105 protein-coding genes, 3 tRNA genes and 2 pseudogenes (2 of these 110 running past the window's edge) are annotated in these 115,343 nt (G+C 50.3%); 56 read left to right on the top strand and 54 right to left on the bottom strand.

The window, feature by feature from the left end; genetic code table 11:
- From KD147_RS08775 to KD147_RS08740, 9 genes and pseudogenes are all read left to right on the top strand, one after another.
- Position 1, top strand: partial view of an HPP family protein gene (locus tag KD147_RS08775; RefSeq protein ID WP_105189149.1) — a 1-nt sliver only. The gene continues 458 nt to the left of window position 1, outside the view; only 1 of the gene's 459 nt is visible here; the start codon falls outside the window, past its left edge; the stop codon is cut by the window's left edge — 1 of its three bases falls inside, at position 1.
- Positions 2 to 177: 176 nt separating this feature from the next.
- Positions 178 to 687: a GNAT family N-acetyltransferase gene (locus KD147_RS08770; protein WP_212547550.1), complete on the top strand. Its 510-nt coding sequence runs from the start codon at positions 178 to 180 to the stop codon at positions 685 to 687.
- 94 nt (positions 688 to 781) lie between these two features.
- Positions 782 to 1,386, top strand: a pseudogene (locus KD147_RS16940) (Vat family streptogramin A O-acetyltransferase).
- 21 nt (positions 1,387 to 1,407) lie between these two features.
- Positions 1,408 to 1,725, top strand: a complete 318-nt coding sequence (locus KD147_RS08760) for a hypothetical protein (protein ID WP_212547549.1) — start codon at positions 1,408 to 1,410, stop codon at positions 1,723 to 1,725.
- A 149-nt stretch (positions 1,726 to 1,874) separates the two neighbouring features.
- Positions 1,875 to 2,363 (top strand): 2-thiouracil desulfurase family protein, encoded by a 489-nt coding sequence (locus KD147_RS08755; protein WP_212547548.1) that lies wholly within the window; start codon positions 1,875 to 1,877, stop codon positions 2,361 to 2,363.
- A 15-nt stretch (positions 2,364 to 2,378) separates the two neighbouring features.
- Entirely contained in the window at positions 2,379 to 2,669 is a 291-nt protein-coding gene (locus tag KD147_RS08750; RefSeq protein ID WP_105189144.1) for a DUF6966 domain-containing protein, read from the top strand.
- Between the two features lie 111 nt (positions 2,670 to 2,780).
- On the top strand, positions 2,781 to 3,026 hold the full coding sequence (locus KD147_RS17015) for a DUF6868 family protein (RefSeq protein ID WP_349304682.1): 246 nt from the start codon (positions 2,781 to 2,783) through the stop codon (positions 3,024 to 3,026).
- 67 nt (positions 3,027 to 3,093) lie between these two features.
- Positions 3,094 to 3,549: a macro domain-containing protein gene (locus KD147_RS08745; protein WP_212547547.1), complete on the top strand. Its 456-nt coding sequence runs from the start codon at positions 3,094 to 3,096 to the stop codon at positions 3,547 to 3,549.
- A gap of 144 nt (positions 3,550 to 3,693) precedes the next feature.
- Positions 3,694 to 4,056, top strand: a complete 363-nt coding sequence (locus tag KD147_RS08740; RefSeq protein WP_105254508.1) for a hypothetical protein — start codon at positions 3,694 to 3,696, stop codon at positions 4,054 to 4,056.
- A gap of 247 nt (positions 4,057 to 4,303) precedes the next feature.
- Here the strand turns inward: KD147_RS08740 and KD147_RS08735 are convergent, their stop codons facing one another.
- Positions 4,304 to 5,323 carry a PliI family lysozyme inhibitor of I-type lysozyme gene (locus tag KD147_RS08735; protein ID WP_212547546.1) on the bottom strand — a complete coding sequence of 340 codons (1,020 nt, stop codon included), beginning with the start codon at positions 5,321 to 5,323 and terminating at the stop codon, positions 4,304 to 4,306.
- Positions 5,324 to 5,639: 316 nt separating this feature from the next.
- Between KD147_RS08735 and ahpC the strand changes: the two genes are divergently transcribed.
- From ahpC to KD147_RS08715, 4 genes are all read left to right on the top strand, one after another.
- Positions 5,640 to 6,209, top strand: a complete 570-nt coding sequence (gene ahpC / locus KD147_RS08730) for an alkyl hydroperoxide reductase subunit C (RefSeq protein WP_212547545.1) — start codon at positions 5,640 to 5,642, stop codon at positions 6,207 to 6,209.
- Between the two features lie 74 nt (positions 6,210 to 6,283).
- Entirely contained in the window at positions 6,284 to 7,837 is a 1,554-nt protein-coding gene (gene ahpF / locus KD147_RS08725; RefSeq protein ID WP_212547544.1) for an alkyl hydroperoxide reductase subunit F, read from the top strand.
- A gap of 218 nt (positions 7,838 to 8,055) precedes the next feature.
- Positions 8,056 to 8,415, top strand: a complete 360-nt coding sequence (locus tag KD147_RS08720) for a hypothetical protein (protein WP_212547543.1) — start codon at positions 8,056 to 8,058, stop codon at positions 8,413 to 8,415.
- 9 nt (positions 8,416 to 8,424) lie between these two features.
- Positions 8,425 to 8,949, top strand: coding sequence for an SEL1-like repeat protein (locus KD147_RS08715; protein WP_212547542.1), 525 nt, complete (start codon positions 8,425 to 8,427; stop codon positions 8,947 to 8,949).
- A 71-nt stretch (positions 8,950 to 9,020) separates the two neighbouring features.
- Here KD147_RS08715 and KD147_RS08710 read toward each other — a convergent pair whose 3' ends face one another.
- The gene (locus tag KD147_RS08710) at positions 9,021 to 10,316 is read right to left on the bottom strand and encodes a hypothetical protein (RefSeq protein ID WP_212547541.1); all 1,296 of its coding nucleotides are present in this window, start codon (positions 10,314 to 10,316) and stop codon (positions 9,021 to 9,023) included.
- Positions 10,317 to 10,373: 57 nt separating this feature from the next.
- On the bottom strand, positions 10,374 to 11,216 hold the full coding sequence (locus KD147_RS08705; RefSeq protein WP_105189335.1) for a patatin-like phospholipase family protein: 843 nt from the start codon (positions 11,214 to 11,216) through the stop codon (positions 10,374 to 10,376).
- A 259-nt stretch (positions 11,217 to 11,475) separates the two neighbouring features.
- Here KD147_RS08705 and KD147_RS08700 point away from each other — a divergent pair, with 259 nt between their 5' ends.
- On the top strand, positions 11,476 to 12,399 hold the full coding sequence (locus tag KD147_RS08700) for a cation diffusion facilitator family transporter (protein ID WP_212547540.1): 924 nt from the start codon (positions 11,476 to 11,478) through the stop codon (positions 12,397 to 12,399).
- A 113-nt stretch (positions 12,400 to 12,512) separates the two neighbouring features.
- Here the strand turns inward: KD147_RS08700 and KD147_RS08695 are convergent, their stop codons facing one another.
- Positions 12,513 to 17,066, bottom strand: a complete 4,554-nt coding sequence (locus tag KD147_RS08695) for an EAL domain-containing protein (RefSeq protein ID WP_212547539.1) — start codon at positions 17,064 to 17,066, stop codon at positions 12,513 to 12,515.
- A gap of 203 nt (positions 17,067 to 17,269) precedes the next feature.
- Between KD147_RS08695 and KD147_RS08690 the strand changes: the two genes are divergently transcribed.
- From KD147_RS08690 to KD147_RS08680, 3 genes are all read left to right on the top strand, one after another.
- Positions 17,270 to 17,830, top strand: coding sequence for an isochorismatase family protein (locus KD147_RS08690; RefSeq protein WP_212547538.1), 561 nt, complete (start codon positions 17,270 to 17,272; stop codon positions 17,828 to 17,830).
- Between the two features lie 160 nt (positions 17,831 to 17,990).
- A complete protein-coding gene (locus KD147_RS08685; protein ID WP_105189134.1) occupies positions 17,991 to 18,185 on the top strand; it encodes a (2Fe-2S)-binding protein in 195 nt (64 codons plus the stop codon).
- A 223-nt stretch (positions 18,186 to 18,408) separates the two neighbouring features.
- Entirely contained in the window at positions 18,409 to 19,827 is a 1,419-nt protein-coding gene (locus KD147_RS08680; protein WP_158684665.1) for a phospholipase D family protein, read from the top strand.
- A gap of 55 nt (positions 19,828 to 19,882) precedes the next feature.
- Here the strand turns inward: KD147_RS08680 and bfr (KD147_RS08675) are convergent, their stop codons facing one another.
- The 7 genes from bfr (KD147_RS08675) to KD147_RS08645 form a co-directional block, all read right to left on the bottom strand.
- The gene (bfr, locus tag KD147_RS08675) at positions 19,883 to 20,347 is read right to left on the bottom strand and encodes a bacterioferritin (RefSeq protein WP_105189132.1); all 465 of its coding nucleotides are present in this window, start codon (positions 20,345 to 20,347) and stop codon (positions 19,883 to 19,885) included.
- Positions 20,347 to 20,832, bottom strand: coding sequence for a bacterioferritin (gene bfr / locus KD147_RS08670; RefSeq protein WP_105189131.1), 486 nt, complete (start codon positions 20,830 to 20,832; stop codon positions 20,347 to 20,349). The genes bfr (KD147_RS08675) and bfr (KD147_RS08670) overlap by 1 nt, the downstream gene beginning before the upstream one ends.
- 217 nt (positions 20,833 to 21,049) lie before the next feature.
- Positions 21,050 to 23,170: a TonB-dependent receptor gene (locus KD147_RS08665; protein WP_502710224.1), complete on the bottom strand. Its 2,121-nt coding sequence runs from the start codon at positions 23,168 to 23,170 to the stop codon at positions 21,050 to 21,052.
- 274 nt (positions 23,171 to 23,444) lie between these two features.
- Positions 23,445 to 25,394 (bottom strand): EAL domain-containing protein, encoded by a 1,950-nt coding sequence (locus KD147_RS08660; protein ID WP_349304681.1) that lies wholly within the window; start codon positions 25,392 to 25,394, stop codon positions 23,445 to 23,447.
- Positions 25,395 to 25,775: 381 nt separating this feature from the next.
- A tRNA-Asn gene (locus tag KD147_RS08655) sits at positions 25,776 to 25,852 on the bottom strand.
- 19 nt (positions 25,853 to 25,871) lie between these two features.
- Positions 25,872 to 25,948 (bottom strand) — tRNA-Asn (locus tag KD147_RS08650).
- 22 nt (positions 25,949 to 25,970) lie between these two features.
- A tRNA-Asn gene (locus tag KD147_RS08645) sits at positions 25,971 to 26,047 on the bottom strand.
- Between the two features lie 719 nt (positions 26,048 to 26,766).
- Here KD147_RS08645 and KD147_RS08640 point away from each other — a divergent pair.
- Positions 26,767 to 28,110, top strand: a complete 1,344-nt coding sequence (locus KD147_RS08640; protein ID WP_105189129.1) for an MATE family efflux transporter — start codon at positions 26,767 to 26,769, stop codon at positions 28,108 to 28,110.
- A 15-nt stretch (positions 28,111 to 28,125) separates the two neighbouring features.
- Positions 28,126 to 30,141: an excinuclease ABC subunit UvrB gene (uvrB, locus tag KD147_RS08635; RefSeq protein WP_212547536.1), complete on the top strand. Its 2,016-nt coding sequence runs from the start codon at positions 28,126 to 28,128 to the stop codon at positions 30,139 to 30,141.
- 27 nt (positions 30,142 to 30,168) lie between these two features.
- Here uvrB and KD147_RS08630 read toward each other — a convergent pair whose 3' ends face one another.
- The 3 genes from KD147_RS08630 to queC all read right to left on the bottom strand — a co-directional run bounded on the left by KD147_RS08630 (position 30,169) and on the right by queC (position 32,541).
- Positions 30,169 to 31,512: a diguanylate cyclase gene (locus tag KD147_RS08630; protein ID WP_105189127.1), complete on the bottom strand. Its 1,344-nt coding sequence runs from the start codon at positions 31,510 to 31,512 to the stop codon at positions 30,169 to 30,171.
- Positions 31,513 to 31,538: 26 nt separating this feature from the next.
- Positions 31,539 to 31,778 carry a hypothetical protein gene (locus tag KD147_RS08625; protein ID WP_105189126.1) on the bottom strand — a complete coding sequence of 80 codons (240 nt, stop codon included), beginning with the start codon at positions 31,776 to 31,778 and terminating at the stop codon, positions 31,539 to 31,541.
- Between the two features lie 103 nt (positions 31,779 to 31,881).
- Positions 31,882 to 32,541, bottom strand: coding sequence for a 7-cyano-7-deazaguanine synthase QueC (gene queC, locus KD147_RS08620; RefSeq protein WP_105189125.1), 660 nt, complete (start codon positions 32,539 to 32,541; stop codon positions 31,882 to 31,884).
- Positions 32,542 to 32,694: 153 nt separating this feature from the next.
- On the opposite strand from queC, the gene queE reads away from it, so the two are divergent.
- Entirely contained in the window at positions 32,695 to 33,360 is a 666-nt protein-coding gene (gene queE, locus KD147_RS08615) for a 7-carboxy-7-deazaguanine synthase QueE (RefSeq protein ID WP_212547535.1), read from the top strand.
- 67 nt (positions 33,361 to 33,427) lie between these two features.
- On the opposite strand, the gene bcp is transcribed toward queE, so the two are convergent.
- Positions 33,428 to 33,901: a thioredoxin-dependent thiol peroxidase gene (bcp, locus tag KD147_RS08610; protein ID WP_105189123.1), complete on the bottom strand. Its 474-nt coding sequence runs from the start codon at positions 33,899 to 33,901 to the stop codon at positions 33,428 to 33,430.
- Between the two features lie 12 nt (positions 33,902 to 33,913).
- A complete protein-coding gene (locus KD147_RS08605) occupies positions 33,914 to 34,447 on the bottom strand; it encodes a glycine cleavage system transcriptional repressor (protein WP_212547534.1) in 534 nt (177 codons plus the stop codon).
- A gap of 339 nt (positions 34,448 to 34,786) precedes the next feature.
- Here KD147_RS08605 and bamC point away from each other — a divergent pair, with 339 nt between their 5' ends.
- Both bamC and KD147_RS08595 read left to right on the top strand, forming a co-directional pair.
- Positions 34,787 to 35,839, top strand: a complete 1,053-nt coding sequence (bamC, locus tag KD147_RS08600; RefSeq protein ID WP_105189121.1) for an NlpB/DapX family lipoprotein — start codon at positions 34,787 to 34,789, stop codon at positions 35,837 to 35,839.
- Between the two features lie 110 nt (positions 35,840 to 35,949).
- Positions 35,950 to 37,314, top strand: coding sequence for a YjiH family protein (locus tag KD147_RS08595; protein ID WP_105189120.1), 1,365 nt, complete (start codon positions 35,950 to 35,952; stop codon positions 37,312 to 37,314).
- Between the two features lie 51 nt (positions 37,315 to 37,365).
- Here the strand turns inward: KD147_RS08595 and KD147_RS08590 are convergent, their stop codons facing one another.
- A complete protein-coding gene (locus tag KD147_RS08590) occupies positions 37,366 to 37,557 on the bottom strand; it encodes a DUF2897 family protein (protein ID WP_105189119.1) in 192 nt (63 codons plus the stop codon).
- A 105-nt stretch (positions 37,558 to 37,662) separates the two neighbouring features.
- On the opposite strand from KD147_RS08590, the gene KD147_RS08585 reads away from it, so the two are divergent.
- Positions 37,663 to 39,000 carry an ankyrin repeat domain-containing protein gene (locus tag KD147_RS08585; RefSeq protein WP_105189118.1) on the top strand — a complete coding sequence of 446 codons (1,338 nt, stop codon included), beginning with the start codon at positions 37,663 to 37,665 and terminating at the stop codon, positions 38,998 to 39,000.
- A 285-nt stretch (positions 39,001 to 39,285) separates the two neighbouring features.
- On the opposite strand, the gene KD147_RS08580 is transcribed toward KD147_RS08585, so the two are convergent.
- The 4 genes from KD147_RS08580 to bepA form a co-directional block, all read right to left on the bottom strand.
- A complete protein-coding gene (locus KD147_RS08580) occupies positions 39,286 to 39,738 on the bottom strand; it encodes a DUF2069 domain-containing protein (protein WP_105189117.1) in 453 nt (150 codons plus the stop codon).
- Positions 39,731 to 40,282 (bottom strand): NAD(P)H:quinone oxidoreductase, encoded by a 552-nt coding sequence (gene wrbA, locus KD147_RS08575; RefSeq protein ID WP_105189116.1) that lies wholly within the window; start codon positions 40,280 to 40,282, stop codon positions 39,731 to 39,733. Before wrbA ends, KD147_RS08580 begins: the two co-directional genes overlap by 8 nt.
- Positions 40,282 to 40,629: an arsenate reductase (glutaredoxin) gene (gene arsC / locus KD147_RS08570; protein WP_105189333.1), complete on the bottom strand. Its 348-nt coding sequence runs from the start codon at positions 40,627 to 40,629 to the stop codon at positions 40,282 to 40,284. The genes wrbA and arsC overlap by 1 nt, the downstream gene beginning before the upstream one ends.
- A gap of 125 nt (positions 40,630 to 40,754) precedes the next feature.
- Complete coding sequence (gene bepA / locus KD147_RS08565; RefSeq protein ID WP_212547533.1) at positions 40,755 to 42,200, bottom strand: beta-barrel assembly-enhancing protease; 1,446 nt, start codon at positions 42,198 to 42,200, stop codon at positions 40,755 to 40,757.
- 406 nt (positions 42,201 to 42,606) lie between these two features.
- Here bepA and KD147_RS08560 point away from each other — a divergent pair, with 406 nt between their 5' ends.
- The 7 genes from KD147_RS08560 to KD147_RS08530 all read left to right on the top strand — a co-directional run bounded on the left by KD147_RS08560 (position 42,607) and on the right by KD147_RS08530 (position 49,602).
- Complete coding sequence (locus tag KD147_RS08560) at positions 42,607 to 42,840, top strand: hypothetical protein (RefSeq protein WP_212547532.1); 234 nt, start codon at positions 42,607 to 42,609, stop codon at positions 42,838 to 42,840.
- Positions 42,833 to 43,918: an AI-2E family transporter gene (locus tag KD147_RS08555; RefSeq protein ID WP_105189113.1), complete on the top strand. Its 1,086-nt coding sequence runs from the start codon at positions 42,833 to 42,835 to the stop codon at positions 43,916 to 43,918. The genes KD147_RS08560 and KD147_RS08555 overlap by 8 nt, the downstream gene beginning before the upstream one ends.
- A 130-nt stretch (positions 43,919 to 44,048) precedes the next feature.
- Positions 44,049 to 46,292: an aminotransferase class V-fold PLP-dependent enzyme gene (locus KD147_RS08550; RefSeq protein ID WP_212547531.1), complete on the top strand. Its 2,244-nt coding sequence runs from the start codon at positions 44,049 to 44,051 to the stop codon at positions 46,290 to 46,292.
- Between the two features lie 31 nt (positions 46,293 to 46,323).
- The gene (locus KD147_RS08545) at positions 46,324 to 46,818 is read left to right on the top strand and encodes a GNAT family N-acetyltransferase (RefSeq protein ID WP_105189112.1); all 495 of its coding nucleotides are present in this window, start codon (positions 46,324 to 46,326) and stop codon (positions 46,816 to 46,818) included.
- Between the two features lie 291 nt (positions 46,819 to 47,109).
- On the top strand, positions 47,110 to 48,459 hold the full coding sequence (locus KD147_RS08540; protein WP_105189111.1) for a DNA-3-methyladenine glycosylase 2 family protein: 1,350 nt from the start codon (positions 47,110 to 47,112) through the stop codon (positions 48,457 to 48,459).
- On the top strand, positions 48,456 to 48,938 hold the full coding sequence (locus tag KD147_RS08535; RefSeq protein WP_105189110.1) for a methylated-DNA--[protein]-cysteine S-methyltransferase: 483 nt from the start codon (positions 48,456 to 48,458) through the stop codon (positions 48,936 to 48,938). The genes KD147_RS08540 and KD147_RS08535 overlap by 4 nt, the downstream gene beginning before the upstream one ends.
- A gap of 76 nt (positions 48,939 to 49,014) precedes the next feature.
- Positions 49,015 to 49,602, top strand: a complete 588-nt coding sequence (locus KD147_RS08530) for a thymidine kinase (RefSeq protein ID WP_105189109.1) — start codon at positions 49,015 to 49,017, stop codon at positions 49,600 to 49,602.
- Positions 49,603 to 49,627: 25 nt separating this feature from the next.
- On the opposite strand, the gene rlmF is transcribed toward KD147_RS08530, so the two are convergent.
- Positions 49,628 to 50,533 (bottom strand): 23S rRNA (adenine(1618)-N(6))-methyltransferase RlmF, encoded by a 906-nt coding sequence (gene rlmF / locus KD147_RS08525; protein WP_105254539.1) that lies wholly within the window; start codon positions 50,531 to 50,533, stop codon positions 49,628 to 49,630.
- Positions 50,534 to 50,800: 267 nt separating this feature from the next.
- Between rlmF and KD147_RS08520 the strand changes: the two genes are divergently transcribed.
- Positions 50,801 to 51,064 carry a hypothetical protein gene (locus tag KD147_RS08520; RefSeq protein ID WP_212547530.1) on the top strand — a complete coding sequence of 88 codons (264 nt, stop codon included), beginning with the start codon at positions 50,801 to 50,803 and terminating at the stop codon, positions 51,062 to 51,064.
- 121 nt (positions 51,065 to 51,185) lie between these two features.
- Here KD147_RS08520 and KD147_RS08515 read toward each other — a convergent pair whose 3' ends face one another.
- Positions 51,186 to 51,581, bottom strand: a complete 396-nt coding sequence (locus KD147_RS08515) for a hypothetical protein (RefSeq protein ID WP_105189104.1) — start codon at positions 51,579 to 51,581, stop codon at positions 51,186 to 51,188.
- A 150-nt stretch (positions 51,582 to 51,731) separates the two neighbouring features.
- Here KD147_RS08515 and KD147_RS08510 point away from each other — a divergent pair, with 150 nt between their 5' ends.
- Positions 51,732 to 52,637, top strand: coding sequence for an alpha/beta fold hydrolase (locus KD147_RS08510; RefSeq protein WP_212547529.1), 906 nt, complete (start codon positions 51,732 to 51,734; stop codon positions 52,635 to 52,637).
- Here KD147_RS08510 and KD147_RS08505 read toward each other — a convergent pair.
- Both KD147_RS08505 and KD147_RS08500 read right to left on the bottom strand, forming a co-directional pair.
- Positions 52,570 to 54,063 (bottom strand): tetratricopeptide repeat-containing sulfotransferase family protein, encoded by a 1,494-nt coding sequence (locus KD147_RS08505; protein ID WP_212547528.1) that lies wholly within the window; start codon positions 54,061 to 54,063, stop codon positions 52,570 to 52,572. The two genes, KD147_RS08510 and KD147_RS08505, sit on opposite strands and share 68 nt — an antisense overlap.
- Positions 54,064 to 54,175: 112 nt before the next feature.
- Complete coding sequence (locus KD147_RS08500; RefSeq protein WP_212547527.1) at positions 54,176 to 56,758, bottom strand: TonB-dependent receptor plug domain-containing protein; 2,583 nt, start codon at positions 56,756 to 56,758, stop codon at positions 54,176 to 54,178.
- A gap of 223 nt (positions 56,759 to 56,981) precedes the next feature.
- Between KD147_RS08500 and KD147_RS08495 the strand changes: the two genes are divergently transcribed.
- On the top strand, positions 56,982 to 57,371 hold the full coding sequence (locus KD147_RS08495; protein WP_212547526.1) for a hypothetical protein: 390 nt from the start codon (positions 56,982 to 56,984) through the stop codon (positions 57,369 to 57,371).
- A 17-nt stretch (positions 57,372 to 57,388) separates the two neighbouring features.
- Here the strand turns inward: KD147_RS08495 and thpR are convergent, their stop codons facing one another.
- Positions 57,389 to 57,922, bottom strand: coding sequence for an RNA 2',3'-cyclic phosphodiesterase (gene thpR / locus KD147_RS08490; protein ID WP_212547525.1), 534 nt, complete (start codon positions 57,920 to 57,922; stop codon positions 57,389 to 57,391).
- Between the two features lie 71 nt (positions 57,923 to 57,993).
- On the opposite strand from thpR, the gene KD147_RS08485 reads away from it, so the two are divergent.
- Positions 57,994 to 59,364: a leucyl aminopeptidase family protein gene (locus KD147_RS08485; RefSeq protein WP_212547524.1), complete on the top strand. Its 1,371-nt coding sequence runs from the start codon at positions 57,994 to 57,996 to the stop codon at positions 59,362 to 59,364.
- A gap of 101 nt (positions 59,365 to 59,465) precedes the next feature.
- Here the strand turns inward: KD147_RS08485 and KD147_RS08480 are convergent, their stop codons facing one another.
- A complete protein-coding gene (locus KD147_RS08480) occupies positions 59,466 to 59,864 on the bottom strand; it encodes a SpoIIAA family protein (protein ID WP_105254547.1) in 399 nt (132 codons plus the stop codon).
- Between the two features lie 133 nt (positions 59,865 to 59,997).
- Entirely contained in the window at positions 59,998 to 61,071 is a 1,074-nt protein-coding gene (locus tag KD147_RS08475) for a ketoacyl-ACP synthase III (RefSeq protein WP_212547721.1), read from the bottom strand.
- Between the two features lie 211 nt (positions 61,072 to 61,282).
- Here KD147_RS08475 and KD147_RS08470 point away from each other — a divergent pair, with 211 nt between their 5' ends.
- The 4 genes and pseudogenes from KD147_RS08470 to KD147_RS08455 all read left to right on the top strand — a co-directional run bounded on the left by KD147_RS08470 (position 61,283) and on the right by KD147_RS08455 (position 64,894).
- A complete protein-coding gene (locus KD147_RS08470; RefSeq protein ID WP_212547523.1) occupies positions 61,283 to 62,602 on the top strand; it encodes a metal-dependent hydrolase family protein in 1,320 nt (439 codons plus the stop codon).
- Positions 62,589 to 62,993, top strand: a complete 405-nt coding sequence (locus KD147_RS08465; protein ID WP_105254550.1) for a nuclear transport factor 2 family protein — start codon at positions 62,589 to 62,591, stop codon at positions 62,991 to 62,993. Before KD147_RS08470 ends, KD147_RS08465 begins: the two co-directional genes overlap by 14 nt.
- A 97-nt stretch (positions 62,994 to 63,090) precedes the next feature.
- On the top strand, positions 63,091 to 64,359 hold the full coding sequence (locus KD147_RS08460) for a sensor histidine kinase (protein WP_212547522.1): 1,269 nt from the start codon (positions 63,091 to 63,093) through the stop codon (positions 64,357 to 64,359).
- A 14-nt stretch (positions 64,360 to 64,373) separates the two neighbouring features.
- Positions 64,374 to 64,894 (top strand): annotated as a pseudogene (locus tag KD147_RS08455) (response regulator transcription factor).
- A gap of 17 nt (positions 64,895 to 64,911) precedes the next feature.
- Here the strand turns inward: KD147_RS08455 and KD147_RS08450 are convergent.
- Positions 64,912 to 66,939: a TonB-dependent receptor domain-containing protein gene (locus KD147_RS08450; protein WP_212547521.1), complete on the bottom strand. Its 2,028-nt coding sequence runs from the start codon at positions 66,937 to 66,939 to the stop codon at positions 64,912 to 64,914.
- A gap of 174 nt (positions 66,940 to 67,113) precedes the next feature.
- Here KD147_RS08450 and KD147_RS08445 point away from each other — a divergent pair, with 174 nt between their 5' ends.
- The 4 genes from KD147_RS08445 (at position 67,114) to KD147_RS08430 (ending at position 69,713) form a co-directional block, all read left to right on the top strand.
- A complete protein-coding gene (locus KD147_RS08445; protein WP_212547520.1) occupies positions 67,114 to 67,518 on the top strand; it encodes a DUF1761 domain-containing protein in 405 nt (134 codons plus the stop codon).
- A 420-nt stretch (positions 67,519 to 67,938) separates the two neighbouring features.
- Entirely contained in the window at positions 67,939 to 68,991 is a 1,053-nt protein-coding gene (locus KD147_RS08440; RefSeq protein ID WP_212547519.1) for a DUF2804 domain-containing protein, read from the top strand.
- A gap of 108 nt (positions 68,992 to 69,099) precedes the next feature.
- Positions 69,100 to 69,351: a hypothetical protein gene (locus tag KD147_RS08435; protein ID WP_105254552.1), complete on the top strand. Its 252-nt coding sequence runs from the start codon at positions 69,100 to 69,102 to the stop codon at positions 69,349 to 69,351.
- Positions 69,352 to 69,443: 92 nt separating this feature from the next.
- On the top strand, positions 69,444 to 69,713 hold the full coding sequence (locus KD147_RS08430) for a CBU_0592 family membrane protein (RefSeq protein ID WP_212547518.1): 270 nt from the start codon (positions 69,444 to 69,446) through the stop codon (positions 69,711 to 69,713).
- Positions 69,714 to 69,813: 100 nt separating this feature from the next.
- Here KD147_RS08430 and KD147_RS08425 read toward each other — a convergent pair whose 3' ends face one another.
- The 3 genes from KD147_RS08425 to KD147_RS08415 all read right to left on the bottom strand — a co-directional run bounded on the left by KD147_RS08425 (position 69,814) and on the right by KD147_RS08415 (position 72,285).
- Positions 69,814 to 70,434 (bottom strand): hypothetical protein, encoded by a 621-nt coding sequence (locus KD147_RS08425; RefSeq protein WP_158678897.1) that lies wholly within the window; start codon positions 70,432 to 70,434, stop codon positions 69,814 to 69,816.
- A 172-nt stretch (positions 70,435 to 70,606) separates the two neighbouring features.
- Positions 70,607 to 71,329, bottom strand: coding sequence for a PP2C family protein-serine/threonine phosphatase (locus tag KD147_RS08420; RefSeq protein WP_212547517.1), 723 nt, complete (start codon positions 71,327 to 71,329; stop codon positions 70,607 to 70,609).
- A gap of 230 nt (positions 71,330 to 71,559) precedes the next feature.
- On the bottom strand, positions 71,560 to 72,285 hold the full coding sequence (locus KD147_RS08415) for a tetratricopeptide repeat protein (RefSeq protein ID WP_212547516.1): 726 nt from the start codon (positions 72,283 to 72,285) through the stop codon (positions 71,560 to 71,562).
- A gap of 226 nt (positions 72,286 to 72,511) precedes the next feature.
- Between KD147_RS08415 and ppc the strand changes: the two genes are divergently transcribed.
- Together ppc and cdd are read left to right on the top strand one after the other, a co-directional pair.
- A complete protein-coding gene (gene ppc / locus KD147_RS08410) occupies positions 72,512 to 75,136 on the top strand; it encodes a phosphoenolpyruvate carboxylase (protein ID WP_212547515.1) in 2,625 nt (874 codons plus the stop codon).
- Positions 75,137 to 75,228: 92 nt separating this feature from the next.
- Positions 75,229 to 76,104, top strand: a complete 876-nt coding sequence (gene cdd, locus KD147_RS08405) for a cytidine deaminase (protein ID WP_212547514.1) — start codon at positions 75,229 to 75,231, stop codon at positions 76,102 to 76,104.
- On the opposite strand, the gene udp is transcribed toward cdd, so the two are convergent.
- Positions 76,065 to 76,823 (bottom strand): uridine phosphorylase, encoded by a 759-nt coding sequence (gene udp / locus KD147_RS08400; RefSeq protein ID WP_212547513.1) that lies wholly within the window; start codon positions 76,821 to 76,823, stop codon positions 76,065 to 76,067. The genes cdd and udp overlap by 40 nt on opposite strands.
- Positions 76,824 to 76,987: 164 nt before the next feature.
- Here udp and KD147_RS08395 point away from each other — a divergent pair, with 164 nt between their 5' ends.
- From KD147_RS08395 to KD147_RS08380, 4 genes are all read left to right on the top strand, one after another.
- Complete coding sequence (locus KD147_RS08395; protein WP_105254559.1) at positions 76,988 to 77,767, top strand: DUF2189 domain-containing protein; 780 nt, start codon at positions 76,988 to 76,990, stop codon at positions 77,765 to 77,767.
- Between the two features lie 280 nt (positions 77,768 to 78,047).
- The gene (locus KD147_RS08390; protein WP_212547512.1) at positions 78,048 to 79,157 is read left to right on the top strand and encodes an arginase family protein; all 1,110 of its coding nucleotides are present in this window, start codon (positions 78,048 to 78,050) and stop codon (positions 79,155 to 79,157) included.
- A gap of 119 nt (positions 79,158 to 79,276) precedes the next feature.
- Positions 79,277 to 80,938, top strand: coding sequence for a type 1 glutamine amidotransferase family protein (locus KD147_RS08385; protein ID WP_212547511.1), 1,662 nt, complete (start codon positions 79,277 to 79,279; stop codon positions 80,936 to 80,938).
- Between the two features lie 144 nt (positions 80,939 to 81,082).
- A complete protein-coding gene (locus tag KD147_RS08380) occupies positions 81,083 to 82,705 on the top strand; it encodes a diacylglycerol kinase family protein (protein ID WP_212547510.1) in 1,623 nt (540 codons plus the stop codon).
- Positions 82,706 to 82,741: 36 nt separating this feature from the next.
- Here KD147_RS08380 and KD147_RS16935 read toward each other — a convergent pair whose 3' ends face one another.
- Genes KD147_RS16935 through hmgA form a run of 3 tightly spaced genes read right to left on the bottom strand, consistent with a single transcriptional unit; the run spans position 82,742 to position 85,037 of the window.
- Complete coding sequence (locus KD147_RS16935) at positions 82,742 to 83,080, bottom strand: DUF1496 domain-containing protein (RefSeq protein WP_212547509.1); 339 nt, start codon at positions 83,078 to 83,080, stop codon at positions 82,742 to 82,744.
- Between the two features lie 29 nt (positions 83,081 to 83,109).
- Positions 83,110 to 83,736, bottom strand: a complete 627-nt coding sequence (gene maiA, locus KD147_RS08370; protein ID WP_212547508.1) for a maleylacetoacetate isomerase — start codon at positions 83,734 to 83,736, stop codon at positions 83,110 to 83,112.
- Positions 83,736 to 85,037, bottom strand: coding sequence for a homogentisate 1,2-dioxygenase (gene hmgA, locus KD147_RS08365; protein WP_212547507.1), 1,302 nt, complete (start codon positions 85,035 to 85,037; stop codon positions 83,736 to 83,738). Before hmgA ends, maiA begins: the two co-directional genes overlap by 1 nt.
- Positions 85,038 to 85,151: 114 nt before the next feature.
- On the opposite strand from hmgA, the gene KD147_RS08360 reads away from it, so the two are divergent.
- Entirely contained in the window at positions 85,152 to 85,598 is a 447-nt protein-coding gene (locus KD147_RS08360) for a MarR family winged helix-turn-helix transcriptional regulator (RefSeq protein ID WP_212547506.1), read from the top strand.
- A gap of 52 nt (positions 85,599 to 85,650) precedes the next feature.
- Here KD147_RS08360 and KD147_RS08355 read toward each other — a convergent pair whose 3' ends face one another.
- Positions 85,651 to 88,767, bottom strand: a complete 3,117-nt coding sequence (locus KD147_RS08355; RefSeq protein WP_212547505.1) for a TonB-dependent receptor — start codon at positions 88,765 to 88,767, stop codon at positions 85,651 to 85,653.
- Between the two features lie 87 nt (positions 88,768 to 88,854).
- Complete coding sequence (locus KD147_RS08350) at positions 88,855 to 89,697, bottom strand: S1/P1 nuclease (protein ID WP_249319086.1); 843 nt, start codon at positions 89,695 to 89,697, stop codon at positions 88,855 to 88,857.
- Between the two features lie 166 nt (positions 89,698 to 89,863).
- On the opposite strand from KD147_RS08350, the gene KD147_RS08345 reads away from it, so the two are divergent.
- Together KD147_RS08345 and KD147_RS08340 are read left to right on the top strand one after the other, a co-directional pair.
- Positions 89,864 to 90,796 (top strand): PhnD/SsuA/transferrin family substrate-binding protein, encoded by a 933-nt coding sequence (locus KD147_RS08345; RefSeq protein WP_249319085.1) that lies wholly within the window; start codon positions 89,864 to 89,866, stop codon positions 90,794 to 90,796.
- The gene (locus KD147_RS08340) at positions 90,793 to 91,782 is read left to right on the top strand and encodes a hypothetical protein (RefSeq protein WP_212547504.1); all 990 of its coding nucleotides are present in this window, start codon (positions 90,793 to 90,795) and stop codon (positions 91,780 to 91,782) included. The genes KD147_RS08345 and KD147_RS08340 overlap by 4 nt, the downstream gene beginning before the upstream one ends.
- Here the strand turns inward: KD147_RS08340 and ushA are convergent.
- Both ushA and KD147_RS08330 read right to left on the bottom strand, forming a co-directional pair.
- A complete protein-coding gene (ushA, locus tag KD147_RS08335; RefSeq protein ID WP_212547503.1) occupies positions 91,769 to 93,388 on the bottom strand; it encodes a bifunctional UDP-sugar hydrolase/5'-nucleotidase UshA in 1,620 nt (539 codons plus the stop codon). The genes KD147_RS08340 and ushA overlap by 14 nt on opposite strands.
- Before the next feature lie 131 nt (positions 93,389 to 93,519).
- Positions 93,520 to 93,705, bottom strand: coding sequence for a hypothetical protein (locus KD147_RS08330; protein ID WP_212547502.1), 186 nt, complete (start codon positions 93,703 to 93,705; stop codon positions 93,520 to 93,522).
- Between the two features lie 236 nt (positions 93,706 to 93,941).
- On the opposite strand from KD147_RS08330, the gene KD147_RS08325 reads away from it, so the two are divergent.
- The gene (locus KD147_RS08325) at positions 93,942 to 94,697 is read left to right on the top strand and encodes a peptidylprolyl isomerase (protein ID WP_212547501.1); all 756 of its coding nucleotides are present in this window, start codon (positions 93,942 to 93,944) and stop codon (positions 94,695 to 94,697) included.
- Between the two features lie 6 nt (positions 94,698 to 94,703).
- Here the strand turns inward: KD147_RS08325 and KD147_RS08320 are convergent, their stop codons facing one another.
- Positions 94,704 to 95,117, bottom strand: a complete 414-nt coding sequence (locus KD147_RS08320; protein ID WP_212547500.1) for an MAPEG family protein — start codon at positions 95,115 to 95,117, stop codon at positions 94,704 to 94,706.
- Between the two features lie 186 nt (positions 95,118 to 95,303).
- Between KD147_RS08320 and KD147_RS08315 the strand changes: the two genes are divergently transcribed.
- Positions 95,304 to 98,180, top strand: a complete 2,877-nt coding sequence (locus KD147_RS08315) for an insulinase family protein (RefSeq protein WP_212547499.1) — start codon at positions 95,304 to 95,306, stop codon at positions 98,178 to 98,180.
- Positions 98,181 to 98,290: 110 nt separating this feature from the next.
- Here KD147_RS08315 and KD147_RS08310 read toward each other — a convergent pair whose 3' ends face one another.
- The 4 genes from KD147_RS08310 to KD147_RS08295 form a co-directional block, all read right to left on the bottom strand.
- Positions 98,291 to 98,926, bottom strand: a complete 636-nt coding sequence (locus KD147_RS08310; RefSeq protein ID WP_212547498.1) for a PqiC family protein — start codon at positions 98,924 to 98,926, stop codon at positions 98,291 to 98,293.
- Positions 98,926 to 100,584 carry an intermembrane transport protein PqiB gene (pqiB, locus tag KD147_RS08305; RefSeq protein WP_212547497.1) on the bottom strand — a complete coding sequence of 553 codons (1,659 nt, stop codon included), beginning with the start codon at positions 100,582 to 100,584 and terminating at the stop codon, positions 98,926 to 98,928. Before pqiB ends, KD147_RS08310 begins: the two co-directional genes overlap by 1 nt.
- The gene (locus KD147_RS08300; protein ID WP_212547496.1) at positions 100,577 to 101,803 is read right to left on the bottom strand and encodes a paraquat-inducible protein A; all 1,227 of its coding nucleotides are present in this window, start codon (positions 101,801 to 101,803) and stop codon (positions 100,577 to 100,579) included. The genes pqiB and KD147_RS08300 overlap by 8 nt, the downstream gene beginning before the upstream one ends.
- A 240-nt stretch (positions 101,804 to 102,043) precedes the next feature.
- A complete protein-coding gene (locus KD147_RS08295) occupies positions 102,044 to 102,835 on the bottom strand; it encodes an acyl-CoA thioesterase (protein ID WP_212547495.1) in 792 nt (263 codons plus the stop codon).
- Between the two features lie 185 nt (positions 102,836 to 103,020).
- Between KD147_RS08295 and dnaK the strand changes: the two genes are divergently transcribed.
- Positions 103,021 to 104,937 (top strand): molecular chaperone DnaK, encoded by a 1,917-nt coding sequence (dnaK, locus tag KD147_RS08290; RefSeq protein ID WP_105189067.1) that lies wholly within the window; start codon positions 103,021 to 103,023, stop codon positions 104,935 to 104,937.
- Positions 104,938 to 105,021: 84 nt separating this feature from the next.
- Complete coding sequence (gene dnaJ / locus KD147_RS08285) at positions 105,022 to 106,152, top strand: molecular chaperone DnaJ (RefSeq protein WP_105254580.1); 1,131 nt, start codon at positions 105,022 to 105,024, stop codon at positions 106,150 to 106,152.
- 220 nt (positions 106,153 to 106,372) lie between these two features.
- Here the strand turns inward: dnaJ and KD147_RS08280 are convergent, their stop codons facing one another.
- The 3 genes from KD147_RS08280 to KD147_RS08270 form a co-directional block, all read right to left on the bottom strand.
- The gene (locus KD147_RS08280) at positions 106,373 to 106,597 is read right to left on the bottom strand and encodes a hypothetical protein (RefSeq protein WP_158678900.1); all 225 of its coding nucleotides are present in this window, start codon (positions 106,595 to 106,597) and stop codon (positions 106,373 to 106,375) included.
- Positions 106,598 to 106,761: 164 nt separating this feature from the next.
- Positions 106,762 to 107,049: a hypothetical protein gene (locus KD147_RS08275; RefSeq protein WP_212547494.1), complete on the bottom strand. Its 288-nt coding sequence runs from the start codon at positions 107,047 to 107,049 to the stop codon at positions 106,762 to 106,764.
- Between the two features lie 236 nt (positions 107,050 to 107,285).
- Positions 107,286 to 107,702 carry a hypothetical protein gene (locus KD147_RS08270; protein ID WP_212547493.1) on the bottom strand — a complete coding sequence of 139 codons (417 nt, stop codon included), beginning with the start codon at positions 107,700 to 107,702 and terminating at the stop codon, positions 107,286 to 107,288.
- Positions 107,703 to 108,152: 450 nt separating this feature from the next.
- On the opposite strand from KD147_RS08270, the gene KD147_RS08265 reads away from it, so the two are divergent.
- Positions 108,153 to 110,519, top strand: a complete 2,367-nt coding sequence (locus KD147_RS08265; RefSeq protein WP_212547492.1) for a tetratricopeptide repeat protein — start codon at positions 108,153 to 108,155, stop codon at positions 110,517 to 110,519.
- 38 nt (positions 110,520 to 110,557) lie between these two features.
- On the opposite strand, the gene KD147_RS08260 is transcribed toward KD147_RS08265, so the two are convergent.
- From KD147_RS08260 to KD147_RS08235, 6 genes are all read right to left on the bottom strand, one after another.
- Positions 110,558 to 110,992: a hypothetical protein gene (locus KD147_RS08260; RefSeq protein WP_212547491.1), complete on the bottom strand. Its 435-nt coding sequence runs from the start codon at positions 110,990 to 110,992 to the stop codon at positions 110,558 to 110,560.
- Positions 110,993 to 111,109: 117 nt separating this feature from the next.
- Complete coding sequence (locus KD147_RS08255; protein ID WP_212547490.1) at positions 111,110 to 111,475, bottom strand: hypothetical protein; 366 nt, start codon at positions 111,473 to 111,475, stop codon at positions 111,110 to 111,112.
- Between the two features lie 13 nt (positions 111,476 to 111,488).
- Entirely contained in the window at positions 111,489 to 112,463 is a 975-nt protein-coding gene (locus KD147_RS08250) for a hypothetical protein (protein WP_212547489.1), read from the bottom strand.
- 195 nt (positions 112,464 to 112,658) lie between these two features.
- The gene (locus KD147_RS08245; protein WP_212547488.1) at positions 112,659 to 113,672 is read right to left on the bottom strand and encodes an ABC transporter ATP-binding protein; all 1,014 of its coding nucleotides are present in this window, start codon (positions 113,670 to 113,672) and stop codon (positions 112,659 to 112,661) included.
- A 13-nt stretch (positions 113,673 to 113,685) separates the two neighbouring features.
- Positions 113,686 to 115,176, bottom strand: a complete 1,491-nt coding sequence (locus KD147_RS08240) for an ABC transporter permease (protein WP_105189058.1) — start codon at positions 115,174 to 115,176, stop codon at positions 113,686 to 113,688.
- Positions 115,176 to 115,343, bottom strand: partial view of an extracellular solute-binding protein gene (locus KD147_RS08235; RefSeq protein ID WP_105254590.1) — the 3' end only. 873 nt of this gene lie beyond the right edge of the window; the window shows 168 of its 1,041 coding nt (coding positions 874-1,041); its start codon lies off the right edge, out of view; the stop codon is at positions 115,176 to 115,178. Before KD147_RS08235 ends, KD147_RS08240 begins: the two co-directional genes overlap by 1 nt.

The following is a 115,343-nucleotide window of genomic DNA, read 5'->3' as shown; positions in this document are numbered from 1 at the left end:
ACAAAGGGGAGCTGAGGCTGGCTGACAACGGCGAGGTTATCAGCCAGTGCTGGCAAAAGGTTAAGCTATTTGTTATCAATGGAGAAATAAACGAGCAGGGAAGCTTTTAAACGCACTCACGTGACACCTTTCCCGCCACTAAGATATTAGCTATTGCCTAATATTCGAGGTAACCCAATGAGGCATGTATGTGAAACCGAGCGCTTGACCATCAGGCAACTTGATTTAAGTGATGCCGAGTTTATTCTGCGCTTACTCAATGAAGAGTCCTTTCTACGTTATATTGGCGATAAGAAGGTTCGTACCCGGGAAGATGCGCTCAATCATCTGACAAATGGCCCCATGGCCAGTTACAAAAACCATGGTTTTGGCCTGAACCTGGTGCAGTTAAAAGGTGAATCAACAGCCATAGGCATGTGCGGGTTATTAAAAAGGGAAGAGTTGGATTACCCGGATTTGGGCTACGCGTTTTTACCCGAATTTTGCGGCAAGGGCTACGCCCGCGAAGCGGCCGAAGCTCTGTTAAAACAAGCGGTGGCTGAGCATAGCTTGCACACTATTTTAGCCGTTACAGCTCCCAATAACCTAAGATCCATGCACTTGTTGGAAAGTATCGGCTTTAATTTAAAAGGGACCCAGGAGCTGTATGGCTTAGAAAATAACCTCTTTGAGTACCGCAGCTTGTAAGCAAGTACCTATAAAATAACGCAAGAATATATCTTAACGTCACAGGCTTCATGGAGGCATTTTGAACGGACCAAGCCCAGAAGATAAAGAGCCCATGAAAGGGTTTCCCCAAGTAGGGTATTTAAAGAACTTTATTACGTCTGAAAATATTATTGTCGGGGACTACACCTATTACGACGACCCCGAAGGGCCAGAGCGGTTCGAAAGCAATGTGCTTTATCATTTCCCGTTTATCGGCGACAAACTCATAATCGGAAAGTTTTGCGCCATAGCCAAGGATGTAAAATTCATTATGAATGGCGCCAATCATAAGGTATCCGGCTTTTCTACTTACCCGTTTCAGATATTTGCTAACGGTTGGGATAAGGTGATGCCCAAGCCGGGCGATCTGCCTTATAAAGGTGATACCGAAGTTGGCAACGATGTCTGGATTGGCTATGACGCCACTCTTATGCCCGGCGTTAAAGTGGGTGATGGCGCAATCATTGCAAGTAAGTCTGTGGTAACGGCCGATGTTCCAGCCTACAGCGTGGTCGGCGGCAACCCAGCCAGGGTCATTAAATACCGCTTCGATGAAGCGTAATCAAAGAGCTTTTAGCAATAGCCTGGTGGGACTGGAGCGCCGAAAAAATTACACAACACTTAGAAGCAGTTGTGGGCTGTGATCTGGCGGCACTGCGCAAAGCAAATAAGCCGTAAAGGGCAGTATTAACCAGCACCATGACCCAGGTTAAAACTCTTACCCTCGCCATCTCTGCCGGCATTGTTGCCCTTGTAGTTGGCGCGATCGCCTTCACCCTTAGTTGGAATCTGTGGGATTACTGGGGCGGCCCCATGCCTGGAATTCAGGTGTTGCTGTTTCCCGGAAATTTGACTCTGATCCATGTGTGGCACCCCTTATTCACAGAAGAAGTGAGTTTTTGGCCTAAGCTCGCGCTTCTTTTTATTGGCCAGTTTGTCGTTGTTACCCTGGTGGCGGCCCTTTTTATCGGCCCGGTTAGAAAGTTTAATTGCCTCTTTGCCCATGCAAACCGCTAGCGCGCGTTTCGTATCAGGGAGATGATAACGTGTTTGCTTGCATTGAAGACTTTGATGGGGGTGTTTTGGTTGGGGCGACAAAGTACCAAAATAATTTATAACAAGGCGATCCGCCGCGTTAGCTATTTTTTAAATTTAAGGAGCTACACTTGGAAAAGGTGTTAGTCAGTGCGTGCTTGCTTGGAAACAAGGTTCGCTACAATGCGAGTTGCTTATCTGTGCCAGAGTCTGATTTAAATTGGCTGCAAACAGGTGTTGAACTTGTAGTTTGTTGTCCCGAAGTTTCGGCAGGTTTACCCATTCCCAGAGCCCCGGCTGAAATAATCGCAGGTCAAGGAGTTGACGTCCTGCAAGGTGCTGCAAGTGTTGTGGGCAATGATGGTGTTGATGTCACTCATCAGTTTATTGTTGGCGCCAAAAATGTGTTGAAGCTATGCCAAGAACAACAAATAAAGTACGCGGTGCTCGCTGAGGGCAGCCCCTCCTGCGGTAGTGCAAAAATCTACGATGGTACATTTAGCGGCACTAAAGTAGATGGTTTGGGAGTAACGGCCGCATTACTAGAACGTGAGGGTATTCGCGTATTCAGTCAATATACCATAGCTAGCCTTAGAGCAGAGCTGGAAAAAGATAGCTAACACGGCGTGATATGTATGGGTGAAAAAACGAATCAATTAATTGAGGTTTTAACCGAGCTTCGACAGTTAACATCAGAAGATGACCAAGAGCATTGGGTTAAATTTTTGCTCCTTGCTGAAACCCGATTAAAAAAGTCTGACTTTTCAGGGATAGAGCATTTGTTGGCTGGCTATGGCGGGCTGGGTTCATTTAATGATGTTTGGATCCAATCAAGCAAAGAAAAAGATGAAAGGTTTTGTTTTTTAAGGTCCAAGGCTTGGGACCTGGCAAATTACATTAAGGAAAATCATGAATTTATCACTTAACAAGGTGCTGAGGTCATGTCGGACTTCGCCCTCAAGGTCGATGCGGTACGCGCTAAAGTGCAGCCCCTTAGCGGCGCGTTAGGGTGAACCCAAACAACGGAGATATAAATTATGCTCGGTGCAAATGAACTTACTGCTTTTTTCGGTTGGTGTACTGTAATAAATCTGGCTTTTTATTTGCTGTCCGCATTTTTTATTTTGGTATTTAAAGATTTCACTATTAATCTTCACAGTAAAATTGCAGGCGTCGCGCCTTCCGAATTACCACGTATATACTTTAATTTCATGGGTAATTATAAACTCGGTATATTGCTTTTAAACCTTACACCCTATATCGCACTCAAGTTAATGGGATAGATAAAGCTCCGCATAACAAGGTGTTAAGGTGGAACTGTGAAAAGGCGTCTGATGCCAGGGAGTCATTGTGAAGACTGTAGAAGGTGATTTAATTAAGCTCGCCCTGGCTGGTGAATTTGATGTCATCATTCATGGGTGCAATTGTTTTTGCACCATGGGGGCAGGTATTGCAAAAGCAATAAAAGCTGAATTTCCTGAAGCATTCAAGGCTGACCTTGATACTGAAAAAGGTTCAAAACAAAAACTGGGTACTTATTCTCAAGCAAATGTAGAAAGAAACGGGAAGGCCATAACTATTATCAATGCTTACACCCAGTTTAATGGGCATGGCCGCGGTGTAAAAGCAGACTACGAAGCAATCCAAAGTGTTTTTTCGCGGCTTAAAAAAGAGTTCAGTGGCTCTCGCTTTGGTTACCCTCTAATTGGCGCTGGGCTGGCGGGCGGTGACTGGAATGTCATTTCGCAAATTATTGAAACCGAGCTAGCCGGTGAAAACCACACCCTGGTGAAATTCGCACCCTAACGAACTTTGAAGTGCAGTTTTTAGCGCGCCACCATGCACCTTACATATAGTCCAGTTAAAGTGAACCGTGTACCGTGGAAGGTATCAAGCTTACAAGGTAAGCTACCTTATAAGGAATTACTAATAACCTATTAGGCATCTGAAATGTTGATTCAAAGAGCTCTATTATTTGTAGTTACAATTGGGATTACATTATCCGCTGGTGTAGCTGGAGTATACGGTGGTGAAGCTGTTGCAGTTAAGTTATTTGGCCCAGAAATATTGGTCGGCCCATACACAGCTTTATCACCAAAGTTGTGGGTTCTAATTTTGTTTTTTGGATTGGGTGCACTTGTATCTGGCTTTGGTGTTATTTCCTTATTGGTTATGCCTCTTATGTTCATGTTCCCTAACCATAGAAAGCCTTTCTCCTGGATGAAAAAGCCTTCAAAGAGGCAAATACTGGTTCTAAAGTGGTACGCTGAAGGGCTTAAAAAGTATACGGATGATTTGGAAAGAAACGCCTAGCAAGGTTGTCAAGTTCTCTCCAGCCCTTCGGGCCTGCGCGTTACAGCCAAGCCGTTGGCTTGTATGCCCTTTCAACGGCGTTTATATCAGTTTTTAGCCATACCCATTCACTAAAAAACGCAGACTATCAGGCTCCTCCCGTTTGAATTTGCGCTGCGAAGCCTTGCTTTGGTCGCTCGTCGCCCAACGCGACAAGATCTATCGGCAAAGGCCTCGCCCACACCCAAAGGCGGTCTTAGTAAAGCCATTACTGAGGTAAATCCAGCTCCACCACCTTATCGATAACAAAGCGACGCATTGCCTCGCCATCGACCAGCTTGTACTGCACCTGACGCATTTTTTTCGTCGGCCCGGCATTGGTGTCGTTTTCGCCATAAACAGGGAAACGCTGCACCAGAGAGGTTTCTACAATGGCGAATTCATCATGGCCCATGTAGCCGGCGCTGATCATAGGCTGCTCGGTCACGGGTTGAAAATAAATCTGGCTCATGGACTTTTTGTTGTTCACCGAATAGCCTATCACCTCACCATAACTGCCACTGCCATCGGATTGGGTAAAGACCAAGAGCTCGGGAGAGCCATCGGAGTTTAAGTCCTCAATCTCGGCGCTCACCACACGGCCATTAATTCTATGGCTGACCGCCTCGTTGCTGATGGATAAGCCAAAAGGCGCTATGGTTAGCCGGTTTTCACCTTCGCCCTTAAAAGACGTGACATTAAAGCCAATACCCTGTAACACCAGGGTTTTATTGAAGATGCTTTGGTCCAGCTGGCTGTTATCCAAAGGCTCACTCAGCTTGCTGTAGCCGCCCTTAATCGAAGCACCGCCGGAGCAGAAGAAATTAAGCATGCCTTCGGCTTCTGGCTGTTCTGTGCTGATTTCAATGCCTTGCTCAGTGAAGTCAAAGAGTATGGCGGTGCCCTGGGTTTCGGCCTTATAGCGGGTGTCGCTTAATCGCTGTGCCGTGCCCGTGTAGGTACAGGTCGGGCGCTTTCTATCGATACGAGAGCGTATTGATACATTGATTTGCTCGGGGCCGCTTTGGCTCACCTGTACCGCCATCCAGTCATAACCTTGGTCGCGTTTTTGATATTCGCCACTGACATAATTACCGGCAGGGTTGAATGCACTTGGCACAGGCTTGGTTTTGGCATTCTCGACCGTGTTTGCTTTGGCAGGCATTTGGGCTGATTTAGTGGCCTTAGGTTCATCCTGACAAGCCGCCACACTCATGGCTAAGGCGAGAATAAGGAGGTTCTTGATCATAAGCGGCATCTTGTTGCTTTGTTTCTAAAGAAGAGACTTTTCAATCTAGCATAGAATAATGGCTTTACCCAGCGAGCTAGCCTGGTTTGTGCTGGCTCATGTCCATGATTTGCCCTGAATTTTGTGGGTGGATAACCCTGAAAAATAAAGGAGCAGAACATTTGCGCCCAAGATCAATCACAAAATACGATTGAAGTAATCTAAACAATCAATTTTATTTATCAACCCCTCATCGTTATCTTAGTAATCAAGCCAGCGGGGCAAGGTACTTCCCGTACTAATTCACTTAAATCATTGAGATAAATGAGAGGATAAAATGAGCAACTCTTTAATCAACACAAAAATCAAACCATTCACAGCCACCGCCTACCACAATGGCGATTTCACCGAGGTGAGTGAGCAGGATCTACTGGGTAAATGGTCAATCGTGTTCTTCTACCCGGCGGACTTCACCTTTGTATGTCCTACTGAGCTGGGCGATTTGGCAGACCACTATGCCAAGCTACAGGAAATGGGCGTAGAGGTGTACTCGGTATCAACCGACACCCACTTCACCCACAAGGCATGGCACGACGCATCAGACACCATTAAGAAAATCCAATTCCCTATGATTGGCGACCCAACAGGTCAAATTACCCGTAATTTCGGGGTAATGATTGAAGAAGAAGGTCTGGCACTGCGCGGTACCTTCGTGATTAACCCTGAGGGTGAAATCAAAGTGATTGAGACGCATGACCTGGGCATTGGCCGCAGCGCGTCAGAGCTACTGCGTAAGGTTCAAGCCGCTCAGTACATCGCCACTCACGATGGTGAAGTATGTCCGGCCTCATGGCAGCCAGGTGAAGAGACGCTTGCGCCTTCACTGGACTTAATCGGCAAAATCTAAGTCGTCCGAGTTACATAAGTCAGACTGTGGCGGTGGAGACACCGCCTTTTTCTTCTAAATTGTTGAGGCAAACCATGTTAGACACTGCAATTAAAAATCAATTATCAAGCCATTTAAGTACGTTGACGGGTGACATAGAACTGGTTCTTGCCCTCGACGACACGAACAAAAGTAACGAATTACAGGCGCTGGCCAATGATCTAGCATCGCTAAGCGAGCGCATTCGCGTCAGTACAAATAACGACGAACAAGCCCGCCGTCCATCGATGACGGTTAAGGGCGAGCAGGGTACGGCCATCGCCTTTGCCGGGGTGCCCATGGGCCATGAGTTTACCTCTTTGGTACTGGCCATACTGCACAGCGGTGGCGTTGCCACCAAGGCCGATGCGGCTCAGGTTGAGCAAATTAAAGCACTGGATAAGGAACTGAATTTTGAGATTTATATCTCCTTAAGCTGTCAGACCTGTCCGGGCGTGGTGCAGGCCCTTAATACCATGGCGGCACTGAACACACGGATCACCACTACCATGGTCGATGGCGCTTTATTCCAGGAGGAAGTGGAGGCCCGCAATATTATGGCGGTGCCCACGGTATACCTAAACGGTGAAGTCTTCAGCCAGGGCGCCATCAGCCTAAACGATATCCTCACCAAGGTGGACGCAGGCGCCAGTGCCCGTCAGGCCGAGCTGTTAAATGAAAAAGCCCCCTACGACGTACTGGTTGTTGGTGGCGGTCCGGCCGGTGCATCCGCGGCCATTTATGCGGCTCGTAAGGGGTTGCGCACCGGCGTGGTGGCGGAGCGCTTTGGCGGCCAGGTTGCCGATACCCTGGCGATTGAGAACTTTATCTCGGTCAAGGCCACCGAAGGCCCTAAGCTGGTGGCCCAGCTTGAGGAGCATGTTAAAGACTATGATGTGGACGTGATTGATAACCAGCGTGCATCGCGACTTTACAGTGACAATGGCAACCACATTGAGCTTGAAAACGGCGCCACCTTAACGGCCAAGGCGGTGATCCTGGCCACCGGTGCCCGTTGGCGTGAAATGAACGTGCCCGGTGAGCGCGAATATCGCGGCCGCGGAGTGGCCTACTGCCCGCACTGTGACGGCCCCTTGTTTAAAGGCAAGCCCGTGGCGGTAATTGGCGGTGGTAACTCGGGTATTGAGGCGGCCATTGATCTGGCCAATATCGTAGAGCAGGTCACTGTACTTGAATTTGCCGATACCCTGCGTGCCGATGAGGTCTTGGTGCGCAAGGCGCAGAGCATGGCCAATATCACCATCATAAAAAGCGCGCAAACCACACAGGTGCTGGGCGATGGCAATAAGGTAACGGCGCTGGCCTATACGGATCGCAACACGGGCGAGCAGCATCAGCTCAGCATTGCCGGGGTATTTGTACAAATCGGTTTGGTGCCTAACACCGAATGGTTGAAAGAAAGCGGCGTGACCTTGTCAAAATTCGGCGAAATCGAAGTGGATAATCGCGGTGCCACCAATGTAGAGGGCGTGTATGCGGCGGGCGATGCCACCAACTCCGCCTTTAAGCAAATTATTATTGCCATGGGCTCAGGCGCCACCGCCAGCCTGGGCGCCTTTGACTACCTGATCCGTCATCACCAGGAGTAAAGCCTAACCAGCTACTGCACTTACACCCTGAAATCTCCAGTGGTGCAGTGTCCTAGCCGCTCAATTGAGCGGCTTTTTTTTGTAGGTGCCTCAGTCAGCTTGGCCTTGATACAAAAATCGACACTTTTTGCTTTGTAGTAGAAGCGAATGAGTTTTATGGTGAACTGTATTTTTCGTCTTTCGCCGTTTATGTTGAAATGAATCTGACTCTAAAAAATATGACAAGCTATCAGATTATTTTCATTTCTTCGGCCTTGATGACTGCCGCCACTACAGCATCTTTACTGCATTCTTATCTATATTTTCTCCAAATCAATTACTTGCAGTTGCTTCTCTGTTTCGTTGGCTTTATCTCAACCTGGCTGTCGCTTATAGAGTCAAACAAAGCAAAGGCTGTGACCTTGCTCTTTTGGCTAGTACAAACCTTATCTTTTGGTGGTGCCACTCAAGAGTATAGCTTTGCACCCTTTCTCGCTTTAAAAGTTACTCTTGGTGTCAATTTGCATAACTACGCGGCCTTCAACTTACTAGCTATTTATTTCACCTTTTATTCCTTTGCCAAAATTGAATCAAAGTAGGAGAGCACGATGTTTAAGGGATTAGTCATTTATATATTTGGAATTGCTTTCGGTGTTTACTGCAGTGCTATCTATTATCAATATGAACTCAGCTCCTTACGTATGCAGAGTGCTCAAGAAGCAAAACAGGACACCGAGATGTTTATGAAGGTGTTCTCGCGGATCCATTTAGGCTATTTAGAAGCGGCACAAGAAGGTGAAAAGGCGCTTTTTCGCAGGGCTTATTATGGCTACCAAGCAATAACTGAAGACTGCTTTAAAGAGAATGCACTTAGATTCAGAAGTCAATTTATTGAATTTCTAGAGCAGGATTGTAAGGAAGGAGTGATAAGTTCCTGCGCCAATCTTGGCTCTTATTACCTTGAACAGCAGCATTATGATAAGGCACTGCCATTGCTTAAGAAAAGTGCCGAAACGGGAAATAAACAAGCCATTGGGGACTTGGTTGATCTTTACTTGAGCAAAGACTGGCAACATGCCAATCCGCAAATAGCGAAACAATGGATACTAAAGCTGTCGGCAAGTGAAAATTAAATGCGTTAGGGTCTAACATTTGCTTTCAGAGCAGTAATTAGTTATTAAAGCTCAATCATCGCACCTGAGCTTTACGTTTGTACCATCACTTCTGTTTCCTCTTGCACATCTAACTCGCCAACATGCCAGTAAAAAGCGCCTATTTCCTGAGTCAGGCGTTTTTTAACCCAGGCCGGATAGGCGGCATCGTCCGTGGGGGTCATCTCAAAGGAGTCTGGACCCATGGCATTAGTTGCGAGCTCTGCAAACGCCTGTGCGTAAGCGCGACTGGCGCCGTCCTTGTCGCGTTTATCCACAAGCGGCAACACCAAGGGCAGGGGGCAATTGATATTCATAAAGGCTTGTAAAACGCCCCATAGTTCGGTGGCGGCGCTGACATTAATGGCGCACCAGGTGCTTAAGGGCACGCGTCGTCTAGGCGTTTTTTGTGGGTAGCGCGGGTAAATTTCCAAGGTGGTGCTTGGCGGCTGGGTTTGATTGCCCGGGCTAAAATTTGCGTAAGCGTTCAGCTCGCTAAAATGGCAGCGCCATTGCAACACCTTATTATGGTAATGCTCGACCATGCCTTTGTTGCGCTGGAACACCAAGTAGGGATAAAAGCGTGTTACCTGCATTTTGGTCTTTTTATAGATAAAGGGCAGGGCGGCGGAGGTTAGAAAAAGCGCGACATAGGCGGGAGTATTGACGGGCTCTGACAACACCTGGATCAGCATAAAAGGCCAGCCTAAAAATATCATCAAAAAGTTCAGGGCATTTAGTCCCCAGAGCAGATTGCCAAGCCAAGATCGTTTCCAACTATAGAAAGTGAGGGAATCGTTACTCCAGTAATACTTATGTTTGGCGATAAAGCCTGCTTTATCCAGCCGTTGTGACGGCTTCATGTCTAGCAAAGATAGGATATGCAGCGGCTGCAAATTGATCAGCGTGCTGTAGTCGAGCCTATGCATATTAACGTGCTCTTCGGGACAGAGTATATCCCTGCCAGCATCCAGGTATTCTTGATACCGCCAACGCAGGTAGAGGTGAGAAAGCAACCAAGGCGCTGCCGCCGCGATTGCAACCGCAAACCAATAACCGGCAAATTGCCAGGCATGGCTATCGGCGATGATGTTTTGCCAAAACAGGCCATGACTAAGAGCCAGGCCAACGCTTACTCCTGTGCCAATGAGCAGTAAGGGGACCGCAAGCAGGGCAAGTATAAAGAACACCTTGTCCAGGGTGCGATAGGCAGAGGAAGGCCGTGGGAAGTCAAATTCGTCGGCCACAGGTTCAGCCAGGCTGAGTGTGTGTTGATCTGGCCCCTGCCAGGGAGACGTCCCTCGAGAATAAGTCGATGCGGTGGCGGGTTTAGTAACTGCGTTATTCATATCTGACATCCTGTCGTATTGGCCATTAAGGCTGAGAAATGGGCGTAGAAGGCACCGTTAGGGTGTACTGATAAACGCCTGTGCGGCGTTGCGGCCCATGGCATAACCGGCATCGAGTTTAGCTAAATCCCGAGTGGTGCGGGAGATGTCAAACTCAGTCGGTGGGGCAATAATATGGATCTCGCAGTCGCTTGGCGGCTGCATAATGAAATCCAGGCTGGCATTATAATCGGCCCAGCGGGTAGCCATGCGTTTTGCCAGTGCCGGCGTATCTCTTAACAGGCGTTGAGTCAGCCAATTAAATTTCGCCGGTTTTTTACGATAGCCCAGGGGCTGAGATAGGATCACGGTGATCTTATTGGCACCCATGGCGTAGGCCTGGCGCACGGGAATGGAGTCGCCTATGCCGCCATCGGTATAGCATTGGCCCAGGTACTCGGGGTAATCCCGGTACGCCAATGGCAAGGCACAGGAGGCCTTTAGCACCTGCTCCAGATTCTCAGCCGTGCCTTGAATGTACTCGGCCTGGGCGTTGTGCACATTGGTGGCTACCACATAAAAAGGGGCACTTTGGCTGGCAAAGGTCGCCAGGTCTAAGCGAATTTCACTGATGGTTTTATGCCACAACCAGTCCAAATCAAACAGGTGGCCACCGCGGACAAAGCGTCCATAGCTGATAAATTCGGGGCGACAGGAATAGTCGGTGATCACCTTGTAGTTACGGCCGTGTTGGGCGCACAAAAAAGCGGCGATGTTGGTGGCACCGGCCGACACGCCAAAGTACATATCAAAGGGTTGGTAATTGGCCGCCAGCCAGGCATCGAGTACGCCGGTGGCAAAGATACCGCGCATTGCGCCGCCTTCTACGACCAGGGCGTGCTTAAGAGAAGAAGTTGCCATGCTAATACCAACACTTTGTTTATTAGGGAGTTTATTTTCAGAACAGCCTACCATCTAACGGTTTTACGAGCCAGAAAATGGGACCAGCGTCGGCGCTATGCTTTGTTCGGGCTTGGGAGCTGTTACGCGCCCCTCATGTCATCATGGCTGATTTTACAGCATTCGCAGCGGCGAAGTGCTGAAAACGGGTGTAATATTGTCGCAAAACAATTACAATTGCTACTATATATCATTTCTCTTCTTTAGTGACCTTGCGCCCATGACCGACATCACCACCCATCAGGCTTCACGTAAACGCTTGCTCATCGCTTTGAGCATCACGTGCAGCTTTATGGTTATTCAGCTGGTGGCGGCGTATTTTGCTAATTCCCTGGCGGTATTTGCCGATGCCGGACACCTGTTTGTGCATAACAGCACCTTGTTTATCGCTATTCTGGCTTCGTCCATCGCCATTCACCTGGCGCGCAACTTTAACGATGGCTTTAACAAGGCGGAGTTGGTTGGGGGCTTGATCAACGGTAGTTTATATCTGGCCATTAGTTTGACCATTCTCACCCTGGGGACGGATCGCTTTGTCGATTTGCAACACGGTCATGAGCGTGGCGATGTGAACCCGCAAATTATGGCGTTGGTGTCCATGCTGGGTTTTGTGTTTCATGGCACTGCCGCCTGGGTGCTTTATAAGGGCCGCAAAGAAAGCATTAATGTGTATGCGGTGTTTTTGCATACCTTTTTCGATTTGCTCTCCACGGTCACCACCTTGGTGGCAAGCGTGATTATTGTGCTGACCGGCTGGCAGCAGGTGGATGTGCTCTTTAGCATGTTGATTGCGGTATTTGTGCTGGTGACCGGCTTGCGCCTGATATTCCAGTGCTTGCAGCGTTTGCGAGCGTCTGCCGAGGCGTTGCCTAAGGCGACCCGGGTAGAGAAGGCCTTAAGCCGACTCGATCATGTCGCCAGTGTCCATAATGTTACCGTGTCCATAGTGGATAATGCTCCCGCGGTCGGTGCGCATATCGTTTTAAAACACCATTGTACCGTGGCCGCCCATGATGCCATCTGCCGCGCCGCGGCGGAGCAGATGTTGGCGAGTAAATTTAATATTCCTCACAGCGTGTTGCAAATTGAGGCCAGTGCCAACGGCGCTCATCATCAGCCTTGTGGTGCCAGCGAGGCAAGCTAAACGGCGCGACTGTGCGAAGATCAATTCCCTTTTACCGCCTTTGGGCCATGCTTCTAACTGGCTCTGCCAGCTTCATTCAAAGCGCTAAAGAGCGTATTTCAAGAGCCTAGTGGCTACAGGCTATTCATCTTTTCCAGGGTTTTTTCCAGGTAATACTTAGCCGCCAGGGTCGCGGCATCGCACGGCTTGGCAAAGAAGAAGCCCTGCAGGTGATGGCAGCCGAGCTTATTTAAGAAGAAGATTTGCTCTCGTGTTTCCACCCCTTCGGCAATACAGTACAGTCCCAGGCTGCTGGCCAGGTTATGTATGGTGCGAATAATGGCCTCGTTGGTGGGGTTGATGCCGATTTGGCGCACAAAGCTTTGGTCTATCTTGATCACATCGATAGGGAACTGATTGAGATAGGTCAGCGACGAGTAGCCGGTGCCAAAGTCATCCAAGAATAGCTTTAAGCCGGCGGCCCGCAATTTATTGAGCTGCGCCGCCGCCTTGGCCTTGTCGTCCAACAGGGTGCTTTCGGTGATCTCCAAGCGCAATTGTGCCGGGCTGACATCATGCATGGCGAGGATGTCTACCAAACGCTCGGTCAGGTTGGACTTAAGAATATGTATGGGCGAGAGGTTCACCGACAAATAGAAGTCATCATAGGTACTAAACCATTGCTTGAGCTCACGCAGGGCGCGATGCAGCGCCTGTTCGGTGATAGCATCGATCAGGCCTATTTCCTCGGCCACCGGAATAAACTCGGCGGGCGATATAAACTGGCCCTCGCTTTGCCAGCGCAGCAGGAGCTCAACGCCGACGATGCGTTTTTGGTGGATATGCACTATGGGCTGATAATGGTTGGTCAGCAACTCGTCGCGATAGGCATCTTGCAGGGCATTTTCCAGCATCAGTTTGTGGGTGATGCGGTTGTTCATCTGCTCGGTGAAGAACTTATAGCCGTTACGTCCGGCGTTTTTAGCGTAGATCATCGCCATATCGGCGTTACGGATCAGGTCTTCGGCATTGTCGGCATCAAAAGGAGACAGGGCAATACCGATACTGACGGAAATATTGATGGTGATGTTGCCGATTTTAATCGGTTTTTCCAAGGTCTTGGCCAGGTGCTCGGAAAGTTCACTGAGTGACTGCGGCGATTGCACCTGCTCAATCAGTAATAAGAATTCATCGCCGCTTTGGCGGGCCAGCAGTGAATTATCATCGAGTTGCTCGCTGATGCGCTCGCAGATACAACACAGCACCTGATCGCCCACCGCATGGCCGAAGGAGTCATTCACCGGCTTAAATTTATCCAGGTCGATAAACAGCAGGGCCAGAAGCGATGAATTTTCTTTGGCGTAGTCGATGGCCTGGGCTATTTTGCCGCGCATCATGGTGCGGTTTGGCAAGCCGGTGAGGGGGTCGTAATTGGCCAGGTAGCGCAGCTCGTCCTCGGCGCGCTTCTGCTCGGTCAGGTCGGTGATCACCACCACATAGTAGCTGATCTCGTCGCTTTGCTCCTGCTTGTCACGACACACCGCGGTTACGCTTATTTGCACCGGATGGCGAATATCATGTTTGGTGCGAATTTGTTCCTCTACTCGCCAGTTATCGCCCGCCGCTAATTTGCCAATCAGCCCCATATAACGCTGGAACTTTTGCTTGCCCAGGGCGCGCACGAAGGGCTGAATACTAAGTCCCTGGCTATTTGGATCGGAAAACGCCCGTAAAAAACTGTCATTGGCGGAAAATGGCTGCAGGTGCTCGTCTAAAATCAATAACCAATCGCTGATCTGGCCTATGGCCTCACCCAGTACCGTGGCCTGTTGGGCCGAGGCTTTGGCGTCGGTGATATTGGTGTAGATCCCGGACACTTCCTTTGGTTGGCCGTTGGCATCGTATTCGGTGATCCGTCCTACTTCGTGATACCAGTGCCAGGTGCCTTGTTTATGGCATAAACGGTAGGTGAAGTCCCAGGTTGCTTGTTCGCCCTGGTTTAAAAAGCGCTTCCAGTTAAGTCGGTAACGGTCGACATCCTGAGGGTGGATTAAATCGACGTACTGCTCGAACGAGCATTGATTTTGAATTTCTCTATAACCCAGCTCTGCCGCCAGGCGGCGCTGCATAAAGCGCCGTTGCTCTACCTGATAGTGCCAGATACCGCTGTTTGAACTTTGCAGTGCCAGGTCGGTTTGTTGTTGCGAGGCCAGCAACTTGCCGTGGGCGCTATGCAAGCGTCTTTGTTGGCGTCTTAGCCACAGCATCCAGGTGCCCAGGAGCAGGGCACTGATGACTATATAGAGGGTAATGGCTACGGGTGAGCGCCAGGGCGCATACGCCACTTCAATGCCCAGATGCAAGGTACGGGACCACTTGCCCGACACCGGGTCGAAGGCGCTAATGCTGAGCTGGTGTGCACCGGGATTCAAAGTAGCAAATTGCAAGTTGTTGCTGGCGTAGTTGGGGTATTTAAACTCGCTGGCGCCGCTAAGGCTGATTTTGTATCGCACCTGATCGCGATGAATGTAATCGAAGCTGGAAAATGAAATAGTCAGGCCGAGGTCGTCATGTTGTAACTGCAATGGGGTATTGGCGTATTTGCTTGGCGTGTAGTCCAAGGGCCGAGATAGCAGGTTAATGTCGGTAATTTGCGGTGCCGGGGCAATATAATGATTGGTGGCGGTAATAAAGTCTGCGGGATCGACAATCAGCAGGCCTTTGACCGTGCCAAAAGCGAGCTCACCGCTGGCCAGCTTGGTTGCCGAAAAACCGTTGAATTCCGCCGCCGAGAGGCCGTCTTTAACGCTGAAGTGACGTAAATGGCCACTGTTGATGTTATAGCGATACAAACCGTTATTGGAGCCAAACCATAAGAAACCAAAGTTATCTAACACCGGGGTAAATACACTCAGACTACGTAGGCCTTGTGCTGGGCCGATACGGTCACGCTCTTCCAGCGTTTCTAAATCCAGGGCGACCACGCCTTCACCGTCTATGCTGATCCACAGGCTGTTATTCTGATCCAGGGTCCATGAGTCGATTAAATTGTTTGACTGCGCGTTTACGTATTTGGGTTCGTAAATGGGGTGCAGGCTGTCGTTGTTGACATCGTAGCGATATAAACCGCCGCCGTAACTAATAAGTGGGTCGTCTTTGTGGGTGGGCAATGGCGGCAAAAAGTGCGAGGCGTGTTCTGGTTGCAACTGTTGTCCAATAGACGGCAAGGCCTCAATTGTGTTGCTGGCCGGATCGAAGCGGTAAAAGCCTGACTGGGCAATAAAGTAGGTCATGCCGTTGGCCAACTGATAGAGCCCCCAACGCAGGGCTTCAGCATCGAATCCAATTGGATGGGCGGCATTTTTAAGGGGATAACTCACGTTGTTTGTGGTCATATTCAGCAGGGCACTGCCCTGGATAGCCAGCACCCAAAGACTGTCGGCAACATGAGTCGCCGGCTGCAACTGGTAAACGGTTTGTTGCCCCATGGCCATTTTTTTATCGTCAAGGGTCATCAAGGTGGTGCTTGGCCCCTCCTTGGGGATTTTATTGAGGCCATTACCGCTGCCGACCCACAGGGTGCCATTGTCTTGCTCATAAATGGCCCACGCAGCGTGACCATGTTGGTACTTGCCAGTGGCCAGGGCCTTTTGCTTAAAGCGCATGGCCAGGGGCGACCAGGAAAATACCCCTTGGGCTTGAGAGCCGAGCCAGAGCATGCCGCTTTTGTCGCGAAACATCGACATGACGTTGTTGTCGTTGACCGCATAACGAGAGTCGCTAAAGCGGATCAGGTTGGTGGTGTGGCGGGTTTGCCGATTAAATTGCAGCAGGCCATCTTCGGTGGCTACGAAATCCACGGTGCCGTAGCGTTGCAATGACCAAATATTATGATTGTCTATCAGCGTCTCGATAACCGGCTTCTGGCCTTCAAGGTTACGTCGATATAGGCCTTCTACGGTGCCCACTAAGAGGCCAAATTCGTTATCCCACTGTAGGAATTTGATATTACGCTGGTCATTACTGGCGTGCGCAGTGGGTAAATGGGTTAATGCCGAGCTGGTACCATTATGATAGCGGAATAAACCGGTGGAGGTGCCTATATACAGGCTATCTTCGTGAGGCAGCAGGGCCCGTACCATATGGGTGGGGTTGTTCAGGCTAAACACCAGCTCCAAAGAGCGATTAGTCAGGCTGTACTTATATACCTGATGGTTAATGCCGAGCCAGATAATGTCTTGGTTATTGTTATCCTGGCTTATTTCCCAAACGGTCGCGTATTTGGCATCGACTTCGGACAGGGGGTTGCTGAGTAATTGCTGTGAGCTTAGGCTCGCCGGGTCGACTAAAAACAGGCCGTTAAGCTGAGCTGAGACGAGAAAGTTGCCATTTTTCAGTGGCGTGATAGCCAAAATAGCATCGCTGGCCAGGGCAGGGTCGGCACCGTTAAAGAGGTTAAGTTGATAACCATCGTAGCGATTTAGGCCGCGATCCGTGCCAAACCACAGATAGCCGAAATCATCCTGGGCTATGGTATTAACCGTCCCCTGGCTTAGCCCTTCCTCGGTCGACAGGCGTTGCAACTGATAGCCATAGTTTACTGGGGTGGCAAAAACGACATTAGCGCTGAAAAAGAAGACTAAAAAGCTAAGTAATGCGTTGAGCAAAAAACTGATATAGCGACGCAATTCTTGACTCCAATAAGGCGCTGAAACCGATCTAGTAGGTGTATCCCTTGAACTGAGCTAGGCCATCAACAGAGAATTAACATTATAATCTGTAAATCTAGCATAGAAGTGTCCGTGGTCACTATATCTTTATAATTTCACTTCTAAAAAACATGACGATATGGTTAACATTAGAGCAACTTTTCAGCCGAAGGATTGACCATATGATAAATCAGCCAGCAAATGCCGCTTTAGCGACCAGCTCCGCACCCGTGCTTATCGTTATCGATATGCAACTGCGTTTAGCCCCCGCAATGGCAGATTACCAAGAGGTATGTGCGCGCGTGAAGCTGCTCACCGAGGTGGCCGATAAACTTGAGTTAGAGCACATTATTACCGAACAAAACCCACAGGGCTTAGGTACCACAGATCCGAGTTTGGTCAGTGCCAGCGCCAAGGTGGTAGCCAAAGACACCTTTAGTGCGGTGCAAAGCGAGGCCTTTATTGGTGCCATTGAGGAGCTGGGAGAATCACACTTTTTTTTATGCGGCATGGAAAGCCATGTGTGCGTGTACCATACCGCCAATGAGCTGCTCGCCCTGGGCTATCGAGTAACGGTTCTGGCCGACGCGGTATGCTCGCGCGACCCTGAAAATAAGGCACTGGCCTTGGCACAACTGCGTCATAACGGCGCGCAAATTTGTTCTTCTGAAACTGCCATCTTCGCCTGGATGAATAGCTGTCGCCACCCTCAATTTCGCGATATCTTGGCCTTGATCAAGTAAGGCTCGGTGACAAACGTCACGCAAAAAATGTTCAGTGGCCGCTGATGGTTAAATGGTAAGCTTGCGGCCAGTGATGAAAATCAATCAACTTTTTTATTGATAACTATTTTCGTTTAGATTAAAATTGGCGGCATATTCTAACTGAGAGTGGTTTTTATTCGTGTATATCTGTCTTTGCCATGGTGTGTCCGATAAGAAAATTGAACAAGCGATCGATCAAGGTGCTCGTTCTATGCGTGATCTTAGCTCCGAGCTAAAGGTCGGCTCTCAGTGCGGCAAATGTTGTAACTGCGCCAAAAAAATCCTAAATCAAAAGCTTATTGATATCGTCGATGTCACCGACGAAGTGGCCTGAGCACCACCAAATTTAGCTAATTTCTGTTATATCTCCCTGTTTTTGTTATATTGAATAGCATGATGATGGCGAACGGCCAGGGCTCATGCACGCAAAAACTCACCTTCGACTCCTGCTGATCTCGCTATGCACATGGTATTTGATTGGCTGTAGCTCGGTTTCAGATTTCGATTCGATGCCTGAACGTCCAGCCAGTTATGCATTACCTAGTGAGGATGCTGACTTGCTAAATAGGTTTTTTGAACACCAGCCCAGTGCAGACTTATCCGGCTTTTATCCCTTGATCGATGGCCTGGATGCGTTTGCAGCCCGCATCGCCCTAGCCGAAGCGGCGCAAACGTCCATTGATATTCAATATTATTTGTATCACCGTCAGGAGACCGGCAAGGTGCTGAGCGCCTATCTTCTGAAGGCTGCAGAGCGTGGGATCAGGGTCCGTATTCTGCTCGATGATATGTCGCAGGCTGAGTCGGAGCGCGACCTGGCAGCCTTGGCACGCCATGACAATATCCAGGTTCGCTTATTCAACCCCCTTAATCATCGCAAGTTGCGTTTCCTGAGCTTTATTACCGATTATTCGCGGGTGTCGCGGCGTATGCATAATAAGAGCTTTATCGTCGACAGTCAGGTGTTTATTACCGGTGGCCGCAATATTGGCAATGCCTATTTCTCCGGAGAGGATAGCTCTCAATTTGTCGATCTGGACGTACTGAGCATCGGCCCGGTGGTAGAAAAGGCTACCCAGGCGTTTGATTTGTATTGGAACCATCCCTTAGCTGAGGATATCGACAAGCTATTTACCGAGGTCGATGACGGCCACTTGGATACCCTCAAGGGCAAGCTGGCTTATTTTGTCAGCCGAGAGTATGGCGACAGCAGTCCCTATGTGAAGCGAGTGAAGGAATCGGACCTGGTGCAGTCCTTGCGTCGAGGCAAGCTTAATCTCGATTGGGCGAGGGGCTATCTATACGTAGATGATCCCAACAAACTGCTGACCGATAGCCGTAATACCAGTACCCATATGGCGCCAAAGATGATCCGCGCACTCGGCGTACCGAAACAACAAGCCATTATCATCTCTCCTTATTTTGTGCCCCGGGAGCCAGGCATGGCATTATTAAGGCGCTGGGCCGAACAGGGGGTGAAGATCACAATTTTAACGAACTCCTTATCCGCCACCGATGTGCCCGTGGTGCATGCCGGTTATGCCGGTTATCGCAAGGAGTTATTGGCCATGGGCGTGAACCTGTGGGAGCTGAAACGTAACTTCGAGGTTACCCCGAAGAAGCTTAAGATCAAAAGCTTTACCGGCTCGTCCGCCGCCAGTTTGCACGCCAAGACCATGGCCTTTGATAATGATCAGGTATTTATTGGCTCGCTGAATTTAGATCCCCGTTCATTCAATCTCAATACCGAGCAGGGCCTGGTGATCACATCGCCACGTTTCAATCGCCTGTTGCGTCGTTGGGTGGAAAATGAGATGCCGAAGTTTGCCTGGCAATTAAGTCTGGATGCAGAAGGACAGCTGCAATGGCAGAGCGTTGGTAGTGAAAAGGTGTATGATCATGATCCAGATACCAGCCGTTGGCAGCGTTTTAGCGTGTGGCTGATGTCCTTGTTGCCTATCGAAGGGGTGCTATAAAGATAGATGCAACGACCATAAAAAAGCCGCTGTAGCAGCGGCTTAATGAAGTGAGTTACATCTGCGATTGCAGGTAATTCTCTATTCCGGTGACCTTGATCAGGTGTTGCTGGGTTTCCAGCCAGTCAATCTGCTCTTCCTGTTCATGCAAAATAGCATCCAAGGCTTCACGACTGATATAGTCAAGGCGCTCTTCCGCCAGTTTAATGGCTGCGTGCAGGTCATTTAGAGACGCTGTTTCAAAATGCATATTGGCGGCGATCATTTCTTCGGCATCTTCGCCGATACGCAGGCGGCCCAGGTCTTGTAAATTAGGCAGGCCTTCTAAAAATAGAATACGCTCGATTAACCTGTCGGCGTTTTTCATTTTTTGAATCGAGACCTTGTAATCGGCCTTGTCGAGCTTGCTAAAGCCGAAGTCTTTAAACATGCGGGCATGCAAAAAGTATTGGTTGATGCCAACCAGTTCGTTGGCCAGCACTTTATTTAACGCGCTGATTACGTCCTTATCACCTTTCATTATGACACCTCGGCATCGCCCATTTGCGACTGTTGATAGTTTTGCAGGCCAATTTTATCGATCAGGCCCAGTTGCTGTTCAAGCCAGTAAACATGGTCTTCTTCGGTATCGAATAACAGTTTTTCCAGTACTTCACGAGACTGATAATCTTGTTCTTCTTCGCAAATTTTGATGGTTTCTTTTACGCATTGCACCACCTCAAGCTCAAGCTTCAGGTCGTTGGCCATCATTTCTTTAACGTTAGTACCCACAAGCAAATCGCGGCGCTTGGTCATATCGGGTACGCCTTCTAAGAAAAGGATGCGTTTGATCAGCCAGTCGGCATGTTGGGTTTCTTCTTCACGTTCATGCTCAAGACGTTCATAAAGTTTATTTAAACCCCAGTCTTCATACATGCGTGAATGGATGAAATATTGATCGATTGCGGCTAGCTCATTTGCGAGCAATTTATTAAAGCTATCGATAACTCGTTGTTTACCTTGCATTTGCCACGGCCTCGTTGTGCATTGATGGGACAAGTGTAGTCTATCTTGCCAATAAATCAAATATTTTCATTATAAATCAGGTGGTTACAATTGTAACTTATTCGCATTCCAATTTATATTTGCCGTTAGATTTTATGCAAAATTGTCGCCATAAATTGGCAATAAATTCCCACCTTGTTGATCATCTTGATGACAAACAAGGTGGGGCTAACTCTAATTAGAACTGATACTTCAATCCGGCGGTAATGCTGGTGCCTAAGCCTTTGATGTTGTAGCCACCATAGGTATAGGCTTGGGCGCGGGCAGGGTAGTAATCGCGATTAAAGAGGTTCTCAACACCGAAATATGCATTGAGTTGCTCGGTAAACTGATGCTGACCGCTAACATTGACGACCAGATAATCGTTTACCGGGCCCTGATCGCCCACATAGTCGCCATCGGCATTGGGTTCAAAGCGCTTACGGTTGCCGACATACAACAAGGTCAGACTTAAACTTGTCTCGCGACTTGGTTGCCACTGCAGGTTCGCGGTGGCTTTTGGCGGGCTGATCTGTTTGGCGCCAAGGTAAACATCGTCCTGGGTGTTTTTACCCTCAACATAGGCGTAGGTCAAAGTGGTGCGCCAGGCCGGGCTAAAGCGGTAGTCGGCCAGTAGCTCATAGCCCCATATCTCCTGAGGTGCACGTACCGGCATATAGACGCCGGTGGTTTCGTCGAAGCTATTGGTGGTACCTAACTCAGAGGTACTGCGATACAAGGAGCCTTCCAGGCGCAGCCGATCAAGGACCGAGGTAAAGCCAACCTCATAGTTATCGATAACCGATGCCTCGGTACGGATAAGCGCGATATCGTTGACCGTGGCGGTGCGCAGCAGGCGGCCAATATCCGAGATATCGGCGCCTTGTGAATAGCTGATAAAAGGGCTGAAGGTCTCGAAAGCATTGTACTTAAGGCCGACATTATAGGTGGTAGCGGTATAGTTGAGGGTGTCGCCTTTGACATCGATTGGCACCGAACACTGAGTTTCGCTGCGACACAGCTCTAGAGTGCGGTAATCGTCCACCTCCAGGTCGATATCTTCATGGCGTACACCGGCTTTAATCACATAATGCTCATCAATAACCCATTTGCTTTGCACAAATCCAGCAAGGTTACTCATATCCATTTCCGGGACCCAAACGCGGCCATCGACCAGGGGTTGTGAAGTGACGTCGTTAAGTAAATCAACCCCATAAATAAAGGTTGCTTCGGTGCCTTGCAAATCGAACTGGCTGTTAAAGGTGGCGCGTAACCCCTCTTTTTTTGAGGCGATAATAGATTGGCCACCATCATACCCGGCACTTGGGTTGGCCAGGTTCGGAGAGTAGAAGAATACATTTTCAATGTCTTGAGCGTACAAATCGACCGTCAGCGCGGTGTTAGTGAACACTTCGCTATCACTGTATTTGATCATAATATTGGTATTACCGCTTGGACCTTGCGGGCGACCTTGTTTTTGTTGCTCTGCGGGCACATGAATGGCGTAGGACTTGTCGCCTTGATTGATGTCGCCAAATACGTCGCCAAGATCGGTTTTTTGTTGCGACTTATAGTAGTTATAGGTCAAGGACAGAGATTTTTCGGCGTCGAAATCATAGCCTAATTTGGTGAAGTAGTTTTCGGTTTCGACATCGCTCAGTCCGTATTGCAGACCAAGAATATCGCCTTCGGCATCACGTTGTACGCCGTTTTCCTCGTAGCTAAGGGTGGCCAGGTAAGAGAATTTATCCAGGCGCCCATTTATCGAGCCTTCTACCCGTGCGCCCAGGGTTTCGTCGCTTTTAACGGCGCTAAAGCGCGTGGAGACATCGACCGAGGCGGAAAAGTCATCACCATTACTCGGCTTTTTGGTGATGTAGTTGATCACCCCCCCGGCAGCGCCATTACCATAGACAGAGGTGGCACCCTTGATCACCTCTATGCGCTCCAGCACGCTTGGGTCCAGGCTGCGAATACCTAAGGAGCCATTACGTAGTGGTGTCGATTGCGGCACGCCATCAATCATGATTAACGGCGCCCGACCGCGCAGGGTCTGTCCGGTATTACTTGAGCTATTGGTGCTTGGCGCCATGCCCGGCACCAGTACTTCGAGCAGGTTTTGTAACTCGGGACTGACCCTGAGCTGGGCCTGTATCTGTTCTCGGGTGATCACAGTGACCGACGCGGGCACTTCATCAATATTCTCCACCACGCGGCTGCCGGTGACTATGATATGTTCTAGGCTTTGAGCTGTTTGTTCGGCATGCAGGGGAGCGCTAAGGGCTATGGTCAAAAGAGAAAGTGAAAAACGCACGGAGATTACCTTTATTATTAAATAATTGTGCGAATGATAATGAAAATAAATCTCAATAACAATATTTCAGGTTGCTTTTGTTGTTAACAGGAGTGTTGTTTCAATAGAAACTATTAGTGCTCGGGAGTCACCCTGATCGGGAGCTATGTATGTGCGACTGCACGTGCAAGTGGACTGCAGAGCCCACGATGGCAGTGATAATGTTAGGGCGTAGGGTGATATGTGGAGGTGAGCCGACAAAGGAAGTCCCCGGGAGCAGACCCGGGAACTCGTTACTGTGTTATAACAGTTCTTTAGGCTTTTCTATAAAGTAGCCTTGGGCACCATCGAGACAAAGCTGCTCGATAATCTGCTTTTCTTCCAGGCTTTCGACCCCTTCGGCAAAGACGCGTACGCCGATACGGTGTGCCAGGTCGACCATCAGACGCATAAAGTATTGGTTGTTTTTATCGTCTTCGAGGCCGCGGGTGTAGCTGGCATCCATCTTAATGTAGTCGGGTTTGATCTCGCGGAAAAACTTAAACGAGGTCAGGCCAACGCCAAATCTCTCCACCGTCAGGCGGGCACCGGTGCGATGCAGCATGCCGACAAAGCGCTTACTGGCGGCGATATTTTGTTGCAAGCCTAGCTCAGATATCTCAAAGACCAGGCGTTGAGCAAAGTCACCTTCTCTGATTAAACGACGCTCCAGCCAAATAACGAACTTATCGTCATGGGCGCTGGCGGCAGAGACATTAATACCAAAATATTGGGCGCTGAGATTTCTATTCTTAATAGCATTTAGCGAGTGCTCTATGATCATCTGATCAAGCTCAACCGATTTACCCAGTTGGTCGGCCATCGCCATAAAGGAGGATGTCGGCAATAAATGATCTTCTTCATCGCGAAAACGCGCTTGAATTTCTGAATAAGCCACGCTGCTTTTGCCCAGTGGCATTATGGGTTGAATGGCCAGGTTAACCGACTGCTTTTCCAACATGTCATTAATTACCTTGCGCCAGTTTTGTGTGCCTTGCACCGCACTTTCGCTGATGTCTTCCGGGCGCTGTACATGCCAAGCATTAGCATGCTTACTTTGTGCTATGTTCATGGCGACATCAACATTGGCAAGCAATTCACCGAGCGGCTTATGTTGATCATAAGGCACTATGCCGGTGTATGCGACCGAGGCGAGCTCATGCAGCTTTTGATATTGATTGAATTTGGTTTGAATTTGCGTGGCGAAGCGTTCCACTTCCTTAGGCGGTGTATTAGGGAGTACCACGGCAAAGTCTGAGCTGTTAAGACGAAATACACTGGCAGAACCATAGTTCCTAATGCCGGCCGTTAAGATATCGGCAATACTACGAATGTACTCATCTCCCTGTTGGTAGCCCTTACTCTGGTTGATATGTTGCAACTCGGTGCCACGCACCAAGGCAATACAGCCAAAACATTCGCCATTGGCGTGCTCAATATGACGTTCGTAATATTCAACAAACATGTTGCGGTTACCCAGTTCGGTGACAACATCCTTATAGGCCTCTTTTTTAATCTCCTGTGCCGAGCTGGCAATGTTTTCCATTTGCAAGCCCAAGTGAGCCTGTAAGCGATTTAGGGCAGGGGAGATCTGAGTGGCGAGTTTGAGTTTTAATTTGTTATCGGCAAAGGCACGGTTAATCGGCTCGGGCATATCATTGCTAGTAACGAACTGATCGATAATGTTGGCAACGATATCGGCAATGCGGCGGCGATATCCACGAAATGCAGTTTTTAAGCTGGCGATGGGAATAAAGCAGATAAAGGTGATCACCAGTACGAAGTAGATCAGACCTTGTTCAAAGGCGTCAGCCATATCATTTAAATCGGCAATAAACTCAACTCGCAACTCGGCATCCTGGCTGACGGCGAATTGGCTACGTATGGTATCAAACTGTGCTTGGGCGAGTTGCGCAATAAAGTTCTCTTCGGTGCGTTGCGTTTTGGCACTTAGTACCTCGCCATTACCATCGCGTAACCAGAGTTTGTGTACCGGCATGATGGCAACCAATTGCTCGGCTAAGGCTGGAGCCTGTGCAGCAACCTGCTCGGTGGTCATGGCCGGCTGGAGATCTAAGAAGCGTTGCAGTTGCGCCTGCATTGCATCCTGCTTATGCACGCCATATGAATGAAAGACCATTATATTGGCGACAACACCGGCACAGAGGGCCAGCAGCCATAATGTAAACTGCAATAGTGTGAATCGTTTCACGGTAGCTTATCCTTTACCCTTATTGTTATTAAGTTGAAGCATGTGGTTAGGTGTGCTCACACCTGTGCAACAACAACTCAACCTCCAGCGCCCGGCACCGTGATCGTTTTGCGCACTTACATCCATGTTTAATTACCATACACCACAATAAGTTAGCGTTATAAGTTCGCTTTGCGTTTTCGCGGACATATTATCATGCAGTGGCGTGCTAATGGCAATGCACGGATACATTTTGTAATAATACAGGGCGTTTATTTACATTTAGTAGTGTGTTGAATATTAAAAACAATTATGAGTAGAGACTAGTTCAAGGAGAAAATCTTGTCTAGAAAAGGGTTGTTTTAAAATTGGGTAAAAACAGGGGAGGATTTGAAGTTATTTTGGCTCCCCCTCCCCGACTCGAACGGGGGACCTGCGGATTAACAGTCCGTCGCTCTAACCAACTGAGCTAAGGGGGAACAAAATAATACTAGGAAGTGGCTCCCCCTCCCCGACTCGAACGGGGGACCTGCGGATTAACAGTCCGTCGCTCTAACCAACTGAGCTAAGGGGGAACAACCTAGTGCTGAAAGATATTGGCTCCCCCTCCCCGACTCGAACGGGGGACCTGCGGATTAACAGTCCGTCGCTCTAACCAACTGAGCTAAGGGGGAAGCGCCTGTCTCTCAACGGGGCGAAATATTAATGACCGCACCTGCCAGTGTCAACTAATAAAATCGGCAAAAATAAAAAAAACGACTCGTTCGCCGTTTTTTCACTCAAATTGCCTGCTAAGCAGACAAAAATGGCCTCAATTAGAGGGAACGCCATCAAGCCGGTCGGCCTCTTGCTAGTCAATCAGGCCTCTCAACGAGCAATCAATGGCTTATATAAATTCTACCTAGGCTATAAATGGGGTAAATATGAGCTCAGGTACATCACCCTCATAAGTCTTTTTTGCCTATAGTGATCAAACCCTTATATTTAAAGGCCTCGGTTAACTTATCCACGAAATCTGTGGATAAGTCTGTTTATGAATGGGGGGAAGGCAGCAGTGGTAGGCAACAAGGAGCACTTGGGAAGAAAGCAATAGGTAAAATATAAAAAATATTATTCATAATTATCAATTAGTTAAGTTTATATGCTTAAAAGTTACAAAAACCGACATTCTTATAATTAGAAGCTTAAGGGTAAGATCGGCGTTGTGCAAAAATACAGCGTTAATTTGTACTGATGTTTAAAAGGTGTAAATTAATTGTTTTTTGACGGGTTTCATTTGTTTAATTCGATGAACAACGAAAAAAGAACATTTTTTATGCACTAATTAAGCGTGGAAGGGGGCGCCCTGATGCTTTAGAATAGAGCGCTTGTATCAGCAGCAATAAGCGTTGTTATGGCTAAAGCCGAACCTGCAATGATCCTCAGTGCGCCCATCGTGCCGACCTTACGCAAAATGACCATTCCGATGATATTCGGCATGATCTTTTTAATGCTGTTCAATCTTGTAGATACCTTCTTTATCAGTATGCTGGGTACTGAACCCCTGGCGGCCATTAGTTTTACTTTTCCCGTTACCTTTACCTTGATCAGTTTGGCCATAGGCTTAGGCATTGGCACCTCTGCCGTTATCGCTACCGCCCTGGGATCTGGGCAGCAGGCACAAGCCCGTTTTGATGGCGCGGTGGCCTTGATGGTGTCGGCGGTTATGGTCTTGGCCCTGGCCTTGGTTGGTTATTTTTGCAGTGGGCCCATATTTCTCTTGCTCGGGGCCGAGCCACAACTCTTGCCTTTAATCAATGAGTACATGCATGTATGGTTTTTGGCGAGCGTGTTACTGGTGACCCCTATGATAGGTAACGCCGTGCTGCGTGCTAATGGCGATACCAAGACCCCAAGCCTGATTATGGGGGCTTCGGGATTGGTCAATGCGGTACTCGATCCCATATTAATATTCGGCTTTGGTCCAATTGAGGCCATGGGAGTGCGCGGTGCAGCCATCGCCAGTGCCATCTCCTGGCTGATCGGTGTCGCCGCGATTTTATACATTCTTATTGTCCATCGTCAGTTAGTTGGTATTCGTTGCCGTACTCAGTCCTTTGTAGAAGCGACGCGAAAAATCCTTAAAATTGGTTTGCCTGCCGCCGGTGCGAATATGCTTACGCCTTTGGCCATGGCGGTGATGACCGCCATTGTCGCTCACTTTGGTGCTCCTGCGGTGGCCGCCTTTGGGGTCGGCAGTCGCATTGAGTCCATTGCTTCTTTGGTGGTGTTGGCTTTGTCTATGACCTTGCCTCCTTTCATTAGCCAAAACTTCGGTGCGGGCAATACGCAAAGGGTGGAGCAGGCCTATAAGCAAACCCTGAAGTTCGTGATGATTTGGCAATTTGCCATTTATCTTGTGCTCTTGATGGTGGCGCCCTGGATAGCCAGTGCGTTCGCGACTGAGGCTCAGGTACGTGAGTTAATCCAGTTGTTTATCTATATTTTGCCCTTGTCCTATGGCCTGCAGGGAGTGATCATCCTCACCAATTCGTCGTTTAATGCCCTGCATAAGCCCATGCATGCTCTCGTGCTTAGTGTCGTGCGCCTGTTTGTGTTTTATGTGCCGATTGCCTATCTAGGTAGTCTAATTGGTCAGTTAACAGGCTTGTTTATCGGCGCCACTGTGGGTAATTTATTAACAGCCATCGTCGCTTATATGTGGTTCAGCCGCGAGCTCGAACGCCAAACCGTTTAAGAAAGGGGTGTCATAGTGAAAGATGTTTTTGAACTGTGCTCAAGTTATTCGCCCGGTGGCGACCAACCCACGGCGATTGCTAAATTGGTGGACGGGTTGGAATCGGGCTTGGCGCATCAGACTTTATTAGGTGCTACGGGAACGGGTAAAACCTTTACCATGGCCAATATTATCGCTACCTTGAACCGTCCCACCATTATTATGGCCCACAACAAAACCCTGGCGGCGCAGCTGTATGGCGAGATGAAAGAATTCTTCCCCAATAACGCGGTGGAGTATTTTGTTTCCTACTATGACTACTACCAGCCCGAAGCCTATGTCGTGGCCAGTGACACCTTTATCGAAAAAGATGCATCGATCAACGAGCACATAGAGCAGATGCGACTGTCGGCCACCAAGGCTCTGTTGGAACGGCGCGAGGTTGTTATCGTTGCCTCAGTATCGGCCATCTATGGTCTGGGCGATCCCGACTCCTATATGAAAATGATGCTGTTGCTTAAGGTCGGCGACACCGTTGACCAAAGGCAAATGCTGCGTCGTTTGGCGGAGTTGCAGTACACCCGAAATGATATAGACTTCAGTCGCGGCACCTATCGGGTACGTGGTGAGGTGATCGATATATTCCCCGCCGAATCGGATGATGTTGGCGTGCGGGTGGAAATGTTTGACGATGAAATCGAGCGCCTAAGCCTGTTTGACCCGCTTACAGGTCAGGTGCAAAAAAACCTGGTGCGTGCCACCATTTATCCGAAAACTCACTATGTAACGCCGCGCGAGAAGATTTTAGGCGCCATCGACAATATTAAGGTTGAGCTTAAGCAGCGTCGCCAGCAATTGCTCGATGCCAACCGCTTGGTCGAGGAACAGCGGGTGGCGCAGCGTACGCAGTACGATATCGAAATGATGCAGGAATTGGGCTATTGCTCCGGCATTGAAAACTACAGCCGTTACCTCTCAGGACGCGCGCCTGGCGAGCCGCCACCGACTCTCTTGGATTATCTGCCCGATGATGCGCTGATGATCATCGATGAGTCTCATGTTACCGTGTCGCAAATTGGCGCCATGTATCGTGGCGACCGCTCGCGTAAGGAAAATCTGGTTGAGTACGGGTTTCGTTTACCCTCGGCCATGGATAACCGCCCACTAAAATTCGAAGAGTTTGAGGCGATTATGCCGCAAACCATATATGTATCGGCGACGCCGGGCGATTATGAACTGGATAAATCGGCGGGCGAGGTGGCCGAGCAGGTTATTCGACCCACCGGCTTGCTCGACCCTCAGCTTGAAGTGCGTCCGGTCAGTACTCAGGTTGATGACCTGCTTTCTGAAATTTATCAACGCGTGGAAATAAACGAGCGGGTTTTGGTGACCACATTAACGAAACGCATGGCTGAGGATTTAACCGACTATTTAAGCGACCACGACGTCAAGGTGCGCTATTTGCACAGCGATATAGATACGGTGGAGCGGATGGAAATTATTCGCGACCTGCGCGCCGGCGTATTCGATGTGTTGGTGGGGATCAATCTATTACGTGAAGGTCTGGATATGCCCGAGGTCTCTCTGGTTGCCATCCTTGACGCCGATAAGGAAGGTTTTTTACGTTCCGCGCGCTCACTGATCCAAACCATAGGCCGAGCCGCGCGTCATATTAACGGTAAGGCAATCTTGTATGGTGATGTGATCACCAAATCCATGCGCAAGGCCATAGACGAAACCAACCGTCGTCGCGATAAACAAATCGCTCATAACGAAGCGCACGGCATCACGCCGCAGGCTTTGAACAAGCGGATCACCGATGTGATGGATACCGGTGAGACGCCGAAGCAGCAATCAGGTCTTGTCCGTAAGGGGAATAAAGGTCGCAAGGGTGCCAGCACAGACGTTGCTTTGGACGCCACGCAAATCGCCAAGGAGATCACTCGCTTGGAGGCGCAGATGCATGAATTTGCCCGAGCGCTGGAGTTTGAAAAGGCGGCGCAAGTACGGGACCAAGTCCACCTGCTACAGCAGCAACTGATCAAGAGCTAAGTCCGAGAACAGCTCTCTAGAGTTAACCTAAGCGGTGACGGTTCTTTTACCGCCCAATTTGTTGCTCTGTTTGTCTTCGTACATGCGTTTATCGGCCTGAGCCAACAGGGCAGCGATATCCAGGGTGCACTCGGTATAGCAACTAAAGCCACAACTGATCGACGGATACACGATATGGCCCTTGTAGTTTAGCGGTGAACGCTCGATATGCAGCCTTAGTTTGTCGACAATGGCGGCGACTTGCTCATCACTGCTGATTCGATGTAAAAGTACTAAAAATTCATCGCCGCCGAGGCGGGCGATAATGTCCGAATCGCGCAAGGTGCGCTGTAACTCCCTCGCGATATGCACGAGCAAGGCGTCACCACAATCATGGCCATAGCTGTCATTCACCGCCTTAAAGTCATTCACATCGATATTAATAATGGCAAAGTGCTTGTGCACTTCGGCACCGCGAGTGAGATCGTTCAGATGTTGCATAATGGCTCGGCGGTTTGCCAACATGGTGAGGTCGTCTTGCAGTGAAGTGGCCTTCACCAGGTAGTAGGCGCGCACCAAGATGGCGACACTTACAAATAACACCAGGCACAATAGCGCACCCAGTGCGCGAATTAGCGTGGCATGAGGCTGGGGAGCGGCATTAAATTTAGCCGCCAGTGCCCAGCGTCCATTGGGGAGGTGCAAGGGTAAAATCACGTCCGCCTGCGCAAAGGTGTTGGCATTGCCATAAAATACCTGCGATCCCTTGGCGGTGTTTTTCAGAGCGTATTGCACCTGCTCCTGAGCGTCGAGCTCGAGCAACTGGTAAAGCGTTGTAATGTCCAATACTAGGCTGAGGGTGCCCCAGTAACTGGTCTCGTCGGCGGGGTTGGCAAACAGTGGAAACTGCACCAACAGAGCCTCACCGCCTTGCACTAAGGTGAGTGGTCCGGCTAGCACCACGGATTGCGTTAGTCGTGCCTGCTCAACGGTGGCAAATTGTTCTTCATCGGTACGATAGTCAAAGCCCATGGCCCTTTGGTTGCCTTCCAAGGGGTAGACATATTGCACTATGTTATCCGGTGCCAAAGAAATATTGCGGATCAATTGCGATCGGGCCACCAATTGGGCGGCGATGTGTTGCCAATGCTGGGCGATAAATTCGCGATTGATATTGGCGATGACCACCAGGCTTTCGGCGGCAAAGATCTCTTGATTCAGGGTGGTTTCAAGCTTGGCCCGCAGCAGTGCAGATTGCTTACGCAGGTAAAGTTGTTCCTCCACAAGCTCTTGTTGTCGGTAAAGGTGGGCGAAATATTCGACCACAAAGACACTGGCCCCCACATAAAGGGTACCGAGCAAGATGAGCAGGAGTATGGAACGTCTTTTCATATTATTATCGCACTGCGCGCGCTGACTTAGAGATTATCTATCTCTTGTTCGACGCTAAATCCTTTATCTGTGACTATGGCCTCAAGCACTTGTATACGCTCTTTAAGATGGGCTATTTGCTCTGTCATGGCTTGGGTTTGCTGATTTGCCGTTTGACACTGTTGTTGTAACTGGGACAGTTGCCGACCCTGTCGACGTTGCGCGCGCAGGCCGAGGCCAAACGCGAGGGCCGCGATAATAAGCAGTAATATCATGTATATAAGCATGGCATACTCTTGCTGGCGAGAATAATCTCAGTATAACTGCAAAATGCCACAAGGCCACTGATGGTGCAAAATTATCAGTGGCTTAGGGGGAACAGGGAGGAAATTAAGCTTCGTAGGGCAGGGGATCGACAGCGTTATTAAGGGCAAACGCTTCTAAACGTTCCTGACAGGCACCGCATTTACCGCAGGCTTGCTCGCGGCCGTTATAACAGGTCCAGGTCTGGCTGTAATCCAGGCCCATCTTCAGGCCATCGGTTAGGATGTCAATCTTGCTGTTATCAAGATAAGGGCAAACGATTTCAACTTCATCGTAGTTGGCGATGCGACAAACATCGTCCATTTTCTTCACAAACTCAGGGCGACAATCCGGATAGATGGCGTGATCGCCAGAATGCGCGCCGTAAAATACCTTGCTGGCCTTAAGCGAGACCGCGTAGCCCACCGCCAGTGACAACAAGATCATATTACGGTTAGGCACTATGGTGCTTTTCATGCTTTCTTCTTCGTAATGCCCTTCCGGTACGTCGATATCATCGGTCAGCGATGAACCGCCAATCAACTGATTGATTGCGGAAATATCGACTATCTTATGATTAACGCCGAGTTGCTCGCATACCTGCTTTGCTACTTCCAGCTCTTTGACATGGCGCTGACCGTAGTTAAACGACAGGGCGTAGACCTCGTGACCTTGACGAAGTGCCTTGTTTAGCACGGTAAAAGAGTCCATGCCACCGGAATAAATTACAACGACTTTTTCTGCCATTTGCCTGCGAGCCTTTTAATCATAGAGGTTTACGTTAGGGCGCGGTATACTACAGGGTTTGAGCTTGGATCACAATTATTCGCCGTTGGCATTTGCTCTGGGCCTAGGTATTTGTGAACAGCGATTGTTAAGTTTTAGCAGCAGGTTAGATTTTTGTACCAAATAAACGAGATTTTTGAAACCATCCAAGGGGAAGCCAGTTTTACCGGCACCCCCTCAATTTTTGTGCGTTTGCAGGGGTGTCCTGTGGGCTGTTCCTGGTGTGATACCAAACAAACCTGGGATGCCAAAGACAGCTATGTGGTGTCCTTGACACAAACGGTGGAGAAAAAGTCCGACTCTGAGCATTGGGCCAAGGCCGATGCCGAAGATATTCTGGCGTTGTTTCAAACCCGAGGTTATCGCGCTAAGCATGTGGTGATCACCGGCGGCGAACCTTGTTTGTTCGACCTTAACCCCCTGTGCGAGCTGTTGCATCAACATGGTTACAGCACCCAAATAGAAACCAGCGGCACCTTTGAGATTAAAGCGCCGGCGCAAACCTGGGTGACGGTATCACCAAAAATCAATATGCGCGGCGGCTATGAGGTTTTGGCCAGCGCCATGAAGCGCGCCAATGAAATTAAGCATCCGGTAGCGATGCAAAAACATGTGGACGAGTTAGAAGCCCTGTTTAAGGCAACGGGTGTGCATCCGCGACTGGTGTATCTGCAACCTATCAGTCAAAAAGCCAAGGCAACGAAGCTGGCCATAGACACCTGTATTAAGAAAAACTGGCGTTTATCTGTACAGGTACACAAGTATCTGGGGATTAACTAGGCCTAACTGGCGCATTAAACATAAAAAAACGCGGCTTAGGCCGCGTTTTGTATTCTTAAAGCATTAATTAAGCATTATCTGCCAAATAATCGATTACTACCTGGTGGTGATCCTTGGTCTTAAACTTATTGAAAACATGCTTAATGCTGCCGTCTTGGCCCACTAAAAAGCTGATGCGGTGAATGCCGTCGTACTCTTTACCCATAAACTTCTTTAAACCCCACACGCCAAAGTCGTCCGCTACCTTATGATCTTCGTCGCTTAGTAGTTGAAAGTTTAGCTCTTTTTTGGTTTCGAAGTTTTTCAGCTTTTTCACCGGATCCGGGCTAATGCCCACTGCAATGGTGTTGTATTTAGCCAGCTCGGCCTTATGGGCGCTGAGCTGTTCCGCCTGTACGGTACAACCAGGGGTTAGAGCCTTGGGATAGAAATACACTAAAACCTGATGGTCTTTTAATAGCGCTTCGAGACTAACCGTTTCGCCGTTTTGATCCTCAAGGGTGAAAAGTGGCGCTTTATCGCCCGCTTGCAAAGTGTTCATAATGCTGCGTCCTTATCTGATCCGTTTAAAAGTATAATCTATGTTCAGGCGCTGAGATAACGCCTCAAAGGCCACCTTAAAGGCGTCAATATCAAGTTCTTGCGGCACATTAAACTCGAGTTCACAGCGCATTTGAATATCGCCGTCTTGTTCGTAAGTATCTGATTTAAGAGAGCAAATGCTGATATTGTGCTCGGCAAAATAGCCGGTGATCTGGCTCAGAGTACCGGGTGTGTCTATCCCCACGTATTCCAGGGTATAACCGCCACTAAAGAGCTCTTCGGTGTGGCTTGAAGTGCGCTTCATCATCGTGAGTAGCCCCAGCTCCATGCCCTTATTCGGCAGCAGGTGCTCGACCCGGCTAATGGCGGCCATGTCGCCGCATAACAACATGATAAAGGTTAATTCATTGCCCAAAATGGCAATGCGGCTGTCGGTGATATTGCAGTGACAATCGCTGACCAATTGCGTTAAGGCGCTGACCACCCCGGCTTGGTCTTCGCCAATTGCGGTGATCACTAACTGTTGTTTGGCCAATTCGCCCATGGATGTGCCCTTGCTGTGATAAAACAATCTTTTGGCGGCGCAGTGTAGCATAAACCGGGTTTTAAAGCGCAACTTTTAGCCGTGCCTCGCTTTATTGCCTTTTCGGTACCGACATTCTTGTTTTTAACCTCGTGTAAAAGTACCATAGTGAAAATTTTTGTAAGCCATTGCTGTGCTTGAGCACAACAGTGGTTTGGGTGTCGACACTCGGGTTTAACGCCGTTGTATGATAGGCAAAACAACAAAGTGGTCGTTAAGTTGAATCTGGCACTGAACCAATTACCACTCACCGACTCAAAGACCGTACAATAATAACGGTGAGCAAAGGAGAACAACAACGTGCAGTATTGGATCCCTAAAGTATTGATCTTGATTGCTTTAGTCACTTTGAGTGGCTGTGGCATTTTCACCAACGAGGCACACCACAAGCGTAACTATAAAGCCAATCAGCCATTAGTGACTCCAGAGGGACTCGATGCACCGCGCCAGGACCCCACCTATAAAATGGACGTGGCCAGCTATGACAACAGTGAAGAAGCCAAGGCCGTTAAGCCGCCGATGCAAATTATGCCGATCGCCCAGGGAAGCTGGATTGAAGAAGGCGATAAGGTAGCCAAGGTCTACTTCGATAAGAACGATGGCATCGACGATCTCGACCAATTTATTCTGGCGGCCGTAGAAGGCGTGTTGGAAAGCTACAACACTCCGGTAGCAAATAAGACGCAAAACAGCATTGAAAGCGATTGGTTTTCTGTCGTAACCGTTGAAGAGGGCTGGTTATGGGACGATGAAATCGTTGCCGAGCAGCGCTATAAATTTACCGTTGAAGAAAAAGATCACCAGCGTACCGCGTCTTTGCGTGCCGAGATGCTTGATTATCGCTCGCAGCAAGTGCCTTTAACGCCGTTATTGCAACAACGTTTGGAAACCCGTGCTCTCAATAGTGTAATTGCCGAATTCGATTATCGTTATCGTCAGCTTCAGGTTGAACTGCGCCAGCGCCAAGGCATTATTTCTCTGGCTTTAGGCTTTGATAATCAAGGCAATGCAGCGTTAATGACCGAGCAGGACATGAATGTGGTCTTGGAGCGCTTCAGTGGCTTCTTAGAGCGCCTTCAATTTACTATTATTGAAGTGGATGCCGACAAGGGCCGTATTATTGCTGATTACGCTCAGCCTGAAAGCAGTGTGTGGGATTCGATTTGGGGCGAAGAGGCGATGCAGCTGCCGTTAGAAGACGGCCAGTATCAGATTCTTTTGGATAACGCTAAAGCCGGTGGTACCAGTATTACCTGGATGGATAAAGACGGTGAAGTGCTAGAACCCGGCACCATGAATGATTTACAGCAAGCCCTAGTGACGGCTCTACGCGCCCGCGGGATTCAAATGTAACCCTTTGACTTTGCTGTAAAAAAGGAAAGGGCTTGGAGCACCTTTCCTTTTTTGTTTGTAGCCAAAACGGCAGGGCAGCCCAAAGATAACAACGAAAATAAGTAGCGATTATGACAACAAGCCAGCCACGTACCATGGCCAACACTTTACTGACATTCTTAATTCCTTCGCTGATCGGCGTCTTTCTCTTTATGGTGCCGATCCCCTGGGATGGGCAGATCAAAATCAGTGTCGCTATTTTGGCCGATATGTTACGTCAAACCCTGGCGCCCGTTGCCAGTACTCTGTTGTTGGTGATCATTAGTATGACCGGCGTGTTGTCTTTGTTGATGACCCTGATACAACCGCGCTCGCTGTTTGAAAAACCCATGATGCGCCATCTATTCCTGGTGACGCCGACCTGGCTAGTGGTGCGTGTTGTGGGCATGGTGTTTGTGGTTATGACCTATTTCCAACTTGGCCCCGAGGCGATCTACTCTGAAGCCACCGGTGCCTTTGTACTGGTGGAATTGTTGCCGCTGTTGCTAACCGTGTTTATTTTAGCCGGTTTCTTACTGCCGCTGTTGTTAAATTTCGGTCTGCTGGAGCTGGTCGGCACCCTGTTTACCAAGATTATGAAGCCCTTGTTTGGCGTGCCCGGTCGCAGCGCCGTAAACTGTGCCGCTTCTTGGCTTGGCGATGGTAGCGTCGGTATTTTGATGACCGCCAGACAATATGAAGAAAAGCACTATACGCAAAAAGAGGCGGCCATTATTGGTACTACCTTCTCGGCGGTATCCATCACCTTCTGTTTTGTGGTCATAGGTCAGGTTGGCCTCGAACATCTATTCGCGCCCTTTTATCTGACCGTGTGTCTGGCCGGCGTGGTGTGTGCGCTGATTTTGCCGCGTATTCCTCCTCTTAGCCTGAAGAAAAACATATATGTTGATGGTGACAGCCAATGTGACGACAACGAGGCGGTGCCGCAAAATAAAAGCCTATGGCGACAATCTTTGGACATGGCCCTGGATAAGGCGCGCCATGCCAAAGGGGTAAAAGGTACGGTCGAAGAAGGTCTGCACAATGCGCTAGACATGGTGTTTGCCGTGTTGCCGGTGGTTATGGCCGTAGGTACCTTTGCGCTTATCGTTTCCGAACATACGCCGGTATTCCAATGGCTGGGTAAGCCTTTTATTCCTTACCTTGAATTGCTGGGTGTCCCCGAAGCAGTGAAGGCCTCAGAGACCATAGTGGTGGGCTTTGCCGATATGTTCATCCCGTCTATTTTGGCGGCGTCGAATATCGACAGTGAAGTGACCCGCTTTATTATCGCGGCCATGAGTGTGACTCAATTAATCTATATGTCGGAAGTGGGCGCACTGCTATTAGGCAGCAAGATCCCGGTGAATATTCTTGAGCTGTTTGCTATTTTTATTCTGCGCACCTTGATCAGCTTGCCAGTGATCACCTTGATGGCAAACTGGCTGGTAGCCTAGGTTTTTACCTAGGCTCTAAGAAGTGAGCGCTATGCGCTGGGTTCCAAGACCCTAGGACTCTTTGTCGTCTGTCTCTGAGTCTTGCTTTTGGGCCTTTTCGGCAAGGCTGCGTTTGGCCTTTTCGATCGGGTCCTGATTGAACTTTTTAAGGTCCATTTTCGCCGAATATTTTAACAGTGCGATATTGCTCCAGATCACCGCCAATACCAAGACGATGATCAGGATTACATGCCAGGTTTGCATTGCAGTGTCCGCTATATTAAGTGCAGGGTAAGGGAGTGCCCTTTATAACTGACAACCTAGTTGCGATGCAACATCTAGAACGATTTAGTGGAGTCTTCATAGGCAATGGAAAAGGTACTAATTTGGCCGGAACAATATCCGTTATTACTCAAAGGACTCATTGAGCAGAACGGCGCCTTTATACTCGATGCTTTGGAAGCATGGCCAGCTTGTAGTACAAAAATCGAGGAAGAGGTCAGCACAACCACGTTGCCACCTCTGTATTATTTAATCTGGCTGCAGCCGCGCGACCCTTTTGAAGAGTGTACCTTCCAGCATATCAGCGATTTTGATGAGCAGGCACTGCGCTACATTCACGCGGCCAAAGACTACTTCCTTAACAACGATTACACCGCCGAGCAAATCAGTGAGATGCTGTTGGAGCGTCTTGCCCAGTACGCGAATATCAATGCGCAAATTCAGGTGGAATCGCCGCTATCACTGGCCAAGTTGCTGTTTGAACATCGCTATTTTTCTTTACTGGCGCAGTTGTTGGAGCGCGATGTAAAACTCAGTAGCGCCGATATCCTGCTGTTATGGCAGGAAGTGGACTTTCGCCCTAAGCTGGAGCCTTTCCTACCAGACTGTGCTGCCGATCTGCCAGATTTGTTGGAAGCGGCAAAAACCGAGTTGATCCAGGGGCATGACTTTTTCACCCTGTTGCAATGCATTTCCAATGAGGAAAACCTGCAGCACCTTTTAGAGCAAGCACTGTTGGCCCATTTGCAAAGTGAGCATGCTAAACAGAGCCTTGCTATGCGTTTTATAGAGCAGGGCGCCCGGGGCAGCGAACATAACGAGCAAGGGCAAACGGCGCTGATGTTGGCCGCCGAAAAAGGCTTTGTGAGTGTCATTGAAGCGCTGTTAAATCAGGCGTCACTCGATGCCAAGGATCATCAGGGCAACAATGCCTTGCACTATGCCGTGGGTGCCGATAACGGCAATTGTTTAACCGTGTTGCTGCGTGCCGGCGCTAATTTCCATGCCAAAAACAACGCTGGGCTGAGCTGTTATCGCTACGCCGTGGAACAAAACCGTAAGGCTCTGGTGCGGCTGATGGAACGCGAGTTTGGTATCAAGGAATTATCGCCTCAGGGTCAGTATATGCGTATCGCCAAGGTGCATAGCTTGCATGCGCTGGTCATGTTGCTGCTGCCGCTGCAACTGTTTTTCTTTTTCGATGACGGTATCGAGTATAAGAGCGAGCTGACCATGGTCTTTACCATGCTCTCGGTGGTGGCGATATTCTTTGCCATTAGCCTTAAACGGTGCGCCTTGTATCCGCACTTGCGTCACCCATTTGGGCTTGGCATTTTGCGCGTGGGGTCTGTGTTGTCTTTATTGGCACAATTGGCGCTGTTAAGCGTGGTCGGGCTGGCATTTTTAAGCCAGTTAGGCAGTTAACTGAGCGCCTGAAGTTCCATCTCAATAAATAAAAAACGCCGAGTTGATAAATCGGCGTTTTTTATTGCTTGGATAGTATACCAATTCACTTAAATAGCTAATCATTCTAGGGGGTTAAATATCATGCTTACGGCGTTGGAATTTTTCTATGTACGCCTACATGGATATAGTCGGTAGCGCGGCGCAGGCGCCAAAGCCGATAATAACTACATCAGGAAAATTCCGTCTTGTTATCGCATCATTTATCCAGCGCTCTATCTGATCACCTACTGAACAGAATGGGTATTATTTCTTATCCTGGTTTTGGCGGTGATATTCCTGTGCCGCCTTTTCATTGGCTAAATCGTCTTTCAATTTACCCACCTTTAAACCCAACTCCTGACCGCGATGGCGGGCGTAGTAGGTGCAGCCGATAAACATACAGCTGGCAAAGAGCAGCTCCAGTACCACCCACACTCGCTCGTCCGGGCTCACCCACAACAGGGTAAAGCCATGAATAAAGTAAATCATGACGATAAAGTTGGCCCAGGCATAGGTGTAAGGCTTATCTTGAATGATGCCTTTAAGGGGCAACAGCAAGGGCACTATGTACAGGCCAAAGGTGAAGGCGAAGCTGTAATCGCTGCGTGGTGAAAATACGAATAGCCACAGGGGCATTAACAGCAACAGGCCGATATAACCGACCAGTGCGAGACGCTGATAGCGCTTAGTCAGCGGCTTTTTTGCGATATTAGTCATTGAGTTTTCTCGCTAAATTAGCCAAACGCCGACCAAGGGCTTGGCAAATTTGTTTTTCATCGTTACTGAGCTGGGAATTATTATCCAGACCGGCAACATGGCTAGCACCATAGGGAGCACCGCCTGTGGTAGTGGCGTTCAGGGCGGGCACATCATAGGGAACGCCGACCAACAACATGCCGTGGTGCAGTAATGGGATGCTCAGGTGCAGCAGGGTTGTTTCGTTGCCGCCGTGCATGCTGCTGGACGAGGTAAAGACGCAGGCGGGCTTGTCGATCAATTGACCCTTAAGCCAAAGATCGCTGCTTTGCTCCCAAAATGACTTGGCCTGCGAGGCCATCATGCCAAAGCGCGTCGGCGTACCGAATGCCAGGGCTGCACAGTCGATGAGCTCCTGCTTATTTACCTGAGGGTGGTCACCGTCATCGCCGATACAGCGCAGCCAGACATCACTGCCCTGTGCTTCTATGCTGTCGGCGATTTCCTCGGCCAGCGCCTGAACACTGCCACTGCGGGAGTGATAGAGCACCAAAATCGGTGCCATTAAATGATCTCCAGGGCATTTTCCGGCGGTCTGCCAAGCACCGCTTTGTCACCGTTTACCACGATAGGGCGCTCGATCAGTTTTGGGTTGGCGTGCATGGCATTAAGCAGTGCCTGCTCGTCCTGTTCGTTTTGTAAATCAAGCTCTTTATAGATGTCTTCCTTGGTGCGCATCAGTTCGCGGGCCGAGCTAAAACCAAGCTTGGTAAGCAACTCGCTTAGGGTCGCAACGCTCGGTGTGTCTTCTAGGTATTTTACGATGGTGACCGGCGTGCCTTTGTCTTCGATAAGAGCCAGGGTTTGGCGCGACTTTGAGCAACGCGGATTATGGTAGATAACGACAGACATAAGAATTCCTTCAATACAGATAATAGCGTTAGTGTAAAAGATAGTGGCGTATAAGGGTAGGGGGTTGCCGCCGGTGGTGCGCTTTTTAGCCAACCCGGGGAGCTTCCCAGGCTGGCTGTGTATGGTTATAAGCTTGAAAGCTCTTTTTGCATGGCGCGATATTGGCTTAACAGGGCTTTTAAGCGTTTTTGTTTAAGGATTTCGTTGGGTTCTATATGGTTGAGTGCCTTCTGCACCTCGTCGGCGGCCTTCATATAAGCGCCGTACTGGGCCAGTAAGTCGGCGTTGGCTTCATGATATGCGGCTCTGTTTTCCTGATGCTTGTAGGTGTCGGTCAGCAATTGCTTGGCGAGGATATGGTCGGGTTTTTCCAAGGCAAAGCTGCGTAGCAGCTCTTCGGCGAGCTTATATTGTTTGGCCTCAATGGCTGCATGGGCAAAGTTTAGGGTAATAACCTGATTATTAGGGCGTAACTGATGGAAAGGGCGCAGGTGCTCTACGGCCTTTTCCGGCTCGCCTTTGCCGACGTAGTAATCGGTTAGCGAGTCGAGATAGAATAGGTTGTCGGGGGCTTTTTGTAATAGTTCATCAAGCAGGGATTTTGCTTCAGCAAACTTTTTTTGATCGATCAAGGTTAAGGCCAAACCATAGCGTAGCGCCGAGGTGTCACCAAAACTGTGCTCTTTAAGCTGCTTACGAAACTGAGCTTCGGCATGGGTGCTGGAGCCATTGAACCGGGCGATCACCCGGCTTTTGGCTAGATGAAAGAGCAGGTTGTCTGCGTAAGGTCGATCTTGATATTGCTGTGCGCGCAGGCGTACATCGCTCACCCGGCTTTGTGGCAGCGGGTGTGTAAGTAAGAAGATTGGCGGCTTTTGCTTATAGCGAATTTGCGCCGACAGCTTGGTTAGAAATTCCCCGGAGGCTTTAGGGTCAAACCCGGCATCGTAGAGGGTGCGCATGCCAATGCGATCCGCCTCTTGCTCGGCGCCGCGGCTATGAGTGAGCTGATTTAGAGCGCCTTGCGTTTGCGTGCCGGAGATAATTGCCAGACCGGCATCGGGAGATACCATGGTGGCCAACACACCGGCTATCAAACCGGCGATGGTCATGCCCGAGTTGTCCTGTTGTTGCTGCAGTCGGCGGGCCAGGTGGCGTTGGGTCACGTGGGCTATTTCGTGCCCTAATACCGAGGCGAGTTGACTCTCGTTATCGGCCTGGGCGATAAGGCCGGTATGCACGCCAACATGGCCACCATAGAAGGCGAAGGCATTGATGTCCGGGTTATTGACCCAAAAGAAAGAGAAGGGAAAACGGATATCGTCGGCATGGGAGACCAATTGATTGCCCAGACCGCGCAGGTATTCGTCGAGCACCGGGTCGTTAATCACCGGCGAGTTACCACGAATTTGCATCATCATCACGTCACCTATGACGCGTTCCTTTTCAATGGGCAGAGCCTTTAATGCAGAGGTGCCTAAGTCGGGCAACTCAAAGGTGTTTTGCGCCCGGGCTCCAGTTAGGCTGGTGGCCAATACCAAGGCGCATAACAGCAGACATCTAAATAACATATGATTCCTTGCGGTCTTAATCTTTATTTTGCAGCAGGCACGTGGGCAATCTGATGCTTTATGGTGGCTTTATCACTAGGTCTCGCTATCTGTTCTTAGAGTGTGAGACCCCAGCCATACGACGAACGTTCACTTTCAAGGGCAATAAAGCCAAGTTAGTATGCACTGGCTAAAGTACATGGAAGGTGAACGTACGCACAAGGCTGTGTCTGTTCGCCTTGGTGTATTTCGACCATGCTAGGCTTAGGATAAACGAATGCGAGAAGGCTTTTAAGTCTTTTTACGGTATTATGGCTTACGCGCCAAGGGCATAGAGACCATCAGTGGGTGAGCGAATGATTCGTTTAGACTTCAGGCGCAGGGTGTTCTAACAAGATATCTATAATGAGACATACGGTTAGGGGATATGAAACAATCGGACTTAAGGTGTTATAGCTGCCCCGAGCTGTTTATTCGTTTTAAACTGGCGTTACGGGCGGCGCAACGCGAGCAGCAAAAGATTGCCTTCGTGTTGAAGGGCAATGACAAACAAGGCGTCCGTGATATTAAGCGTTATTTAATCAAGCAAAAGTTAGCATTCGTTGTCACAACAACGGCAGAACAATTAATAATAACCGTGGAGAGAGAAACTCGTGTTTGAATTTGTGCGTGCGTGGTACCAAAGAAAATTTTCTGATCCTCACTCGGTGACCCTGCTTTTACTCTTGCTCAGCACGTTTGCTGTGCTCTATTTCTTCGGTGCTTTGTTGATGCCGGTGTTGGTCGCCGTGGTGATCGCCTATTTACTGGATTGGCCCGTGACTCGTTTGCAGCGCGTGGGTCTGTCGCGCACCATAGCCACCATAGTGGTGGTCAGTTTGTTCTGCTCCTTGGTGATTGGCACCCTGTTCGGCTTTGGCCCAATTCTATGGCAGCAAACCAGTAACTTATTGCAAGAAGCGCCCACCATGCTGGAACAGGGAAAACATTACCTAATGCATTTGCCTGTCGACTATCCAACCTTGATCACCCCAGAGCAGGTTCGCACCTTAGTGGCCAGTGTTGAGAGTAAGGCGGTGGAATTTGGTCAGGTGCTGGTGTCGGTGTCGCTGACTTCGCTCAAAGACGTGGTGGCTTGGTTGATTTATCTGGTGCTGGTACCGCTGCTGGTGTTCTTTATGCTCAAGGATAAAGCCCAATTAGTGCACAGTGTGAGCGCCTTGTTGCCAGCGCAGCGTCGCTTAATCCAGCAGGTGTGGTTGGAAATGAATCAACAGATTATGAATTATATACGCGGCAAGGTGTTTGAAATCCTGATCGTCGGTGGGGTGTCCTTCGTAGTCTTCACCATCTTCGATTTGCGCTATGCCGCCCTGTTGGGGGTGTTGGTCGGGTTGTCCGTATTGATCCCCTTTATTGGCGCAGCCTTGGTGACCATTCCAGTGGCCGCCGTGGCCTTATTCCAATTCGGTTTGGGCAGTGAGTTTTGGTCGGTGCTGGTGGCCTACGGCATTATTCAGGCGCTCGATGGTAATGTCTTGGTGCCGCTGCTGTTTTCCGAGGCGGTCGATTTAAACCCGGTGTTTATTATCATGGCAGTGCTGTTCTTTGGTGGCTTATGGGGCTTTTGGGGCGTATTCTTTGCTATACCCCTGGCATCTTTGGTGCGCGCCTTAGCTAATGCCTGGTCGTCGACTTTGGAAGACGCCAACAATAAAGCCACACCGGCCCAGGAGTAGTGCCCCGCTTGCTCGGTCTTTAGATGAAAAACTGATAAAAGCCAGCGTGATGCAAACAAATCGGTATTAATAGCGCATGGGCACTTGTGTACAATGGTTATAAGTTATAGCTAATTGGAATATGGTGCCCATGACCCAGCGTTTTTTCACCCAGACTAGCCAGGATATCGTTTATCTCGATGCCAATGCGACCACTCCCGTGTTGCCGCGCATTGCTGATGTTGTCTCTCACACCATGCAGGTGTGTTTTGGTAATCCGTCTAGCTCGCATATTACTGGGGTGCAGGCCAAGTATCTGCTGGAGCAAACACGTGCCAAGGCGCGTAAGGTCATAGGTGCCGAGCAAGGTGATATTCTCTTTACCTCCGGTGCCACCGAGGGTATCCAAACTGCCGTGGTCTCAACGCTTTTAGCCAATCGTCATAAGGCCACCGAGCACAGCGTGTTATTGTATGGTGCCACCGAGCATAAGGCGGTGCCCAACACCCTCAAACATTGGAACGAGGTGCTGGGTTTGGGAGCCAAGGTACTAGCCATTCCCGTGGATGAAGCCGGTTTGCTGGACCTGGACTTTATCGCCCAACACGTGGGCAAGGCGCTGATGATCTGTACCATGGCGGTAAACAACGAAACCGGTGTGTATCAGGACTTGGCTAAGCTCGAGCAGGTGATCCGTGCCAATAACGATCATGTCAGCTGGATGGTGGACTGTGTGCAAGCCCTGGGTAAGCAGGATTTGGCCCTAAGTGAGACCAGCATAGATTATGCGCCGTTTTCCGGTCATAAACTTTATGCACCTAAGGGCATCGGCTTCCTCTACATTCGTGAAAATAGTCCATACACTCCCTTTATCGCCGGTGGCGGCCAGGAAAGTGGCATGCGCTCGGGGACCGAGAATCTGCCTGGAATCGCCGGCCTTTATGAGCTGTTCGATTTGTTGCTCGATAAATCGCAAGAGGTGTTTAAGCCGGTTGCCACCTTGCACCAGTATCGCCAACAACTGATCCAAGCCCTGGAGAAAACGTTCGGCGATATCAGCTTTAATGCGCCGCTTGAAGGCTCTGTGCCCACTACCTTGAATTTTTGTGTTAACAGCCTGACCTCTAAAGAGGTAATGGACCTGTTTGACGCCGCTGGTATTCGCGTGAGTGGCGGCTCCGCCTGTAGTTCGGGTGCGTCGCGCAGCTTTGTGCTAGACGCCATGAATGCCAGTGATTGGCAAAGTGAGAACGCTATTCGTATGTCCTTCGGCCCCGCCGCCACAGAGCAAGAAATTGCACTGGCGTGTGAGCGTATTCGAGCCCTTAAACCCGTGCTCGCCAATAACTGTTTAATCGTTTCCGATGCCGCCCAGCCAGAGCATGAAGTCTGCGCCCTGGGTTTGACGCAACTGCGTCATCAGGGCAGTTGCTGTTGGCTGTATGTGGGTATTAACAATGAGGCGGTGATTATCGATCCGATTGTGGAGTTGGTGCCGCGGATCGCACGTTTGGTTACTCAGCAACAACTGCATGTGAAGGCCGTGTTGGAAACCCACAAACATCAGGATAAAGACTCGGCCCGTACCCTGTTATCAGAGCGCCTGGGCTTGGCCCAAGTGCAAGATCCATTGGGTTGGCCGCAAGGCGACGCAATAACCCTGGGCAAGCAGCGCTTGACGCGTGTCGCCACCCCGGGCCACAGTGCCGATAGCCATAGCTACTTGTTGTATCAAGAGGATAAAGTAAGCGCCTGTTTCTGCGGTGATCTCTTTATCTTTAGCGGCTTAGGCAGCACGCAGTTTGCCGATGCCGACGCAGAGCAGATGGTCGACTCAATTCACGCGCTGGCGACCAAATTGAACGCGGATACCGTGTTGTGTCCTGCCCATGACTATGAGCAGTGCTTTGCTCTGAGCTGGCAGGCTCAGATCCAGGCAACGCCTTTGCTGCAGCAGTTATTGCAAGAGCAGATCAGCAAGGCGCAGTTTGCCGAACAAAAACGTGCTCTGGACCAGGAGCTGAGCAATGAAAGCGGTGCCCTGTGTGGCTTTAGTCATCAGCCTAAGCACGCCAGCCCGCAGCAGCTCAATAGTGCCGAGGTACAACAGATGCTTGCCAGTGAGGAATTCGAAGCCGTGATGTTGGATGTGCGTGAACCCTATGAGCATGGCGCCAAAGACATACGTTCGTTATTCAGTGTCCATGACGATCAACTGCTAAACGTGCCACTAAGCCGTATGGCCAATGCTTTGTTTGCCCATCAGCTGGCGCCGGATACCCGTTATATCCTGGTCTGTCGTACCGGAAACCGCTCGGCTCAGGCGATAAAGAATTTACAATCTTTGGGTTACAAGCATGTCTACAACTTGCAAGGCGGTTTGGCGCTAGTATGATGGTGGCTTAATTCATAGCCCAGGAACCACCATGAGCCAAGTATTTATCCGCGATGCGGTGATCAATGATGTGCCCTTGATCTATCAGTTTATCAAGGCGTTAGCTGTGTATGAGCGCGAGCCCGATGCCGTTGCCGCCACTGAGCACGATATAGAGCGCACCCTGTTTGATGAAGGGGCGACCGCCCACAGCGTTATTTGCTTTGAAAGTGACGCCCCCGACGCTGAAGCCATTGGCTTTGCGGTGTATTTTTATAATTACTCCACCTGGCTTGGCCGCAATGGTTTATATCTTGAAGACTTGTTTGTTAGTGAAGACAAGCGTGGTCGCGGTGCCGGTAAGGCACTGATGAAATATTTAGCGCAGCGCGCCATCAGCAAAAACTGTGGCCGTTTTGAATGGGTGGTACTTGACTGGAACCAGCCTGCCATCGATTTCTACCAGAGCATAGGTGCCGAGGCTCAGGCACAGTGGCAAATCTATCGCCTAAGTGGCGATAAACTGCTGCAATTTGCCGAGCAATAATCTGCCCTTTTATGAGCGCGCTATACCAATTCTGTTAAGTATGTGATCAGATATAGCGCTGGATAAATGATGTGATGGCAAGGCGGAATTTTTATTATGTAGTTATTCTACATAGAAAAGTTCCAACGCAGTTAGCATGAAATTTAGCCCGCTAGAATGATTAGCTATTTAAGTGAATTGGTATCAAAGCGCGCTTTTTACATTTTTACCATTGAGTGCAAAATCCGGCTAGTGCCGCGCCACCAATAGGGTAAGCTAAGCACATTAATCACCCTTGCTGGATCCTCGTTTATGTTCACCGCCGATATCTGTCAAAAAGCCCGCTTAAGCCGTGACAAGCGCTTTGATGGCTTATTTTATGTAGCGGTGCGCAGCACGGGCATTTATTGTCGACCTATCTGTCCGGCGCCACCGGCCAAAGAGCACAATGTCGAGTATTTTGAGCATGCCCATTTAGCGGCGCAGGCCGGTTTCCGCCCGTGCTTGCGTTGTCGCCCCGATGCCAGTCCTGGCAGTTACCCCTGGCTGGGTGCTCAAACCACGGCGCTCAGGGCCAAGCGCTTAATTGACCAGGGTCATTGGTCCGCTGGAGGTGCCGAGGCATTGAGCACCCGTTTGGGGGTGTCATCCAGCTATCTTAGTCAGTTATTTAAAAAGCATTACGGTATAGCCCCGGGTCAATATGCGCTGTTTAGCCAATGTCAGTTTGCGAAACAACTCTTGCAGCAAACTCAATTGCCTATCACAGAGATAGCGTTTGCCGCCGGTTTTAATAGCGTGCGCCGTTTTAACGATGCGTTTAAGAAGTTGATGCAGCTGACCCCCAGTGCCATTCGTAACAAAACACAACCGGACGCCGGTCATATCAGCCTGTTTTTGAGTTTTCGTCCACCTTATGACTGGCAGGCCATGCAGGCATTTTTACACAAGCGTTTGGTGCCCCCCATGGAGTGGATAACTGCCACCAGTTATGGTCGCACCTTCACCTATCAGGGTGGGAAGGGTGAGTTTACCGCTCATTATCAGGCTAAAAAGCAGGGCTTTAGGGTGGAGATCAGCATGGATAACTGGCATTGCCTGCAAGGGGTGGTTGCCAATATTCGCCGGGTCTTGGATCTGGATGCCGATACGCAGGTGATCAACTCTCAGTTAGAAACTGCGGTGGGTGAGCAGTTCCAGCTTGCTTCGGGGCTACGCCTGCCGGGCATTTGGGATCCGTTCGAGGCTGGCATACGTGCGGTGCTGGGTCAGCAGGTGAGTGTCAGTGCGGCGCGCACGCTCACTTCTACCTTGGTTAAGGAGCTGGGTGAGCAGGGACGTTATTTCCCCAAGGCGGCACAAATGGCGGCAAGCGAATTGGCGTTCTTTAAGATGCCCGGGCGACGTAAACAGGCGCTGCGGGATTTAAGCACGTATATTGCTGAGCACGGCAGTGATGATCTGGACGCCTGGCTGGCGATCAAGGGCATAGGTCCGTGGACGGTCAATTATGCAAAAATGCGCGGTTGCAGCGACCCGGATATTTATCTCGGCGGCGATCTCGGCGTGCAAAAGGCGCTTGCGGGCTTCGCCGGCATAGATATCGAACGTGCGGCGCCGTTTCGCTCTTATCTTACCTTTCAACTATGGCAACAATTATGAGCTTATATCAAGAATGTATCGACACGCCCCTGGGCGAGTTGGTGATCCAGGCCACTGACACAGGCCTATGCTATGTGGGCTTTGATCTTGAGCACAAGACCGATACCAGTGCGGGTGCAACTGCCAATAGCATCACGGCGCAGGCTGCAAGCCAATTGCAGGAATACTTTCGAGGCGCGCGAGCACAGTTTGAGCTTCCCCTGGATATTAAGGGTACCGAGTTTCAGCACCAGATTTGGCAGGCCTTAGGCAGTATCGCCTATGGTCAAACCGGCAGTTATGGAGATATTGCGCGCTTGGTGGGCAACCCCAAGGCGGTGCGTGCCGTCGGTGCGGCCAATGGCCGTAATCCCATTAGCATTATTGTGCCTTGTCATCGGGTAATAGGCGCCAATGGTACCTTGACCGGGTATGCCGGTGGGCTGGAGCGCAAGCGCTGGCTGCTGGCTTTAGAGCAAACTCACTGTAGCAAGGAATAACCCCTAAAGAGTTTGCCTTGGCCTTGAACGGGGGCTTAGTGTAAGCTTGGCGCGCGAAATTTTTAGAAGAATAACCATGGCTCAACTGTATTTTTACTATTCGGCAATGAATGCCGGTAAGTCCACCACCTTATTGCAATCGGCGTTTAACTATCGTGAGCGAGGCATGCGCCCCATGATCATGACCGCTGCCATCGACGATCGCGCCGGGGTAGGCAAGGTCGCCTCTCGTATCGGCTTGCAAGCCGATGCCTTTGTTTTCGATGGCACCAGTAATGTCTACGATTTGATTTCCTCGCAACATCAGGAAGAGCCCCTGCATTGCGTGCTGGTGGATGAGAGCCAGTTTTTATCCAAGGAGCAGGTGTGGCAATTGACCGAGGTGGTCGATCGGCTAAAAATTCCGGTGCTGTGTTATGGTTTACGCAGTGACTTTTTGGGTGAGCTGTTTGTTGGCTCCCAGTATTTGTTGGCCTGGGCCGATAAGCTGGTGGAGCTAAAAACCGTATGCCATTGCGGGCGCAAGGCTAATCATGTACTGCGTTATGACCACAATGGTGATGTCGTGGCCAGTGGCGATCAGGTACAGATAGGCGGTAATGAGCGCTATGTATCCGTGTGCCGTAAACACTATAAAGAAGCGCTCAATCAAGATTCAGTCTAAGGCTTAGCCAAGGCATAGCCCGGGTTTAGCCCAACAGTCTTTCCAGCTGCGCCCGGCGCTCGGGCGCATCCATAAAGGTCCAGGCAATAAAGCGGCTGCTTTTTTGCCCCTGCGCCATGGCCACCACCTCAATTTGCTCGGCCCCCAGTTTCCGTAATGTGCTCTTCAATGGGCGCTCATTTTCCTTTTTCGATACCAGGCTGGTAAACCAGATCACCTGCTCGGCAAAGTGTTGGCTCTCCAACGCCATATTGCGGATAAAGGCCAACTCACCGCCTTGGCACCATAACTCATTGGCGCGGCCACCAAAGTTCAAGGCATCGCTCTGCTGCCCCTTTAAGTTACGCCATTTGCGTTGCGATCCGGCCTGGGCACTCTGTTCACTGTCATGAAACGGCGGGTTGCACAGAGTGGCGACTAAGGTGTCCTGCGCCTTGATAATGCCGGCGAAGTACTGAGTCGGCTGCTTTTGCTGTATCACCTTGATTGGCAAGGCATTGAGCTGAGCCAGCTGTTTTGCCAACTTAACCGACTGCACATCTATATCGCTGGCTAAAAACTGCCAATTAAACAGCTTGTTACCTAGGATGGGGTAGATCAGTGAGGCTCCCGTGCCGACATCCATCACCCGCACCTTTGGCTGCTTTAGGCTGTGCTCAGTATCCTGGCTTATCAAATCATAAAGATGGTGCAAATAGTCGGCGCGCCCGGGCACAGGCGGGCACAAAAAGCCCTCGGGCAAATCCCAAATGGCTACATCGTAATGATGTTTAAGCAAGGCCTGGTTTAAGGTTTTCAGTGCCTTGGCATCGCTAAAGTCGATACTGGCTTGCCCATCCGGGCGCTTAACTACATAGGCTTGTAGATTTGGCAAGCTGCTGCACAGGGCGTCGAAGTCGTAGCCGTTACGGTGGCGGTTTTGTGGATGCAAGGGCGGGATCTCTATCACGTGAATATGGGCATAGTATAAGGGATCGGCCCGCCGGAATGTAGCGCCCAATTAAGCTGGCGCATGGACAAGCCATATAGGCCGTGTGCCGACCTTATTTACAGCTTAGAGAATACATGTAAATATGTTGGTTATTAATTAGTTAACTTGCCATTGTCGTGGCGGCTAAATATTTTTAAGTAGCATAAAGCCGTTAGCTATCGGGTTAAATGTTTTCAACCAGAAACAACATCAATACTAGGGAAAATTATGACTGATAATAGGGAAGCACAACGCAGTGAAATCAATAAGAAAATGCTTCAGGCCCAGCTAATAGGCGCGCCGGGATCGATTTTATTCGGTTTGGGTTTGTATGGCGTCTTTGCCGTCAATGGCGATGCGTTTATCTCGTTTCTAAATGAAATAGAAAACAGCTATGCCTTACTAGGCCTAGGCGGTGCGCTAATGGTGTGGCAGTTTGTTACCGTGATGAAGCTGACGCTAAAGAAGGCAAAATTAGGGTTACAGGATTAATTGAGCTGGTTTGACATTAATGGCTGCTTGTTTTTGAACTTGGGCCATTATGCCAACGCAGTCATCTTGACATAAGCTAGCCTTCAGTACCGTGTGCAAATACTGAAGGCTAAAAGGGAGATTAGTTACACTCGCCTTTGGCGCGATCTTTTTCGTCACACTCTTTAAGCATGTCTTCTTTTTTATCTTTAGCCTTGTCCTTAGCTTTCTTTTCCTTGTCTTTCATTTTGTGCTTTTTATCTTTTTTGTGCTCGTGGGCTTTGTCTTCAGCCATTTCGTGCTTTTCTTCAGCCATTTCTTTTTTGGCTTCGGCTTTTTCTTTAGCCATTTCACGCTTCTCTTGGGCGTGCTCTTGAGCGTTTTTGTGCTTAAGTTCAGCGTGCTCATTCATTTCTTTAACTTGTGCTTTTTGCTCTTTTACTTCTTTTTCTTTTTTATCTTGAGCACTGGCTTCAACGCTAACACCTAGAGAAACGGCTAGCATTAAGGCAACACTTAGTGGACGTAATGAGTTCATAATTTTTACTCTTGAGTTGTTAATTTCGTGTAAATCATATCACAGTAGCCTAAACCCAAACTGAACGAGAAATTCATTGGAATTTTAATAACTTGTTGACGTATATCGATACTGGTACGATGAGGTGAAAATAATAAAATGGGCCGAATTATGACCGACATTCAGCAGCAGTCGCTTTTTATTGACCTCAATGCCTCGCAGCAACTCCACCTGCGTTACATAGCAAAAGCCGATGCCTGTGGCCCATCCGTGTTTTTTATGCATGGCGCGGTAGAGAACGGCAAGATTTTCTACACCCACAGTAATAAAGGCCTCGCGCCATTTTTAGCGCGGCAGGGTTATCGCTGTTATGTGGCTGACTTGGCGGGACGAGGAGAGAGTAAACCGTCCATTGCCCGGGGGGCTGCCTATGGTCAGACCGAGGCCATCTGTGCCGAGATCCCTGCCTTTATCGATAAAATTACCGCTCACAGTGGTGAGTTTCCCCGCTTTTGGGTAGCCCATTCATGGGGCGGTGTGCTCTTTAACAGCGCCTTTGCTCGTTTTCCCGAATACGTCGAGCGGGTGAGTGCTTGCGCCTACTTTGGTTCCAAACGCTCGCTCTATAACCGTCATCTCGGTAAATTTATTAAGGGCAATTTAATCTGGTATTGGCTCGCCCCTAAATATGCGCAGAAACATGGCTATCTGCCGGCGCGCCAGCTTAAGTGGGGCAGCGATAATGAAACCATTAAGTCGCATTATCAGAGCATGCAGTGGGCCAAGATTTCGCCCTGGATCGACAGTGATGATGGCTTTGATTACGGCGCGGCGCTGCGGCACAAGGCTTTGCCACCGATTTTTCATATTGCCGGGGTCAAGGATAAGTCTCTTGCCCAGCCTATCGATATTAAGAAGTTTATGCAGGAGTCCGGAGTCGGGCTTCAGGAGTTAAAAATATATGGCCGCAAACATGGTCATCATCATGATTATGGCCACATCGATATGCTTACTCACCCTCAGGCAGTGCGGGATCAGTTTCAGGATGTCGTGACCTGGTTTGCACGACAGGGTTAAAGCAGCTTAAAAAAGCTTGTTCATAGTCTTTATAGGCGAGATTAGCGCCCTGGTACAGAGGTTGGCGCACCTGAACCCGACTTAAGGTGGTGACCGCCTCGCTGCTGTTGTGGTAATCAAGGCATTGCTCGGTGTAGACAATATCCAGCCAGGCGCATAGTTGGCGCAGCGTCTTCTCCGGGTGCTCGATTAACTGCTCATAATGCTGGGTATAAAGGCTGTCACCAATGCTCTGGCGCCAATGCTGCATCAGTCGCTCATAGCCTTCGTAATAGTCTTGCAGCTTATTCATATCGCAGAAAAAAGCTTCATTGGCGCCAAAATAGTGGCCAAACACCGACCAGGCCATGGGATAAAAACTGCGGCGCATGTCGATAAATAAGGCATTAGGGAACAGTGCCTTGATGGCGCCGATAGCCTGAAAGTTGGCCGGCAGCTTGTTAAGAATAAACTGCTGGCCCAACTGCTGCTTGGCGACTTCGTCTGCGTACATCTGCCTGAGTTTTGCGCGCATCTCAGTATTCAACTCGGCCATGCAGGCGGGGAATGGACGCTCTGTAACTGTGCTAAGGTAGGCCATAAGTTTGCCGCTAAAAACCTGGTTTTCACCTAGGCTTGCCACCTTAGGATGTTGGCACAGCATTTGTTCTAACAGGGTCGAACCACTTCTGGGCATGCCGACGATAAACACGGGTGTGAAACTGGCCTTAATCGCATCGCGCTGGGTGGCAATAAAATCGGCGCTAAACAAGGTCTTAATCTTATCAAGGTAGGAATCAAATCCCTTTTTGCTAAAGGCTGGGCATAGCTTGCCCTGTAACTTGTTGGCGAGGCGATAATGGGCGAAGGCTTGATTCTTATCGCCCGCCTTATGGTAGCTTTTACCTAAGGTGTAGTGGGCGACCACCTTGGCATGCTTATTTTGTGTGCCCCTGAGTAAGGTGTGCAGGTGGGCGATTCGCTCGTTGCCTAACGCCTCGGGGTCAAGGTGTGCCAGTTCATAATAAAGGTAAAGCGTGACGTCGTGATCCGGGCAGGCCAAACCACGCATAAGCGTCTGTTTTGCCTGTTCCATAAACCCATACACCAACTGATGCTGGGCCAAGCGATAAAAGGCTTCGCCATTATGCGGCGCGATCTTGCAGCAATAATCCAGGATGGCGTAGGCATCTTGTTGTTTTTTAAGGGCATCAAAGGCATCGGCAAGGGCAAAGAGTGGCTCCAATACCTTGGGCAAACGCTGACAGGCTTTTTGTAGCAGGTACACCGCCTGTGGATATTTCTCCAAACGCATGGCGATGCGGCCCAAGCCGAACCAGGCTTCACCCTGATTGGGGTTGGCCTCTAACAGCGACTTAAAATGAAACTCAGCTTGTTTTAATTTGTTTTCGCCAAGCAGTCTGTTGGCATGCGCGAGTACATTCATATTGTTTGTTTGCTGGTACGAGTAAATTCAACATAACGCTCGGCGGTTACGAGCGCAAGCATAAAAAAGCGGGCTGACGCCCGCAGTGTATAGTTAGGTTAAGACTCGAGCCTTAGAAGCTATAAGAAGCCTTCAGATAGTAGTAGCCGCCATTAAACCCATAGGGTGAAGTCTCATAAAACTTACCGCCCCATTGGTTATTTGGAATTCCGGTCTTATCTTCAAAGTCGAGTGGCTCGCCTTCTTCATCAAAGATGTTTTGTGCACCCAGAGACAGGTCGATGTTATCGTTAACATGGTAGGTCAACTCCATGTCGAAGGTCACTGTGGCATCGGCCATTTTCGCCGTGGCGTCATAGTCTACGTGCACACCCTGGTATTCACCATAATAGTTGGCGCGCACAAAACCTGAGATGGATTCCCATTGCTGTGCCCAGGTGGCGGTAGCACGATGGTTCGGCAGATCGTCTTCAAGACGGCTCACCTTGAAGCCACCGGTGATTTCACTAAAGCGCGTGACTTCGGTTTCATTCCAGTTGTAGGCAAGGCTAAAGGTAGAGGAGCCATTCAGTAGGTCGGTGCTGTAGTTGGCGACGATATCAACACCCTTGGTGGTGGTATCGAAGTCATTGGTAAAGAAGCTGACCTGCGCCAACTGTTCAACATTGGGTACGCCTGCTTCCCTTAGCCTTTGTCTGTCGTCATCGTCCAACTCGATTTTATCCGACTGACTGATGCGGTCTTCAACATCGATGTTGTAGTAATCCACCGTCAGGAAGAAATCGCCGTCCTGATACACCGCACCCAGGGTGTAGCTGTCGGACTCTTCCGGTTGCAGTTCTTCACCACCAAGCAATACGGCGATGGGGTTGGTCGGCGGCAGCAGGGCCGAGTCGACCAACACACCGCTGCTCAGGTTGGTCTGTACGTTACTAACATTGGCCTGGCCCACCGTGGGCGCCCTAAAGCCAGTGCTGAGTGAGCCGCGCAATGCCAACACATCGTTGATGGTGTAGTGGGCGGTGACCTTGTAGTTGGTGGTTGAGCCAAAGGTGTCGTAGTCTTCAAAACGCACCGCCCAGCCCATGAGTAGATCCTCGCTGAATAGGGTTTCTACGTCCACGTAAGCGGCATAGTTTCGGCGGGTAAACTCGCCGGCTTGTGACGGTTTAAAGCCAGGGAAGCCATTTGAGCCGATACTAAAGCCTTGATCGAAGAGCGGGCCAACCTCAAAGGACTGCTCGTCGCCGGAGATCACCGTAAAGGTTTCCTCACGCCATTCCAGGCCGCCGGCCAGGTTGGCATCGTCATACAGGCCCCAGTCAAAGGCTTTGCTGAGATCAAAGTTAAAGGTTTTTTCTAATTGCTCGTATTTACCAGGAGAGAAATCGCGTGGCGTATCCGGGCCCAATGAGGCGTTAATAGAGTCATAGAGGAAGTAACGTGAGGCATTGTAGCCCACCGAGGCGCTGGCATCGTAGAACCAGCCTTGTAACCAGCCATCGGTAAATTCACCTTTCACCCCTGCGGTTAGCGAGGTATCAACGACATTACCGCCAAAGTTAGGGGTGAAACCGCCGGGCAGCAACTCGTTAAAGGCGAAACAATCCGGGTTATTGGCAACGCGGTTAATGTATTCCGGGTTATCGAGCACGTTCTCATCAATAAGAATATCGGTAGGGCAGTTGCCGCTCATATCACCGGTTAAATCACCAACGAGTAGCGTCTGACCTTCATCCGGGGAGTAAACACCGGGGCGGGTGTGTGGGTTACGGTAGTAGAAACCGCCGCGAACGTCACGCTCGGAATAGTTACCGAACATATAGAATTCATCGTCCTTGCTCAGTTGCAGGCCGATATTACCAAACACAGTAATGTCGTCATCGATCTCCGGCGAGCCCCAAATCTGTGCCGGATCGGCGACATCTGGCACGCCTGCGGCCGCGAGTTTTTCCGCATCGTAATGTTGAACGCTGCGGCTGGTGGCGTCGGCGTTTTTATACTGGAAGCTAAAGTTAGCAAAACCATCATCGGTAAAGGGCAGGCCGATATTACCGGCAAGCTGGGTGGTATCGCCATCGCCCTCATAATACTGACCATGACGCAGCTCCAGGGTGCCCCCTTCGCTGGCGTCTTTAAGCACAAAGTTCATCACCCCAGCGATGGCATCTGAGCCGTATTGCGCCGCGGCACCATCACGTAGCACTTCCACCTGTTTTAGAGCGATGCTGGGAATAACCGAGATATCTGGGCCTTGGGCGCCATCATTGATACCACCACCTAAGAAGGCAATGACCGAGGCACGGTGGCGACGTTTACCATTTAACAGCACCAAGGTGCTGTCCGAAGGCAGGCCTCGAAGGTTAGCCGGGCGTACCAAGGTTGCGGCGTCGCTGATCGGGTTCCCATGTACGTTGAAAGAAGGCACACTGCCTTTTAGGACCTCCAGCATATCCGAGTTACCGGTTTTACCCAGCTCCTCGCCGCCGATGATATCCACGGGAACCGGTGAACTACCGATGGAGCGGGGCGCCGAGCGCGAACCGACTACTGCTATTTTTTCAATATTCTTGGTGTCTTCTGCTTTGGTATTGTCTTCGGCCAGTGCCGCAGTGCTGTGCAGAGCCGCTAAAGCGGATGTTGACAACAAGGCGCAGCGCACCGCCGTTTGTAACTTCCTGTACTTTAACTTCATGTTTCATCCCCCAGTCATATACAGATTTATGTTGCTTATAGTTATTGTGTACAAGTTATGTATACAGATCGTTAACATTAAATTCAACCAGGGGTTACAAAAGACTTGGGTATGATACTTTTTTATCCAAGGTAGGGGCAGATGTCGGTCCTCGGTTACGGGAGCTAGAGAAACGCGCGGAAGTATGTGACAATGCGCAATCAGATCCCTAATTAAAGACAGTATGCGAATCTATCGTTCGTTTCATCGTGCCCCACTGCGGGTACTTATGATTTCGCGGCGCCGACAAAAGCTGAAATTGCGCCGCGCCATGGTCACGCTAAAATGGGCTCTTGCCCAAGAGCGGCAAGAAACAAGGGAAATGCTCGATATCTATAAGCGCTACACCAAGGGACAGGCGTCTAAACAAGACTTACAGGTAGCCAATAAACAATTTGTCGATATTCTTAAAGGCCTCGGCCTAGGGGTGTTTGCCGTGCTGCCGTTTGCACCTATTACCATTCCTCTGGTGGTCAAAATTGCGCACATGGTTGGCGTCGATATCCTGCCTAGCTCCTTTAGCCACCCCAAACCGCCAAAAGCCAAAGCAGACAACAAGCCTAAAGACGATTGACCGCGGCCAAGGCTGGGTTAGCGACAGGCAAACTCGGCAAGTGGTAAATACACCAGTCCCTGGTCGTCACGGGTCGAGTGATACAGGGTGAAATGGTCAATCTCTAGTTGCAGTGGTGTTATCGGGCTATCGACGACAGGTGGCCTTTTAAGGTTGCGTGCCAGGGTGACATGAGGGCGATAACGCGCGTGTTGGTCCTCGATCTGTTGCTGCCTGGCCAGGGCTTTAAGGTCGCCAGCCAGATTCAACAGGCCAGGGTCGGGGGAGCTGGGTCGCAGGTGGAAGAGGCCGTTGTGTGGCCAGTAGTCATACTCATCCAAGCTTAAGGAAAAACGAGGTACCACCAAGTCGCCAGCATCCTTGATCAATTGCTGCGCCTGGGTGTGTTCAACCTGACCGATAAACATCAAGGTTAAATGCCAGTTACGGCACTGCGTTGGCGCCTTGCTGAGGGAAACATGGCGGTTTAACCAGTGATTGATGTGCTGTTTGTGCTCGGTGCTTAGCCCCAAGGCAAAAAACAGCCGACGTGCTTGCTCGCTAGGTCCCATGGCTTGGCTATATCATTTACTTTTTTAACTTGATATCCTGCTTATTATCAGTAATAAAAAGTGAGTCCGCAATGAATTTACTCATCAATAAACCTCGTCTCGACACCGCCTTAATCCCACTTTTCGTTTTTGACCAACAAGGCTGCGACGCTTGGTGTGCCGAGCAAGATGACTTTACCCGTACCTGGGTGGCCCGCTCACTGCAACAGCAACCCGGTCTTTGTGTGCTACCAAACCCTGAAAACGGCGAGCCGCAAAGTGCTATTCTGGTGGCCGCCGATGTCTCAGATATGTGGGCTGCAGGCGATATTATTGGCAAATTACCCAAGGGTGATTATCAACTACAAAATACCGCGAACGAGCGTGATATTGCCCTGGGTTTTGTGCTTGGTGGTTATCAATTTAGCGGTTATAAACAAATTCAGCAGCCGCAGGCGCGCTTATTGATCGGCGACTCAGCCTTATACGATGAATTAGTGGCCTTAGTAGAGTCAACGCAGCTGGTGCGCGATTTGGTCAACACACCAGCTGCCGACATGATGCCACAGCATCTGAGCGAAGTAATGAGCGATCTGGCGCAACGTTTTGACGGTGAATTCAGTCAGTGGATAGGCGATGAGCTGCTAGAGCAAAACTATCCCACCATTCACCTCGTTGGCCGCGCCAGTGAGAATAAGCCGCGATTACTCGATTTACGCTGGGGCAAAAAGGATGCGCCCAAGATTACCTTAGTCGGTAAGGGCGTGTGTTTTGACTCGGGTGGTTTGGACTTAAAACCTGCCGCCGGTATGCGCTTAATGAAAAAAGACATGGGCGGCGCCGCTCATGTTATTGGTCTGGCGAACCTGATCATGGCCATGGGTCTTAATATTCAACTGCGTGTATTGGTTCCTGCGGTGGAAAACGCGGTCTCACGCAATGCGTTTCGCCCGGGCGATGTGGTAAAAACCCGCAAGGGCCTGACCGTGGAAATAGATAATACCGATGCCGAAGGTCGTTTGGTGTTATGTGACGCTTTGGATGAGGCGCAACAGGATGAGCCGGATATGATCATCGACTTTGCTACTCTGACCGGCGCCATGCGTATTGCCTTGGGGACCGAACTGCCGGGCTTCTTTAGTAACGATGACGCTGTGGCCGAGGCCCTGACTCAAGCCGGTGAGCAAAGCCAAGATCCGGTGTGGCGCATGCCATTGTTCGCCCAGTACAAAAATCTCATGAAAAGTGAAGTGGCAGATTTAACCAACTGTGCACCGGGTCCATTCGGTGGCGCCATAACCGCGGCATTATATCTGCAGGAGTTTATCGACGCCAAAACCCCTTGGGTGCACTTTGATGTGATGGCTTGGAATGTGCGTGCGCTGCCCGGCCGTCCAGTGGGCGGTGAAGCCTTTGGCATTCGCGCCGTATACACCATGCTCGCAGAAAAATACGGGCGCTAGGATTTAATCACCCGACGTCAGCTTACCTCGAGCCGCTTTTGCGGCTCGTTTTTTATACCAACTGTGTTAAGTATGTGATTGGCTATTTAAGTGAATTGGTATTATTCCCCTTCGGACTCGTCCTCGGGCTCATTGAGCCAGGCTCTGGCCGCATCACCATCGGAAAAGTACTTTACCTCGCCGCTGGTAAACCAATTGGCGATGCGCGCCGCGTAATCCTGCCAGTCGTGACGGCCATAAAAGGCGATACGGCGAAATTGATGTCTGTGGGCAATACCAAGTTTAAAGTCATCCCACAGGGCATGTGCGGTAAAGCCTTCTAATTCACTGGCGTCGATAAACACATCGACGATGCGCTCATCCAATCCCTTCAGGGCATCATCAAACATCGGGGTGATCACTTCATAGTCGTGATGATCTAACTTGCCGACTATCACCATGGAGATGTAAAAACGCGCTTTGGTGCGCTCTATACCTATGTGTAAACCATGACGTTGCATTTGCTGACCCTTATTGCGTGCTTAGGTGTTTATTTAACATAGCAAAGGGTGGTGATAACGCCGATGATGTAGCGCAAATAAAGTGCAAAAAACAGTCAAGGCCGCTATGGCGGCCTTGAAGTGAGGCGGGAAGTTAGCTTTCTTGCTGGCAGGCTGCAACGGCGTCGGCGATAAGCTCGAGGCCTGTTTGTAGGCAAGGAGGTAACTCGGCGTTACTTTCGCGCACGGGCGTGACCCTTTGACCCCATTTAATGTAACTGGCCGCCCAGGTTAACCCGGCACCAAAGGCCGCCGACATAATGTTGGCACCCGGCTTTATCATGCCGCGCTCTACCGCTTCACACAGGGCGATGGCAATGGTGGCCGCCGAGGTGTTGCCATATTCATCGATATTGACCATCACCTTTTCGTCATCGACTTTAAGGCGCTGTTGAATGGCCTGGATAATGCGCAGGTTAGCCTGATGCGGTACCAGTACATCAATGTCATCCAGGCTCAGTTGCGCCTGATTCAGCACGTCATCGCAGGCGCCACTCATGCCTTTGACCGCACGCTTGAAAATTTCCGGACCGACAAAGTGCAGTTCTGAACCGCCAATGGCTTCGTACTTATTGATGTTCGAGCCAAAGTTGTCGATGTGCAGGATGCTGCGATCCGAGCTGTCGCAGCCGGATTTACTGGCCAATAAACCAAGCGGTTGCTCGCTTGCTTCAAGCACCACGGCACCGGCGCCATCACCAAAGAGCACGGCGCTATCACGGCGGGCCCAGTTGATATACCAGCTCATTCGCTCGGCGGCGACAACCACGGCGCGTTTGATCATCCCAGCCTGAATTTGTGCGGTGGCCATTTGCAGAGCATACAAAAAGCCCGAACATGCGGCGTTACTGTCGCAGGCCGCGGCACCGGTAGCACCAAGACGTTGCTGTACCTCAGACGCGGTGTTCGCCACAACCGTACTCGGGGTACAGGTGGCGACTAACAACAGGTCCAGCTCTGTCGCATCCAGACCGGCACAGTCTAGGGCACGTTGCGCCGCTACGGTGGCCATTTCGGCGGTGCTTACGTGGCTCACATGGCGCGCTTTAATACCGGTGCGTGAGCTGATCCATTCATCGGAGGTATCGACGACGGTGGCAATATCCTGATTGCTGATTCGAGCCGGTGGGACACACTTTCCCCAGCCGGTGATCTCTGCATAATGCATATAAAATCCTAGTAGTTGCTGCATTGGCGACAGCTTTTCTCAGCTGGCCCGATGTCTTTGCTATGTAGCTGCTTTATATCAAACTGAACCTGTTTGGTCGAGTTCTACTAGCACCTGGGGCGAAAGTATGTTCTGTTAATGTTATGTATATCATGCTTAGCCACTGTGGCTTGCTAAACACAAAATAAAAATAACGGAGCCTAGGTAAACGATGAAACAGACCCTGATAGCATCCCTGATAACGCTGGTAGCGGGCACCCTAGCCGCTGCCCCCGCAGCGGCACAAACGACGCTTATCCATGCCGGCGAGTTGCTCAAGTCCGCAGATGCCAAGGTATTAAAGGCCCAAACCATAGAAATTAAGGAGGGTCGGGTGCAAGGGCTGCATCAGGGTTATGTCGATGCCGCCGAACTTGGTCTAAATAATGCCAAGGTTGTTGATTTAAAAGATAAATTTGTGTTGCCAGGGATGGTGGACTTGCATGTTCACCTGACCTTCGAGCGTGACCCCAAGGCCAACCCCCATCGTATGCTTAATGAAGTAGAGGCGGATCAGGCACTGCGGGCCGTGGCCTATTTACGCAAGACCGTCGAAGCCGGATTTACCACGGTACGGGATTTGGGCGGTAACAATAAGGTGATTTTCCCACTCCAGCGTGCGGTTAAGCAGGGCACCTTGGTGGGGCCGCGTATCATTGCCGCCGGTGAAGCGGTTACGCCAACCGGCGGGCATGGCGACATGCATGGCTACCGCCAGGAAATTCTCGATGCCTTTGCCCCACGTATGGGCGTCTGTGATGGTGCCGATGACTGTACCCGGGCCGTACGTGAGTTGGTCAAAGGGGGCGCCGAGGTGATCAAAATCACCGCCACCGGCGGGGTGCTCAGCAATACCAAGGCGGGGCTGAATCAGCAACTAACCGATGCTGAGCTCGCGTCCATAGTGAAAACCGCCCACAATCTCGGCCGTCCGGTGACCGCCCACGCTCATGGCGCCGGTGGCATCGCCGCGGCCTTGCGAGCCGGGGTGGACTCAGTTGAGCACGGCTCCTACCTCAATGAGGAAACCATCGGTTTATTTAAACGTACCGGCGCCTATCTGGTACCGACCTTGTTGGCCGGGGTGACGGTGACCGAGGAGGTTAACAATAACCCAGCGCTGCCCGCAGCCATTGTCGAAAAGGTGAAAACCGTGGGGCCCGTGGTTAAAGACTCGTTTCAACAGGCCCTGGCGAAAAAGGTGAATATTGCCTTTGGCACCGACTCAGGGGTGTCGCGTCATGGCGATAATGCCAAGGAATTTGCGCTCTTGGTCGATTATGGAATGAGCCCTCGCCAGGCCCTGGCAACCAGCCTGACCCATGCGCCTAAGGTGTTGAATATGGAGCATGAAGTTGGCAAATTGGCGCCCGGCTACTACGCTGATGTTATTGCCTTAGATAAATCGCCGCTGAACGATATCGACCAGTTGACGGCGGTTCGTTTCGTTATGCAGCAAGGAAAAGTCATTCGCCACCATGAACAAGATTAAAGCGCAGTTATTTGAGCACCTGATCGAGCTTGAACGCTCCTTGATGCGTGAAGATGTGCGTGCCGATGCGGCGCGCCTGAACGCCTTAATTGACGATGATTTTATTGAGGTGTCCTCGGATGGGAAGCGTTTCAACAAGGCGAATGTGCTTGAGCGCCTGCCCAAGGAGCAGTCGAAAAGCCGCAAGCCACTTTTTCATAATCAGGATTTTGTTGGCCGTATGCTCAGTGACACCGTGGTGCAGCTCTATTATCGCAGCGCCCTGCGGCGCATTCGGGGCGGGCAGTGGCATTTTTCCTCGCGTATGTCTTTGTGGCGTTTGGATGGCGAACAACAATGGCGGGTGGTGTATCACCAAAGCACGCCGTGCGAATCATTTCCCCTGGAATAATTGCCGTGTACAGCCCCTCGGGGCCAGCGCTGTGCTTTCTTAGTGGCGCCGAAATAAGTACAATAGGGCCTATTATTCCCCCTAATCGTTAACGCTTTTGAACCTGCTCTTACAGTCCAGCATTAGCCGTGTATTGCTGCTTCGCAGCCTGGCTATCGTGGTGCAGTTTGTCGCCGTACTGATCTGTCATTTCCTTCTTGAGTTAGACTTGGCGTTACCGTCGCTGTTAAGCGTGATCGCGCTGGAGTCTGTCTTTCAGTTGCTCAGTGTTTGGTTGCTGCGTCGTCGTATTCGCCGTAACGAGCGAGTGGGTTCGCTGAGCATCGTCTGGCAACTGCTGGCGGATATTTTCTTTTTGAGTCTTTTACTGGCGTTCAGTGGCGGCGCCACCAATGCCTTTGTGTCGCTGCTGTTGCTGCCCATTATGATAGCGGCGGTGACCTTGCCGGTGCGCCATACCATGATGATCACCGCCGTGGCCATCGCCGTCTACAGTGGCTTAATGCTGATGTTGCCCGAACATCAGGGGACCCACCATATGGCGCAAATGCGCAGTCACTTTATAGCCATGTGGGTGAACTTTGTGATCAGTGCTTTGGTTGTGGCCACCCTAGTCAGCGCCTTGGCCCGAACCCTGGCTCGGCAACAAAAGGCCATGGCCACCAACAGAGAAGAACAAATGCGTGCCGAGCAGTTATTGGCCTTGGGTAATGCGGCGGCGCAGGCAACCCATCAGTTAGCCACGCCCCTTGGCAGCCTTGCGCTGTTACAAGAAGAGTTGGCCGAGTTGACGGCCCAAGACAAAGGCCTAGCGCCCGTGGTCTCTGAGCTTGGGGTGCCGATTAAACAGTGCCAGCAGCAACTCAACCTGTTTCGCCAGCGCGCCGGCCAGCTGCGGGCAGCGCAAGAATCACAAGGCGGTCATTATTTTTGTTGCCTCGGTGACTTACTCAGCGAGATACAGCAGGCCTTTGCCTTGCAGTTTCCCGCTCAGCGATTGGTTTGTAATGGGTTTGATGGCCTTAAAGCTCAAAGGTTACGCTCGGATCCCTTACTCAGCGCGGCGTTTTTAAATCTCTTGGCCAACGCGGTGCGAGCCAATGAATTGGTACAGCAAACCAGCATACACATGACTATCAAGGTCGATAACGACGAAAGCCATTGGCGGATTGAAGATTTGGGTGGCGGTTTTAACAGTGAACATCTGGCTTCCCTTGGCTCGGCGGTGATGGCCAGCGCTCACGGCTTAGGTGTAGCGCTGTGGCTTTCCAATGCAACCATAGAAAGGGTGGGCGGGCGTTTGGCACTGGGCAACGTCGCACAGGGCGCCTGTATCGATGTATTTATTCCCATGGTGAGGGGCTAGCAAAGGGGCGAACAATGAAGTTACTGTTAATTGAAGATGACGCGGTTTTCGCGCAAACCCTGTGCCGACGTTTACGTCCCCATGTGCAAAGTCGGAGCATGCCCAAGGCGTTGACACCGCGCTCTTGCAGGCTCGGCAACTGCGTCCCAGCCATATTATTTTAGATATGCATCTAGACAACGAATCTGGGCTGCAACTGCTGCCAGCTTTGCGCGCGATTGTGCCACAGGCGCGTATTATTCTTCTCACCGGGTTTGCCAGCATCGCCACTGCGGTGCAGGCGGTCAAGCTTGGCGCCGATGATTACCTGGCCAAACCGGCCTCATTGGCAATGATCTTGGCGGCCTTGCACGATAAGGCCTTCTCTTGTGAAGTGGAAATCGAGGCGGTGATGTCGCCAGAGCGGCTTGAGTGGGAACATATTCAAACCGTGCTGGCACGTAATGACGGTAATATTTCGCAAACCGCGCGTCAGTTGAACATGCATCGGCGCACCCTGCAGCGCAAATTGCAGAAAAAACCGGTCCTAGGCTAGGGCCGGTTAATTGTCGCTTACAGGGAGAAGGCAACACCCAGGTGCACTGTACGCCCAGCCGCGTTCAGGCGTTGACCCAGGCCAATATCCCCCTCAGCTACCCGATTGATGCCATTTAAGTGTGGCGCATACTGCTTATCGAACAGATTATCTAGGCGGGCATGCAGTTGCCAATGCGCACTCAGGTTATAATTGAGCGCCATATCGACGACCCCATAGCCGCGGCTTTTTTGCTCGTCGTTATAGCGCGAAACCTTGTTTTGCGCCCGAGCCACACGCCAATGGGCCTGAAGCCCATACTCGCCTTGATCAAACCCCAGACTCAATTGGCCATTTAGGGGAGCAATACGGTACAGGTTGTCCTTAATATCATCTTGGCGTTGGCCTCGTACATAACTGAGCATTCCCTGCAGAGACCAGTGCCCGTCAAGGTGATAGACCGCGGTCATGTCTGCGCCATAGAGGCGAGCGTCGATATTGCTAAATTGCAATGCATCTTGAGAGGACATCATGTTCGCAACCATATTGACCTGGTGATCCTGGCTCGGTATGCCCTGAATATAATCGTCGACCTGCTGCACAAACACCTGGGGTTTGAATGATAACCTGTGGCTTTGGTAGACCAAGCCGAGGTTGAATTGATAGGCGGTCTCTTCTTTTAGGTTGATATTACCCACATAGGTGCGGCCATCGCCAAGGCCTCCGGTGCTTTGCATGGGCAGCCAGAGATAACGGGCCTGGTACTGAGGCGCTCGTTGCTTCATGGCAAGGGCGGAATCCAGGTAAATTTGCCGGTGCAGCCGATAGCGATTATTAAGCACCAGATCCACAGTGAGATCGTCAACCGCTTTGTCTGCCTGATTAAAGCCTTGTTGCAGTGCGGCTACACCGGGCATCATCATGGCCATGGACGAGCCAACCACTCCCGAGTCGGCAGAGTTGGTCTTGACGCGAGCGCCGAAACTGCCGGACAAGGCGCCTCTGTCATACTTGTATTCAGCGAAGAGGCTATGGCGACGATCGCGCACCTTATTGAAGTTGGTGACAAAAAACATCGCCTGATTGGGGTTTTTAATATCGGCATCATGGCGGCTTAGACTGGCGTCATACCCCCAAAGCCAAGCGCCCGAGCGAATATGGGCATAGAGGCTAATACTTGTGCTTTGCGCATGGGTGTAACGGGCCTTAGTTTGCTCACTGAGGGGGCGCTGTTGATAATTATCCATGCCATGGTCGCCATCTTGATAGCCCACGCCCCATGTCAGTTCAATGTCACTAAGCTCATGCTCAGCCGCTAGTTCATAGCGCCAGGTATCAACGTAATCTATGTCCATGGGGAGTGCCGCGGTGCCGCTTTGTCGGGTGTCGGTTCTGTGCACATTGGCATGTATTTGGCCGCGCTCCAGCGCCAAGGTGGTGAGCAAGCCATACCGATTGCGTTTATAGTCGCTGTTGGCGATAAGGCCGCCACTGCTGCGTTGCTCGTCGCTTTGGTGGCGTTCGCCATAGCTCAGCCAGGCAAACTCTGAGTTTCCAGCGCCAAGTATCAGGCCAGCGTTAAGGCCTTGCTTATTGTTGTTGAACTGACTCTGGGCACTGAGCTGCATCGGAGCGTCTAAATCGGGCTGGCGTAGATTAACCTCAATGGCACCACCTAGGGTGTCTATGCCCGCGCGCACCGGAGCAATACCGCGATATATCTGCATATCTTCGATGACTAGGGTGGACGCGTAACTCAAGGGGGTGTCCATGGCATTAGGGCCTGCACCGGCTAAGGTCAGGCCGTTATTACTCACATCGACGCGCTCGGCAAACATGCCGCGGTACTGAGCAATGCCGCTCAAGGGGCCGTTACGGTTAACGCCAGCGCCGACAACATGGTCAAGCCAGTTGCTGCTGTCAACGCTAAACCGCTGGGCAGGAACCGGGGTTAGTTGGGCGTGGCTCTCGCTGCGATGACCTTGGACAGTGATCACTTCCAAGGCGCTACTCAGTGGTGAGAAAAGGGCGCTAAAGAGCAGCGCCAAAGGCGTTTTATAGGGCATGATTATTTCGGCTGAAGGTAATATCTGGCGCTTATTTTCAGCGAGTTACCATACCAAGACCAGGTTTAGGGGCATTTGTGCGACATTATGTCGCAGCCGCGCTCAGGGCCACAATTTTGCCGCTAAGCGGATCGCAGGCTACGCTTAAGCAAACAGTGGCCGGTGGGCTTAATTATGAATTTTGCAGAGTTTAACTTTTACGCGGTGCTCTTGGCCGCCGTCGCAACATTTTTTCTGGGCGGTTTATGGTATTCGCCCTTGATGTTTAAAACCGCCTGGCTCGATGGCTGTGGCTTAACCGACGTGGACTTGGCACAGGCTTCCATGGGTAAGGTCTTTACCTTGGCCTTTCTCCTTTCCTTGGTAGCGGCCTTTGTGTTTGCCTTGTTCTTAGGACCCAAGCCCGAGCTAGGCTTTGCCGTTGGTGCCGGATTTGCTGCTGGCTTGTGTTGGGTGGCGACCTCTTTTGGTATCAGCTATCTCTTCGAACAAAGACCGTTAAAGTTATTTTTGGTTAACGGCGGCTATCATACCTTGCAATTTACCCTGATTGGTTTGATCTTAGGCTTATGGCATTAGTGCGTTACTTTGCCCCATAACCCCGAGTTTATTAAGGGTTTTCTCTGAGGCTGTAACGGGTTAGAGTTTACACTCAACAATTCCACTGAACTGTTACGGTTGTCACCTTGGCAACTGGCCGGCAAATTAGGGTCTGTTGACCTTTGTTGTTTGTTTCTGCAGCAGTTTGTAGTGTATTTATACAAGGCGGCACATGTGTGGTGTAGTTATTCTACATAAACATGTAACAACACAGTAGAAATGCGCTACAAGCGCTGCCCTACGGGTTCATCTCAACGCATCCTGCTCTGTGTTACTCGCTATGAACATAGAATGACTATGCATCATAACGAGCGTCGTGATCAGAATGCGTTTAGATTGAACATAAAGTAAACCGCAAAGATAAACAGACCCTAGTCACAGCTTAAAAGAATAACAAGGATGGACATGGATATTCACCGCGAGTCCCAATTACCTCAGGCAGGCCCAAAAAGCCTGATTTGCGAGTCGGGCAGGGTGCTTTTTGGTCACTTCGATGGCCCGGTTCAATCCTTGGGGGTTGAGCACTTTCGCTACATCAATGCGATGGACAAACCCCATGGTTCGCTGGCGCGGCGCTTTCATTTTAAGCAATTCCAGTTTGTTTCTGTGTGCACTTCCAGGTTCCTTCTTGGCGTGGCCCTTGCCGATATTCGCTATGCCGCCTCTGGCTTTTGCTATCTCTATGATATTGAAGCTAATAAGCTGGTGGAAACCAGCTGGCTTAAGCCCCTGGCGTTGGGCTGCATCATGGCGCCTTCTCCGTGGGATGGATACTCCCGGTTGGGCGGCAAAAAGGGGCAGATCAGCATGGAAATTAAGGCCGGGGTCTGGCAATTGCGTATAGCCACCGAGCAGATCGACGCCGCTCTAACCCTGGTACCGCCATTAAATAGCCTGCCCATGGCCATGTGTAACCCCACAGGTTACAGCGGCTGGACCTATACTCAGAAACACAATGCCTTGGGAGTCGAGGGTTCACTAATTATCAACCAAGAACCCCTAGCTCTGGATGAGGCGCTGGCAGGCTATGATTTTTCTGCCGGTTTTATGCGCCGGGAAACCAGCTGGCGCTGGGCCAGCATCAACGGCCGTATCCAAGGAGCCTTATTTGGCCTAAACCTGGCCGCCGGGGTCAATGAAACCGGTTGCAATGAGAATGTGTTCTGGATTAATGGACAGCGGCACTTACTTGGCCCGGTACAGTTTGATTTTACCCGGGAAAGGTCAGGGCACACGAGCCGAGAATGGCGAATAAGCTCCCTGGATGGCAAGGTCGATTTAACGTTTCACCCCCTGAATAAGCGCCAGGAGCGCTTGAACCTGTGGTTATTAAAAAGCAACTTTCGCCAGTATATCGGCTATTTCGATGGCGCGATTGAAGATGCCTCGGGGCGGGTGCATCGCCTCGAAAAGGTTCTAGGTTTAACGGAAGACCACTTTGCCCTGTGGTAGTGATGCAAACGCGTTGCAAAGCCGTTAAAGCCCGCTGGATAGGGCGCCTCATTGGCCTAGCCCGTGCTTAAAATGTTACAGTAGCGCCTCGCTAACAGTGGGGGAAGTATGGCCAAACCAAATAAAAAAGGGCCGGTTCGTACCGTGGATATTTTTTGCAGTAAATGCCGTACGCAACTTTATAAATACCGCAAGGGTGGTAAGGGCGCGCTGGTGAAATGTTTTATCGAACGCATCAGCGAGGATTACACGGACCAAGTGGCGACCTGCCCTAACTGTGAGCAGGTGTTTGCCAGGGAAACCCTGATCCGGGGCACGCCGGCGCTAAAAATGATCGGTCAAAAGGTGTATATGAAATAAGCGCTAAATTGTGCCTGGCGGGCGGGCATTTGTCCTTAGGTAGCGAAGTCTTGCTTGATAGGCTGACCCCGTTTGTTTTGTGGAGCTAGGCAATGGACCTATTATTTGATGTTATTGGCATGAGCGGCACTTTTTTGGTGGTGGGCGCTTTTTTCTTACTGCAGCTCGAGAAGTTACCAGCCTCAGGCCTGGGGTATAACCTGATGAACTTAACCGGTGCCATCTTACTGTTGGTAAGCCTGTGTTATAACTTTAACCTTGCCAGTTTCGTTATCGAAATATTTTGGATAGCAGCCTCGCTTATCGGTATATATAAGCACGTGATGGCCCGTCGTGAGCTGAAGTCCGTCCCTGCTTCTTAATGGTTTGAGCTGAGGTCGCCTGTGTATGCATCTCGGCACGGCTATCAGCACAAAAAAGCGGGCTAATTAGCCCGCTGAGTTTGGCGCATAAGAGTGAAAATTAGCGAGGGAGATTTTTGCTCACTTTTTTGTTTTTATTCATAACACCGCTGTAATAACCGTGCAGCGCATCGTTGAGCTGTTTTTCGCAGCGTTTCAATTGCTCGCCCTGGGTGATCACCTGCATGCTGAGTTTAACCTTTTCTTCGCGCATGCTGTTGATGTCTTGCGCTTGGCCTTGCAGACGTCGCTGTAGCTCTTCCACTTGTTGTGTTGATGATTTAAGCAACTCATGCAGCTCCTTGTTGCGGTCCTGAAGATCGCGACAATGATGCTTCATTACATGCTTACTGGTATTGGCTTCTTCTAACTGCTGCTCCAGCTCAGCTAACTCCACCTGGACGTCTCGTTTGGCTTGAACCTGCACCTGTTGCATTTGCTCGGCCATTTTGTCCATGTGCGCCAAGGCTTTTTTATTCAGCTCATCCGCCTGATTGATCTGTGCCAATAGCGGCGCTTGCGCTTCATGCAAGTGCTTTATCTGACGCTCTTTTTCTTGCAGTAATTGCTTATACAGGTGCAACTGTTCGTGAATCGAAGGTTCACCGGATGATTTGTTAATATGGGTGACGTTGGGCTGCATAGCCGCTTCCATAGGAGGATGTAAGTCAGAGTGCGCCATGATCTATCCTTGTTTACGTTAGAATTTGAACTGGTTAAATTTTAACAAGGATATTGAGCGCAACTTATTGATCTAAATCAGCTTGGCGGGGCCATTTGCTCCCCAGTCGCGATGAACTTTGATCTAGCGCAAGGGCTGCGCCAAAAAATAGACCGGCCCGGGACAGGGCATTTTACTTAACCAGGATGCAGGTGACATTGTCGCCGGCACCGCGGGTCAGTGCCGAGTGCATCAAGGCCTGACCGGCAGCCTGTAGATTAGCGGTTGCAAGTGACACTTCTATTTCAAAGTCAGATAATTTTTGGGTTAAGCCGTCGCTACACAATAAAAAGATGTCATCGGTCTGCCAGGTACCATGTACCACCTCGACCTGCACGTCGTGCTTGACCCCAATGGCCCGTGCTACCTCGTGTTGTAATGGGTGGCTGGCCGCTTGCGCCGAGGTGATGACGCCGCTATCGAGCAACACATTAACCCGGCTATGGTCCCGAGTTTGCTGTTCTAATCGGTTGTTTCTAAATAGGTAGCCGCGGCTATCGCCAACCCAGATAAAATAAAAATCAGTACCGTCCAGCACCAGGGCAACCGCCGTAGACCCCATGGTTTTTCCCTGCATAAGCTGTTGTGAGTGGTGAAAGAGTTGTTTATTGGCGTCTTCAAAGGCGTTTATTAGGGTGCGGTGGAGGGGCGTGCTTTGAGCCTTGTTATATAAATGCTGCTTAACGAGTTCGATTACCTGCGAACTGGCATAATCCCCTTTGCTGTGCGCCCCCATGCCATCGGCAACAACCCAGACCCGTTGCTCGGGAAGTGCTAAGAAGGCGTCTTCATTTTTGCTACGAATAACGCCGCAATGGCTCTGGGCGAAGCTAGTTAAGCCCATGCCTTTGTCCATACTGCTTTGCTTGGTTGTGGCTGTTACCGGACAGGCCCGAAAATAAGTTAACCATGGCGACCATAAATCTTGTCTAATCCCTTAGCTTTCGCACATCTTAAGACGGTAGTAGTTCAAACCTTGCCCTTTACATTAATCCTTTTGGGTTCAACCGCAGATGATTGCTCTACAGCAGTGAGCCGCCGCTGTTGTTGGGCTTGGTTGCAGCAACAACCAAACCCAGAGCGAACCTAAAGGCGTCGGCCTTCACCGGCGTAGCGTCCGGCAAGAATTTTTTCATACATCTCATCGGCTATCTTTTTCGCCCGCTCGATGGCATCCGGTTGTAATTTACGTTCATCGAGTTTGCGGCTGGTGCTGGCATCCAGGTTGCCGTTGTATTCAGCGATGGTGTTCCAGATATATGACTTTTCGATATTTTTAGGAACTCCCAGGCCTTCGTAATACATTAACGCAAGGTTAAATTGGGCCAGGGTGTAATTCTGAGCTGCGGCTTTTTGATACCAATCAACCGCGGTAGGGTAATCCTTCAACACGCCTTCGCCATTGGTGTACATCACCCCCAGGTTATATTGAGCGGCGGCCACGCCCTTATTGGCGGCACCGGTGAACAGCTCGACCGCGCGTTGCAGGTCCACTTTGACGCCTCGACCTTCCTGATACATAACGGCTAAGGAAAACATCGCGTCGGCGAAGTCTTTATCAACGGCTTGTTGATACAGTTGCGCTGCTTTGTGTTGATTCTTGGCGACGCCATGGCCATTTTCATAGAGCTGCGCTAGCTCATAAATCCCTGGCGCAAAACCTTTGTCGGCAAGGTATTGAAATTCGCTGATGGCGGTTTCAAAGTCACCTACATTGGCGGCAGCAATTCCTTCTTCTAAACCAGCTTGGGCAGGAGGGGTGAGCACGAGTGCGGTGCACAGACTGACAGTGTATAGGGTATATCGCAACATAGTGTGTCTCCGGGGATGGCTGCTATCTATCTGATTCTAGCTTGTTTATTGATTATTATCCAAAGTCTATCGAGAAATAAACACTCCGATTCTGAAGTTTTTTAGTTATATCTAATACCTAGGCTGCTCATTAGGACAAAAGCAAAAACAGGCTCAAGACGCAAGTCTTTAATTCTGACCCAATTCCATGCTACAACAGTCTAAATTCTGCACACAGGAGAGAGGAATGAGCGACCAATACAGTGCACTGCGTAGCAATGTCAGTTTATTAGGACAAATATTGGGGCAGACCATAGAGCAGGCCTTGGGTGCACCGGCCCTGGAGAAGGTCGAGGCTATTCGTCAACTGGCTAAAAGCTCTCGCTCCGGTGATGAGCAAGCCCGGGGGCAGCTGCTTGACGAGCTGCACCGGCTCAGTGACGATGAACTCTTGCTGGTTGTCCGTGCATTTAATCAGTTTTTAAACCTGGCCAACGTGGCCGAGCAATACCATACCGTCTCACGCCATGCCGACACCGGCTTTTGTCAGCTCGATCCCTTAAAGCAAACGCTCAAACGCCTTAAACAGAGCAATATCAGCAGCGAGCAAATCGCGCAAACCTTGGCCAAACTCGATATTAACCTGGTATTGACCGCGCATCCGACCGAGGTGACGCGACGCACATTAATCAACAAGCATGTGCAATTGAGTGATTGCCTCGACCGACTTGAACTCGACAACCTCCTGCCGACGGAGCGCACCCAGTTATTGGCCCGGATGCGCCAACTCATTGCCCAGGCCTGGCATACGGATGAAATTCGACACAGTCGTCCAACGCCGCTGGACGAAGCCAAATGGGGCTTTGCGGTGATAGAAAACAGCCTGTGGCAGGCGGTGCCCGAGTATGTGCGCGAGCTTGATACCCTGCTGCAACAGGAGTTAACCATGGGGCTGGCGCCAAGCGCACGCCCGGTGCGCTTTACCTCCTGGATGGGAGGCGACAGAGACGGTAATCCTTATGTTACCGCAGAAGTGACCCAAAGCGTGCTCGAGCATGGCCGCTGGATGGCGCTGGACTTGTATATTCGCGATATCAACCAGCTGATCAGTGAGCTTTCCATGCATCAGGCCAGTGAAGAGCTGCTGGCACTCAGTGGCCAAACCCACGAGCCCTATCGCCAGGTTCTCAAAACCCTGCGCAGCGACTTGCAATTGACCCATAAATACCTGGAAGCAAAAATCACTGGCCAGCCATCCCGGGGTGAAAACCGTATTACCGATATAAAGCAAATCAGCAATGTGCTGCAGCTGTGTCACCGCTCGTTGAGCGCGAATAATATGGCGGTCATCGCCGATGGCCTGTTGCAAGACACCCTGGTACGTTGTCGCTGTTTCGGCTTACAGCTAAGCCAGCTTGATATTCGCCAAGACAGCGACAAGCATGCCCAGGTGCTGGGTGAGATCAGCCAATACCTGGAGCTGGGGGATTACTGCGCCTGGGATGAACAAACCAAGCTTGCCTTTTTAGCCAAGGAGCTGGCCAATCCTCGTCCTTTGCTGCCTAGACACTGGCAACCATCGGAGCAAACTCAAGAGGTACTCGATACCTTTAGGGTGATAGCGGACAATCACGCCGACAATTTTGGCATCTATATTATTTCCATGGCTCGCCAGGCCTCAGATGTACTGGCGGTGAAGTTGCTGTTAAAAGAAGCCGGGTGCGCATTTAATATGCCGGTGGCGCCCTTGTTTGAAACCCTGGATGATCTGAATCGTGCCCCTCAAGTCATGCGTACCCTCTATGACAATGAGGTCTATCGCGCCGTGATGGGCGAGCAGCAATACGTGATGATAGGTTACTCCGACTCGGCAAAAGACGCGGGTATGATGGCCGCAGGGTGGGCGCAGTACAGCGCCATGGAGTCGCTGGTAACCCTAAGTGATGACTACGGCCTTGAGCTGGTGCTCTTCCATGGTCGTGGCGGCACCGTGGGCCGCGGTGGCGCTCCTGCGGCTCAGGCATTGCGCTCGCAGCCGCCGGGCAGCTTGAAAAACGGCCTGCGAGTGACCGAGCAGGGGGAGATGATCCGCTTTAAATATGGCCTGGCCAGTGTCGCCAAACAAAGCCTGCACCTGTATGTGGGCGCCGTGCTCGAAGGTAACCTGATGCCACCGCCGCAACCCGAGCCGCAGTGGCGCGAGGCCATGGCGGTGATCAGTGATGTTTCCTGTGAGCATTACCGCGACATAGTGCGCGGCAATAAAGATTTTGTGCCCTATTTTAGAAGTGCGACGCCGGAGCAGGAGTTGGGTAAACTGCCCTTGGGTTCACGCCCTTCGAAACGTAATCCAGACGGCGGCGTGGAAAGCTTAAGGGCCATTCCCTGGATATTCGCCTGGTCACAAAACCGTTTGATGCTGCCCGCCTGGTTGGGAGCGTATCAAGGGCTGGCGGCGGCCATAGAGCAGTTTGGAGAGCAGCATCTGGCGCATATGAGTCAGCAATGGCCTTTCTTTCGCACCCGCTTAGAAATGCTGGAAATGGTCTTTTGTAAGGCCGACAGCTGGCTCAGTGCTTACTATGATCAGCGGCTGGTCGCGCCCGAACTGCAGCCCTTAGGTGAGCAACTGCGCGGTGAGCTGGCCAAGGCCACGGCACTTATCAAGGAATTGAGCCCCGAGCACACCTTGCTCGGCCATCAGCCCTGGATCCGCGAGTCCATTGCCCTGCGCAACCCCTATACCGACCCCTTAAATGTGCTTCAAGTGGAGTTGCTAAAACGGGTGCGAGCCGGTGGCTCGGTGGCTTTGGACAATGCCCTGATGATCACCATGGCCGGCATCGCCGCAGGCATGCGTAATACCGGTTAAGTTGGTGTAAAGTAGCGCTAATGCGGGCCAGGTTGCCGCGTTAGCGCCGCTAGGTTACTATCGGCATAAACTCCTAAACGAAAGGACAGCCTGTGTGTCCAACCCTCATGCTTGAAAGTATCAAGCAGCAACGCGGCATTATCAGTGTGCAGCAATTTCAAAATCTCGCCCAGTTACTCGGCAAGAACCCTAAAGACACCGCACAATGGTTGCTGGCGCACATTCAGTCTTGGGCGGTTGCACCGATTTCCCAGTTTCAGGTGGCGGCTTTGGTGCATGCTCGTAACCACCAGGGTGAAGATTTCTATGCCGCAGGGGTGAATGTGGAGCTGCCTCATTGCGGACTCGAGAGCGCCGTGCATGCGGAGCAAACCGCGCTGCACAATGCCTGGCTCCATGGCGCCACCGAGATACGGCACCTGTATGTCAGCGCGACGCCCTGCGGTTATTGTCGTCAGTTTATAAATGAGTTTTGCTCGGATACTGCTTTGGCAATCAGCATAGGTGAGGTCGACTCGACGCTGGGCGAGTTGTTGCCCTTGGCGTTTGGTCCCAGTGATTTGGCCGTGAGTGAGCGTATTTTGGATGTCGAAGAGTCCTGCCAACTAAGCAAGGGGTCCTATGGTGCCGGCGAGCCACTGCATCGGCATCTGCAGCACAGCTATGCCCCTTACAGTGGTGGTTTGGCGGCGCTGATGCTGAGTGTAGGAGAAGAACGTTTTTATGGTCGTTATATTGAAAATGCCGCCTTTAATCCCAGCTTTCATCCCTTGCTGGCGGCACTAAGTCAGGTTGCTCTAGCGCACCAGGGGATTGATTTTAAAGCGATTGATACGGTGACCCTGTGTGAGGTTGAAAGCCTCAAATCGCACCGGGACAGCACAGAAGCCATGGTGCGGCGCTTAGCGCCGCAGGCCAAATTCCAATATCACTGTGTGAGCAATAAAGCGGCCGCAGCCAATACCTGAGTGATGGCGCGTTGTTCTATGGTGGCGATATCCACCGCTGGGATCTCCTGATCGCAACGATTAACCAGCACCCCGGCGATGCATCCGGCGCGTAACCCTAACGCGCTGCACATGGTCAACAGGGTGGCCGATTCCATTTCATAGTTCATCACCTTGAGCGCTTGCCACTGAGCCATGCTGCCTTGTAGATGCTTCGGCACATAGCCGCTGTGAGTATCGTAGCGCTCCTGACCCGGATAGAAGGTGTCGCTGGAGGCGGTAATGCCAATATGGTGTGCTTCATTGCCTTGCTCACAGGCTGCAACCAGCGCGGCAGTGGCTTTAAAGTCAGCCACGGCCGGGTAGCTGGCGGGAGCAAAATGATGCGAGGCGCCATCGAGGCGTACAGATGCATGGGTAATAAGCAGCTCGCCCACCTTTATATGGGGCTGAATGGCCCCCGTGGTGCCGACGCGTAAGAAGGTGTCGACCCCCAGCTGCGCCAGCTCTTCGACGGCGATGGAAGTCGAAGGACCTCCTATGCCGGTGGAACACACCACCACGCTTTGACCCTTTAATTCGCCAAGATAGACATGAAACTCACGGTGTTGCGCCAGACATTGATGGTTATCCAGCTGCTGTGCGATCACCGCCGCGCGCTCCGGGGCGCCGGGTATAATCGCCAGGGTGGCGCCGTTTAATTGGGCCTTTGAAATGCCAAGGTGAAACATTGTCTTCATAGTAACTCTCTGATCCCTATGCGTGTTAAGCGAGCAAGTGCTCATATGCTGGCGTGCTCGGCTGTTTTTAATAAGGACATATGTCCTAAATTAGCCGCGTCCTGGCTTGCCAGTGCGTTAAATCTCAACTAGATGTTAAATAGTATCATCAGAGGAGTTAGCGTATGGCCGTATCGTCAAATGTCACCAATCATGGCGAGTTTGCTCGTTGTTTTGAATGTAATCGAATTAGTGCCCTGGCGCCACTGCATTGGCTAGCCTTGGCCTTTAAAGACATGGCGCGAGCGCCGATTTTAAGCCTGCTCTATGGCTTGGTGTTCACCCTTATCCCCGCCACCATTTTATTCTTTGTGTATTCCAGTCAAACCCATTTGGTGATCTTACCGGCGACGGTGGCCTTTGCCCTGGTAGGACCGGCCTTTGCCGCCGGCCTATATGATGTCGCCTGGGAATTGGAAAAAGGCCACACGCCCACGTTATTGCATAGCCTTAAGTCCATGTTCCGCAATCCCGCCGGGGAGTGGGGCTTTGCGGTGCTGCTCATGGTGATCATGATTGTCTGGATGCGCTTGGCAGCCTTGGTTCATGCCCTGTATCCCAATACCGTTAACCCCAGCTTCGAGGAGCTGAGCGCCTTTTTAACCCTGGGCAGTATTATCGGCGGGGTCTTGCTGGTGACCGTGTTCGCCATTTCCGCTTTTACCCCGCAAATCATGATGGAGCGCAGGGTGGATCTGATGACCGCAGTGGTGAGCTCTATGCATGCGGTACGCAATAATATCGCCGCCATGGTGGTGTGGTGTATCTGCATTCTGTGTTTAATCTTGCTTGGCTTTCTAACCGGCGCCGCCGGCTTTATCGTGATCATGCCGCTGCTCAGTTATGCTAGTTGGCACGGCTATATTGCCACCATTAAAACCAAGCGTCCGCGCCGCTACGAATAGGCCCATCGGCTGGCTTATGCAGCATTTATGCATAGCCAGTCACTCTCCCCAGTTGGCCCCGGGTAGGCGGGTTTGACTTCTGTGCTCTGCTTGTATATTGATCCTGTATTGGTGCCGATTTATCACCGTGATTGCTTTTAAAAACAAATGAAAATCAAAGGGTTAAGTATTTCACCCTGTTCTTCTAAGCGCACTTGAGGATTTCCCTTGCGTGCTCCGGAGTCATTTTCATCAGCGCCGGTAATAAATCGAAAAACTGCATAAATATTGAGGAGATAGCATGACCGCTAAGTGGCAAGACTTTCGAACTAAGGTAGCACAGTGCTTGTGTCCACCGGGTAATGGTGTATTTACGGTAAACACGGCGCAGGAAAGAAAAGCGGCGTTGCAACAGAAGCTTTACGGCCAAACCGATAATGTCGAAGCCCTTTGGCAAGCGTCTCTCGATGGTTTGCAAACAACCGAGCATAAGGCGGTGATGCTGGGCATTAGCTCAGACTGTGGCGGCGGCATTTTGCGTGGCGCCAACTGGGGCCCGTTATTTTTACGTAACACCCTGATTGAGCAGCAGCCTCAAGCGCAAGCCTTTGACTTAGGCGACGTGCGCGTTATTCCGCACCTGTTGCATGATAAGTATTTAAACGAAGGTACCATTAGCAACTGTCAAAAGGCGCTCTACGCCGATACCGACAGTGAGTACCATGTCAGCCCATTGTCCATTACCGAGGACGTGTGCACCGACTTTTACGCCAATTTCCCCGAAAAGGGCATTTTTGGAATTGGCGGTGACCACTCGATCAGCTACCCGTTAACCAAGGCTTACCTAAAGGCCAAGCGCGAGCAGGGTAAGAAGGTCGCCATCATTCACTTTGATGCGCATACCGACCTGCTGGTGGAGCGTCTGGGTATCGATTTGTGCTTTGGCTCTTGGTGTACCCATATTCTTGAATATCTGCCAAGCCCATCTCATCTAATCCAATTCGGGATCCGCTCTAGCGGCAAACCTAAGGCGCATTGGGAAGGTACCTTCGGGGTTAAGCAGCATTGGGCGCAGGAAATCAATGAGCGGGGTACCGATGCCGTGGTGGCCGAAGTGCTGGCCCAGTTACGTGCCGATGGTGTCGATGAACTGTATGTAAGCTTTGATATCGATGCCCTGGACTCCGAATTTGCTTCGGCTACCGGTACACCGGAAAAAGATGGCCTTAATCCGCAACAGGCGCTGGATATACTTGCTGCACTTGCGGCCGAGTTCCCCATTACCGGTGCCGATATGATGGAAATTGCTCCTTTCACCGACAGCTCGCTAGAGGGTAAGTCGAGCTCGGAAACAACGCTGCGTGAAGGCGCGAAAATCTCCGCCTTCTTGCTTGAGCAAATGAATAAATAAGTCTGATTTTCCTGAGAAATTAGCATTAAAAAGAGCGCATTAGCGCTCTTTTTTGTGGTCGCTTTGTGGCAATATAGGCCAATATAAACAAGTGCAGCACAATTTTTACGAGTGTTTCTATGAGCTATTCCGTCTTTCGTTTTTGCAGTCTGACTCCCCACGCCTTGTTACTGAGCGCCAGTGCCTTGCTGATGCCCCTGATGTCTGGCCAGGCTTGGGCGCAAACCCAGGTTTTTATCGGTGGCGGCGAAAAGGTGTGCTCATCTATGGCGCCGGAACATTGTCAGCAGCCCTTACAAGGGGGTAAAGCCCATCCCCTGTACAGAGTCGACGAAAGCGCCTTGGCTCGTTTGGACAGGCAATGGCCATCGCAATATCAAGCGCACAAGCACAACGTGATGAAGGCGCTAAAGGCCATGGCGAGCGACCAGGCACTGACTCAGGAGCAATTACTGACGCTGTGGTATGAGCAAGCCCCTCAAGCTCAGCTATTAGATAGCGCTCTCTCTTATTATGTGCTCGACACCCTGGAGTTGGCCGAGCCCTCGCTCAAAGTCCATATCGACACCGACCTGAATAAGGATGAAGCCACATCCGAGCTGCTTGCCTTTATGAAAAGTGCCATGGGGGTTGCGGCGGGGCAAGAGGCGCAGCCACCTCGGGTGCTGATACTGACCAATGCCAGTCGCGACCCTTATGCGGCGGCCGATTATTATCAGCAGTTACTCGCTGGCGATGGCATCGACAGCCAGTGGCTACCTCTCACGCCAGCGCTGGCCAAGGCGCTTAGCCAGGGGCAGTGCGACAAGCTTACCCAGTTACGCCACCAAGCACTGACATTCGATAGGGCCCGGGTTTATCCTGAGCGTGTAGCCCAGGAGCAGGCGATGTGTGCCCAAGGCAGCGAGGCTCTGATAAAACACATAGAGGCCGCAAGTGCGGTGTATTTTAATGACGGCGATACGGCCCTTGCCAGAGCGGTGCTAGTTGATGAGCAGGGCGAAGCCTATCCCTGGACCCAGGCATTACGTAGTCGCCCGGTAATCTTAGCCAGTGGCGCCGGCAGTGCGCTGCAAAGTGGTGGACGCAATAGCAAAGGCCAGGTGATGATGATCACCGGTGGCGATGCGTTTGCTGGGCTTGCAGAAGAGGTGGAGGTTAGGACACAAGCAGGGTCCTTGCCCTCTGGCTTTGCGGCGATTAGTTACCAACCCAAAGGCGGCCTTGGGAGTTTTAATAATGGGGTGCTGGATACGCAATTTAGCGAGCAAAACCGCAGCGTACGCCTGCATAGCCTTTTGTATGCGACGGGGCAGCAGGTTGGCTATGGCATAGATGCAAACACCGCCCTGGTGGTGATCAAGTCCGAGCAGGGCAGTGTGGCAACCGTGCTTGGTGAGGCTGGGGTCGTTAAGATACAGCCCATGGATAAACACAGCTTTCGCTACAGCTATTATCCAAGCGGCGTGCGCATGACCTTGGATGAGCAGCAATGGCGATTAGCCGCTGAGACTCAGGCCATCGAGGTCAAGGGCCCCAGTGCACAAGCGCTGCCACAGATGCGCTTTGGCGATATTCTCTATGATGGCAAGTTGCGCAGCCTGGCTCAGGCCATGTGCTTATCCAATAGCAATATGGCCTTGGCTACGCAATACACCCGCGGACACTATTGGGACTTTAGCCTGCGTGGTGATGAACACACGCGTTTGCTTAACACCGCGATTCGTGACAAGGCCTGTGCCATTGAAGGCCTGATCATCGAATTTGCCCCGCGTAACTAGCCATAGGTTTTGTTTAATAAACAACCAATAAAGGGCGGCGGAATAAGGGAATTAGGTGATTTATCCGCTATTTGTCTACACCGGGCTTGCGTCTAGTTGGTAGCGTGATACTTTTACAATATAAACACTTACCAGGAGTGGTTGATGTTTGCCGCAATTGCATACTTGGTGTTGGCCGTGATCTTATGCGTTACGGCTTGGATGATAAAGCTTCCGTATATCGCAGTCTTCTTCTATTGGAGCGCGTTATCCCTATTTTTGGTGTCCTTGGCCTACATAGCCAACGCCGGGCGAATTTTTCGCAAGCGACAAAACGGCACCATTCCCTGGTATATCCGCTGGGCGTTTATTCCCTTTCTGTTGGGAGCGCAACTCTATAATGCCTGGCAGCGGCGCAATGATAAGGTGCCGCCTATCCAAGAAGTTGAGCCCGGCTTATTCCTCGCTTGTCGACTCTTCCCACCCGATGTCGATTCCCTAAAACACGAAAACGTCACCGCTATTTTAGATGCCACCTGTGAGTTTGACGGCCTGGATTGGACCGTCATGGGTGAGCAGATCAGTTATTTAAATATTCCGGTATTGGATCATGCGGCGCCTAACAGGGCGCAGTTGCGCCAGGCCATTAACTGGATCCACCATCACCGTAAGCGCAAACGTAATGTGGTGGTGCATTGTGCCCTGGGGCGCGGTCGCTCCGTGTTGGTGATGGCCGCCTATTTGCTGGCGAAGGAGCCGGATGCGGATGTTGATGAGGTGCTCGAGCGCATTCAGGAAACCCGTGAAACAGCCAATTTAAACCGCTTTCAGCGTAAGGCGTTGAAGAAAATGCACAAGCGCGGCGAGCTGGTGGTGCGCAACCGCGTGTGCCTTATTGCCAATCCGGTATCCGGACGCAAGCTCTGGGCCGATAAAAAGCATGACATTATGACCAGCCTCAACAGCTACTTTGACATGTCGATAAAAACCACCTCACCAACGCAAAATGGCACGGACCTGGCGCGTGAGGCTATGGATGAGCACCCGGATATGATCATCGCCTGTGGTGGTGATGGCACCGTTGCCGAGGTGGCTTCGGTTACGGTCAACACCGATGTGGCGCTAGGAGTAATTCCTCTAGGCACCGCCAATGCCCTAGCCCATGTGCTAATGGGCATTGAAAGCAAGGCCTTTGGCGTGCAAAAGGCGCTGGATGTACTGATCAGTGGCGATGTGAAGGCCATGGACACGGCGACCTGTAATGATGAGCTGGTGCTGCTGTTGGTGGGTATAGGGTTTGAACACAAGATGATTGAGTCGGCGGATCGTGAGGCGAAAAACAGCAGTGGCCAGTTTGCGTATTTGCATGGCTTTTGGCAGGCGCTTAGTGAGCATAAGGCCAAGGATTATACCCTCACGCTAGACGAGATGGAGCCCCAGGATGTCCACACTAACAGCATGATCATTGCCAATGCAGCGCCGGTCTTTACCTTGCTGGCGCAGGGCCAAGGCCAACCTGAGCACGACGATGGTTTACTGGATGTAAATTGGCTGGAGCCAACCAAAAACTCCAATGTGAATGTGCTCAGCATCGCCGAGCTGGCATTTAACAGTGTGACTCAAACCCAGCTGGATAAACACGCTCATCATACCCATGCCAGACGGGTAACGGTCAGTTGTGCCGAGGGCATTGATTATGTCATCGATGGTGAAATGCGTCAGGCAGATGCCTTGGAGATCAAGGTACAACCGGCGTCATTAAAGGTGATGGTGCCGAGTAAGCCTTAGTTAAAGATGAAGGGTGAGTTTTTGGGCCCGATGCTATTAGTTAACGCGGATTTTATTCTGTAATCGCGGGTAGATGGGCTCGCCCTTAGCATCGACACTTCGCCACATGAGTGATCCGTTTTCTTCTTGAGGGTGTTTGCGGGCACAGATCTTCAACACCTCTTCCATAATAAGCAGCGCTCCTTCGCTGTAGCGCTGCCCCTGATACCAACATGCTGGCACCGTCGGTGCATCGACCAAAACATGGGCGCGGGTCCCACCTTTGCCATGCACCTCATTGCCTTGTGCCTGCCACGCCCCGGCATTCGCCAGGACATTTGCCTCGGCATTTGCCACGGCATTTGCCGAGGCGGACAAGCACAGTGTGAGTATCACTTTTGTTATCAAAAGCCGCATTGTGGCCCTTATTGTGCGTCGATTTGCTGCTCTGGAGCGGCGTCTGCGAATGCTTTAAGGGTATTACAATGCTGGTAAATTGCCATGATCTTCGGATACTTATCCATGGGTACCTTAAAGCGCAGGGCGTTAAATACCTGCGGGACTAGGCACACGTCGGCCAGGCTTGGCTGGTCGCCACAACAAAACTGTGTGTCGCCAAGCAGCTGTTCGACCTTGTCGAAGCCGGTGATGATCCAGTCTTGGTACCACTTGGTTTTTTGCTCGTCGCTCACACCCAGCTCATTGCTCAGGTATTTCAATACGCGCAGGTTGTTAAGCGGGTGAATATCCACGGCAATGGCATAGGCCAGGTTGCGAATTTGTGCGCGCTGCCAGGCATCGCCACTGAGCAATGGCGCCTGCTCCGTGGTTTCATCAAGCCACTCAAGAATGGCCAGTGATTGCGCCAGCACCCCTTGCTCCGTCTCTACCGCCGGCAATAGGCCCTGGGGGTTTTTACCCAAATAGTCTTCGCCTTGTTGTTCCGACTTGAGCAGGTTAACCGGTACTAATTCGTGATCGACGTTTTTAAGGTTTAGGGCGATACGCACCCGATAAGCCGCCGAAGAGCGAAAATAGCTATATAATTTCATTACTTAGCTCCGTTGAAGTGCTTTTTAATGCCTTTCCAGCAATCTAGGTAATCGCTTTGACGCTCCTGACCCTCGAGTGCGTACTTGGTCGGCGCTATGATGTAACGCGACTCAAACATAAAGGCAAGTGTGTCTTCGTAGCGTACCGGCTCAAGCTCAGCATTGCTAGCCTTTTCAAATACTTCTGCTTCTGGGCCATGAGGTGACATGCAGTTGTGCAGGCTTGAACCGCCCGGCACAAAGCCCGCTTCTTTGGCGTCGTACACACCCTTTATCAGACCCATGAACTCGCTCATGATGTTGCGATGATAATAAGGTGGGCGGAAGGTGTGCTCGGCAACCATCCAACGCTCAGGGAAGATCACAAAATCAACGTTGGCCACGCCCGGGGTGCCCGAAGGTGAAGTCAAAACGGTGAAAATAGACGGATCCGGGTGATCATAGCTTACAGTATTCATGACATTGAATCGTGCCAGGTCATACTTGTACGGGGCACTGTTACCCGTCCAGGCGACAACGTCTAGAGGTGAGTGCTTGATATCGGCGCGATACAGCTGACCGCTGAATTTAGCCACGATCTCGAAGTCGCCTTCGATGTCTTCAAATGCCGCCACTGGGTATTGGAAGTCACGGTCGTTGGCGTAACCATTGGCGCCAACCGGGCCGCGTTCTGGCAAAATATACGGATTGCCATAGTTTTCACAGATATAACCACGTACCGGGCCATCCGGTAATTCTACCGAGAACTTCATGCCGCGCGGGATCACCGCAATTTCACCGGCGCCAATCTCTAAAATACCGCATTCGGTTTTTAGGCGTAGACGCCCTTGTTGAGGCACAAACAGCATTTCACCGTCGGCATTGTAGAAATAACGACCGTCCATTGACTGGTTGGCCACATAAATATGAATACCGATACCGGCTTGGCCATTTACACTGCCGTTGGCGGCCATGGTTACTAGACCATCGATAAAATCGGTCGCTTGCTCTGGGATAGCAACCGGGTTCCAACGCAACATGGTTGGTGGCGTAGGCACTTCGGTAATAGGGGCTGAGCGTAGCAGGCCATTGTCCATTAGCTCGTAATCGCCTTGAATTACTGAAGGGCGAATGCGGTATAGCCAGGTACGGCGGTTCTCGCCGCGAGGCGCGGTGAAGGCGGTGCTGGAAAATTGCTCCGCGTACAGACCATAGTTTACTTTTTGTGGGCTGAACTGGCCGATAGGCAGGGCATTCTCAAGGGCTTCGGTTTCAAATTCGTTACCAAAACCTGTCATATATTCAAGGCTGTTATTTGTCATGGTGTCACTCCTGTTGTATTGTGTTTGAAGATACTCTCATGTGAGACTAATTTCAAATCCGATCTCCAATTCGGGTGTAAGAAATTATTTACGCTAACCAATGGTAACTAGACTATGGCTTTTAAGCTGGAAACCTTTATTCCTTATTTGATGACTTTAAGTGGCGCCAAGGTGAGCGAGGCCTTTGCCCAGGTCTATGGGGGGCAATTGACCAACCCGCAATGGCGTATTGTTTGCCACTTGGCTCAGGTGGAGGATGGGCTGACATCGAAGCAGTTGTGCGTTAAGGCCATGTTGGATAAATCGACGGCCTCGCGGGCTATCAATGAATTAGAACAGCTGGATTGGCTCTCGGTCAGTGCGTGTGACAAGGATAAACGCGCTAAACAGGTGCGTTTGAGCGAGCAGGGCAGGTTGCAATTTGATGCCCTGATCCCAAAAGCTTTGGGCTGGCAGCAGGAACTGCTGGCGGGATTTACAGAGCAAGAGAAGGCACTGTTGGTGGATTTATTGCGTCGCTTGGAGCTGCGTGCTGCAGATATAAAAAAGGCCCATCAGTAGGGATGGGCCTTGGCTTAACTTTGCGCCAGGCGCAAATTCACGTTAAAGGCTATTAGAAGGTGTAACGAACACCGATACGCATTTCCCAAAGTGACGCATCACGTTGTACTGACGTATCTTGGTTGCCGTCGTTGAAACCCTTGTAAACATAGCGGCCGTTTTCGTCGATTTCCATATCAACCATGCGGTTACCAACGAATGAACCCTTCTTATAGGTACCCCAGTCGTCGTTAAGCAGGTTGGTCAGGTTATCGATAACGAAGAAGGCTTCGCCCTTATGACCTTCCATAAATCCAGGCACTTCCTGCGATACCTTAAGGTCAAGCTTCACATACCATTCGGCATGCTCAGAATTACGGCTAGTGATTGAGCCACGCTTCAGGTTCTCTTCTTCAACGAATGCGTTGAATGCAGCCAGGTCAAAGTCTTCGCCATAAACAACGTTAGGATCGTTCTCTAGTGGCACATACATTAGCTGACGGCTGCCGTTCCAGTTGGCATCGCCAAACTGGCCGTCGGCACGGTTGAAGGTGTAGCTGTAAGGCAGGCCTTCGCTCGCTTGACCAAGCAGGTTAAAGCGCGTTGAGTAACCATCGAAGAAGTCATGGGTATAGCCCAGCTTAAAGGTAAAGCGGTGCTGTACTTCGTAGTCCGAGGTGCCTTTACCAGGATTGCCTGGATTAATAGTGGCCAGGTTACCGTAGTTAGAACCGGCTACCGAGCTGGTCATTGGGTTTACGTCTTCAGAGTCTGTGTACGAGTAAGCCACAGTGAAATCGATGCCGTTGTCATAACGCTTGCTTAGCGCCGCCGACAAGACGGTAGACACACCGTCGCTGCCCTCAACATTGGTCAGCATGTATTCGCTGTTACGGCCTTCGATGCTCTCGTAAATAGGACGACCATCAAATGCAACCTCACCACTGTCGCGTAGCGCGATGTCACGAATAATTGCCGAGTCGTTCTTCTGTGTGTGTAGTACATCTAGGTTTAATACATATTCGTTTTCGAATGTGTAAGTCGCACCTACCGAGTACTTCCACTCCGATGGGATATCAAAGTTAGGATCGATCACGTTAACCGATGCATCACCTTCACCGGCAGGGGTGTTTTGGATCTCGTCGTACATACTCTGAGGAACTTCATAACCCGGTGTGCCGCCGTTGGTGTAAGCGATATCAAATAGGTTTACGCCGTATTCGGTCAAACCAATCTGAGTTACACCGTCGTTTTGGTAGGCATTCGATACCCATACGTTCGGGTTACCGCCCGAGTAAAGGCCGAAGCCGGCGCGCACTTCAAGTGCCTCGTCAACAAACCAGTTGAAGCCAACACGTGGTTGGAGCAGGTCAACACCGTCTAGGTTTTGACGGTTTGAGAATCCATAACGCTCTTCGAACTGAGCGTTGTAGTTCGGGTAGTCATCGCTGGTGTAGCGGTCATAACGAAGACCAAACAATAGGGTGGCGTCGATATCAGAGAAGGCATACTCGTCTTGGATATAGAAGGTATGTAGCTGATAAGAGAAGTCCGCTGCCAGGTCATTTGCATTATTGGTGCCCGCGGCATTGTTGTAATAAACGCGCGATGCTAGGCCCTGCTCGAAGTCATCGATTGAGTCAAAGCGGAATTCACCGTCGGTGTGCTGTACGAATAGGTTGAATACGTTTAGGTCTTCATACTCGTAGCCGGCGCTGATGGTGTGTTGATCTAGGTAGTAGGTACCGGCTAGTTTAACCGTGAAGTTATCCCAGTCCAGGTCGTTTGAATGACGTGAATCATCCGGGCCGATGTAAACCGTGTTACCACCTACGTTGATTTGGAATTCACCAAAACTGCTGGCGCTATCTAATGCTTCTTGACGCGCATCCAGGTCTGATTTACCGATGCGAATCTCAGTTGAGAAGCTGTCGTTCCAGTCGGAGTAGAGTGAACCCACGATAGAGTAGAACTCTGCACCGCGCTCGTAGAAGTGGCTAGAGAAGGCTAGCTCGTCATTGTCGGCGTCAGACTGTGAAAGCGCAAAACCGTCGTTGTAGTTGTACACAAGGTTGGCGCGGTGATCGTCATTGATGTTCCAGTCTAGCTTAACTAGCAGCTTTTCATCGTCTACCGGCATACTGCCCGGCATGCCGCCTAGGTCATAGTTGTATACATTCTTTGTGATCTCGTGAATACGGTCTATATCTGCTTGCGAGATAGAGCCGTTATCAACAGGGCCGTAGCTAAACTGCTGCACACCCTCTAGCTTCTCGTAAGAAGTGAAAAGGAACAGGCTGTCTTTGATCAGCGGGAAGCCAACATTAAAGCCGTAGCGCTTTTCGTTGTAGTCACCGTTATCGATTTTGCCATCGATCTCATCGATGCTGTCGCCCTTCATGGAATCGTTGGTGTAGTCAAAGAATACGCCGCCGTGAATTTCGTTGCTACCAGACTTAGATACGGCGTTGATATTACACGCAGTAAAACCGCCATACTGGACATCGAAAGGGGCCATCTCTACGGCAACCTGCTCGATAGCGTCGAATGAGAACGGTTGACGAACAGTAGGGTAGCCATTCGAGTTAAGACCGAAGTTGTCATTCATGCGCACGCCGTCAAGCGTCAAGCTGTTGAAGCGCGGGTTGGCACCACCACAGTGGATGGCGTCACGGCTGTCATCTACATAGATACGCGGATCGGCGCGAACAATGTCAGTCAGGTCACGGTTGATGGCCGGTGCCGTTTCTAGGTCTTCCTGAGTGAAGGTGGCTGCAGGGCCTGTACCGCCAGAAAATGAACTAATAGGACGACCGGTTACTACGATCTGCTCCATATCGGTTTTTGCTTGTAGCTGCACGGTTACCGGGTATTCTTTACCCAGCGACAGCTGCACGTTTTCGATCAACTGATCTTCAAACTTATCAGAGTCAATAATGACATTGTAAGGACCACCTACGCGCAGACCCTTGGCACTGAAGTAGCCGGCGTCGTTCACAACAGCGGTTTTTGATGAACCGGTTGGTAGGTGGATGATGGTCACCACGGTACCGGCAGCAGGGTTACCGGCAGGGCCAGTGATCTGGCCTTTAATTGATGATGACGTCTCGTTCGCAAAAGCACCAGTGGATACACCCATGGTTGCCGCTATCGCAGCAGAAATGGCCGTTTTCCTAAGTTGCATTTTCATGTTGTTGTTTCCCGTGTTTAGTTTATCTAGTTAAACATTTCATTATCATCGGCCTCAAAGCACTAGCCGATACTTATTTTTGTGCGGCTAGGCCGCGGTTCCTTGGTATAAGTGGTTTAACAACGCCGCGAGGCGTAAGCCGCCGCGACGCAGTTGTTGTTCCATCATTGTTTGGTATTGGTAGACATATTCGTAGCCCAAACGCTCATCGCTATGGCTATAGATTTTATTTGCCAAATGATGCGACTCCAGTAGCCAGCCCTTAACGTCAACCGTTTGATTTTGAGCGACTTGAGTCTGGGTACAGCATATAAAATCTTTGTATTCGGAATATGACAGTTGCTGGTGCGCGATCAATTGTGTATCCCAAAGGCGGTGTAGGTTGGTCACTTGCGAGAAAAATTCGACATTGATTCGATTGCCGCCACGGTCGGCGCTGCGGCCCACATGCAGGGGCTGATGAATGTCGCCAATAAGATGAATCAGAAAACGCAAATAAAATTGCTTATCGGTGGCGCTGGTATCTGCCTTGCTAAGTGCTGACATGGCCGACAGAATGGCGCTATAGGCATCTTTAATATCTGTTTTATCGATGTGGGCGCGATGCTCGGTGTTTAAAAATTCGTGCTGTGAGTCGATATTGATATAGTGCCAACGGGATGATTGACGTTGCCAAAACGGGCCGGGGGCGGAGCGCATTTCGTCGGCCCAGGTACTGGCCCTTGCCAGACTTTGTCCTTGTAAAATAGCCATCACCTGAGCTTTGGCCTCAGGGGTTAAGTGTTGTTCGGCGATGGCACCAATAATACGATGACCATTTGCACCCCAGGCCCATGCTTGGTTGCCATAGGTAATCCCAAAGGTTGTGCCCAGCATTAGCATCGCCATGACAGCGGCTTTAAATGAGCTACGAATCAGCTGTAAATCCATTGTTGTTATCAAGTTGCATAGTTGCCCTGTGAGTTAAATTTTCCGAGTTTTTAGAGTGAAAAAAAAGGACTTAACGGGATTCATAATTACTTGTTAATAAATATTATAAAACAATGAGTTATGAGCTACTAATAAATTTACCTATTGCAATAAGTAATAATAACTGGTGAAATGTTGGCAACGCAATTTCAATAAGCTACAAAGTCCGTTGCAATCGATAAAACGTTGGCGTGACAGCGCGCTGATATTAACAACTATTACCATAGTTGGCTTAGTTAGTTATCTTGTCGGTCAGTATCGATTGGCCGGGCGTTTGCCTCAGCTTGAATCTGTGCTCACTACCTCTTTTAGCTGTAACACCCTGAGCGCGGGTAATAAAACCACATTAACTCTGTTTGCGCCCAGTCAAGCGTTGGCTAGCGAACTGGCACAGCAATTATGTGCCAATGAGGTGGTATCAAAACAATACGGTGAGGTTTTTGCCTACTGGAGCGGTTCGTCTCAATATGAGGTTAATTTTCTTGGCAAGGGGTTAGCGCACCTGATTCTGGCCAAGGATAATATGATCCATGCCTTCGATGCTCGTAACACCTATGGATATACGCCGCTGATCGGTTACCCCAGTTACACCGCTTATTTTATTGCCAGTCATGAAAAGCCGAGGCTAGAAAAGGCGTATTTTCTCGATAAGCGTATCGGCCTTATCGACTATCCCACCAGTCGTTCGGGACACATTATTCCTAAACAGATGTTTAAGGATCTGGACCTAAATCTCGATAGCCTGGATATTACCTTTGTTAATTCCCACAGTGCACTACGTGATAAGCTCGCTCAGGGCGAGTTGGATATTATTGCTTCTTACTGGCAGCAATCGGATCATCAGCGTTTTTCCGAGAACTACATCACTGCCATTGGCAGTAATATCAGCGGTAGCCATTGGTATCTTAAACGAGCTGCGGATAACCCGGATCTGGCTTGTGCTATTCAAACCACACTGATGACCCTGGCACAAGCACGCACCTCCAGCTACTTCAACGGTGCTAAACCCTATTGGCAATGCCAACAAGGCGGTGGTCAATATATAGGAGTAGGGCAATGAGTACTCGACGCTTAGTGGTGTCGCTTTTGCGCAGGCGCTTTGCTAATCGTAGCTTTAATGCGCAAAAGGCGATCACCTTGTTCGCCCTCGGCACCTTAATTATCAGCATGCTTGCCTATTATTTAGGTGCGCTTGGCAGTTGGCAGCAAAGTCAGGCACAAGCGTTAGCTCAGTTGAAAACGCGTATCGCCTTAGATAGTACGCATATTGGCCTGGCCTACCCTTTATTGGAGGTACCTGCCGATATTGAACGAACTAAGGCCTATATCGAGGAACTCAACACTCATTTGACTGCTCAGGGTTATCCCTTGCAGTTGCAACAAATTGGCACGACCACTATAACGAATAAGGTGGCGCAGCAGCGCCTGTTGTTGCAGCGTCCCGGTGCCGGCGAATTGACCATTGGCTATTCATTGACGCCCATGCCACTGCATGGTGGTGTGAGTGCCTTACCACTGCTGCTTAGCATCTTTGCAGCCCTGTTCATTTGGCCTTGGTTTAAGGCAATGGAAGAAAAGTTGCAGATTTTGGCGGAAGCGCCCGAGCCCCTGGTTGAGAAAAAGAGTCTGCTGTTAGACCTGTCCGACAAAAGCATTCGTTATGGTGAGCATGGCGACCGTGTGACGCTGGCAAATAAGCCCCTGTGTTTTTATCTGGCGCTGCTGGAATTTGCCATTGAGCACCCGACGGTGACCCTGAATCAAAATAAAGACGTGCCGGCTGAGCTATTGGACTTGGCCCACAAGTACTTCTCACGTCTAATTGAGTTAGGCCACACCATCCGTAAGCGGCCAAACTTCAGCAATAGCCTGGAAAAAACCTTAAGCGAAATCCGCGCTGCGTTAGATGAGGTATTCGCCGAGGACGCGGAGCAAAAAGAGCCTTACTTCCCGCCCAAAGCCCACGGTGAAGGTTCGCGCTCACGCGTTCATCACTATGGGCTTAGTATTGATGATGCTTCGGCTTTTGACGTTATCGGCAGGTAAGGGCTGCGGGTACCTTAATGGCATCAAGCGGGCTGTGCTGTTGCACATAGGCGCTTAGAATACTGGCATCGGCATCGCCGCTATCGACAAAGCGAGGATCATTATTGAGCCTTGGATAGCCATCGCCACCGGCGGCATTGTAACTGTTAATGCTCATGCGGTAGGTTTTGTCTGCCTCAATCGCCTGGCCATTAATGCGGACCGAGGTTAGCTTTCCCTGCTCACAAACAGCCGAAACATTGTTGAAGTGGGCATAGGCACCCGAGTCAGCAGGGTAGGCAGCTACCTTACTAATGTAGGCTAATGCTTCTTGGCCGTTAAAGTCGATATAACCGATGCGATTCTTAAATGGGTGAACTCGCAGAATGTCCTTGTAATTAATCTCCCCTGCGGCAATGGAATCACGAATACCGCCGCCACTGATCACCGCAAAGTCGGCGTTTACGTGCCGTTTTTGTGCCTCGGTGATTAATTGTGCTAGGTTAGTGGGCATAAAGCGCACCTTGTTGCGATCGCCTTCAAGGCGTACGTCTGAGTGCCCCAGGGTTACACTGAGTTTTTTCTGGCCTTTGGCCTGATAGGGAGTAAGGAAGTTAACCATGTTTTTATCGGGCTCAATATAGCTCCCAACCCACTGGTCTTGCTCATCTTTTAGGTTTACCGGATGAAGCTGGTAGCTAAGCAACGTGACTTGCTCACCGTCGATGGCAAAACGAGCCTCCCCCACATACTTACCCCACTCGTGGGCTTGCATAATCCAGATGCCATTTTGCTGATCCGGTCGACAAGGCATGCCTGGGCGATAATCTGCTACGGCAACATTGGACTCTTGCATACACACAGGCTCTTGTGAGTGGCCGCCAATGATCATGTCTATGGCGCCGGGGGCCAGTTGTCGGGCCAAGGTGACATCGCCAGGAGCATTAATGCCATGCTCGGCATTGGTGTAATGACCCATATGGGTAACGGCAATAATCACATCCGCGTGCTGACGCTGCATATCGGTCAAAATGGCCTTGGTCGCCGCGGCAGGGTCGATAAAGTCGAATGCACCGATAAAATCCGGGTTGGCGATTTTCGCCGTGTCGGTGGTGGTGAGACCTAAGACCGCAATCTTGAGCCCCTGCTTATTCAGCACTACATAGGGCTGATAGGCATGATCGCCATCGGCTTTGTTTAATATGTTGGCACTTAATAGCGGAAAATCAGCCCATTTTTGTTGTTTCTCTAAAGCCGAGAGGGGGTTATCGAACTCATGGTTACCTATGGCCATAGCATCATAGCCCAACATGCTCATGGCCTTAAAGTCCGGCTCTGCCTGTTGCAGATCGGACTCGGGTATGCCGGTATTGATATCGCCGCCGGAGAGCAGGATCACCGCATCATTACGTGCGTTTGCTTTGGTGCGTAACTCAGTTAACAGCGTGGCACGGGCGGCCATGCCGTATTCGCCTTGGGCATTAGGCCAAAAGCGGCCATGATGGTCATTGGTATGCAATACGGTGAGGTATTGGGTGTTGGTAGGCGCTTTTGGCGCGGCATCCATGTTGCCTGATTGTGTGCAAGCGCCAAGCAAAAAGGCGGAAAATAAAAACAAAAGGCGCACGATACGCTCTCCTTGAACGAAATTGTGCGCCGATCTTAATGCAGTTTTATGAAGATTTCATTAGCACAAATGGCTAATTAGGATATTTACTCTAGCTTTTTACCCCGATGGTGTACGACTACCGTTTTTGGTTAGTGATTTACGGCATTTCCGCTTTTTTGGACCGCCTGCTCACGGCGCGCTAGTTCGGCCCTGGCGATGTCGGCCCGTTGGTGATTTACGCCTATCATCCAATTAAGGAAACAAGCGGGCACCTGTTTATAAGATTCGCCTTTAAGCACACCAAAGTCGCAAATGACATTATTATTGTTGTTCATGGTCACGGCCCTACAAGTTGCTGAAATCGTGCGCACCATATTAGGCAATTGCAGCGGGTTTGATAAGTTCAATTTGTTTTATGACTTTAAATTTTATAACCTTTTGTTATAAGTAATCGAGACAAATGTAACCCGCGTTTACATTTGGGTATCAATTTGTTGTTGTACTCAGTTAGTCGTGGAGAAAGGAGGGCTAGGACGTTAAGGTAGGCAAAAAATATAAACAAGGTACTTTTATGAAATCTTTCATCACTGCAGGCAGCTTGGCAAGCGGCATAGCGCTCGCCGCCGCTACTTTGGCAACACAGGCCCATGCCACCATTGTTGAGTTTCAAACCTCACAAGGCAGTTTCCAGGTAAACCTTTTTGACCAACAGACGCCGACGACGGTCGCAAACTTTCTTGGCTATGTAGAGCGCGGCGACTATCAGTCGAGCTATATTCATCGCTCGGTCGAAGACTTTATTATTCAAGGTGGCGCCTACACCTTTGACGAGCAAGCCGAGGTCATTGAAACCCAAGCTCCCATCATCAATGAACCGGTGTATTCCAATGTCGCCGGCACCATCGCCATGGCGAAGCGTGGCGGTTATGTAAATAGCGCGACCAGCCAGTGGTTTTTCAATATAAGCGACAACAGCGCCAATCTGGACCTGCAAAACGGCGGTTTCACCGTGTTTGGTCAGGTCATAGGTGAGGGCATGACAGTGGTCAAGGCCATCAATGCGCTGCAAACCTGTGGCGAGATCCCCATGGTGGATTACAGTACCGAACAATGTAGCCAGGGCGACGATGCGGTGCGTGCCAACTTAGTGATGATCAACGACATTATTGTTATCGATAATGATCCAAACTCGGCTATCGATCTAACCCCGGTTGAAAATACCTTGATCGATGAGGTCGAGCCGGACTCTGACTCCGACTCGGGCGCGGCTTGGTGGTTTGCGCCACTGGCCTTGTTGGTGGCGCTACGTCGCCGCACTAAGCGCTAGAAACCACTAAATAAGTTGCCAAACAAGCGTCAGCCACATGGCCAAGACCACCAGGCAGCCTGCTAGAAACGTAAAATAGCGGCTGCGCAGGTGGTTTGTGCCCAGGTGGATGACGCTATGGAGCACTCGCGTGACCACAAACAACCAGGCCAAAGCGACAAACGTGTAGCCCGACAGGTTGGTGGCAAGGGCACAGAGCACGGCAACATAAAACAACACCGGTATTTCAAATTGATTAATAAAGTTACGCCCGGCGACTTGCACCTGCTCGGGGGCGTTGCCGAGATCCATGGTGGCAAACTGGCGCATTTGTATCTGTTTTTTGCGTGCTGCGGCAAAGCGGCGGCGTCCCATGATCACCATAACAATCAGAGTTAGTAGCACCTGGGCAAACAGGGCAAAAATAAGCTGGCTGGTCAAAAAAACACTCCTTTTAGTCTGAAATAAGCAAACACACCATGTGGTGTAGCATAGTTATTACAATTTCATGGCCAAGAAGCAAACAACCTTTTCATAATCTGTTACAAACTTAGGTGTTTTTTTATTGCATTTTTCACCTTGATTTTTGATCATGAGCGGTAATTTTCACTAATAAGATTCAGCGTAATGAAGAAAACAATTGTCCTTAGTGCCTTGGCGCTAGCCGTATTGGCTGGTTGCAGTGCCACTTCGACGCCTAATACCGGTGCCCAACAAGTAGTTCCAGAAACCCTGGTTGTTAGTCCAAACGATAAGCGCATGTATGAGACCCTCAAACTCGATAACGAAATCGAGGTGATCCTGGTGTCCGACCCAAGCGCCGAAAAATCGGCGGCGGCGTTAAGCGTTGGTGTGGGCCTGTTGCACGATCCTATGGAGCAGCAAGGCATGGCGCACTATTTAGAGCATATGCTGTTTCTTGGCACCGAACGTTATCCTGACACCCAGGGCTACAGTGACTTTATGACCAAAAACGGCGGTGCTCATAATGCCTATACCTGGTTGGACATCACCAACTATATGTTCAAGGTCAATAATGACGCCTACGGCGAAGCTCTGGACCGCTTTAGCGATTTCTTTAAATCACCTAAGCTGTACCCGCAATATACCGATAAAGAGAAAAATGCGGTTAATGCCGAGTGGTCAATGCGCCGCGAAATGGACTTCTTTGGTCAGTTTAAGCTTGCCCGCCAAATGATGGGTGAGCACCCGGCCAACCGTTTCCTTATCGGTAACCTGGAAACCCTGGGCGATAAAGAAGGCAGCTCGCTGCATCAGGAAACCGTAGACTTCTATAACACCTACTATTCGTCGAATATTATGAAGGTGGCGATGATCTCGAACCGTCCCCTGAGTGAAATGCGCCAATTGGCCAAGCAGTATTTCGCCGACATTAAAAATAAGGGCATCGAAAAGCCAAGCGTAACCCATGAACTTAACTACGATAACGTAGGTGGCAAGCGCGTTCATTACAAGCCAAACGAAGACGTCAAACAGCTTAGACTCGAATTCATTATTGACAATAACCGTGACGATTTTGCCTACAAGCCTAACCGCTTCGTGTCATACCTGCTAAGCAATGAAATGCCGGGCAGCCCGGCGCAAATCTTGCGCGACAAGGGGTGGGTGTCACAATTGAGTGCCTCCGATGCTTATAATAAATACGGCAACTACGGTGAGTTGAGTATTAGCGTTGAATTAACCGATGCGGGCATGCAAAACCGCGAAGAAATTCTCGCCACCATTATGCGTTATATTGAGCTGATCAAGGCCAATGGTGTGGATGCCAAGTACTTTAGTGAAATCCGCACCTCACTTAATAACCAGTTCCAGTTCTTGGAAAAGAGCGACGAATTTAGCTATGTGTCGGCACTGACTCAAAGCATGCAGGATTACCCGCTTAACAATGCCATTAATGCACCTTACTATTACGCCGAATTTAACGAGCGTGCCATCAATGACGTACTAGGTCAGCTAAATGCCGACACGCTGCGCGTGTGGTATGTGTCTAAGGAAGAGCAAACCGACAGCAAGTTGCACTTCTATGATGGCGAATACCGCATTGAGGACATCAGTGCCGAAGAGCAGGCGAGTTGGCAGCAGCCAAGTCAGTTTGCGCTGGCTCTGCCTAGCGTAAACCGCTTACTACCGGAAAACTTCGACATCAAAACCGCCGCGGATAAGAGCCAGCAAAAACCCACGGTTAGCTATGATAAAAATGGCATCAAGGTGTGGTTACAGCCGAGCCAGTACTTTGCCGAGCAGCCCAAGGGCGTGGTTGAGGTGTATGTGAATAGCCCGCAAGCCCAACAGGATATCAAGGCCGGGGTCTTACTCAGCCTATGGGCCGATCTATACAGCCTATCGCAAGCGGCCTTGTCAACCGAGGCGGCGATCGCCGGGATGGCGGTCAATATGGACCCGGGCAATGGCTTTAGCTTGAGTGTCGGCGGTTTTACCGACAAGCAGCCGGTACTACTGAGCGAAGCCTTGGGTAACCTGAAGCTAGACGTTGAGCCGCAAGCCTTTGCCCAGGCGGTGGACCGTTATACCCGCAGTCTGCAAAATGCTAAGAAGCAATTCCCCTTCTACCAAGCCTTCGGTTTGTACTCGGACTTGGTGCGCTCTGGTAGTCATGACACCGAGCAGCTGATTGCGACCGCAAATAGCCTCAGCGTTGCGGATCTTAATGCCCTGATGGACGAGGTATTAAGCCGTAACAATGTTCGCGTATTTGCCTTTGGTAACTATGACGATAAGAGTGTCGCCGCTATTGCTCAAAGCATTGCTAAGGCCTTGCCTGAGCAGCAAAAAGACAGCGTCTACACGCGTTCGAAAACTTGGCAGCCGAAAGCTGGTGAGACCTATGTAGTGCAAAAAGACATAGAGGTTGCCGATGTGGCCATTATCGATATGGCGTATCACCCGCAGCCGGGCTACGCGCAAAAAGCTGCCGCCGCCGTGTTGCAGGGTCATTTCCGTACCGTGGCGTTTGATAAGCTGCGTACCGAAGAGCAGCTCGCCTATGCCGTTGGCGCCACCGCTCGTCCATTGGAAGACTATGCCGGTATCGGTTTGTATATCCAAACGCCGGTGAAGGATGCCAAGGCCATGCAGGCGCGCTTTGATGAGTTTAAGGCGCAGTACGCTAAGGTGCTAGCCGAGCTGGACGAAGCCACCTTTGCCCAGTTAAAGAATGCCGCCTTGGTGTCGCTCAAAGAGAAGCCGAAGAACCTGACCGACGAGCTAGGCCGTTTGATGCCGGATTGGTATCGTGAGCGTTTTGATTTCGACAGTCGCGCCAAGTTGTTGGCCGCCGTTGAGGCACTGACGCTTAAAGATATGCAGGACTTCTATCAGCAAACCATGATGAACCCAGACGCGGCGCGCTTAAACGTGCAGTTGCGTGGGACCAAGTTTGCCGACAAGCCGTTCGCCGATTTGCCCAAGCAAACCAAGGTAGAGTCGGTTGCCGACTTCCACCGCACCGTCAGCTGGCAATAAGCAGTTAAAAAAGGCTCCCAAGGGAGCCTTTTTCTTTTCCTGATTTTACCACTCGTTAATGCCAACTAGGGAACGCAATTAACGGCGTGGCGTCAATTAACAGACCGCGCTTAGGCACTTGCTATCAGGGTATTGATATCGGCGCTCATCTCGCTCAAGGCTTGTTGCCAGGCTTGGCTTAAGGCCTTAGCTAAGGCCTCGTAGCCATCTTCGGCCAGGGCTTGGCTGTGATAAAAGCGCGAAATTTTCAAAACATGCAGCTTGCCCTTGGCATCAACCTTAGACAGTCGCCAGGTGCCTGCTATTTCCGCATTGTTATCCAAGCCACCATTAAATTGCTCTATGCTGACATCGAGCTGGAAAAATGAGGCCTGCAATTGCTCGGCGTATACTTCCGCTCCCTTGACCACCATGACCTTATCCAGCTCTTGCATCAGCTGTGATTGAGCCATGGTTGCCAGCAATTGCGCTGGCGCGTCGGCCCAAAAGTGATAGTTGGCACTGTATACCTGATGCGCGGAGCGTTTAATTACCATGGCGCGATTATTCAAGGTGCCGCGCACGGCAATAGGGCTCAGGCGCAACAAGTGCTCACTTTGCAGGTGATCGCGGCTAAATAACGTGGGCCCGCTCGAGTCCGTATTTTGCTCGGAGCCCTGCAACTGATAGTGATGCAAACTGGTACTGCTACTTGAGCAGGCACCTAGCAAGGCGCAAGCAGCCAATAATGAAAGTAATCGCGACATTAATCTTTACTCCTTGGGGTGGGGTCTACGGGCAGCTCCTTATCGAAAATCAGCATATTCGGCTGTTCGTTTAGGCCTCGTGACAGGGGTTGCAGCTCGTCCATCAGACGCTGTACCTGCTGTAATGTGCTTTGCAACTCTTGGTACATACCAGAACCATTTTGGAAGCTGGCCATGGTGATCTCGAATTGCTCCATGCTTTGCTCGAACTGGCGCATGCTTTGGCTGATGTCGGCCATGTCCTTGCTGATATCGCCGGGTAGGGCGCGGGTCGCTGGTTCATTAATAAAGGTACGCATATCCGCGGCCAAAGCCTCATAATTCGCCATGGTTTGTTCAAATTGAGACAGGCTTTGCTCGACCTTGAGGTTTTTCACCTTGTTAAGCACGTCGTTTAGCTGGTTCGCTAAGGCCGAGATGCCGCTGGAGGTGCTTGGGAAAACCGTGTATTCACCGCGTTTGGTGAGCACCGCCGGCTCAGCGTCCGGGTACATATCCAAATCGACATAAACGGCACCGGTGAGCAGGTTGCCGGGTTTTAGCGAGGCTCTTAAGCCCTCGGCCAGCCAACCCTCGACCCGGGATTGCCAATATTCTCTTGCTTGTTGAGTGTCACGATAAAGACGGCCATACTCGATGCGCACTAGCACGGGTACGGCGTTAGTGGTGTCACCGAAGTGGGCAGGCGCGCCGTCGATGAGCACTTCGGCGGGCACCTGTTCCACTGTGCCGATGCGCATACCGCGGTATTCCACCGGCGCACCCTCGCGCAGACCGCGGATCGACTGTTCAAATTGGATCAGGTAGTGGTCAAAATCGTAAAAGCGTTGCTCGAGTGCGGCGCTATAACTTTCACTAAGGCTAAAACTATGACCTTCTTTTACTACCGGTCCAGGAGAGTTATCCTCTGGGATGCCTAACGAAATGCCGCCTTTTAACAGCTTGGATAGAGAGCCCGTTTTAACACTGATCCCATCGACGTCTAGGTTTACTTCCAGACCGGCCTGCACCCAAAAGATCGTATTCAAGGTGACCAGGTTTTCATAAGGTGCGTTAATAAACAGGCCGTAGCGCATTACCTGTTGGTCCCAGTCAAAGTGGGCGGTTTCGATTTGGCCGATACGATAACCTTTAAAGTAGACGCCGGTGCCGACATCAAGCACCTCGGCGTTGCGGCTGGAAAGTTTATAGCGGGCTCCTTGCACATCATTACCGATAAGGGCCGGTTCTTCTAACAGTTCAAAACGGTTAACCAGCTTGTCGCTTTCACCAGGGGCAAATTCTATGTACACACCCGAGAGCAGGGTGCTAAACCCGGTGACGCCGGTTTCATCGATACGGGGTTTAACCACCCACATTTTGGCATCTTCGCTCAGTAAGGAGTCGTAATGTTTATCGATTTGGGCACGTACGATCACGTGGTCTTGACTCTGTGCGAGACGAATAGCATCGATCGTGCCTATTTTTACGCTACGTACCTTGATCTCCGTTTTACCGGCGACAATGCCTTCGGCATGGGCCATTTTAATATAGATGGTTTGCCCTTTATCCAATTGATACTCAAGCAACATCCATGCACCGACAAACAGCGCCAGCAAGGGGATCAACCAAATCGGTGAAATTCTCGCCGCGGCTTGTATGAATGCAGGTTTAGTCATTTACCACTCCCTTTACCTGTTCAGGGGGATCCCAAATTAGTCTTGGGTCGAATGAATGAGCGGCGAGCATTTGACAGATCACCATAGCTCCAAAACACATGGCGCCGAACCCCGGCTCCACAGACATTAAATTTCCCAGTTGTACTAAGGCCACCAAGAGGGCGACCACAAAGACATCGATCATCGACCATTTACCAATAAACTCGGTGACCTGGTACAAACGAGTATAGGTGCTCGAGCGGCTGCCAACATGGCGATACACCAGCACGCACAAGGTGGCCAACACCAAGGCCTTGGCCAAGGGCACCACAACACTGGCTAAAAAGATAATGGCGGCTATCGGGTAGGAACCCATTTCCCACAGCAAAATGACGCCGCCGATCAGGGTGGACGGCTCCTTAGCACCTAAACTGGTGGTGTACATAATGGGCAAGGCATTGGCTGGAATATAGAGTAATACCGAGGTTAGCAACCAGGCCGCGGCTTGTTGCAGCCCTTTCATATTGCGAAAGTGGGTGGCGCTGTGACAACGGGGACACTGTTTTTCGGTGGTCAACTGGTGACACACATGACAGGCCCTTAATTGCGCATCGATGGCGCGAATGCCACTGTTTACCGGGATTTCCTGATAGGGACTGATTTGTTGCCACAGGCGTTCGTTGTTAACCCGGCTCAAGGTAGCGATATAACAGATAACAAAACCCACATACGCCCAAAAGCTTTGCCCGAAGGAGACATCCGCCATGCTCATGATTTTCACCATGCTGATCAACACGCCCACCAGGAAAATCTCGGACATCACCCATAATTCCAGCGCCAGGGTGAATTTCAGTAATCGCCGTCCCCACTGTTTGGGCAGGCTGCGCAGCAAGCCCATATGCAGGGGTACCAATAACAGCAACATCATCAATGGCAGGATAATAATGCTGAAGTCGATAAACACTCCAAGCAGGGTACTGTCGTAGTTAAACAGCATACGCCCGGCATCGGGCAGGGTGATGGTTTGCGTCAGGCCATTGCTGGAAAAAGAAATAAAGGGATAAAACACTGAGCTGAGTAACAGCAAGATGGCGCTTAGGCTGAGGGCGACAACCTGAGAGTCGTTATTTTCGGTGCGCAGATTAATCTGGCTGCGGCAATGGGGGCACTTTGCGACTTGCCCTGCTGCTAAGTCAGGAACTTCAACAATGAAATCACAATGTGAGCAGGCTAGACGCATGATTTCCCGAAAATGATAAATTACCACGTATCCGTTAAGAATAGCCGTTTTAGCCGCTTAATCCTAGTAACTTATTGTTACACAAATGCAGCTAAGTGGTGACTGGCAATGATAAAAATGCTTTTTTCGGGATCCCCTGAAAGGCAGTAAAGACCGAGGCGAGAGGTGGTGCCTAGTTAGCGATGATTCGAATGGACGGTCGGTGCCCAGGGCACCGACGGGATAATGATGGGTTTTGCGCTACGCAAACAAGGCGACGGTTTGCTTACTCTGGGCTATCACATCGCCGCTCTCTGTGTATAAGGTGGCGTCTTCATAGGCGTAGCCGTTGTGGGCAGCCGTGGTGGTGATATCCACGCCCACCCACTGGCCGGCGCTAAGCCTGGGCAGATGCAGGCATTCCACATGCCAGCTCATGCTGCTGGCCGGTGCCGGGCTTGGGAAAACCTGAAGCTGCGACGGCGGCCAGCTGTCTATTAGGGCGATAAGATGAGTCCAGTCATAATTGTGCGTTTGTTCTTTAAAGCGCATCCAGCCACTTAAGTCAGTGGCTTGGCTGGAGCTGTAGGGCATGCCACCTGCAACTAAATTTAAATCCACATACTGGAAGAAATTGGGCATCACCCCCTGCACAAAGGGTAAGCATTGATCGGCGTTAGGTGCCTGTTTCCCCTGCAATTGGGCGTAGGGTACTTCAACGATGGACGCTCGGTCTTTAGCAAACAAGCCCTGCACAGTTAAACAGACCTGGTTATGTTGTGTAATGGTGGCCGCATATTGGCTTGAATTTTTACCTTCTCGCAGCAAGTTAAAAGACAAGGTAAAGCGCTCATCTGGGGCGATGGGGCCGACAAATTGGGCGCTAAAGGAGCGTAGGGTGCGCTCGTCATGGCAATGCAGCAACATGGATTGCAAAGCAAAGGCACAGGAGAGCCCGCCAAAGGCGGTGCGACCTTGCGTCCATGACTCAGGGAATTGCAGGGTTTGTGTGTCTTTTTCACCGACCAAGGCCATAAGCTGATCAAAAGTCATAATGTGATTCCTTTTCGTTCTTGTCCGACCAGTTTAACGCCTAAACCTTGTTTGTAGAGTGGCCAAAGTGAAAAAAATTTCAAAAAAACGAATTTTTTTTATGGTTCACGCTTGAATTAGCAAAACTGACCCCTATTTAGTAAGCATCAAACAGTTAAACAGATTTTTGAAGTTGGAGAAGATTCATGGGTAAAATTATTGGAATCGACTTAGGTACTACTAACTCTTGTGTGGCAGTACTAGATGGCGACAAGCCACGCGTAATTGAAAACGCCGAGGGCGATCGCACTACCCCTTCAATCATTGCGTTTACCGAAGACGGTGAAACGCTAGTAGGTCAGCCGGCGAAACGTCAGGCGGTAACAAACCCTACAAATACAGTATTTGCGATCAAACGTCTTATCGGTCGTCGCTTTGAAGACGAAGAAGTACAACGCGATATCGGCATCATGCCGTTCAAAATTGTTAAAGCAGACAATGGCGACGCATGGGTAGAAGTGAAAGGTGAAAAACGCGCTGCACCTCAGATTTCAGCCGAAGTACTGAAAAAGATGAAAAAGACCGCCGAGGATTACCTTGGTGAAGAAGTAACGGGTGCGGTAATCACGGTTCCTGCCTACTTCAACGACTCACAGCGTCAAGCGACTAAAGACGCCGGTCGTATTGCTGGTCTTGATGTTAAGCGTATCATCAACGAACCAACGGCTGCGGCACTTGCTTACGGTATGGACCGTAAACAAGGCGACAACGTAGTTGCAGTATATGACCTAGGTGGTGGTACCTTCGATATCTCAATCATCGAGATTGACGAAGTTGAAGGCGAGCACACCTTTGAAGTACTAGCGACCAATGGTGATACACACCTAGGTGGTGAAGACTTCGATAACCGTGTTATTAACTACCTAGTTGACGAGTTCAAAAAAGAGCAAGGTATCGACCTGCGTACCGACCCGCTAGCCATGCAGCGTGTTAAAGAAGCAGCCGAAAAAGCAAAAATTGAGCTTTCAAGTGCACAGCAAACTGAAGTGAACCTGCCATACGTTACAGCAGACGCATCAGGTCCTAAGCACATGAACGTGAAACTGACTCGTGCGAAACTTGAGTCACTGGTAGAAGACCTAGTTACTAAGTCTATCGAGCCACTTAAGAAAGCATTGGCCGATGCCGACCTATCTGTAGGCGACGTAAACGACATCATCCTAGTGGGTGGTCAAACACGTATGCCACTGGTACAGAAGACGGTTGCCGAGTTCTTCGGTAAAGAGCCACGTAAAGACGTGAACCCTGACGAAGCTGTTGCTGTAGGTGCTGCGGTACAAGGTGGCGTACTAGCCGGTGACGTTAAAGACGTACTACTACTGGACGTTATCCCACTGTCTCTAGGTATCGAGACCATGGGTCAGGTTATGACCACGCTAATCGAGAAAAACACGACTATTCCAACGAAGAAGTCGCAAACATTCTCGACTGCTGAAGATAACCAAAATGCAGTAACTATCCACGTGTTACAGGGTGAGCGTAAGCGTTCAGCCGACAACAAGTCGCTGGGTCAGTTCAACCTTGAAGGTATTCGTGCGGCGCGCCGTGGTGAACCACAAATCGAAGTTACATTCGATGTTGACGCCGATGGTATCCTACACGTATCTGCAAAAGACAAGGACACAGGTAAAGAGCAGAAGATCACTATCCAGGCTTCTTCAGGTCTAAGCGACGAAGAAGTAGAAAAAATGGTACGTGACGCCGAAGCGAATGCCGAAGCGGATAAAAAGTTCGAAGAGCTTGTAACTGCTCGTAACCAGGCCGATGCCATGGTTCACGGTACACGTAAGCAAATCGAAGAAGCCGGTGACGCATTACCTGCAGAAGATAAAGAAGCAATCGAAGCGGCCGTTGCTGAGCTAGAAACAGCAATTAAGGGTGAAAGCAAAGAGGAAATCGATGCGAAAACTCAAGCCCTGATTGAAAAGTCACAAAAGCTAATGGAAATCGCGCAAGCGAAAGCCCAGCAGCAAGGCGGCGCCGATGCAGGCAGCCAGCAACAAGCTAAGCAAGACGACGACGTTGTTGATGCTGAGTTTGAAGAAGTGAAAGACGACAAGTAATTCACTTGTTGCACACGGGGCGCGCTGGCGGAATTCGCTTGACGCGCCCTTAGTGTATGTAGAATTTTAAAAATAGTGGTAGATATGTCAAAACGCGATTATTACGAGGTACTGGGTGTAGCCAAAGACGCCAGTGACCGCGACATTAAAAAGGCTTATAAGCGCCTGGCGATGAAATATCACCCGGATCGTACTGCCGGCGACAAGGAACTTGAAAGCAAGTTCAAAGAGGTGAAAGAAGCCTACGAAATTCTTGGCGATGCGCAGAAACGACAAACCTATGATCAGTTTGGTCATGCTGCATTTGAACAAGGCGGTGGCGGTGGTCACGGCGGCTTTGGTGGTGGCGGTGACTTCGGTGATATTTTTGGCGACGTATTCGGCGACATCTTCGGCGGTGGCCGTCGTCAGTCTCGTCAGCAACGCGGTGCTGATTTACGTTACAACATGGACCTAAGCCTGGAAGAGGCGGTGCGTGGTAAAGAAGTCGAAATTAAAGTACCGACCTGGGTGAGCTGTGAGCCATGTGATGGTTCCGGTGCAAAAGCCGGCTCAACGCCGAAAACCTGTCACACCTGTCATGGTGCTGGTCAGGTGCAAATGCGTCAGGGCTTCTTTGCGGTACAACAAACCTGTCCAACCTGTCAGGGCACAGGTCAGGTTATCTCCGACCCTTGTAACAGCTGTCATGGCCAAGGTCGCGTAGAGAAAACCAAGACCCTATCGGTGAAAATTCCGGCGGGTGTTGATACCGGTGACCGTATTCGCCTGGCGGGCGAAGGCGAAGCGGGTGCCCATGGCGCACCAGCGGGTGATCTTTATGTGCAAGTGAGTGTGCGTGAACACCCGATTTTTGTGCGCGATGGCAATAACCTGTATTGCGAAGTGCCAATTGGCTTCACCACCGCAGCCCTTGGCGGCGAGATTGAGGTACCGACCTTGGATGGCCGTGCCAAACTAAAAGTACCGGCCGAGTCGCAAACGGGCAAAATGTTCCGTATGCGCGGTAAGGGTGTGAAATCGGTGCGTTCGGGCTCAGTGGGTGATCTGATCTGTAAAGTGGTGATTGAAACCCCGGTTAACTTGAACAGCGAACAACGCGAGCTGCTGGAGCAGTTGGAAAAGAGCATGGGCAAAGACAGCTCAAAGTATCGTCCTAAGGAGAAGGGTTTCTTCGATGGCGTTAAAAAGTTCTTTGATGACCTGACTAAGTAATACCAAATCACTTAAATAGCTAATCATTCTAGCGGGCTAAATATCGTGCTCACTGTGTTGGGATTTTTCTATGTAGAATAACTACATAAGAAAAATTCCGCCTTGTGATCACATCATTTATCCAGCGCTATATCTGTTCACATACTTAACAGATTTGGTATAAGCAGAAAATAGTGAAAAAGCGCCTTAAGGCGCTTTTTTTATGCCTGCTGACACCGGCTCAATTTAGCAAAATGGCTTGCCCCTCCTCAATATTACAGCGGCATAGTTCGGCGCTGTCGCTGTAACGGATATCATCGATGGCTGTTTTCACCTGTGTTAATTGTTCGCAGCGCAGCACACACTGGCGCTGTTGCTGCCAGTAACTGTACTCGGCCTGCACAAACCAGGTCAGCAGCAGGCAGACCAAAACCAGAGTGAACACCCTGAGTCTTTTTAAAAGCATACTCGCCTCCGCTCACTAAAGTCCGATACTTTAACTCTAGTGTAAAAACGATGAGCCTACCCGGGCATATCTGCGTCAGTTTAGGTGCTCGGTGTGAAGAGAGGCGAAAGGAGCTAGCTGACTACCGGTTGATTAGCCCCGAAGTTTGCGTCACGTAGAGGGGGTTATTTATAGATATCTTTAGTGACCTTTTTGAGCCCGCTCTGAGGTAAAAATTGATCCGAGATGGTTAAAATTGCATGCAGGTTATTTTTTAATTTTTCTAATTCGAGGTCGCCGGGCTGGAGTGACGTTTGCAGCAGGTGAATTGCCATGTCAGCGAGCAATATACGTTGTTTTTCAAGCCACAGGGGATCCCCTTGTGCCGCGGTATGGGATAAATAACCACTTTCTACAAGGCTATGTAGCTCCCAGCTTGTGCTTATTATTTTGTTACGTTGCTCGTTATTCAAATTCAAACCTGCTCGACTTGTTGACCTGATAGGGATTGCTTTTTTCTATTACAGCAATAAGTTAGCAGCATACCTAGGGTGCAACAAGCTCACGCTAAAGGTTTTAATCTGAGTTTTTAGACGGCGTCGTTATAGTTAAGCGATAAGCGTTATATAAGCCTTACCAAGCCATGGTTTGCATACCAAAAGGGAGTGCCTGTCGCGCCAAACCTAGCTTGTGTGTAGTTTTTCTACCCTTATTCTACTCGGCAAAAATACTTCTTAAATTGCCATTTACTTGCACGCACATAGTAGCAGTTGTCCTCAAAGGTGAGGATCTGGATGATATCCGCTCTTTGGGCGCGATTGAAATAGGTGGTTCTAATGGTCGTTTCGCCAAGAACTTCCAACTTATAGGGCTTAAATGTAAGTTGCTCCGGCATGCGATCCGCAGGATAGGTGGTAAAAGCGTCCTGGCGTAGGACATGAACAATACCGGGCTTGATATTGTCCTTCAGCATAAGTCTTTCCTGAGCTGGGATCTCTTGTTGCGAGAGCAGGCTGGCCAGTGTTTTGGCCTCATCGAACTGCCACGCACCCACATAAAAGGGCGTTTGCCCTGCTTGGTAAACGAGGTAAGTTAAAAATAATCCCAAACAAAGAGGCACTTTCATAGTTTCCTCTGTTCAACCTGGTATGCATCAGTTTGCACACCCTTGTGAGCGTTTGCTTGGTCGCAAATTTCCCTAATCGCCGCGTTTCCCTCTGCTCTGGCGTATCACGCTACTAAACGCTGCAATGTTTCTAGTGGTACCGACACTTTGAAACCAAACCTGTTAGAGAGATCAGTATAGTGCGTAAATCATTCGGCGCTCTTTAGACCTACAACTTCATTACTAAGCAACTGAATGTGTGTGAATTTTAATCACTTTAAGTGAGGGGGTCCTTGGCATAAACGGGGACAATCCTTTTAATTTAAAGGCTGAATAGTTAGTAGATAGGCGCTCAAGAGCGTCTCAATAAGCAGGGCCAATGTTTTAGCTAAGCATTTATTATTAGATGGGCTATATTGAGGTTAGAGTTTTAAAAGTACAACCTGCATTCGGTTATAAAGGGATTTTGAAATGCTTAATGGCGGCTTGGTCACGTTTGTTCTACTTGCACTTTTTATTTACTCCTTGTTGTCCGTCATTGGTCGGAATAATTATGGAAAACGAATCAAAAAGCTTGTTTTATGTCGGGGAATGAGCGCAAAAAGCAAGGTTTCTACGAATACGCGGTTACAACTACATCGTGCAGCCCCCGCTTTTTTCCAAAGCAGAGGGTTAACTGCAGCAAATATTCAATCCGATGAGGCCTGTCAAATACCCTGGTTAGCCAGTTATGTGGCCGATGAATTCGCTGTCATGGTATATGAATTGCTGCAAGCCAAGCATAAAAAGTTTTCGCAGAGAGCCTTTGTCGTCACTCTCTTTGATTACACCGATGAAATTAAGCAGCGGCTAGATATGCTTGACTTGCCTGAGGGGGCTGAACGCCTCGTGGAAGAAAAAAGTACATCATTTGTTTTTGCTGATAGTGCTTCAAGTCTAGATGAATTGCCGAGTATCATTGACAGGATAGGCGGGCTTGAAGCAAGTGGAGAAATCTACCACACCACGGCCACTCGCTTAAAAAAGCAACAAAACTCCTCAACGCTGATAAGTTTACTAAGGGTCCTGGTGTTGGCTTCGCTTAGCTTTGTTCTAGCCGCCTTACTTGTTCACGGCGTCATGACTCAAAGTATTATCACGGTCAGTGGTAATATGCTAGAGCCTATCTACCTTGAAGAACAACCATTTTATTATTCTATGACAATGGCCTTTATGGCACTTGCCTTTGTCGTCTTTGTGGCGCATTTAGTGCAGTCCTGCAAATGGAAAGAGAAAGTAATTCAGAGGGCTTATTTTCGCTATGTTGCCGCTACCATCATCGCTTTTTTGGCGACACCTTATTTGCTAGGTGCTGATGTTGACAATCCGTTGTCGGTAAAAACGCATAGGTTAATAACCGCAGCTAATAAAGCGCTGCTGGAAAATTCAATAGCCAAAAGTGGCACCGTCGTGGTAACGCCAATCCCATTAATTTCTCCTGGGCTTACCGAACTTTTAAAAAATAATAAGTTTGAAGAGTTAAATAACGAGCTGGATAAGTATCATTCACTGGCCGCACTGGATATTCAAAATGAGCACTTATTATTTCAGGCCTATTTATCGTTTGCCAATAGTGATGACAAGGTCATTTACGCTATTAACAAGTGGTTATTGAGTGAGCCATCTAATCCTAGGGCTCAGCTTGCCGAAGCATTCTTTTTCTATGGCAAAGGTTGGTCTGTTAGAGGAACCAAGAACTCTGCGGAAACGCCCTTAGAAAATATGCTAGAGATGCAGCGACTTATGGCGCGCAGCTATGAAACCGTTACCAAGCTCAGGAAAATTGAAAAATATGAGTTGGCGGCAAGTATATTGGCTATAAATATTTTACAGGTAAGAAGCGGTAAAAAGGAAGCCAAGCAGATTTTTACTCAGGTGATTGAAAAATATCCATCCTCTTACTTAATTCGTTCTCATTATATGGGCAGTTTAACGCCGAGGTGGGGGGGGAGCTATTTGACAATGCGTGCTGTGATAGAGGGGGCTGCCGCCAATCTCGCTAGCAATCCTCAACTGGCCCTGTTGGAGGGCGAAATTCTTGAAGAAGCGGGTAAAATTGCCGCTCTTGCCGATAACTATTTCCAAGCGAGCGAATTTTATAAGGGCGCTTTAAGGTTTGGTAATAACCCTTACGTTTTGCATGAGCTAGCAAAAAGCGAGTATCGACTGAAAAATTATGGCCAAGCTCTGGTTTATTTCAATCAGGCGTTAGCGCTCAATGCAAACAGCCACACCAGCTATTACTGGCGCTCCAAAACCCACCTCAAGCTCAAACGGCTGCGCGAAGCCGAGCAAGATCAAAAAACAGCCTTGGCGATAAGGCCTTATGAGAAGTACTACCAAAGTCATTACAAATCAGTCAAAAAAGCAATCGCTAAGAAAGAATATCGGCAGTACTATGGTTTCAATGCGACAGGAAAACCCGCATCGACTTCGCACAGTATCAGTTCAAAAGGCTATACCGCTTATCAGCATGCGCTTGAAATGATCGAAAACGAGCGTTTTGACTCGGCGGTGGTCAAATTAATTGAAGCGATTAATGCCGATCCGCATACAATCGAGTACTACATTACCCTTGATATGGTGTTAGGCCAAACCAGGCAGTGGCCCACCATAATTAGTTATTGGCAGAAATTTCTCACCTTGTATCCAGATAATGCTAGAGCTCACCGGGAAATATCCGGTACTTATTATCACAACAAAGAAAATAGCAAGTCGTTGTATCACTTGAAAAAAGCGGCAGAGTTAGGTGATGAGCCGGCATTGCAACGTCTTAAACGGATAAAAGGCTCGGATTGAACAACCTAGGCTTGATGCATAGGTTGTATTTGTTACAGCTAGTTAACCGCAAGTTCAAAGGTTTTATCGTCGAGCAACTCCAATTGCCAGACGTCTTCGCAATCATCCGGGCCTAACATAAAATAGGTATAGCCTTTACCCTTTATCAGATAAAAGTGCATGCTTTGAATATAGAGGGAGGCAAGATCCTTTATTTGCGCTGGTGAGAGCGAGCTCTGCTGCTGGGCAAAAGTGGATTTTTGTTTTTCTAAATTAGTTTCTACCCATGCCGAGTCCCTGATTATTTGTACAGCGTAAGAAATTAGCTTCGGGTTTGGCTCTAAGGCGCCCTGCTCATGCTCCAGGGTGATGGCCTTGTTATTATAGTTGCCCACCCATTTATTACTCTCGCTATCGTATTTTAGCGTGCCTAAAATAGTGTGGTTTAGCTCTTTTGCCATTTTGGGTTTTTTCTTAAAAATCCATGAAAACATAAAATTCCCTTCTCGATTAAATCTCTTGGCCCCAAGGCATGGGGCTTGGGTTCGGCGCCATTCTAGCGGTAAATATTACAAGTTAAAAATATTTAAGATAAACAAGGCATAAGCCACTTATGTGTAAGCGGCTCTAACCCCAAAATCGACAGCACCGAGCAACAGGATAGTGGCAAATAGGCAGGCTAAAAATCCGGCGAATATCTTACTGCCTCGTTTAAAACCGAATTTACTGTAGCCATAGGCGGGAATGCCGATAAAACCGATTAGGGCGCAAAACAAGGGAAAATAACCAAGATGGGTTATTGAGTTCTCTGCGCCGTGGTACCTACACCAGGCAAAACAGCAAAAGGAAATAAACAGGGTATGAGGTAAAAAGGTAATGCTTTCCTTGCCGTGGGCATAGAAAAAGTAGCTATCGATCAGTGCCGCAATGATGTAAGAAAATAGCGCCAAGATAATTATTTTATTAGATTTTTTCATCTTCATTGGAGCCCTAGGCCAGATTATATTCGCGATTTGCCTTACACAAGTCGTCGTGCAGCGTCATCACATGGACTGCCTTTGGATCGGTAATATCCGCGCCAAGTTTCATCATAAATTTGCACGAGGCATAGTCATTGGCCTTGCGTTCATAGGCGCGTATCCAATCCTGCCGCTCTTTGAGGCGCTCCGCCTTAATAGGCCAGACTCCCGGGCGTGGACGAAGCCTTTCGATGCCCACGCGCCAGGGTTTGGGGCTGACCCTGGCCCTAAAACAGCGCTGATTGCGACACATTTGCATATAGACCCTGTCCGAGCCAAGACTTTTTAATAGCGCTGCCGCGCTCTCACTGGTGGGCTCATAGGTTTGCTCCATAAAAAGTATACGAAAGCCCATCGAGGTCTGGTAAATACGCAGATGCAGAGCGGGGTTATCGGCGCAGACCTGTTTAAAGCGCGTGATGGCCTCTTGTTCCAAGCCCCCCCTGCGGTTAATAAGCCGGTTGTTGATAAAGCCAGCCAAGGTGGAGGCCAATAGCAGCGACACCAGCAAGGTGGCAGATAACACCCACCAGGAGCTGGTGACCAAGGCGGCCGCAGTGCCAACCAGTGCCAGGCCGATAAACGCCCAGGTAACGAGTCTCGTCGAGGGAGCACTATCGAGATCTATGTCTGCGAACATCACATCCGGGGTGTTTAGGCACAAGGCGCCATAGGAGTTTCTGGAAATAACCACGTCTTGATGGTTAGCCACCACCTCTTCGCGGATAGGGATCCCTTCGGCACCGTTATAGGAAATTTTATGATCAACCCGTCTTACGTCACCTTGCTCACTCAGGCTCTTGAGTGCGTCATCAAGGCGCTCGTCCGCGTGGCGTTTCGCATCTTCTTCACTTATATCCGACCAGCCAAAGCGTTTGATGGTGTATTGTCGGTCGTTGGCGCGCGTTTTCGCTTGTGATTCGGACCAATACTTGGGAACTATCATGCCGTCTTCCTTGGGTGACTAATGGGCGGTGCGGAGGAAATATAACCTTTACCTTAGCACCTTTTGAATTCTAAAAACCAGGTTTTATTCAGTAAAGGCAATGAGTTATGGGAAATTTAAAGGTGAAAAAACGGGCCAGGGTAGAAGGAGTAGTTCGGGAGCCCAGCACAGTGGGCTCCGAGTGAGGTTTTACTATTAATGTCGCTGATACACCGCCAGCGGGTGCGACGTACTGAGCGAGATATGCACCTTATCGCCTGGGCGTACCATCACCTCGTGGCTCACGCGGCTAGTGACTTGGGTATTACACTCAAGCTCAACTGCACACAGGCGACTGCCGCCTTCAAAGCGCACCCAGGTGACGGTGCCGTTACTGTTAGCACCATTTTGTGCTAGCAACACATCGTCCGGGCGCAGCAGCACATCCACGGCACCAGTTTCACAATCTATGCCCTGCGCCGGCGCTATTCCGATGGCGGTGCTGGCTTGGCCATGTTGATAGTCACCGGCAATAAAGCTGGCTTCGCCTAAAAACCGGGCCACAAAGCGGTTACTCGGTAGGCTAAAGCAGTGCTCAGGAGTATCGATTTGCTGAATGCGCCCGTCTTTGAGCACCCCGACTCGATCGCCTACCGACAGGGCCTCTTCCTGATCGTGGGTCACCCAAATCGCCGGGACACCTGCTGCTTTTAGGGCGTTGCGAATATCCCAACGTAAGGTGTCCTTAAGCGCCGCATCCAGGTTTGATAGCGGTTCATCGAGCAGCACAAAGTCGGGCTGGTGGGCCAAGGTACGAGCCAAAGCCACCCGTTGCTTTTGCCCGCCAGACAAGGTGGCGGGCTTTTTATCACGAAACGCGCCTAGGCCAAGCAATTCAATCCAGTGCTCGGCCAAGGAGGTGTCCTTTAAACGAAAGCAGATATTTTGCTGTACGGTAAGATGGGGAAACAAAGCAAAGTCCTGAAACACCATGCCGACGCGGCGTTTCTCAGGTGGTACGTGCAATTTTGGTGTTGTTCGCCAGGTGCCGAGATTAATTTCTCCAGCGCTGATCGGAATAAGCCCGGCCAGAGCCTGTAAAATGGTGCTTTTACCACAGCCGGTGGGGCCAACCAGCATCAGGATCTCACTTTTATCCAGGGAGAGATCTAAGTCGCTTACGACCCGATTACTGCCATAATCGATAGCCAACTTACTAACAGATAACATGTATTTTTGATCCTTAATTACTGCGCTTTTCGCCGGAAAGCATAATAGCTAAACCACAGGCGGAGATCACCACAAGCAAGAGCCCGGGGATGGCGGCGCGGCCAAAGTAGCCAGCTTCGTAAACGCGCCACAGGTAGGTGGAGAGCGTCTCGAATCCAGTCGGTCCAAGCAACAAGGTCGCTTCTAACTCACGCATTGATTCTAAAAACACCAGGGCTGCGCCAGCGACTATGCCGCGGGCGGTCAGTGGCAAGGTAATGCGGGTAAAGGCTTCTCTTGGGCTGGCCCCAAGAACGCGTGCCGATTTTACTAAGCTGGCATCCATATGCTCGGTGCTGGTGCGTACCGAGCCGACCGCTAAGGGTAAAAACCGCAGCACATAGGCGATAACCAGCAGGGCCAGAGTTTGATAGAGCATGGGTAGTTGCAGGCCAGCGTACACCAGCGCGGTGCCCATGACGATGCCGGGAATGCCAAAGCCGAAATAGGTGATACGCTCCATAACTCGGCCTGCTTTACCACTGAGTGCCGCATGAGCCACGGGAATAGCGACAATCACCGCCATCAGGGCAGCGATGCCCGAGGCATAGGCCGAATGCCAGGCGATGGTGAAATCGAACTCGGCCAGGCCTTCGCGGACCAGCCACAGCGAGAAAACCCCCAGGGGCAGGCCAATCGCTAGTAATAGCACCGGCACGAAGGTAACGAACATGGCACCGAGTTGCCACGGCTTAGGAAAGAGCATCAGTGGGCGGCCATGGCGCTCGGTGGCGGTTTTAATTTGCGACTCTAAAAACAGCAAAAAGCCGACAATACACATTAACTGGAGCGACAGCATGGCGGCGCGGCTTAAACCAAAGGCATTGTACTCAACATAGATCACCCGGGTGAAGGTATCGAGGCGCATCATCGCCGGGGTACCGAAATCAGACAAGGTATACAGGGCCACCAACAAGGCGCCGGCGGCTATGCCGTTGACCACCCGGGGCAATATGACCTTAAACACGCTCATGGTCATGGTCATGCCCAAGGTTCTCGCCGCATTGACCATGCTGGCATCGAGGCTCAGCAGCGATGAGCGTGTGGTCAGCATGACAAAGGGGAAGGTATACAGGGTCATCACAATCGCGGCGCCACTGAGGCCATACATGGGCGGCGTTTCAATGCCAAACAGGGTATTTATTTCACCTCCCGGCCCAAAGGCCGCATACAAGGTAAAGGCACCGATATAACTGGGGATGGCCAGGGGTGCGGCAAACACCACTAACCACAGCCTCTTCAGCGGTAAATGCACATAGGCACTAATAAAGGCCAGGGGCACGCCAATAATAATCGAGCCCGTTACCGTTAGCGCCATCAGCGACAGGGTGTTGCCGAGTATGGTGAGGTTATGGCTATCGAATAGCGTGCTGGCATCACTGGCTAAGGTGAGCAGCACATACAAGGGTGTCAAGGCCACAAGCGCTGCAAGCAGCGCCATGGGATAGGAAGCGGGTAGACGCATCAGAGCACACCGGCATTACGCATTAAATCCAAGGTCGGGCGCAGGTCCGCCAGTTGCGTTAAGTCTATCTTAGGCGGCGAAATACTGGCTAATGACGGCAATCCCTCCGGCTGTTGAATGCCCTCGATAAGCGGGATTTCATAGGCCTCTCGGGCTAGGTAACCCTG

The sequence above is a fragment of the Pseudoalteromonas sp. BDTF-M6 genome, from assembly GCF_018334135.1.
Lineage (GTDB): Bacteria > Pseudomonadota > Gammaproteobacteria > Enterobacterales > Alteromonadaceae > Pseudoalteromonas.
The sequence above is the reverse complement of the archived record's forward strand: the minus strand, read 5'-3'. Positions and strand labels throughout refer to the sequence as shown.

Bases quoted from the DNA above. Each gene is read 5' to 3' on its own strand.
- hmgA (WP_212547507.1), bottom strand. From the start codon at position 85,037: ATGACAAATAACAGCCTTGAATATATGACAGGTTTTGGTAACGAATTT.
- KD147_RS08475 (WP_212547721.1), bottom strand. From the start codon at position 61,071: ATGCATTATGCAGAGATCACCGGCTGGGGAAAGTGTGTCCCACCGGCT.
- bfr (WP_105189131.1), bottom strand. From the start codon at position 20,832: ATGCAAGGTAAACAACGAGTTATCGATAGCTTTAATAAATTGCTCGCA.
- KD147_RS08480 (WP_105254547.1), bottom strand. From the start codon at position 59,864: ATGCAACGTCATGGTTTACACATAGGTATAGAGCGCACCAAAGCGCGT.
- KD147_RS08265 (WP_212547492.1), top strand. From the start codon at position 108,153: ATGCTTAATGGCGGCTTGGTCACGTTTGTTCTACTTGCACTTTTTATT.
- KD147_RS08595 (WP_105189120.1), top strand. From the start codon at position 35,950: ATGACAACAAGCCAGCCACGTACCATGGCCAACACTTTACTGACATTC.
- KD147_RS08425 (WP_158678897.1), bottom strand. From the start codon at position 70,434: ATGGCGCACTCTGACTTACATCCTCCTATGGAAGCGGCTATGCAGCCC.
- dnaK (WP_105189067.1), top strand. From the start codon at position 103,021: ATGGGTAAAATTATTGGAATCGACTTAGGTACTACTAACTCTTGTGTG.
- KD147_RS08535 (WP_105189110.1), top strand. From the start codon at position 48,456: ATGAGCTTATATCAAGAATGTATCGACACGCCCCTGGGCGAGTTGGTG.
- KD147_RS08495 (WP_212547526.1), top strand. From the start codon at position 56,982: ATGCGAATCTATCGTTCGTTTCATCGTGCCCCACTGCGGGTACTTATG.
- KD147_RS08440 (WP_212547519.1), top strand. From the start codon at position 67,939: ATGGACATGGATATTCACCGCGAGTCCCAATTACCTCAGGCAGGCCCA.
- KD147_RS08315 (WP_212547499.1), top strand. From the start codon at position 95,304: ATGAAGAAAACAATTGTCCTTAGTGCCTTGGCGCTAGCCGTATTGGCT.
- KD147_RS08465 (WP_105254550.1), top strand. From the start codon at position 62,589: ATGAACAAGATTAAAGCGCAGTTATTTGAGCACCTGATCGAGCTTGAA.
- KD147_RS08605 (WP_212547534.1), bottom strand. From the start codon at position 34,447: ATGGGCGAATTGGCCAAACAACAGTTAGTGATCACCGCAATTGGCGAA.
- dnaJ (WP_105254580.1), top strand. From the start codon at position 105,022: ATGTCAAAACGCGATTATTACGAGGTACTGGGTGTAGCCAAAGACGCC.
- bcp (WP_105189123.1), bottom strand. From the start codon at position 33,901: ATGAACACTTTGCAAGCGGGCGATAAAGCGCCACTTTTCACCCTTGAG.
- KD147_RS08360 (WP_212547506.1), top strand. From the start codon at position 85,152: ATGGCTTTTAAGCTGGAAACCTTTATTCCTTATTTGATGACTTTAAGT.
- KD147_RS08260 (WP_212547491.1), bottom strand. From the start codon at position 110,992: ATGTTTTCATGGATTTTTAAGAAAAAACCCAAAATGGCAAAAGAGCTA.
- KD147_RS08325 (WP_212547501.1), top strand. From the start codon at position 93,942: ATGAAATCTTTCATCACTGCAGGCAGCTTGGCAAGCGGCATAGCGCTC.
- ahpF (WP_212547544.1), top strand. From the start codon at position 6,284: ATGTTAGACACTGCAATTAAAAATCAATTATCAAGCCATTTAAGTACG.
- queC (WP_105189125.1), bottom strand. From the start codon at position 32,541: ATGGCAGAAAAAGTCGTTGTAATTTATTCCGGTGGCATGGACTCTTTT.
- KD147_RS08435 (WP_105254552.1), top strand. From the start codon at position 69,100: ATGGCCAAACCAAATAAAAAAGGGCCGGTTCGTACCGTGGATATTTTT.
- KD147_RS08530 (WP_105189109.1), top strand. From the start codon at position 49,015: ATGGCTCAACTGTATTTTTACTATTCGGCAATGAATGCCGGTAAGTCC.
- KD147_RS17015 (WP_349304682.1), top strand. From the start codon at position 2,781: ATGCTCGGTGCAAATGAACTTACTGCTTTTTTCGGTTGGTGTACTGTA.
- KD147_RS08505 (WP_212547528.1), bottom strand. From the start codon at position 54,063: ATGAATGTACTCGCGCATGCCAACAGACTGCTTGGCGAAAACAAATTA.
- ppc (WP_212547515.1), top strand. From the start codon at position 72,512: ATGAGCGACCAATACAGTGCACTGCGTAGCAATGTCAGTTTATTAGGA.
- KD147_RS08715 (WP_212547542.1), top strand. From the start codon at position 8,425: ATGTTTAAGGGATTAGTCATTTATATATTTGGAATTGCTTTCGGTGTT.
- thpR (WP_212547525.1), bottom strand. From the start codon at position 57,922: ATGGGACCTAGCGAGCAAGCACGTCGGCTGTTTTTTGCCTTGGGGCTA.
- udp (WP_212547513.1), bottom strand. From the start codon at position 76,823: ATGAAGACAATGTTTCACCTTGGCATTTCAAAGGCCCAATTAAACGGC.
- KD147_RS08395 (WP_105254559.1), top strand. From the start codon at position 76,988: ATGGCCGTATCGTCAAATGTCACCAATCATGGCGAGTTTGCTCGTTGT.
- ahpC (WP_212547545.1), top strand. From the start codon at position 5,640: ATGAGCAACTCTTTAATCAACACAAAAATCAAACCATTCACAGCCACC.
- KD147_RS08470 (WP_212547523.1), top strand. From the start codon at position 61,283: ATGAAACAGACCCTGATAGCATCCCTGATAACGCTGGTAGCGGGCACC.
- KD147_RS08300 (WP_212547496.1), bottom strand. From the start codon at position 101,803: ATGCGTCTAGCCTGCTCACATTGTGATTTCATTGTTGAAGTTCCTGAC.
- KD147_RS08270 (WP_212547493.1), bottom strand. From the start codon at position 107,702: ATGAAAGTGCCTCTTTGTTTGGGATTATTTTTAACTTACCTCGTTTAC.
- KD147_RS08450 (WP_212547521.1), bottom strand. From the start codon at position 66,939: ATGCCCTATAAAACGCCTTTGGCGCTGCTCTTTAGCGCCCTTTTCTCA.
- KD147_RS08540 (WP_105189111.1), top strand. From the start codon at position 47,110: ATGTTCACCGCCGATATCTGTCAAAAAGCCCGCTTAAGCCGTGACAAG.
- pqiB (WP_212547497.1), bottom strand. From the start codon at position 100,584: ATGACTAAACCTGCATTCATACAAGCCGCGGCGAGAATTTCACCGATT.
- KD147_RS08720 (WP_212547543.1), top strand. From the start codon at position 8,056: ATGACAAGCTATCAGATTATTTTCATTTCTTCGGCCTTGATGACTGCC.
- KD147_RS08520 (WP_212547530.1), top strand. From the start codon at position 50,801: ATGACTGATAATAGGGAAGCACAACGCAGTGAAATCAATAAGAAAATG.
- KD147_RS08295 (WP_212547495.1), bottom strand. From the start codon at position 102,835: ATGACTTTTGATCAGCTTATGGCCTTGGTCGGTGAAAAAGACACACAA.
- KD147_RS08545 (WP_105189112.1), top strand. From the start codon at position 46,324: ATGAGCCAAGTATTTATCCGCGATGCGGTGATCAATGATGTGCCCTTG.
- KD147_RS08700 (WP_212547540.1), top strand. From the start codon at position 11,476: ATGACCGACATCACCACCCATCAGGCTTCACGTAAACGCTTGCTCATC.
- KD147_RS08585 (WP_105189118.1), top strand. From the start codon at position 37,663: ATGGAAAAGGTACTAATTTGGCCGGAACAATATCCGTTATTACTCAAA.
- KD147_RS08770 (WP_212547550.1), top strand. From the start codon at position 178: ATGAGGCATGTATGTGAAACCGAGCGCTTGACCATCAGGCAACTTGAT.
- KD147_RS08515 (WP_105189104.1), bottom strand. From the start codon at position 51,581: ATGAACTCATTACGTCCACTAAGTGTTGCCTTAATGCTAGCCGTTTCT.
- KD147_RS08340 (WP_212547504.1), top strand. From the start codon at position 90,793: ATGAGTACTCGACGCTTAGTGGTGTCGCTTTTGCGCAGGCGCTTTGCT.
- KD147_RS08625 (WP_105189126.1), bottom strand. From the start codon at position 31,778: ATGCTTATATACATGATATTACTGCTTATTATCGCGGCCCTCGCGTTT.
- KD147_RS08245 (WP_212547488.1), bottom strand. From the start codon at position 113,672: ATGTTATCTGTTAGTAAGTTGGCTATCGATTATGGCAGTAATCGGGTC.
- KD147_RS08550 (WP_212547531.1), top strand. From the start codon at position 44,049: ATGACCCAGCGTTTTTTCACCCAGACTAGCCAGGATATCGTTTATCTC.
- KD147_RS08250 (WP_212547489.1), bottom strand. From the start codon at position 112,463: ATGATAGTTCCCAAGTATTGGTCCGAATCACAAGCGAAAACGCGCGCC.
- KD147_RS08380 (WP_212547510.1), top strand. From the start codon at position 81,083: ATGTTTGCCGCAATTGCATACTTGGTGTTGGCCGTGATCTTATGCGTT.
- KD147_RS08735 (WP_212547546.1), bottom strand. From the start codon at position 5,323: ATGATCAAGAACCTCCTTATTCTCGCCTTAGCCATGAGTGTGGCGGCT.
- bepA (WP_212547533.1), bottom strand. From the start codon at position 42,200: ATGTTATTTAGATGTCTGCTGTTATGCGCCTTGGTATTGGCCACCAGC.
- KD147_RS08580 (WP_105189117.1), bottom strand. From the start codon at position 39,738: ATGACTAATATCGCAAAAAAGCCGCTGACTAAGCGCTATCAGCGTCTC.
- KD147_RS08640 (WP_105189129.1), top strand. From the start codon at position 26,767: ATGGCTAAAGCCGAACCTGCAATGATCCTCAGTGCGCCCATCGTGCCG.
- KD147_RS08310 (WP_212547498.1), bottom strand. From the start codon at position 98,926: ATGTCGCGATTACTTTCATTATTGGCTGCTTGCGCCTTGCTAGGTGCC.
- KD147_RS08485 (WP_212547524.1), top strand. From the start codon at position 57,994: ATGAATTTACTCATCAATAAACCTCGTCTCGACACCGCCTTAATCCCA.
- KD147_RS08390 (WP_212547512.1), top strand. From the start codon at position 78,048: ATGACCGCTAAGTGGCAAGACTTTCGAACTAAGGTAGCACAGTGCTTG.
- KD147_RS08385 (WP_212547511.1), top strand. From the start codon at position 79,277: ATGAGCTATTCCGTCTTTCGTTTTTGCAGTCTGACTCCCCACGCCTTG.
- maiA (WP_212547508.1), bottom strand. From the start codon at position 83,736: ATGAAATTATATAGCTATTTTCGCTCTTCGGCGGCTTATCGGGTGCGT.
- KD147_RS08280 (WP_158678900.1), bottom strand. From the start codon at position 106,597: ATGCTTTTAAAAAGACTCAGGGTGTTCACTCTGGTTTTGGTCTGCCTG.
- KD147_RS08560 (WP_212547532.1), top strand. From the start codon at position 42,607: ATGAAACAATCGGACTTAAGGTGTTATAGCTGCCCCGAGCTGTTTATT.
- KD147_RS08630 (WP_105189127.1), bottom strand. From the start codon at position 31,512: ATGAAAAGACGTTCCATACTCCTGCTCATCTTGCTCGGTACCCTTTAT.
- KD147_RS08705 (WP_105189335.1), bottom strand. From the start codon at position 11,216: ATGGCAACTTCTTCTCTTAAGCACGCCCTGGTCGTAGAAGGCGGCGCA.
- KD147_RS08510 (WP_212547529.1), top strand. From the start codon at position 51,732: ATGACCGACATTCAGCAGCAGTCGCTTTTTATTGACCTCAATGCCTCG.
- KD147_RS08430 (WP_212547518.1), top strand. From the start codon at position 69,444: ATGGACCTATTATTTGATGTTATTGGCATGAGCGGCACTTTTTTGGTG.
- bfr (WP_105189132.1), bottom strand. From the start codon at position 20,347: ATGAAAGGTGATAAGGACGTAATCAGCGCGTTAAATAAAGTGCTGGCC.
- wrbA (WP_105189116.1), bottom strand. From the start codon at position 40,282: ATGGCACCGATTTTGGTGCTCTATCACTCCCGCAGTGGCAGTGTTCAG.
- KD147_RS08710 (WP_212547541.1), bottom strand. From the start codon at position 10,316: ATGAATAACGCAGTTACTAAACCCGCCACCGCATCGACTTATTCTCGA.
- arsC (WP_105189333.1), bottom strand. From the start codon at position 40,629: ATGTCTGTCGTTATCTACCATAATCCGCGTTGCTCAAAGTCGCGCCAA.
- KD147_RS08500 (WP_212547527.1), bottom strand. From the start codon at position 56,758: ATGAAGTTAAAGTACAGGAAGTTACAAACGGCGGTGCGCTGCGCCTTG.
- KD147_RS08355 (WP_212547505.1), bottom strand. From the start codon at position 88,767: ATGAAAATGCAACTTAGGAAAACGGCCATTTCTGCTGCGATAGCGGCA.
- KD147_RS08750 (WP_105189144.1), top strand. From the start codon at position 2,379: ATGGGTGAAAAAACGAATCAATTAATTGAGGTTTTAACCGAGCTTCGA.
- KD147_RS08740 (WP_105254508.1), top strand. From the start codon at position 3,694: ATGTTGATTCAAAGAGCTCTATTATTTGTAGTTACAATTGGGATTACA.
- KD147_RS08255 (WP_212547490.1), bottom strand. From the start codon at position 111,475: ATGAAAAAATCTAATAAAATAATTATCTTGGCGCTATTTTCTTACATC.
- KD147_RS08240 (WP_105189058.1), bottom strand. From the start codon at position 115,176: ATGCGTCTACCCGCTTCCTATCCCATGGCGCTGCTTGCAGCGCTTGTG.
- KD147_RS08350 (WP_249319086.1), bottom strand. From the start codon at position 89,697: ATGGATTTACAGCTGATTCGTAGCTCATTTAAAGCCGCTGTCATGGCG.
- KD147_RS08760 (WP_212547549.1), top strand. From the start codon at position 1,408: ATGACCCAGGTTAAAACTCTTACCCTCGCCATCTCTGCCGGCATTGTT.
- KD147_RS08590 (WP_105189119.1), bottom strand. From the start codon at position 37,557: ATGCAAACCTGGCATGTAATCCTGATCATCGTCTTGGTATTGGCGGTG.
- KD147_RS08415 (WP_212547516.1), bottom strand. From the start codon at position 72,285: ATGTTGCGATATACCCTATACACTGTCAGTCTGTGCACCGCACTCGTG.
- KD147_RS08330 (WP_212547502.1), bottom strand. From the start codon at position 93,705: ATGAACAACAATAATAATGTCATTTGCGACTTTGGTGTGCTTAAAGGC.
- KD147_RS08420 (WP_212547517.1), bottom strand. From the start codon at position 71,329: ATGGACAAAGGCATGGGCTTAACTAGCTTCGCCCAGAGCCATTGCGGC.
- KD147_RS08690 (WP_212547538.1), top strand. From the start codon at position 17,270: ATGATAAATCAGCCAGCAAATGCCGCTTTAGCGACCAGCTCCGCACCC.
- KD147_RS08445 (WP_212547520.1), top strand. From the start codon at position 67,114: ATGAATTTTGCAGAGTTTAACTTTTACGCGGTGCTCTTGGCCGCCGTC.